We start from the raw sequence: 97,249 nt of genomic DNA, 5'->3' as shown, positions 1-97,249 counted from the left end.
CATGCACACGCTGCGCCACAGTTTCGCGACGCACCTGCTCGAACAGAAGGTGGACATCCGCGTGATCCAGGTGCTGCTCGGCCATGCGAAGCTCGAGAACACCGCGCTCTACGTCCAGGTGGCCACCGACCTGCTGCACGAGGTCACCAGTCCGCTGGACCGTCTGCCTCCTGCCGGAGAACGAGGCGGATTGCCTCATTCGCCAACATACGGAACCGCGATGCCGGCCTCTCCCTGACCACCGGCGTCTGGCCGGAGCCCCTACCGCGCGAGCGGTTTAGGCAGTATGACTTTCCGTGAGGTGGTGGCTGGCCCGCCGTGAGGAACCAGACGCGGGTTAGCATTGCTGCCAGAGCCGCATGGTGTGCACGAGGGCGACACCCGGCGATTTCCAGCGCGGAGGCCAGCATGGAACACGATAGCACTGTGTACGTCGGTCTGGATGTTCACAAGGAGTCGATCACGACGGCTTACGCCGTCGGGATAGGCGAGGTCGAATTGCTCGGCAAAATCGGCACATCGAAGACAGACATCGATCGCCTTTGCCAACGCATGCAATCCAAGGCGACCCACGTCCGCATCGTCTACGAAGCGGGGCCATGCGGCTATGGCCTTTACCGGCAACTGGTGCAGAAGGGATTCGACTGCATGGTATGTGCCCCGTCGCTGATTCCAAAGAAACCAGGCGAACGGGTCAAGACAGACCGCCGCGACGCGCTCAAACTCGTGCGCTCGTTGCGCGCAGGTGATCTCTCGCCAGTCTACGTGCCTGGCGTCGAAGATGAAGCATTCCGGGACCTGGCCCGCGCGTGGGCCGCCGCCAAAGCGGATCTCAAGCACGCGCGCCAGCGGCTCAAGTCCTTTCTGCTCTCTCATGGTGTTCGTTACACCGGCAGCGCGAACTGGGGGCCGGCACATCGAAGGTGGATCAGCACCTTCGCGTTCCCCAACCACTGGCAACAACTGGCCTTTGACGAGTGCCGACATACCATCGAAGACAGGCTCGCACAATGCGATCGCCTCGAGGCGGCACTACGCGAGGCTGTCGTCAACTGGCGCTTCTATCCAGCCGTACTGGGCCTGCAGGCAATGCGGGGCATCCAGTTCACCACGGCCGTAGGCATGCTCGCCGAACTCGGTGACCTGGCGCGATTCGAGCATCCACGTCAGTTGATGGCCTGGCTCGGGGTGACGCCCTCAGAACACTCGTCAGGAGACCGGCGCCGTCAGGGCAGCATTACAAAAAACGGAAACAGCTATGCAAGAAAGCTGCTTGTGGAGGCTGCGTGGAGTTACAGATACCCCGCTCGGGTGAGCCCGGACATACAACGTCGCCATGAAGGAATCCCCAAACCAATCATTGACCGCGCATGGGATGCTCAACTGCGACTATGCCGGCGATATCGCAAGCTCGCGGCGCGCGGCAAGAATGTGAACACCGGTGTGGTTGCCGTTGCGCGCGAGCTCGCGGGGTTCATCTGGGACATCAGCAGACTGGCGATGTCCCTCGCCATACCGAAAAACGCCAGACCAGGCTGACACCACATCACCCTTAACGAGGACCCGGAGAGTTTCCTGAAGGCGGCGTAGCCCGGCACCCGAGTAACCCGCGATTGGACTATGCAACACATCTCATGCGACTTGCGACTTTAGGTAGCGGCAGGCTCACAGGGCGGACCACAGTAATGCGGTAACCAACCCGCGGATATCAGTGTGACCCACCGTCGAGACGTACTGCTACGTCGCCCTCAGGAAATTCAGATGCATCAAAACCGAAAACCGATCCCGATTGACACGGAAAGTCATATCAGTCCATCGGCCACGAAGCGACCGTCGCTGCCCCCTAACGACCGCTGCGTTAGCATTACCGGCCGTTCGCGATTGGCCGCCTGAACTACTTGCTCGCGCGGCGGGGAGACGAACCAGTTACTGCAGATTTTTCGAAAGCTGGCCGCGCAAGGTATCTGCCATCTTCTGCAAGATATCCGGCAAGAGTACCTGCGCGTCAAGCGGGCCCACCACGGAATAGCCCGATCCCAACTCGCCGTCGATAACTATCACGGCTGCGCAACGCGCTTGCGCCAAGTTACGCACGTAGTTGCACGCGGCGTCGAATTGCCCGGCCGAATCTCCGCCTGGGACGACCGTTGCCTCGAAGTCTGATGTCATTGCGTCCTCGCAATACGTATAAATAATCATAGGGACGAAGCGTCATCCGCAGACGGGTATCTTGCACAATAGAGCGTGGTGCGTGTTGTCGTTCGTGGTCGCGCAGGGAATGGGTGGCCGCTCCAATGCATTGGACGGTTGCCGGCCCAGTTTCAGCCATTCGACGTGACCGTCCAGATCGTCGACACTCGACATGGACGTTTATTTTCGAATTTACTCGCAGAGACGCTAGTGGGCCGGGACATCTCAATTTCAAAGTTTTTCCGCAACTTCGACCCGATAGCTCATTGAGGAGAACCTCAAGCGCTGGCGGTCCCGATGGACGAACGCTTCGGGCCGGTCGAGAAAACGGCTCGAAGGAGGCTCATCGCTACGTGCGCGACCGCACAAGGGTGCGCAAGGCACTCGTGCACCTGTTTGCTGTACGCGCGACCATAAAGACACCACACACAGAAGTGCTCGCAATTATTTGTCAGGAGGCTATAACGATTTTCACCCAACCGTGAGCGAGCACGGTCCACAGCTTCCTTCTCATCATAGGTCGGACGGTGGCTTGGCTCGATCCAGACTTCATGGCCGGCAGCGAAGGATGCCATAGTGGCTTCCTCAACCGGCCCTAGATGGAAAGACCTGGCAAGTCCGGCGTAGTGCACGACGTTGCCGTTGCCCGCATAAATGCCGTGGTGGCTGTAACCGCCGCGCGGCGATATCAAATGGGCGCCGAGCGCCGGCTCCTCGCGAAGACCCACGTTCAGCCAGTTTGGCATGGCACCATTACCGCGAATTTGAATGGTGACTTGTTCCATGATTAAACTCCGGGAATCGTCTGGCAGTATAATGAAATCTGGTAGAGGGACGCAATGTATCAGGCATTAAAAGGAGGCACAGTGGCAAGGTATGTGCCTCAAAATATAGGTACGTTTGTACTACGTTGCTTCAATCGGAGGAGATTGTGTAGCGAAGGATTTCGCAGACATCGACGTTTCTCTTATAGACAATTTGCCTATCACGCATGACGGTTTTAAAATTGAACAAGCAATGGCGAGGAAAGCCGTCATAGGCATCGATTAAAATATTGTAACCAGAAGGCAATGTTTGAGTATCCAGCAGATCCGGGCCCATTGGATCGCCTACGTGTGTTGCGTAAAATTCGACAATCGCCTGGTCGGTTTCGTTAACCAGAAGGAATTGATGATTGCTAATGGCGTGTGCAGACGCCGCGGCACCTGCCACAGATAATGCAGCAAGAATTTTTGCAATGTTGGTTGCGATATTCATGATTGGCTCCGAGTCCGGGTTGGGTATCGATTTGTCGACGGGTTATCGGCTTATCGATGGCTGTAGTGTTGTCCGTGCCGAAGCACCGCGAAACCCTCGAAAGCGGGGGGAGATCGATATTTCTGGAAGGGTGCGAAATGGGTCCCTACTAAAGGAGGGTATCAATTTGGATCAAAGGCAGTAATATGAGTTATAAAAAGGGACAGCCATGGACAACGGATATTTTAAGACTGTGTTGCTGGTGGAGGATGAAGGGCTTACTCGCAGTGCCATGAAGACTTTGATCCTTGCTAGTGAACCATGTCTCAGCATCGATGAGGCGGACGGCTACGAGCAGGCAGTCTGCAGGCTTGAGTGCGAACCCTATGATTTGGTGTTTCTGGACTACAGGTTGAAAGCTGCCCGCACGGGCCTCGATTTGCTCAAGTGGATAAAGGAACAAGAGCGCGAGGTCCATTGCATCATGCTTTCTGGTCAAGACGATCGCGACACAGTCCTCGAATGCATTAAGGCGGGTGCATGTGGATTTATCTCCAAGGCTAGCGAGGAAGGGGGCGCAGTCTTCCAGGAGGCACTTCGAACGATCTTAAGCGGCCGAATTTATCTACCCAATACGGTTTTAGGTAAGGGGGGGCATAGTCCGCAACCTACTTACAATAGTCGGGGAATACCCGTCGAGACCTTGAATCTGCCTCCTAGGCTAACCGAAACATTGCGTTACGTCTTGCAGGGTTTGCCGAACAAAGCAATCGCTAGAAAAATGAATATTACGGAAAATACAGCGAAGGAGTATTCAAGTGACCTGCTGGCGCGTTTTAATGTGACACGCCGTACATTTTTGATAGTGGAGATGGCACGCCGCGGCATTGAAATTCCCAAGGCGATTGCGCAGACACCTACGTGAGATAATCGCGCGCAGGCAGGTGGGGAGATCCGATTGCCGTTGCTTCTAAAATTCGCTTTCTAAGCAGATCAGGCGTTACAGGTTTCACCAACGCGTACTGATTACATGTGGCCGTCGTGCCGATCGAACTCGCTTCACCAGTTATTACCAAGCATGGAGGCGATTTTCCTAATTTTCGACGTACAGTTTCAGTGACGTCGTGCGCAGTTTTTCCGTCGGGGAGCCGATAATCAGTAATAATTAGGTCCGGGTAGCGCTCAACAGAGTCGAGCAATTCCTCTATGCACGTGATTGATTTGACGGAGTCAACCAGCACTCCCCATTGCGTGAGGAGTGCTTCTGTCGCCGCGCGGACAAGTCCGTCGTCTTCCACCAGCAGCACATATAGTCCAGCCGTTCCGCCCAACTGAGCGGCTGAATCCTCACTCAACGTAGGTTCTGACGCAAGTATTTGAGAGTGGCAGATCGGTATTTCGACGGAAAAACGTGACCCACGTCCTTCCAAAGAATTGAGTTCAATGCGGTGCTCATCCAACATCGAAACCATTGCGTTCACGATTGACAAGCCCAGCCCCAACCCTCGTTCGCGGTCACGTTCGGCATTGTCGATTTGAAAGAAGGGTTTGAAAATGGCGTCCCAATACTGTGGAGCTATCCCGACACCGTTATCTACGACGTCAATTCGCACGCGATTAGCACTGCGCACTATGCCTACAAGGACTGTACTTTGAGAAGCTTTGCGCTGATCCGAGTATTTCAGTCCGTTGGAGATAAGATTGACGACGATTCGATCGAGCCAATGTGGATCACTGCGAACCCAAATGCTGACATTCGATGGGCACCGCAAGCGGAGCGAGATGCCCGAAGCTGCCGCAAGCGGTTTCAACTGCTCGATCGCACCCCGGACCAGAGGAGATAGGTCAAAAACCCGATAGTCGGGGGACACATGACCTGAGCCGAGTCTCGACAGATCGAGAACAGCGTCGAAGAGGTGCCCCATTATGATGGAGGACTTCCTCACTTGTGCGATTAGTTCGCGGGATTGCGCAGCGTCGTCCTTCCGCAATGCTTCCTCGGCAGCTTCCAGAAATAAATTTAGGGCGTGCATGGGTTGTCTCAGGTCATGCGTGGCGGCCGCAAGGAAGTCGGACTTCTCTCGATTAGCTTCATTTGCCGCCTCTCTTTGTTGCTCCTTCAGTGCAATCAATGCGTTCGTTTTGCTGAGCTGTTCTTTTTGGGCGATTTCCAATGCTCTACGTTTTGCGACGAGTTTGGCATTGGCTTCTTTCAGATGGGTATTGGAAAGTGCGAGCGCCTTCTCGGCGGCAAAACGTTCCCTGACGTGGCGTTCAGAGTGAACGTTTACGCCAAGTCCAATCACGGTCAGATTTAAAAGAAAAAAAACACCAAAGAAAAAATTCTGCTCGTCGAAAAAGTGCAGCGTTACTTGTAAGACCAAAATCGTGATAACGACACTCGCCGCCAAAAAAAACGTTGATTTAGCCCTTAGCTGGAGGAGGCCGGACTGGAACGACAGAATGAGAGACAAGCCAACGAGATAGGGGAATTGGTAGGGACCTGGGGCTATGAATAGCATTCCAAGAATGAGCACAGTAATCGCAGCAATTGCTGACAACATAACCCGGCGTGCGGTGTATTCACGGGCAAACGAGCGACGGAAGGAAAGTACGACGGCAGTTCCGATCACAACAATACCGGCGGAACGAAGGAGAATTTCCACCGGAAAGACCCTCCGGAACGCCGGAGATAGGCTCGCGTAGGTGAATTCCACCCATATATAGCCAGTCCAAACGCAGAATCCCAAGATCGCAGCTGCTCGGCGGAAGCCTGCAAAGCGCCGTCCATGATCGTCAAGAAACTCGCGCTCGATCTCGGCATCCTCGAAAGGTCGCGGAAATGACAAGATGTCCACTAAGCTGCTCAATAATTCGCGAGCGGCACTGCCCCAACGCCCTGACTCGGCCGGTTGAATGACAGGAAATCTTCGAGTCTTCATTTCTGTTCAGTTGCCACGTTGAGTAGCGCCACTTCTTACTGTATGCAAAATGAACAACGAGAACGAAGGAAATTTCCCCCCGAACCCGTTGGTCACTTCTGTATCAAAATCGACATGATTGACCATTTATCGCCTTGTTCGGGCGGCTTGGCGGCGCTGGTCCGAATATGACGGGGCCCGGTAAATGTCCGATGTCAAGAAACCTGGCTGACTCCTTCGGGTCGAAGGGCGACCGCTGCACGGCGCGCACAATCGGTCTCCCTTCATTGAAGAGGAGGTTGACATGGAAACGCTTAATTCTCTCAGCGCTCGGCGGGTGCCATGGAACAAGGGGAGGCTGACTGGCCAGAAGCCGCCGTTGAAACTGCGTGAAATCTGGGCGATTCGCACGAGACTTCAGATGTCATCCAACGTTCGCGAGTTGGCGCTGTTCAACTTGGCAATCGGCAGCAAGCTTCGGGCATGCGATCTGACGCGACTGCAGGTGCAGGACATCTGCATGGGAAGCCACGTGGTCTCGCGAGCGACGTTCATGCAGCAGAAAACGCAACGACCGGTGTAGCTCGAAATCATGGAGCAGACTCGGCAGAGTGTCGCCGCCTGGATTTCGGCGCGAGAGCTGAAACCCGCCGACTATTTGTTCCTGAGTCGGCTGCATGCGTCCGCGCACTTGCCGACACGTGAGTACGCTCGCATCGTTCATCGTTGGGTCGCTTCGATTGGACTGGATGACGCGGCGTACGGCACCCACACGATGCGCCGCACGAAGGCATCGTTGATCTATCGGCGCACCAAGAATCTGTGCGCAGTTCAGTTACTCTGAGGCCATACGAAACTTGAAAGTACAGTGCGTTACCTCGGGATTGAGGTAGACGACGCGCTCGAGATGGCTGAGCAAACCGAAGTCTGACAGGCATGGCCAGCCAGCGGGCGCTTGCCGGCCAGGAAGGGTCACTCGTGTTTTGTGCCACTCTGACATTCAGACGGCGGCCCAGTCCGGCGCAGCGGATATTCGATCTCGATGCGAACATGGTTGGCGACGGCTCTTCCCGTACAAAATGCGGGAGCAACGAGCGCGCACCATTACCTAGATGGCGTATCGGATGATGCTCTGGTCTTGAACATTTGTGACCAACTCGTCGGCGCGAGATAAGAAGCGAAGGAGCAATGGATTTGTATTCGCATTGTTGTATCCCAAGGCGAGATCAATCGTCGGGGGCACGCCGTCAAGCGCGCGGGCAACAACATTTGGTGTCAACATATTTTGCGCATACAGCGGGATAAGCGTAACGCCACCCGTGGACGTGACGAGCGACATTGCCGACGGCAGGTTCTCGCCTTCGTACCCGGCCTTGAGCGTGATCCCGACTTTCGATGCGTAATCCTGAATCACGGATTTCAATACTGGAGACGTCCTTGCTGAACTGACGTAAATTTCGCGGGCAAGATCCTGAGGCCGAATCTTTTTGCGTGACGTCAGACGATGGTCCGCCGGCAGCACGGCGATCAGAGGCTCCTTTGCCAAGAACTTGAAGGACAGGCCAACGGTCTCTATCTCCGGGCGAAGAAAGGCAACGTCCAGTTTCCCTCGCATCAGCCCGAGAGCAAGTTCCGGAGAGGACTGACTGCACAGCGTGATTTCGGCCTCCGGTGCCTCTTCACGGAGGATGCGCAGGACATGGGGTAGCCACACAACTTCTTGCCCGGCAAGGAAACCCATCGCCAATACAGGCTTTTCTGGCTGTTCCGCCCGCCGCGCGCCGTCAGTAGCCGCTTCAACCTGCAAGAGCGCCAAGCGCGCGTGATCAAGGAAAATTTTCCCGGCAGCGGTGAGCGCCACGCCACGTGCCTGGCGCTCCAGTAACTTCACACCGACTTCGGATTCCAGATCGCGAATCTGTCGACTCAACGACGGCTGCGATGTGTGCAGTCGCCGCTGAGCGGCCGTCAGTAGGCTGCCTTCCTCCGCGACGGCAATGAAATAGCGTAGATGTCGAAGTTCCATCGGATCTCCGGTATGCCTTCAAAGCATAGGTCGAATCATACAAAGTCTTTGTCGTCGACAGAAGGGACGCCTATTTTTGCAGTAGCTGCCGTCTGTGCCTAACGGAAGCAACCCAGCGAAACCGGTCAATCTACGGAGGAAAAGGCAAATGTCTACAGCTTCCAAACCTAGCATCGTGTTCTGCCATGGCATTTGGGCCGACGGCTCGTGCTTCGGCAAGGTGATTCCCGCATTGCAGGCGGACGGGCATGAGGTAATCGCCGTCCAATATGGCCTTGACTCTTTCGAAGAAGATGTCGCGACGGTGAAGCGCACGCTGAACCGCGTCGGCAGCCCCGTGGTCCTCGTCGGTCATTCGTACGGCGGCGCCACCATCACGGCCGCAGGGGGCGATGACCGCGTGGCGGCACTCGTCTATATTGCGGCGGTCGCCCCGGATGGCGGCGAAACCGTGCAGAACCAGCTCGACAAGTATCCATCGGATATTTTCTCGCGCGTTGAAGTGGCAGACGGGCGAGCCTGGATGCTCCCGAACGGCACTGAGTTCTTCGCTGGCGACCTCTGCTCGGCAGAGCAGAAGCTCGTCTGGGCTACCCATTACGCTCCCGTTTTCGATCTGTTCCATCAACAGAAACTCGGCGCGAATGACATCGCGTGGAGGAAGAAGCCGAGTTGGTATGTTCTAGCGACGCAAGACCACACTGTGCATCCCGACTTGCAACGGTGGGTCTCGAAGCGCATGGGAGCGACCGTCACCGAGGTGGCAAGCAGCCACGTGCCGATGCTGTCGCAGCCGGATGTTGTTATCGACGTAATTCGCAAGGCGGTCGCCGCTGTTCAGAACGGGTGACGATTGCCGATACCGCGGCAAAGCTGCCTGGCTGGACCGAGCGCTCCTGGAGGTCACTGGGCCCTTCCATGTCGGTGGACATTACGTCCATCTGACAGTCAGGCGGCGATGACGGCTTTCGGGCGGAGCGATTTCGGGGACCGCAGTCTGCTAGGCCTCGTGAGCGGACACTCCTGTTTTGCCGATGCAAAGGCTCCTCAGGGTCGGGAGTGTGAATTCGCTGATGCAGGAAGCTGCCGTCTGGCTGCTCGATGCCGCCGCCGTCAGCAATCCGCCACATTGCTGACGTAGAACCCCAGCCCGCCCCAATGTCGGCAATGGCCGATATGCGACCACCTTCGTCGAAATGGTCCTCGGTGGACGTGGGTATGCGTCTTTTGCTTGCGCCTAACGCCGCTTGGAGTAATGGTCGTTCGTGTCCCCGGAAAGACTCACCCTTGGACGCACGCAATCATGCCGTACGAAAAACATCAGGACGGCACGCGAAGAATTGTCAGCCAAGCAAAAAAATTCTCGCGATACCTGCAAGACGGGCAAATATTACAAAACGTAATTTCGGGAGCCGCGGTTTCACATCATGAAATGATGTGAAAAATCTACCCCAAAACCAAACCTGGCCAGTTCACTTTATGAAGTATCAGACGAACACCCCCCACAATCGCCTATGTATTCCGGCTCCTCCAGTTCGATGAAACGGTCGAACACCGCGCGCCCCATATCGTCGATGGCGTAGCCGAAGCCGAAGGCCACCACTTCGAAATGCTCGCGCGCGGCTTCGAGCGTGCGCGAGTGCGTGCGGTAGATCGAATGGGCGCCGCCAAACCATTCGAGCACGACCACCATCAGCGGTTTTTTGCCGCGCGGCTTGCGGCTTTTCGCGCGGGCTAGATTCGCCGCGGGAATATCGGTCAGCCCTAGTTGATCCAGCTTGCGGCGCACCAGCGCGTTGATGTCCCGTTTGATCTCGTGCCGCCGCGGCGTGTCCGCGTAGCTGCAGAACATATAGGCGTTGTGCAGCAAGGCGGTCGGCAGGTCGTCGAGGTCGTCAATTTGCTGCAATTTGCCGGGCAGCCATTCCATCAACGCTTCGCGCTTCATATGCGCGCTCGCCGATCCTTTGAAGACCGGCGCCAGCAAAACGAGGGCAAGGCAGGCGGCGAGCGATTTGTCGTACGCCCACAGCGCGGCGAAGTCGAGTTCCAGTTCGGACTCGGTCGAGTAGAGCGCGCAGAGTTTTTCGACGAAACTGTCGCCGGACAGAAACTGGGCGTTGTCCGCACCGCGCGGATTCAGGTAACGGGTCACATGGTCAGCATTGCCGAACGGCGTGCAGGCGAACACCAGTCCGACCCACTCGTGCAGTGTCAGAATCAATCTGAAACACTCGGGTGGCAACTGGAACGCCGGGTCGGCGAACAGGGTCGACGCCGCGCTCGCGAGGCGTGTGCAGAAGCGCTTGCGTTGCTCGTCAGGCGGCAGGTCGGCGATGCCCGAGGCAAGAAAGCTGCCGTCCAGTTCGCCGCGCTTTTGCTGAAGGAGCGCCAGCGCGGCAATGAACTGGATCGCGGCTTTGACATGCTGCCGCGTATAGACGAGCTGCTCGAAATGATCGAGCGAAAAAGTGGGTTCTTCCATCTGCCGACAATTCCAGGATTTGCATGACTAACTAATTGGAACGGAGTTAGCCGGAATGTGGAATTATCTCAGCCGATACGTACCAAATCTGTCCGTCAGGTGATTTTGCGAAATTTCGGCGTCGAAAGAAGCCGTCCGTTCAGAACGCGTAGTAAGGCCCCGGGCCCGCCGACGTTTCGCGCGAGGCGATCGCCGTATAGACGCGTCGTCCGAAGAAGAACGGCAAGCCCCAGCCGAAGCCGCTGCTGGCCACGCCGGCCAGATTGTTGAAGGCGTTATTCGACGACGCGAACAGCGCGCTCGAATTACCGACCGCAAACGACACCGTGTTCGACGCGCCGTCCGTCCCGGTGATCGCGGCGTTCGCGGCTTGAATCGAAGCCGGGCAGTACCAGAAGCCGCACTGCGGAAACTGGGTGGTGCGGAAGAACAGCCCATTCGAGCCGCTGTCGACATAGCTCTGCGAATAAGTCTGCCCGCCGCTCGTGGTGACGACGTAGCCCGTCTGCGAATTCGCCTTGAGGACGCTGGCGCCGTTCAGCGTGTTGTTGGCCTGGGTGCCGATGCCGAAGATCATCGAACCCGATACGCTGGCCGCGCCGGCATCGGCGATGGCCGGCAGGTCGATCACCACGCCATTGTTGTCGAGCGCAAAGCGGCTGACCGGATTGGTCACCTGCTGCGCCAGCGCTTGCGTGCTGGCGAGGCAGGCGTCGCCGGCATCGCAACGGTAGTACCAGCGCGGCAGCGCGGCGGTGACGCAGCCGCTGCCACAGTCGCCCGCGAACAGGCCCACGCCGAGAATGCCGTTCGAGCGCAGGCCCGCCACCGTCTGCATGGCGCGGCCGGAGCCCGCGCAGTCGGCGGGCACGGTGGGCAGCGCCGGGTCCGCGATCGTCTGGATCGGGATCGACGCGGCCAACTGGCCGGCCATGCGCACGTCCGCGCTGCGCACCGCGCCCCAGGTGTAGCCGCCGCCGAACACCGCGCATTCGCCCGCGATGCCGCTGCCCGACGCGATTGCCGCGAGCGACAGGTCCGCCGGCAGCGCGGACGCGAGAATCCTGAGTCCGTGCGAACCGGTGTCGACCTGGACATTGTCGATCGTCGCGCAATTGCTGGTGCCGGGCTCGCAGACGGTGACGCTCGTCGTCAGCATGTTGCGCGTCAGACCCGGTGCGGCGGTGACGGCGATCGGCTGGACGTTCGGGATATTCGACTGCGGCACGGAGGCGGTCGGGCCGGCACTCGAGGCGCCTACCGACCCACTGGCGGGGCTCGGGATGCTGGCCGGGGCGGCCGAACCTGTCTGCGATGTCGCGGCCGGCGAGCCGCCGCCACCGCCGCCGCATCCCGCGAAGGCGGCGCAGACCAGCAGTAGGGCGTAAATGGAAAGGGTGGATTTCATGGCGTGGTCAGTGCTCGTCGAGGCGTGGTGCCGATGCTGGCGCTAGTGCCGAGTGCTTGCGCACATCACTGAAAATCGTCAGCCGTGACGCCGGGCGGCAGCGCCGCGGGCAGCCATGCGCGGCCCACGTAGCCCCGCATCGGGCCGCCGGATTCCACGATCACGTCCGGCCGCGCCACGCGCGAGACATGCAGATTGCCGTCCGCCGGCGCCGCGTCGGCGCCGGCGCGATACGACGCGGCGTACTTGCCGAGCAGCGCGCGCAAGTCCGGCATGGTTGGGCCTTGCCACGCGTAGGCGATGATCTGGCCGGTGTTCGTCGCGTACTCGTTGATGGTCGTGTTGCCCGCGTCGGTCAGCGTGCGCATGCGCAGCGCCCCGTTCAACATGGCGCGCGGCGCGCTCGCGCTCGCATCCGCCTGGGCCGGCATGGCGCCGCCCAATTCGGCGTGCGCTTCGAGGCTCGTGCACAACGCGGCAACCGCGATCGCTGACGCAGCAAAATTCGGGGTAAGGGTACGCAAGGGCATGACGGTCGGTCCCGTGGCTGGAGCGCTCAAAGGCTCTTGAGTTGTCTATTTCAAGATATCACTCGGGTTTTCAGACCGTTACCTGAAGCGGTATTCAGCAAATTTCGATATATCAAAATCGACGTGGCGAGGGCCCCGGAAAAATGCCGTCGAATCAATGATCTGACGATCATCTAGGGCGCATCTGACAGACCGTTGGGAAATGTGGGGGATTGTTAAATTTGCAGTGCGCCGTTCGTTTCACGCGCGAAAATGAGCCTCTTGCAACTCATGGAAACGTTGACGGAAGGAGTCGCTTCGGTGTCCTTCTCGCGCGTCGATCCCGCGTCCTTTGCGCACGTCTCACGCTGCTCAATTCACGGGCAAACCCGGGTTTTTGCACATGACTCGCCGGGATCGGTAAAATGTTGGGTTGATCCACGGAAACTTGCCGTGGCGTAGCGGAAGGATTCCCCGAACATGACTGATCTTCGTCTTACCAAGCGGTTTGCAGTAATGCTGATGGCAGGCGGTCTGGTCGCCGGCTGCGGCACCTCGTCGCCGACCAAAGTCGACTACAAGAGCGACTCGAAATCGAAGCAAGTGTCACTTGCCGTACCGCCGAATATGATCGATGAGACGGCCGATCAGCGTTCGTTGCCCCCGCAGGGCGGCGAAACCTCGTTGTCCGCGCTCAAAGAGGTTCAGGCGCAAGCCCCGTCGGCCAATTCCGTGGTGGTGGCGCCGGCGGTCAACGGCATGCATATCCAGCGCGACGGCACGGAAAGCTGGCTCGTCATCGACAACAAGGCGCCCGAGCAGGCATGGCCGCAGATCCGCCGCTTCTGGCAGGAACAGGGCTTCCTGCTGGTGGTCGACCAGCGCGACAAGGGCGTGATGGAAACCGACTGGAACGAAACGCACGCGCAGATCAACGAAGGCCTGATCCGCAACACGCTGTCCAAGGCCATGGGCAACAGCTACGTGACCTCGGAGCGCAACAAGTACCGCACGCGCCTGGAAGCGGCGCCGAACGGCGGCACGTACGTGTTCGTCAGCCAGAAGGGCATGCGCGAGGCGCTGACCGGCACGAACAACGATTCGAGCACGTGGGTGCCGAAGCCGAACGATCCGGGCCTCGAACAGGAATATCTGAAGCGGCTGATGGCGGCGCTGGCGTTGGCCGATTCGCGTTCGAAACCGGCTGACGCGCAAAACGCCGACCTGTCGGCCGGCGCGCAAACAGCGCCGAACGCGGCTACGGCGGGCGCCAAGTCGGCGGCGGCGGCCACGGCGGCGCAAAACGTCGCGCTGTCCGCCCAGCAACCCATGCCGGCTGGGGACGCGGCGAACGGCACCGACGCTCAGCTCTCGTCGACGGAACTCACGCTCGGCGAGCCGTACGACCGCGCATGGTTGCGCGTGGGTCTCGCGCTCGACCGCAGCAACTTCACCGTCGACGACCGCGATCTGACCCGCGGCCTGTATTTCGTGCGCTACGTCGATCCGAAGGACATGTCGTCGGCCGAACAGGGCTTCTGGAGCCAGGTTTTCCACGGCAAGAAGGAAAAAGTTGCCAAGCAGTATATGGTGAACGTGCGCGCGGTAACGCCTAACCAGACGCGCGTGGCTGTGGTCGACGACAAGGGCGCCATCGACCAGAGCCCGCAGGCCAAGCAGATCATGAGTTTGATGTCCGACCAGCTGCACTAAGGCTGCAGCAGTTGGAACGCTGTCTGAAAACCCGCCCGGCGATCACGCCGGGCGGGTTTTTTTATGCCTTGGGTTTCACGCAGTGCGTGGCCGACAGAGCGCGGTCAACCCGCGTGCGCGTCTTTTTGCATGGTTCACTGAATACCGGTCGGAACCGGAATTCGACGGGAGATGGCCATGCGTGATTCGTTACTGCGGCCGGCCTGATGGCGGGAAAGAGGAGAGTCGGCGACGCGGGGCAAGCGTCGCGCGACATGAAGCGGGTTTCAGGTATCGGCGCGGCGGGTGCCGATCCACGGCAGACGCTTGATCACGCCGGTGGCGAGCGCGGTGCCGACCAGAATCACGCCGCAACCTTCCAGCATGCCGGGCGAGACGCTTTCGCCGAGGAACAGCGCGCCCCACAGAATGCCGAAGATCGGAATGACGAAGGTCACCGTAATCGCACGCGCCGGTCCGGCCACCGCGATCAGGTGGAAGAACAACATATACGCGACGCCGGTACAGGCGACGCCGAGCGCGATCACCGCGCCCCATGCGTGCAGCGAGATCGGCGCCGCCGGCCAGTAGATGACGGCGAGCGGCAGCAACACGATGGTGGCGCCGGTCATCGTGCCGGTGGCGACGGTCAGCGCGTCGACGCCGGTCAGATGGCGCTTGGTGTAGTTGGCGGCGATGCCGTACAGCAACGTGGCGCCGAGCGCCGCGCCGGCCGCGAGCGCGGTGGTGAGCGGCGTGGCCGGCGTGCCGTTCGGCGCGGCGATCTGATCCCACACCAGCATCAGCACGCCGAGAAAGCCGATCATCAGACCGAGTGTGCGCAGCGCGCTCAACCGGTCGCGCAGCCACAGAAAGCCGACCAGCGCACCCCACAGCGGCGTGCTCGCATTGATCACGGACGTGACGCCGGCTGACAGCGTCAACTCGGCATAGGCGAACAGACAGAAGGGCGCCGCCGAATTCAGAATGCCGACCACCAGCAGCGGGAAGGCCCGGGTGCGCAGGATCGTCGCGGATTGGCCCAGGGGGCGTCGCGCGATCAGCACGATCGCGAGAAACGCCGCGCCGATGCCGACGCGCAGCGCCATCAACGGCGCCACGCCGAAGTCGGTGACGCCGACGCGGATAAACAGGAATGAGGCGCCCCACAGGGCGGCGAGGATCAGCAACTGCAGCAGGTTTTTAGCATTCATCGAGGTGGCGCCGCGCGCGGTTGAGTCGAGACGCCTGCGCATCGTAGCAGCGCAATCATGCGAAACGTTTCAGGCTGGAATGAAACGGCAAGATATGGGAGAGGCAAGGCGTCTGGTAATTGTCCATCGTAAGCGCAGCGGCGCTCTGGGCAAAACGAGCAATTCTCACGCTGATGTGAGAAATATTGCGATCAAGGCGGTGGGATGGGACGAAGCGCTAGGGAAGGATAGGGGCTCGAGCGAAGAAGCGTGAGTTATTTTGCGGCAGCGCATCAGCCGCAAATGGTCAGGATGGTCATCCTCGCATCGTTGAAGCGGCGCGCGCTAGTGAGCGCGCGGCCGCCGGTTAGCGAGAGTGCATCTATCGGGCGGGGTGCGGGAGCCATGCAACCCGCCGAACCCGCCCAACCCGCCTCAGTGCGGAATCATCCACTGCAAGAAATTCTGCTGCAGCCACACCAGCACACCAAGCAGCACCGTTAACAGAATCGAATGCTTGAAGGTTTTGGCGAACACCACGCCTTCCTTGCCTTTGAGTTCGGTGGTCGCCACCCCGGTCGAGATGTTCTGCGGCGAGATCATCTTGCCCATCACGCCGCCCGACGAGTTCGTCGCCGCCATCAGAATCGGGTTGAGATTCAACTGATTGGCCGCCACCACCTGCAGGTTGCCGAACAGCGCGTTGCCCGACGTATCGCTGCCGGAGAGGAACACCGCGACCCAGCCGAGGAACGCCGACACCAGCGGAAAGAATGGTCCGACCGACGCGACGCCCAGCCCGAGCGTGTACGTGAGCCCCGAGTAGTTCATCAGATACGCGAGCCCGACGATGGTCGCCACCGTCAGGATGGCGATGCGCGTCTGCACCCACGTGTCGGCGATGGCCGCGCCGAACTCGCGCGGGCTCAGTTTGACCACGAACGCCGTGATGAGCGCGGCGACCAGAATGGCGGTGCCGGTGGCGAGCGGCTGGAAGTCCCACACCGCGCCGTACGGCGTGTTGTACAGCGTGATGAACACGGCCTTGTCGAGGCCGGGCCACGGCACCTTGACGTCGCCGATCAGGAAGATCTTCGCCACGGTCCAGACGATCACCACCACCGACACGATGATCCACGGATACCAGCCCTGGCCGCCGCCGATCTTGCCGCGCACTTCGCCCACGCGGTCGATGTTGATCGCGAACTTCGGATCCGCCGCCGGCTTCCAGACGCGCAGGAAGGCGATCGTCAGAATGAGCGAGACCATCGACGACAGCACGTCGGTCAGGCTGTAGTTCACATAGTTGGACGCGACGAACTGCGTCAGCGCGAAGCTCGCGCCCGACACCAGCAGCACCGGCCACACCCGCAGCATGTTGCGAAAGCCCGCATAGACGCTGATCACGTAGAAGGGCAGCAGGAAGGCGAAGAACGGCAACTGGCGGCCGACCATCTTGGCGAGCGAATCGGCCGGCAAATGCGTGACCGCGCCGAGCACGGTGATCGGCACGCCGAGCGCGCCGAACGCGACCGGCGCGGTATTGAAGATCAGCGTGAAGGTGAGCGCTTCGAGCGTGGGAAAGCCGAGCAGAATCAGCAGCGAACTGGTGATGGCGACCGGCGTGCCGAAGCCGGAAATCCCTTCGAGCAGCGCGCCGAACGAAAACCCGATCACCACCAGCACCACGCGCCGGTCGTTTGGCAGGTTGTCGATCATCCACATGCGAAAGGCCGCGAAGCGGCCCGAGCGCTGCGAGATGTTGTAAAGCAGGATCGCGGTGAACACGATCCACATGACCGGCCAGCAGGCGAACACCGCGCCGGCGACCACCGAATCGACCGCGAGTCCCACTGGAAACTGCCAGACAAGGATCGCCACGATCAGGCCGACGATCAACCCCGCAAGCGACGCCTGCCATGCCGGCCGGCGCGCCCAGCCAAGCAGAAGCAGCACGACGATGATCGGTAACGCCGCGACTAGAAACGATGGCAATAGCGAATTGCCGACCGGAGTGAGTAGTTGGTGAAACATCACGTCTCCTTCGTTGTTGTTCGGACTCGACGCGGCACTACGCACTACGGGACGCGTCGATCTGGCATGACGGATGGGCGTCCGCGGCACGTGGAAGCGGCCGGGATCGCTTATTTAAACAGGTACTGCGTGCGGCCTACCAAGCATAGAACCCAGTCGGGCCGCGTCAAGAAGGGAAACTACGGGCGATGCGGATGGGCGCTGGGAGCGCGTCTTGCGCGGGTTGGGCGGCGCGGCACGCACTGCGCGATGCCGTGCAGGCACCGCACGGCCGGAATCCGCCGTGCGAGCGCATCGAGTGAAGATCAGGAACCTGGACTGCGCCGGCGGGCGTCAATGCCAATGGCCGTGACCGCCCCATCCACCGTGGCCGCAACAGTAGCCACCGAAGCCGAAGCCGATCGAGACCGATGGTCCATACCAGCCCGGATAGCCGTAATAAGCGGGATAGACCGGCGGCGGGTAGTAGGCGGGATAAGGCGGCGCCACATAAACGGGCGGGGCGGCGACCGCGTAGGTCGGAGGCGGGCCTTGCTGGCCCGTCTGCGCCTGTTGTTGCTGCTGCTGTTGTTGCAGTTGTTGCGCGCCGGAAGAATCGTCTTGCCCGACCGGCACCGCCTGCTGGGTACCGGCTGCGGGCACCGTGGCGTAGTATGGATAAGCTCCGCCCGGATAGTAACCGTACGGGTAATAGCAACCGGACAAGGTGAGTACACAGACCGCGCCACCCAGCGCCATGCCTGTTTGCGAAAGACGCGGGAGAGACCTGGAAAAGCGCAGCGGCAACCGCTGGCCGATCGCGCACACCGTATTGATGAGGCGGGACTTCATGACGCGCTCCTGGTTGAATCGAACGCCGCCATTAGGGGCGTCACGGCACCAGCTTACGCCGTCGCCGCGCCCAGAGGATTGCAAAACCGTAACGGCTTATTTCACCTCGTTGCAGCGCGCTTCGCGATCCGAAGCGAGGGCGCGTCACTAGTGTTATCCGAGAGCGGCTGCGCGAGCAATTCGTGCGCCGGGCGTCGCACAACTCACGCTTGCCTCATACATAAACATAGCGCGATGACCCGCCGTACCCCTTACTTGCCCACCTCGTGTCCGATGACCCCGCCCGCCGCCGCGCCACCAATCGTCGACAGCGCATTGCCGCCGATCGCCGCGCCTGCCGCGCCACCCAAGCCCGCGCCGATTGCCGTATCGCGCCCCTGACGGCTCATGCCTTCGCATGCGGAAAGGCTCACCACGACTGCCACGATGGCCGCAAACGTACCGATTTGACGTATCGATTTCATGATGTCGACTCCAGTAGTTATGGTTGGAAGTACACCCGTCCTTGCATTTGATGTTATCGCCGCCTCCCGTATCCGGATGTATGCGCTTGTCAGCGAACCGACGGTTTCGTAATCAAATGTTTCCCGTCGTCCAGCACGCGGCGTGCCCGGACGACATAAACGCAAAAGCCCGCCAGTGGCGGACTTCGATGCTGCGACGCAGTGGTCTGGCGGATCGAGTGGCGTAACAACGACGCTCGATCCGCGCCCCGAACCTTACTGCCGCTGATAAATCTCAGCGCCTTTCTTCATGAACTCGATCGACTTCACTTCCATGCCTTTCTTCAGCGCTTCGTCGTCGGTGACGCCTTGTTGCGCGGCGAACTCGCGCACGTCCTGGGTGATCTTCATCGAGCAGAAGTGCGGGCCGCACATCGAGCAGAAATGCGCGACCTTGGCTGAGTCCTTCGGCAGCGTTTCGTCGTGGAATTCGCGCGCCTTGTCCGGGTCGAGACCGAGGTTGAACTGGTCTTCCCAACGGAATTCGAAGCGCGCCTTGGAGAGCGCGTTGTCACGCACCTGCGCGCCCGGATGGCCCTTCGCCAGATCGGCGGCGTGCGCGGCGAGCTTGTAGGTGATGATGCCGGTCTTGACGTCGTCCTTGTTCGGCAGCCCAAGGTGTTCCTTCGGCGTGACGTAACAGAGCATGGCCGTGCCGAACCAGCCGATCATCGCCGCGCCGATGCCCGACGTGATGTGGTCGTAGCCCGGCGCGATGTCGGTCGTCAACGGTCCGAGCGTGTAGAACGGCGCTTCGTCGCACCATTCCAGCTGCAGGTCCATGTTCTCCTTGATGAGCTGCATCGGCACGTGGCCGGGGCCTTCGATCATGGTCTGCACATCGTGCTTCCAAGCGATCTGCGTGAGTTCGCCGAGCGTCTTCAATTCGCCGAGCTGCGCTTCGTCGTTGGCGTCGTAGATCGAGCCGGGACGCAGGCCGTCGCCGAGCGAGAAGGCCACGTCATAGGCCTTCATGATTTCGCAGATGTCTTCGAAATGCTCGTACAGGAAGCTTTCCTTGTGGTGAGCGAGGCACCACTTCGCCATGATCGAGCCGCCGCGCGAGACGATGCCCGTCATGCGCTTGGCCGTGAGCGGCACGTATTGCAGACGCACGCCCGCGTGAATCGTGAAGTAATCGACGCCTTGCTCGGCCTGTTCGATCAGCGTGTCGCGGAAGATTTCCCACGTCAGGTCTTCGGCCTTGCCGTTGACCTTTTCGAGCGCCTGATAGATCGGCACCGTGCCGATCGGCACCGGCGAATTGCGGATGATCCACTCGCGCGTTTCGTGGATGTGCTTGCCGGTCGACAGATCCATCACTGTGTCGCCGCCCCAGCGGATCGCCCATGTCATCTTGTCGACTTCCTCGCCGATCGAGGACGTCACCGCCGAGTTGCCGATGTTGGCATTCACCTTCACGAGGAAGTTGCGGCCGATGATCATCGGCTCGCTTTCCGGGTGATTGATGTTGTTCGGGATGATCGCGCGGCCGCGCGCCACTTCCTCGCGCACGAACTCCGGCGTGATCGCCGTGAGGCCGTTCGGACCGAACGCGCTTGCGCCGAATGCCTGGCCCGGATGTTGGCGGCCCATCATCGCCGCGAGCTTTTCGCCGTTCGGGCCGCTCGTCTTGAGGCTCTCCAGATACTCGGCGCGGCGCTGGTTCTCGCGAATCGCGATGTATTCCATTTCCGGCGTGATGACGCCTTGACGCGCGTAGTGCATCTGCGAGACGTTCTTGCCGGCGATCGCGCGGCGCGGCGTACGGTGCAGGCCTTGGAAGCGCAGATCGGCGGTGGCCGTGTCGGCGGCGCGTTCGCGGCTGAAGTCGCTCGACAGACCCGTCAGCGCTTCGGTGTCGCCGCGTTCTTCGATCCAGGCCTGGCGCAGTGCGGGCAGACCGGCCCGAATGTCGATTTTGGCTTCCGGATCCGAGTAGGGGCCCGACGTATCGTAGACATAGACGGGCGGATTCTTTTCGCCGCCGAAGCTGTCGGGCGTGTCGGCTTGCGAGATCTCGCGCATCGGCACGCGGATATCGGCGCGCGAGCCAGTCACGTAGACCTTGCGGGAATTCGGCAGCGGCGCGACAGCGGCTTCATCGACGTGGGCGTCGGCGGAAAGGAACTTCGGATTGGCGTTCATCTGTATCTCCTATGCAAAGCTATGTGGGGCCGCTAAGCAGGAGACGAGACGGAAGTAGTCGGAATTCGCGAGAGATGAGGCGATAGAGCTAGGGTGCGAAATCCGTACGCTTCCCTGCGCTGGCATTATCCAGATCAGGTTCAAAGGGTATTTCTCACCCACGCAGCACGGACCTCCAACCTCCGTGCGACGCAGGACCCCCGCGTTAGCAGCGCACACGATACACCGGCCGCCCGCTGCTTGGCAACCCATCTTGAAAAGTCGGATGATGGATATAACAGCGGGCCGCCACGCACTTTTCTTGAATTGACGGGGCAGCCGGAGCTATTGCGGCAAAAATTTTGCGTTGCGCGCGAGCGTTGCTTACAGCGTGAAATCGTCGGCGGCTTCGGGTTGAAACAGGATCTTTTCCAGCTTCAGCACTTTCTCTGTGCCGCTTGGCGGCGTGAAGCGGATGCGCTCGCCGCGTTTGGCGCCGAGCAAGGCGAGGCCGGCGGGCGAGAACACATTCAGGCGGCCGTGCGAGAAGTCCGCATTGGGCGGATAAACCACGGTCCAGGTCATGTGCTCGCCGCTGGTTTCGTCGACCAGCGTGGCTTGCGAATTCATCGTGACGACGTTGGCCGGTATCTCGCGCGACTCGACGATCACGGCGCGTTCCAGCACGTCGTCGAGCATGTCTTGCAAACGCGTGTCCGCGCCGGGCGCGGCGGCGTGTTTCTCGAGACGGGCGACGTCGAGTTCGGTGAGGTAACAGGTTTTGGTCTTTTTCACGAGGGGTACTCCAATTCGATCTGCATTTGAGGGGACAGCGTGCGGATGAGATCGGCCCGGAGCCCGACAACGCGGCCCAGGCAATGGAGCGAGCAGCGTTAGATCGGGCGCCGGGCGGCGTGGAGCGGGAGCGTTCGGGACGGCTCACCGGCGCGACGCGGCATGAGTTCCGCGCGCGCGCAACCGGTTGCGCGACGGGGGCGCAAGCGGGAGAAGGCACGGGAAGTCGGAAAGCGCATCGAGGTAGCCGGCAGGTAGCGAAAGAGAGTGAAGAGGGCGCCGCCATCAATCTGAATGGGCGCGATCGAAAGCTCAATGTTAGCACGGGGTCGTGCGTCCCTCGACTCGGTCGAGTTTCAAGAAAAAAGTTGGAAACGGACTGTCATAACCGGCCGTGCGATTCGACAAACGTGCAGATCCTGATCGGAGCACGTCATGCAAACCGCCGCACCCCGCCGAGACTGTCGGCGCTTCACCCGAATCATCGCGCTCGCTCTCGCGCTGACCATGCTCGCGGCCAGCGGCCTCGCGACCGCGGCCGGCGCCATCTGCAGCGCGCATAGCCCGGCGCATCGCGTGGCGCTGGTCGAGCTGTACAGCAGCGAAGGCTGCAACAGCTGCCCACCCGCCGATAACTGGCTGAGCCAATGGAAGAACAGCGGCGCGGCGCAAAGCGTGGTGCCGTTGGCGCTGCATGTGGACTATTGGAACAGCCTCGGCTGGACTGACCGCTTCTCGCAACATCGCTTTACTGAACGTCAGCAAACGCTCACCGATCTTGCCGGCGGCCACACCATCTACACGCCGGAAATCTTTGTCTCCGGACGCGAATTGCGCAGCTGGTCGCAACGCGACAGTTTTCAGAGCCGCGTCGGCAAGGTCGTCGCCGAGCCGGCGCAAGCGAATGTCGCGCTGGAGCTCAAAGGGCAGGCGCCGGGCGCGTTCAATGTCGCGGCGCAATTCACCAGCAAGGCAGCGGACACAGCGGGTCAACTGGACGCCTACCTCGCCGTTTATGAAAACTCGCTGAGCTCGCAAGTGGGCGCCGGCGAAAACAGCGGCGCCACCTTGCATCACGAACGAGTCGTGCGGCAATGGATCGGCCCGGTGCCGCTGGTCGCGGGCAGCGCGCAGATCCGCCGCGATATCCGCATCCAGGACACCGCCGCGGATGCCAACGTCAACGCGCCCGCCGACCGGTTCGGTGTGGTCGCCTTCGTCGAAAACGCGGCGACCGGCGAGGTCCTGCAGGCGGCCGAACTGGCCGCGTGCCCTTGATCGCCGCCTCTGCGCACACAGGAGATTCTCATGGCAACTCATCATGCTCTTCGCGACAGCGCGCCACCGGCCAAGCCGGAAAGCAGTGCGATCCATCCGCTGTGGGTGCGTCTCACGCATTGGCTCAACGCGCTCGCGGCCATCGTAATGATGCTCTCGGGCTGGCGCATCTACGACGCCTCGCCGATCTTCCCCGCGTTCCGTTTTCCTACCGACATCACGCTCGGTGGCTGGCTCGGCGGCGCGCTGCAATGGCATTTCGCGGCGATGTGGCTGCTGGTCTTCAACGGCTTGCTGTATCTCGCGTTGAACCTCGCAAGCGGGCGCTTCGTGCGCAAGTTCCTGCCGGTGTCGCCGCGCGCCGTGCTGCACGATTTCATCGCCGCGTTGACCGGCAAGCTGTCGCACGCCGACCTACGCGTCTATAACGCCGTGCAGAGATTCGCCTACCTGTTCGTGGTCTGCGATCTGATCGTGCTGGTGCTCTCGGGTCTCGCGATCTGGAAGTCGGTGCAGTTTCCGCTGCTGCGTGAACTGATGGGCGGCTACGACAACGCGCGCATCGTCCATTTCTGCGCGATGTCGCTGATGGCCGCGTTTATCGCCGTGCATCTGGTGATGGTGGCGCTCGTGCCGCGCTCGCTGCTCGCCATGTTGCGCGGACGCTGAGCCATCTATCCGCGTAAGCAAACGTTACGGATATCGAATCATGAACAAACCCGCTCGAAACCCCACTCGCTCCATGGGCCAGAAACTCGACCGCGAATCGATCCTGATCGACGCCCGCCGCGAACTCGCGATGCCGTCGCGGCGCCTGTTCGGCAAACGGCTTTTGACGCTCGGCGGCCTGTCGATGCTGACCGGCTGCTCGCTCACCGACGACGACTCGGTCAACAAGTTTCTCACCGCCGTCTCACGCCTGAATGACCGCGCGCAGGCCGCACTGTTCGATCCGAAGCAACTCGCGCCGACCTACACCGAAGCGCAGATCACGCGGCCGTTTCCGTTCAACGCGTTCTACGGCATCGACGACGTGCCCGAGGTGAACGGCGCCGACTACCGGCTGAAGATCAGCGGACTCGTGACCGGTCAGCGTGTCTGGTCCTTGCCCGAGCTGTACGCGCTGCCGCACGCCGAGCAGATCACGCGGCATATTTGCGTGGAAGGGTGGAGCGCGATCGGCCGCTGGGGCGGCACGCCGTTCAGCGACTTTCTGCGGCGCATCGGCGCGGACACCAGCGCGAAGTACGTCGGCTTCAAATGCGCCGACGACTACTACGAAAGCATCGACATGCCGACCGCCCTGCATCCGCAGACGCTGCTCACGTTTTCGTACGACGGTGAGCGTCTGCCCGCGAAATACGGCTTCCCGATGAAGCTGCGCATGCCGACCAAGCTCGGCTACAAGAATCCGAAGCACATCGTCGAGATGTTCGTCACTAATACGTACCCTGGCGGCTATTGGGTCGACCAGGGCTACAACTGGTTCGGAGGCTCCTGACGCGCGCGGGTCGGCGCCGCTGAAACGGCTGCGCGACCCCAGGCGGCAGAAGCTTCGGAAATACGCCGGCTAGTGCTCTGGCCGGTTCTGATTCATCCATAACACTCGGAGTCATCTCATGAAAAAGTTTGCAATCGCAGCACTCGCCGTCGCTCTCCTGACCAGTGGCGGCGCCGCATTCGCCCAGGCAAGCGGCGCCATGTCCAACGATGCGATGTCGAAGGACACCATGTCGAAAGATTCCATGTCCAAAGACAGCATGTCGAAGGACGGCATGAAGAAGAACACGATGAAGCACGACAAGATGAAAAAGGGCGACGCGATGGGCATGAAGCACGAAGCGTCGGGCGCGATGGCCAACTGAGCCGTCCTGATAATGCGAGCTGCATAGCTCGGACGCGCCGTTGGCCTGCGCGACAGAAAAGCCGGGGCACGTCCCCGGCTTTTTGTTGCAAGTACGCCAAAAAGTTACGATTCTTTCAAGCGACGCCGTGGGCGCTTACTGCATAATGCGATGCGCGCCGACCATTCGGCGCGTGTTCGCCGTGGCCCGATTTCTACCGATCGCCGCGGCGTTGTGGCCCCATTGGCCATCTATCGTCCTTCCGTTCCACCGACATGTCCGCCAGCCTCGCCCGTCAGACCGCATCGCCGATGCGGTGTCCGCCATCCCGCAGCAGGGTCTTCAGCGGGGGCGCAGCACCTCGAGCGGCATGGGCGGGTTGAACGCATGTCGCTGCAACTCCCCAATCTTTTTTCGCGTGGTTTCCCGATCCGCTTGCCGCAGTCGCGCAACGGGCAGATCGCGCTCGCGCTCGCCGTCGTCTATCTCGTGTGGGGTTCGACGTATCTCGCCGTGCACGTCGCGCTGGGTTCGTTTCCGCCGCTGCTGCTCTCGGGGCTGCGCAATCTGTTCGCCGGCATAGGGCTGTTCGTGTTCGCGGCGCGCCGCAAGCCGGTCTGGCCGAGCGCCGCCGAAATCCGCAATGCCGGCCTCGTCGGCACCATGCTGGTCGGTTTGTCGAGCGGCATGCTCGCCTATGGGATGCGCACCGTCGGCACCGGCACCGCGGCGGTCATGGTCGCGACCGTGCCGTTATTCGCGACGGTGATTGCGGCGGTGGCGGGGCGCAAGTTCGGCCGCGGCGAGTGGTTCGCGGTCGGCCTCGGTTTGGTCGGCATTGCGATTCTCAGCCACGGCGACAGCGCGCCCGGCTCGGCGGGCGGCAGTCTGGCGATTCTGTGCGGCGCGCTTTTCTGGGCGGGCGGCGCGCATCTGGCCGGGCGTCTGAAGCTGCCCTCGGACCTGTTTCTCTCGACGTCACTGCAAATCGGGCTGGGCGGCGCGATGTCGACACTGGTTGCGTGGGTCTCGGGCGAGCGGATGCTCGAGGTGCATTTCCTGCCGGTGCTGGCGTTCATCTACCTGATGCTGATCGGGACGATGGCCGCCTACGTCGCGTACGGTTTTCTGATCCGGCACACCAGCCCGATCATCGCCAGCAGCTGCATGTACGTGAATCCGGTGGTGGCCGTGGCGCTCGGCGCGCTGTTGCTCGGCGAGCCGGTGACTCACTCCACGGTGATCGCGACCATTGTGATTCTGACGAGCGTGGGGCTGTCTTTCTGGCTCGATTACCGGAAGAAGGGACTCGCCTGAGTTTCGCTTGAAGCGGGCGACGGCCAGTTACAGCGCCGCCGCCACTTCCGCGCCTTCGCGAATCGCGCGCTTTGCGTCCAGTTCGGTCGCGACCTTCGCACCGCCGATCACGTGATAGCGCGGACCGTTACCCTGATCCGTTTTTCTCACCTTCGCGTCCGCTGCCGTCTGCGGATGCAGATCGCGCAGTGATTCCTGGCCCGCGCACACGACGATCGTGTCCACTTCCAGCCATTCCTCGACGCCTTCACGCGCGATTTTCAAGCCGCGCGCGCTGATCTCCCGATACGACACGCCGTCGAGCATCTTCACACCGTTTCTCGCCAACGTCGCGCGATGCACCCAGCCGGAAGTCTTGCCGAGTCCCATACCAAGCTTGCCGGCCTTGCGCTGCAACAGCCAGATCTGCCGCGGCGGCTGCGCCGGCGCGGGCGGCTTGAGGCCACCGCGTTCCCGCACGGCCAGATCGACACCCCATTCGTCGAGCCACGCGTCGCGGGGCATCGGCAGCGGCTCGCCCGCGCGATGCAGCAGAAACTCGCTGACGTCGAAGCCGATGCCGCCCGCGCCGATTACGGCGACGCGCTGGCCGACCGGCGCGCCGCGCAGCACGTCGACATAAGACAGCACGTTCGGCCCGTCGATGCCGGCAATCGACGGCCGCCGCGGCACGATGCCGGTGGCGATGATCACGTCGTCGTAAGCGCCGGCGGCGAGCAGCGCGGGATCGACGCGCGTGTCGAGGCGCACGTCGACGCGGTGTCGCTGCAACTGGCTCTGAAAATAGCGGATCGTCTCGCTGAACTCTTCCTTGCCCGGCACGCGCATCGCCAGATTGAACTGGCCGCCGATCGTTGCGCTCGCATCGAACAGTGTCACGCGATGCCCACGCGCGGCCGCCACCGTCGCCGCAGACAATCCCGCCGGACCCGCGCCGACGACCGCGATCGAACGCGCGGCCCGCGTTCCGGCGACCGGCCGGTAGATCAGTTCGGTTTCGCGCCCCGCGCGCGGATTGACGAGGCACGTCGCGCGCTGGTTCTTGAACGTGTGATCGAGACAGGCCTGATTACAGGCGATACAGGTGTTGATTTCATGCGTGCGTCCTTCGGCCGTCTTCACGACGAACTCGGGATCGGCCAAGAGCGGCCGCGCCATCGATACCAGATCGCCAGCGCCCTGTGCGAGCAGTGCTTCGGCGACGTCGGGCGTATTGATGCGGTTCGACACGATCACCGGCACCTTGACCGCGGCCTTCAATCGCGCGCTCAGCGTGGCGAAGGCGGCGCGCGGCACCGAGGTCACGATGGTCGGTACCCGCGCTTCGTGCCAGCCGATGCCGGTGTTGAACATCGTCACGCCGGCGGCTTCCAGCGCCTGGGCGACCTGTACGGTTTCGTCCCACGTATTGCCGCCTTCCACCAGATCAATCAGCGAGATCCGGTACACGACGATAAAGCGTTCGCCGCACACCGCGCGCACCCGCTCGACGATCTCGCGCGCGAGCCGCATCCGGTTTTCGATGCTGCCGCCGTAGGCGTCGGTGCGCCGATTGGTGCGCGGGCAGAGGAACTGGTTGAGCAGATAGCCTTCGCTGCCCATGATCTCGATGCCGTCATAGCCCGCGCGTTGAGCGAGGCGCGCGCAGCGCGCGTAGTCGCGCACGGTCTTCGCAATGCCGGCGATGCTCAGCGCGCGCGGCTTGAACTTCGAGATCGGCGATTTGATCGCGGACGCGGATACGACGAACGGTTGATAGCCATAGCGGCCCGCATGCAGGATCTGTAGCGCGATCTTGCCGCCTTCGGCATGCACGGCCTCGGTCAACTTCCGGTGATTGCGCAGATCAAGCACGGAATTCAGCGTGCCGCCGAACGGCAACAGCCAACCCTCGCGATTCGGCGAGATGCCGCCGGTGACGATCAGGCCGACGCCGCCCTTCGCGCGCTCGCGGAAATACGCGGCCAGCTTCGGGTAATTCCAGAAGCGGTCCTCCATGCCGGTGTGCATCGAACCCATCACCACGCGGTTGCGCAAGCGAGTGAAGCCGAGGTCGAGTTCGGCGAGTAAGTGTTGGTAAGACATGCGGAGGACCATGTAAGTATTGGGCGCGCACGAACAATACACCGCCCGGCGTGCCATCCCTCCGAGGAAAAATTCTAATCCTCGCAACTCGTTGCTCCGTAAGACATTCTTCAGCCGCCACCAGCCATATCGAAGCCCGCGGCACACGCATTGCTCGAAGCGAACGTCCATCGACACGGACCGCGCCGTTCGGAAAAGTGGCGCGATGTGCAGCAGGGATAGGAGGGGGTGCTCATTTCGCAGAGCTGGCCTGAACCGTTCGTATGACCAACGAACAAGGTGCCGGACGGCGTGTTGTGCGAAGCGGGACGTCCACAAAATCAATGGGCCGCGAGCCCGACAAATCAATAAAGGTGAACATAATGAAACTGATCCGAACCATGGTGGCGATGGCTGCCGTTGCATCCGTTCTGAGCGCATGCGGTGGCGGTTCTGACGACGTAGGCAAGGAGCTCGGGCTGACCAATCCGGAGATCCATTTCATCCATGCGATTCCCAGCGGCCCGGCAGTCGACTTTCTCGTGAACGGCACTGCGCCCTCGGGACAGACGAACATCAGCTATAAAGGTGTGACGAACCTCACGAATATCAACACGGGCGCGACCACGGTCGCTTACTCGGCGACCGGCACGACGACGGCGCTCGCGAGCGGCAGCTTTCCCGATGTCGCGAAGGGCCACGAATATACCGTGCTCGCATTGCCGGGTTTGGCTGCGCCGGACATCGGCCTGATCGACGATCCGTTCGACAAGGGTCTGCTCTCGAATAGCGCGCGTCTGCGCGGCTTCAACGCGTCGGCGAACGCGACCAACCTCGACCTGTATCTGGTCCAGTCCACTTCCACCGACATCGCCAACGTCTCGCCGACGATGGCCGGTGTGGCCTTCAAGAACGCGGTGCCGGCGAGCGGCCAGGATTCGATCTACGTGTCCGGCGGCACCTACGTGCTGATCGCGACCGCGGCGGGCAGCAAGACGCCGATCTTCCAGTCGCCGGCCTTCACGTTGTCGAACAATGCCGACTGGCTGGTGACGTCGGTGCCGATCGCCGGTGCGCTGAGCCAGCTCGTGCCGGGTCAGATCCATCTGCTGGTCGCGCAGAACGGCAACACGCAAACGCCGAGCGTCGAATTGACGAATACGCTGAACGGGCAATAAGGGCTGACGGAAGCGCGAACAGCCGCGCTAACAAAAGCGCACTCAATAGGCGGCAAGTCCTGGGGAGGACGGGGCGGCGATCCACGCGAGTGGGTCGCCGTTTTGTTTGCGGCTTTGGCAAACAGATGCGGCTTTGGCAATCAACCGTAGCTCAGACAAAGACCCGCGGCTTCAGCAAACTCCCGCGAGGAAACCAAGAAGAAACGCCAAAGCGAGCGCACAAAAAACCCGCCACGGTTTCCCGCGACGGGCTCTCACAATCCTGCAATCCAGGCGCAGCAAAGCGTCCGGCGTCTGCTTGGTTTTTTACGCTGCTTACTTGGCCTTTTCAGCCGAGTTCGTGATGGCGTCGCCACCCTTCGAAATATCCTGCCCAGCCCCCGCCATCGTGTTGCAACCGGCGAGCGCAGCTGTCCCTGCAATGAGAAGCAAAGCGATCAGTCGATTCATGAAAGTTCTCCTTGTCGAGAATGCATTGGTTGACGTGCCCATGTTGTACGGCACGCGCCAGCTGAGCTAGCTGTCGTCCGACCGGGGCTTACGCCAGTCGATCCGGTCTGATTGCATGGTAAAAAAAGGGCGGGGGCGGCGCTGTCGGCTGGGCTGCGATTTTCTTGTAGGCGTGCTCCGGTGTTTGCGTCGGTGCACTCCTACAAGCCTGCCGGCAGCGTGCCGCAAGCCCGTCCTAGACGGAGGTGCGCGAAGGCGTCGCCGGCGGCAGATCGATCGAGGGCGTCGCGGTGCTGACGCTCGGCATCTCCACGTGGATGTCGGTGCCGTTCGGCACGCCGCGCCGGATATCGAAGCGCCCACCATGCGCGGCGACCCGCTGGCGCATGCCCAGCAGCCCGTGCGTGTGCGTGCGCTTCAGATCGGCCGGCATGATGCCGACGCCGTTATCGGCGATATGCAGCGCCACCTGGCCGTCGCCGACCTGCAAGGCGATCGATACCTTCGACGCTCGCGCGTACTTGGCGGCGTTCGTGAGCGACTCCTGCGCGACGCGGAACAGCGCGATCTCCGTTTGCTCGTCGAGCTTGATGTCGTCGGCGGGCAGATGCAGTTCGAGCGTCCAGTTGTTGCGCTGCGCGGCTTCGTCGGCGAGCGTGCGCAAGGCGGTGACGAGCCCGAAGTTGGCCAGCACCGTAGGCCGCATGTCTTCGATGATGCGGCGCTTGAGCGCAATGCCCTGGTCGAGATTGGCGAGTGCCCGCTTGAGTTTCTCGGAGATGTCCGGCTCGCTGTCCTTCAGCTTGCGGTTGGCCCACGCCACGTCCATTTTGCTCGCCGTCAGAATCGCGCCGAGTTCGTCGTGCAGCTCGCGCGCGAGCTGGGTTTTCTCGTTTTCGCTGACCGCCTGCAAGTGCCAGCCGAGCGCTTCGAGCTGCCGGGTGCGTTCGTTGACGAGCTGGTCGAGGCCTTCCTGTTGTGTGATCAATTGACGCTGCACGCGTGCCTGACGATCGATCTGAATGCCGAGATTGCGAAACAGCAGAATGAACAGCACGATGTTCAGCGCCGAGAGGCCCGCTGCGCACAGCGTGGAGATGCGCTGATCGCCGCGGCTCGCGGCCAGCGCGTGTTGCGCGCGGCGTTCCTCGTTGTCGCGCAGCAGCGAGAGCGTGCTGTCCACCAGCGACGCGTCGGCCGGACTGGCCTCGCTCGCGCTGCCACAGGCGGACAGATCGAGCGGATGCGGCGCCGCACGCTGCAGCGCGGACGCGCCCGCGCCGATACGCGCCTCGATCAGTCCAAGAATCTGCGTGAAGCTGGCGAGCTCGGCGCTGTCGGCTTTGCCGCCGCGGTAGAAGCGGTTCAACTGCTGTTCGCTCTGGCGGATGCGCACGGCGGTCGCACAGAACTCGTGCGCGGCGGCGTCCTGCTTCGTCAGAAGAAAATCGCTTTGCTGGGCGCTTAGGCGCGATAACTGGCTTGCGAGCGTGCTCAGTTGCACGGTGACGTCGCGCGCTTCGAGCGCGGTCTCGTACTCGGCGGCAATGCGCTGGCGCGCGGTCTCGAGAATCACGAGGCCGCCCACGGTAATCACGATCGCCACCGTCATGGCGATCGCCCAGCTGCGATTGCGCATCCAGTCGCTCAGCCGGGTGGCGGCCCCAGGATTGCCCGCGTCCGGCACGTTCTGCACATTTGGCACATTCGGCTCCTCTGATGGGGCATCAGTGTAACGTCCGCCGCGTTCGGCGACGGTGCCGCTCTCGCGCGGCCGTCGCGGCGCAGCACGCGGCGGTGGTGTGGTGGACACGCTCACCGTAACGCTGCCGTAATCCAATGTAAGCGGATTCTCACACGAAAACCGGCGTGCGTCGGAATGCGCCTCGCGTCGCTGATCGATAGGATGGACCTGATCGTTCAATCAATGTTTCGGGAGGAAGCCATCATGCTGAAATGGGCGTTGTTCTTCGCCGTCATCGCGGTGATCGCCGGTCTTCTCGGCTTTACCGGTGTAGCGGCGGGCGCGGCGGCGATCGCGAAGTTCCTGTTCATCGTGTTTGTGATTCTGTGCGTGGTGTTCCTCGTGCTGGGGTTCGTAGTGACGAAAAAGATCGTCGATTAGCGCTGCTCAAATGAGGAAGTCGCGAGCCGCGCCTTCGAAGCTTCGAGAACGGTTCGCCAGTCGACGTCGTACGCCAATGCCACGCAGATACAACAAGAAGGAGAGTCGCCATGCTTCACTATGCCATTGTCTTTTTCGTGATTGCGATCATCGCCGCCGTGTTCGGCTTTACCGGCATCGCGGCGGGTGCGGCCGAAATTGCAAAGATCCTGTTCTACATTTTCCTCGTCGTATTCGTGGTTACGCTGCTGCTCGGCGTATTCCGAACGTAGACGGGTGGTCATTCGCAGCAATGATCCCTTGTGCCGGCGCATCAGGCGCGATTCGTGCGTGATGCGCAGTTCCCCCAATACCGGATAAAGGAGAAATTCAATGTCGAAATCACCTGGCGCCCAGGGCGCGGCATCTCAATCTCGCGATCCGTTCGTGATGGACCTTAAAAAGATCCGCGAAGACGCACGCAAGCACATGTCCGACGGTCCGGTCACGCAAACCTATGGCGCGGATCGCGAGACGGTGCTGAAGCTGTGCAACGACGCTCTGGCCACCGAAATCGTCTGCGTGCTGCGCTACAAGCGGCACCACTTCATGGCGAAGGGCATCAATTCCGAGGCCGTGGCGGCGGAGTTCGCCCAACATGCCGCAGAGGAACAGCAACACGCCGACAGCATTGCCGAGCGGATCGTGCAACTCGGCGGCGAGCCGGATTTCGCGCCGGACGGTTTGAAGACGCGCTCGCATTCGGAATACAAGGAAGGCGACAATCTCACGGACATGATCAAGGAGAACCTGATCGCCGAGCGGATTGCGATCGACACGTACCGCGAGATCATTCGCTATCTCGGCGAGAAGGACGTGACCACGCGTCGTATGTTCGAAGATATTCTCGCCGTCGAAGAAGAGCATGCCGACGATATGGCGGATTTGCTGGCTGGCCGTGAGTAAGCGGCGGCGCAAAAAAACGTAGAAGCGAAGACCCTACAGAAGGACCGTAACAAAACGGCGAGCGGCGGCTCCATGCAACACGGCCCGCTTAGCCGGTTCAGGCAGCGCGGCGGACGGCGCAGCGGGCGCGGGTGGGTCTGGAAGTTTCCCGCGCCGGCACGCGCCGCCCGGTTTTCCAGATCCGGCAGACGTCATGCCGGAGATCATTACAATGTCTGCTTTGGAGCGATTCCATTGCGTGGACACCTAAACCGATGATTCGAGTGTTGATAGCTGACGACCATGCGATCGTCCGAGGTGGCTTCAAACAGTTCGTCGCTGACGAGCCGGATATGTGCGTCGCGGCCGAAGCGGCCACCGGCGACGAAACCATCAGCCTCGTGCGCGAACAGGCCTTCGACGTGGTGCTGCTCGACATCGCGATGCCGGACAAGAACGGCATCGACACCTTGCGCGTGATCAAGCAGGTGCGCCCTGAACAGGGTGTGCTGATTCTGTCGGGCTACCCGGAGAGTCAGTACGCGATCAATCTGCTGCGCGCGGGCGCGAATGGTTATCTGAACAAGGACTGCGAGCCCGAGGAGATCGTGCGGGCGATTCGCGCGGTGGCGCGCGGGCATCGCTATCTCTCCGAGGCGGTCGCCGACACGCTCGCCAACAATCTCGACAAGCCGGCCGCGGGGCGTCCGCACGAAGCGCTCTCCGAGCGCGAATTCCAGATTTTCTGCAAGCTCGCGGCGGGGCAGATTCCCACTGAGATCGCGGAGGAATTGCATTTGTCCGTGAAGACGGTGAGCACTTACCGGGCTCGCGTGCTGGAGAAAATGCGGTTGGCGAACAATGCCGATCTGACTTATTACGCGATCAAGAATGGCTTGATCGAATAATGGACGATCGAGATATTCCGATGAACAGCGAATCGAACCCTGTTGCCGAGCCAGCCCAACACACGCCGTTGCGTGTGTTGCTGATCGAGGATTCGCCGCTGATCCGCAGAAGTCTCGTGGAAACGATCGACGCCTCCGGCCTGCTGAAAGTCGCCGCATACGCGGATTCCGCGGATCAGGCTATCGCCCTGTTGAGCGACGAATCTTTCGACGCGGTGATCGTCGACTTGCAGTTGAAGCAGGGCTCGGGCGTGCCGGTCCTCGCTTATTTGCAGCGTGAAGGATTGATCGACAAGGTGTTCGCCGCGGTGCTGACCAATCACGCGTTGCCCGCGTATCGTGAGCGCTGTGAGCAATATGGCGTGCGCCACTTTTACGACAAGTCGTTCGAATTCGACCGCGTAATCGACGCGTTGCACGAATACGCGTCCGCGCGAAGCAGCAAATAAGCGCTTCGCGCAACTGCCGCGTTAGCTGTTCGCGCGCGCGGGAAGCGCCAGATGATTCCACGCCGAGAGCCCCGCGAATACGATCCCGGCCACACTCACACCGATCCATCCAAACGCCGGCCAGACCGCTGCGCCGACGGCGGAGCCGAGTGCTCCGCCAATGAAATACGCCACCATGTACACCGTGTTCACGCGGCTGCGCGCGTCCGGCTTGAGTGCGTAGATGCGCGACTGATTGGAAATCTGCGCGGCCTGCACGCCGATATCGAGAATGATCACGCCGACTACGAGGCCCGCAATGCTCGTCGCCGATGCGCCGAATACGACGAACGAAATCGCCACCAGCACGATCGAAAGAGTGATGATCGCGCGCGGTCCGCGTCGATCGGAAAACTTGCCGGCGAGCGGGGCGGCCATCGCGCCGGCCGCGCCGACGATGCCGAATAGGCCGGCCGCCTGCGGCCCGAGATGAAACGGCGCGCCCGCCAATAGCAAGGCCAGCACCGACCAGAAGATGCTGAACGCCGCGAACAGGCCCGCGCCGGTGAGCGAAGCTTCGCGCAGTTCGCGAAGCTCGACGATGAGATGCCACATCGAGACCAGCAGCTTGCCGTAGGGCAGCGTCGACGTCGGCTGGCTTTTCGGCAGACGCGCCATGATGACGGCCGCTAGCACCAGCAACGCGACCACGGACGCGCCGAAGACCGCGCGCCAGCCGAAATATTCGGCGATCACGCCCGAGGCCGTCCGCGCCAGCAAAATCCCCAGCAGCAAACCGCTCATCACCATGCCGACCGCGTGGCCACGTTCGGACGGCGGCGCGATTTCCGCCGCGAACGGCACTGCTTGCTGCGCGATGGTGGCGAGCACGCCGATCGCCAGACTCGCGACGATCAGCACGGTCAGCGTCGGCGCCGCGGCTGCCACGACCAGCGCGACGCAAATGGCGGCGATCTGCAACAGGATCAGACGGCGCCGGTCGAAACGGTCGCCGAGCGGCGCAAGCAGCAGCATGCCGGCGGCGTAGCCGAGCTGCGTGACGGCCGGCACCGCGCCGACCCACGACGCGCTGCGCGGGAATGATTGGCGGAAGTCGTCAAGCAGCGGCTGGTTGTAATAGATGTTCGCAACCGAGACACCGGCAATGGTGGCGAGCAGAAACAGCAGGCCGCGCAACGACCGGTCGGCGGAAGCGGGAGTGGACGCGTTGGAAGTGGACATGAGAGGGGACAGTCGACGGACCGGCCCATGCGCGGTCCTCAAGCGTGCCGATCATACCGGAGCACGGCGGATCGTGCTGACGGCGGCGGGCGGAGCGACAAGGCGGACACCGATCGCTTGAGAATGCCTTGCCGACAAAATGAGATGGTCGTTCGGCTTTCGTTCGTAGAATCGGCGCGCCTTTAACCGACCGACGACTACTAGAACGACTCCATGACCTCGATCACGAAACACGAACCTCGACGCATCGGCGGCTCGCTGCTCGTCGCCCTGATTTGCCTCGCGGCGTGGGCGCTCCATACGGCAATCGCGATGCGCGATCCGCTCAAACTCATGCTCGAATGGGAAGTGCTGGCCGTGTTCGCGCGGCCCGAAACGCACGGCTGGTATCGCACCGTGATCGCGATGGTGGGCTGCGACGTGCTCACGGGCGTGTTCGTCGTCGCGGGCATCGGCTGGCTGGCGCTGCTTGCGTGGCGCAAGTCGGCGCGTTTTACCGTGCATGTCCAGGCGTGGCTGCTGGCGATTGTCGTGTTGCGCACCGGTGCATATCTGCTCGGCGATTACATGACGCACGCAGCCGGCGTCGACATCACCATTCCATACGACGGCTTCATTCAGGCTCTCGTGGCGGCCGCGCTCGGGATTCCGTATTTCAGGTCGTCCCGGCGCGTGCATGAGACGTTTATCGGCGCGTGAGCCGTGCGCGTCAATCGATCAGATCGCCCTCGGGCTCGTAGAACGGATACGGGCCATCGGTTTTTTCCACATACGCGTGGTGCGTGACGATGCCGGTCGCCGTGTCGTAGCGATGCAGCGCGTACGCGGGCGGTTCCATCATGAACGCCGACGGCGCATCCTCGCGCAGATCGAGCGCGACCTGATGCGCGGGCGCCGGCACCGCGGACGCGATCGTGCCGCCGAAACGCACGAACATCGGCCGGTGCACATGCCCGCAGATCACCCGCTCCACGTTCGGATAACGCGCGATCAACGCCGCGAGTCTGTCGGCGGCGGTGGGATCGAGCCGCAAATCGTCCATGTGCCCGATGCCGCACGCAAACGGCGGATGATGCAACGCGACCACCGTTGGTTTGCCTTGGGCCGCGTCGAGTTGCGAGGCGAGCCACGCGAGCCGCGCGTCGCACAGCGTGCCGGCGCTTTGGCCCGGCACCATCGAATCGAGCGCAATGATTCGCAGCGGGCCGACATCGACCGCGTATTGCACGAACTCGCCGCCGCTCGCCAATTCCTTGCGATCGGGAAACGCGGCGCGCAGCGCAGCGCGTTCGTCGTGATTGCCGACCAGCATGAAATAGGGGATCTCCAGCGGCGCGAGCAGTGTTTTGAGGTGCTCGTACTGTTCCGGATCACCTTGATCGACGAGGTCGCCGGTCATGATCACCGCGTCGGGACGCGGTTCGAGCGCATTGAGGGCGGCGACGCAGCGCGCGAGATAGGCGCCGGTGTCGACGCGGCGGTAAGCGAGCGCACCGGGCCGTTTGATATGCAGGTCGCTAATTTGAGCCAGCAGCATGGGGATGTCCTTGTTATAGCGCGCCATTGAAACAGCGCGGCGTCATTACGATAGCGCAATCAGCGCGTCCTGCGCGATGGAAATGCCGACCGGCGTGCCGCGCGCCAATTCCACGCGACCGGCCACGTCGATCAGCAACGCATCCGGCGCGGCGCCGCCGACCGTCAGACGCGTGCGTTCGCCGAGAAACGCGGTGCTTTCGATGTGGCCGCGCAATTGCGCATGAGCCGGATCGGCAAGATAAGCGTCTTCCGGGCGGAAGAAAATCTCGTGCGCCGAGTTCGCGTGCGTCGAGCCCGCGGGCAGCGGCACGGCGCCGCCGGTGGTCGTCAGCATGCCGTCGCGCCGCTCGCCCGCAAGCCGGTTGATCGTGCCGACAAACTGCGCGACCGTCCGGTTGGCGGGGCGGTAGTAGATCTCACGCGGCGAGCCGATCTGCTCGATGCGCCCCGCGCTCATCACGACGATGCGGTCGCCCAGTTCCATCGCTTCGGCCTGATCGTGCGTGACGTAGACGGTCGTGATGCCCAACTCGCGCAGCAGCGTGTTCATCTCGCTGCGCAAGGCGTCGCGCAAACGGGCGTCGAGCGCCGTCAAAGGTTCGTCGAGCAGCAGCACGCGCGGCTGCACGGCGAGCGCGCGAGCGAGCGCCACACGCTGACGCTGGCCGCCGGAAAGCTGATCGATCGGTTTGTCGGCGTGAGCGGTGAGACGCATCATGCCGAGCAATTCGTCGACGCGTTGCCGCGCCGTCTCAGTGGGCACGCGTTTGATCTTCAAACCGTAGCCGATGTTGCCGCGTACCGTCAGATTCGGAAACAGCGCGTAGCTCTGGAACACCATGCCGACCTGGCGCTTTTCGATCGGCAGGGCAGTGACATCGTCGTCGCCGAACGCGATGCGGCCGCCGGCATCCGGTGTTTCCAGACCCGCTATCATGCGCAGCGTCGTGGTCTTGCCGCAGCCGGACGGGCCGAGCAGCACCAGCGTTTCGCCGGCGTCGATATGCAGGTCGAGCGGTTCGAGCACGCGCGTGCCGCGAAACGTTTTGGCGCACTGCGTCAGCGTGATGGGAACGGAAGCGAGTTTCATGGCGTGATGGACTTCGAAGGAGATGCAGCGGCGCGTTTTTTCGCCGCACTGCGCTGGCCGGTCGCATCGACGCCGAGCCATTGCATGGCGACGAGCAGAGGCATCGTCATGATGAAAAACAGAATCGTATAGGCGCTGCCGATCTCGATGCGCAACGACGCGTAGGTGTCGGCGAGACCGACCGGCAGCGTCTTGGTATCGGGCGTGTGCAGCATCCACGTGAGGTTGAACTCGCCGATCGAAAGCGTCAGCACCGCCAGCGCGCCGGCCACGATGCCGGGCCGCGCGTTCGGCAGCACGATCGTCACGAAGCGCTGCAGGAAGCTCGCACCGAGACTCGCCGCGCCTTCCTCGAGCGTGCGCAGATCGCTGCTCGCGCACACCGCGGCGACTGCCCGCACCATGAACGGCAGTGTAAACACCACATGCCCGACGACGATGAACGCCACGCTCATGCGGAACATCGTGAAGCCGCCGTAGACCACCAGCAGTGCGAGCGCGGACGCGAGCCCGGGCAGCGCGATCGGCAGCACCAGAAACTCTTCGATGATGCGCGAGAGCCGCGTCTTGCTGCGCGCGAGCACGTAGCCCGCGGGCACGCCGGTCAGCAGCGTGATGAGCAGGGTCGCCGCGGCCACTTCGAGCGAGAGAAACACCGAGCCGTGATACTGCGTCCACACTTCGCCGAGCCAGCGCAGCGTGAGTCCGCTGGAGACGCCCTTGAAGTAGTTGACCGTCAGGCCCGCCATGATCGACATGACGACCGGCACGATCAGGAACGCGCACAGCAGCAGCGTGACGGCCCATTGACCGGCTGCGAGCCACGTCCTCGTATCCCACATCCGCAAGCGTGAGCGCGGCTTGGTGGACGGTTGCAGAGAGGCGGTGACGGAATTCATCGGAGCGTTATCCGGTTGCGAAACCTCAGGTTTTGAAACGCCGCTCATGCGCTTGCCGCCACGGCCGAACCGCTCACGCTGCGCGCCAACGCCAGCACGGCCCACGTCACGATGCCGAGCACGATCGAAAGACCCGCGGCCGTCACCATGTTCGCGTTGAGGGTGAACTCGGTGTAGATGGTCATTGGCAGCACGTCGATGTCGGTGGCGAGCGTGAAGGCGGTGCCGAACGCGCCCATCGCGGTGGCGAAGCACACCGCGCCCGCCGCGATCAGCCCGGGCGACAACGCGGGCAACACGATGTCGCGCGTGATGCGCCACGGCGACGCGCCGAGCGAACGCGCGGCTTCTTCGAGCGACGCGTCGAGTTTGGTCGCCGAGGCCATCACGGTGACGATCACGCGCGGAATGGAGAAGTACAGGTAGCCGAGAAAGAGGCCGCTCATCGAATACGCGAACACCCAGCGGTCGCCCGTGAGTTTGAGCGAAAGCGCGCCGATCAGCCCCTGGCGTCCCGCCAGCATGATGACCATGAAGCCGACTACCACGCCGGGAAACGCCAGCGGAAAAGTAAGCAAGGCAAGCAGCGTGCGTTTCAAAGGAAACTCGCGACGCGCCAGCAGCAGACCCGCGATCACAGAGAGCACCAGCGTCGCCGCCGTGACCGCCGCGGACAACAGCACGGTCGCGCCGAGGCTCGACATGTAGCGCGGATTCATCAGCATCGCGCGATAGGTGGCGAACGCGTGGCCGTCGCCGCTCAACTGCGCGAGCGCGCCCATGGGCAACAGCCAGAAGGCGATGAACACCGCCAGCGCCGGCGCGATCAACGCGATGCGCCAGCGCAGCGGGAACGTGACGTCGTTCAATGCATCACCTGCAGATAACGCTCGCCGAAGCTCGACTGCTTCTCGGCCATCTTGCCGAAGTCCACCGGTTTGGCGCGCGCATAGTCGCTGGCCGGCAGGAATTTCGCGGCGGTTTCCGGGCTCATCGCGTTCGCGCGCACCGGACGCAGATAGGCTTCGGCCCACAGCTTCTGGCCTTCGTCGGAGAGCACGAAGTCGAGCACCTTCTTGCCGTTCGCTTCGTGCGGCGCACCCTTCACGAGACTCATCACGTACGGCACGGAGATCGTGCCTTCCTTCGGAATCACGAATTCGACATTCGCGTGATCCTTGTACTTCGCGCGATAGGCGTCGAAATCGTAGTCGAGCAGGATCGGAATTTCACCGGACATGACGCGCGCATAGGCGGTCTGCTTCGGCACGATCGGCGCGTTGGCCTTCAGCTTGCGAAACCAGTCGAGGCCCGGCTCGAAGTTATCGAGCGTGCCGCCGAGCGCCTGATTCACCGCGACCGCACCCGCATAGCCGACGAACGCGCTCGACGGATCGAGGTAGCCGATCATGCCTTTGTACTCAGGCTTGAGCAGGTCGGCCCAGGAGCGCGGCACGGGCTTGCCTTCGAGCGCGTCCTTGTTGACGAAAAAGCCCAGCGTGCCCGAGTGGATCGAGAACCAGTAGCCTTGCGGGTCTTTCATGTTGGCGGGAATGTCGTCCCAATGCGCGGGCTTGTACGGCTGGATCACGCCCTTGTCCTTCGCCTGGAAGGCCGACGAGACGCCGAGATACACGACGTCGGCAACCGGGCTCTTCTGCTCGGCCATCAGTTGCGCGATCGACTGGCCGGAGTTCTTGTTGTCGAACGGCACGCGAATGCCGGTCTTTTGCTGGATCGCCTTGATCTGGCTCGCCCAGTCGGCCCATTCAGGCGGGCAGTTGTAGCAGATCGCGGTTTCGTCGGCGCGGGCGGCTTGCGGTGCGATTGCGGCGAACGCGGCGGCGACCATCATGCCAGCCGACAGCGCGGCAGCCGTGGAGCGCGCGAGGCGGCGCCAGAGCGGTTTGATTGGCGAAGCGAATGGTTTGGAATAGCGGATCACTGCGGGTCTCCAGGAGAAGAAGCGAGCGGGTGGTTCGGGTTTTGGGGTGGGTGACTCAAAGTCGTCTTGCGGGGCAGCGTGTTAATCGTTTTCATGTCGGCACGCGTTGGTGCATAGCACGCGCGTTAGCCAATGGCGCTTGTGTGGCGCTTCAGGCGAACGGCCGCTCGGCGGATGTTGATGCACGCACAGGCATTGCGTCGTTGCGGTTCGAAATCGCCGCGATGGTGGCGCCCTGGCGCAAGCTGTGCGGCAAAGTCAGCGTGAGCGACGTTTCATTCAAGGCTTCGTAAGTGCCGGTGACGCGCGCCAGCAAACGCTGCCAGGCCGCGCAGCCGATTTCGCGATTCGGCGCGCAGATGCTGGCGAGCGCTGGCGACAGCAGTTCGCCCATGGCGAGGCCATCGAAGCCGAGAATCGACATGTCGTGGGGAATCTGCAGACGTGCGCGGCGCCGGCCGCGCATGACCACCATCGCCAGCAGGTCGTTGCTGCAGAAGAGGGCGCTGGGGCGGTTTGGGCCGCTCGTCAGATGGGCGAGCACCGAGGGCGACAGTTCCTCGGCGTTGAAATCGACCTCGAGCGCGGGCGCCGGCGTGAGGCCGGCTTGCTGCATCGCCTGTGAATAGCCGAGATGCCGCTGACGGGCGCGGTCGGACGCGGCCAGCGTGCCGGCCAGCATGAGGATGCGGCGATGGCCGTGGGCGATCAGCATGCGCACGCCGTCGTAGGCGGCCAAACGATTGTCCACCGAGACCGACGGACGACGCACCGTGTCGTTATGCATCAGCACATAGAGCAGTCCCGCGCGGTCGAGTTCGTCGAGCAGCGGGTGCGTGTCGGCATCGGCGACCGTCAGGATCAGGCCTTCCACGCGGTGTTCGCGCAGCGTTTCGATGGCGTGGCGTTCGCGGTCGGCGTCGTACTGCGTGGTCATCAGCATGAGCCGGTAGCCTTGCGCCGAGGCGAGTTCGTCGATGCCCTGCAGGCACTCGGCGAACACCGGATTGGCGAGCGTCGGCAGGATCACGCCGATCAGGCGCGTGCGTTCGCCGCGCAATTGCCGCCCGAGCGGGCTGGGACGGAAGTTCAGGGCGTCGATGGACTGACGCACCTTGTCGAGCGTGACCGGGTTGACGGTGTGCGGCGCGTTGATCGCGCGCGACACCGTAGCGATGGAGAAGCCGGCGTGGGCAGCGACATCTTTGATCGTAGGGATCATGGGTTTGCGCTCGGGTTGTAAACGTTTTCGTGAGCGGATTATCGGGAAGGTTTGTGACTTACGGATGACGCCAGTATTTGCCGGTGCGGCGTGTGGAATGGGAGTGTGCGGGGCGGCGCCTGGGCGGTTTGGTACGCCCGGCGGGCAATGGTAGAATTCGCGTCCACACGCGGTTCGACCCCTGCCGGGGTGATGAAATTGGTAAACATAGCGGACTTAAAATCCGCCGCCTAACGGCTTGCCGGTTCAAGTCCGGTCCCCGGCACCAGCAGTCCCCGCAAGGGTTTCGGCCTGTTTGTGGCTTGGCCACAAATCCTTAGGGTGTGAGTTTTTTTGCCTTAGGCCGGATTCCAGGGCATTACCTGTATCCATTCGCTGTGCTGTACCACCGTCTGGCGGAAAAGACCACGTCGCGCGATCAGCACGCCGGAGACGGGCTAGGTTCTAGTTTCCTGCCATTGCTGCGGACTCCATTCGGTCAGCGGCTGATCGGCACGCACGTAGAGCGGGTGGCGCGGCGAGCCGTTCTTCGTCGTGCCAAGACACCACAGGCGCGCGCCGGCATCACGCATGATGCTGACGACACAAGCGGCCCGCTCGGGCCTGGCATTCGAGCCCCATGCGCAAACCACGTCGCCGTACTCGCGGGCAAAGGTCCACAGGCAGTCGTCGTTGTCGGGGCCGACCGGATCAGGATGGGACCAAAGGGCGGCCGGATCTGTCGAGCGCAACGCGTACAGGTTGGCGACTGCCAGGCCATTGCAATCCCAGAGCTTTGCGAAGCCGCGGCATCGGCGAATGGTCGGATCGTCGAGCTGCGCGTCAGCGGTGCTCGGATTGAGCATCACGAATAGCGCGGTCGATTTCTCGGGCGACAACGATTCGGCAGCACGCATCAGCCAATAGCGATAGGTGCCGCACGAGCTGATAAAGGCGTTCACGATTTCACCTCCTGATCCACCGCAAAAGATGCGGCGCATAATGACGAAATCCATTTGTCAGGGTGATGGAGGTAAATGTGACTACTTTTGCTATCGATGCCATTCGCATCAACCCGGCCAGCGACAGGATCACCCACGTGCGCTGGGCTCCCGTCGACCCGTCGACGCGTGACTGGTTATCCCCCACGTCGATTGTCGAGGTGGCCGAAGTCGTCGCCGCGATCCGCCGGGGCGACGCTGTTTGGTCCCTTTTTACGCTCGGCGGCACTCGGTTTCTGGGGCCAAAAATTGTGCCTGTCTCCCACACCGACGGCCGCGATGGGATTGACACTGACGTCCCCGGCGATCATGTCGAAAAATGCATCGACGACCTGCCGCACGTTTGACCGCCTAGCTTAGGCCATCGACGATCAGCGTGCGCATTGCAGGAGCGCTTTTCTGCAATGGCCCGTTTCCGGGAGGCTCTGATGCGAGCCTCACTGTTCGATTTCGGTGACATTGATGCGATCACCTATATCGTGCAGGTGTCGTAGCTGGCTGAACGCATGCATACGCGCATTGACCTCGGGCATCCGTAGCCTTGGGGCGAGGACAGCAATGCCGTGATCCAAAGGGCGCTCGTGAGGGGCCCATTCGGATACGGCGCAAGCATTCGACAACGTGCGATGCTGACGACGTCTACCAACCTGTGTTTCCCACCAAAACAACCCAACTCCATCGGAGAAAAATGATGGGCAGTGAAAAATCGAAGCGCGCACGCCGCGCCGCCGAAAGCCTCTTCGGGGATTTGCCGACCAGCAGCAACACCACGGCCAGTCGGCCCTCGAATCCCTTCGGCAACGACCCCTTCGACAATCCCGCCAGCGTGACGCCGGCAGGGAACGAACTCGTCGTGCTGCCGGCCCAGTTCGAACTGCCGCCCGGCTATGAAGACGCGGCGGCCATGCGCGATGCGCTCGCCCGCATCTGGCGCATGGACTGGATCAAGGTCGGGAAAGACGAATGCGTGGTCAGACTGCCAGTGGGTTGGCGCGCGGACAAGTCGGTGGACGGTGTTCTGCGAATCGAATCGGCGAGCGTCGTTCGTGCGCAGGGCCGCATCGTGGAGGGCGCCGCATTGCAGATCCTTCCGCGCTACTACCTGAAGGCGGAATTCCACGAGGCGAACGACCACTGCCGGATCGTCGTGCGGGATCGCGGCCGTAACAACAGCGTCCTGAAGGATTCGTTCTGGGATACGCGCAGTGGCCCGAACCATCCTCAGTGGAAGATCCTGTCCGACTGGCTGGACAAGGAATACCCGGATCATCGCGATCCGCTTCGGTATTGGGAAGATTGCGAAGACAATCGCCGCGGTGTTTGAGTAGGTGCCGACCAGAACCATGTCCCACCTGAAATACCTGAGCGGCTACCCTCCCGCGCTGCAAGAGAAAGTCAAGAAGCTGATCGCCGAAGATCAACTCGGCTCCTATCTCACGGCGCGCTATCCCAACACGCACGACGTGCAAACAGACAGAGCGCTGTACGCCTACTGCGCCGACCTGAAACGCGAGCACCTGCGCAGCGCGGACCAGATCGACAAGGTCACCTACGACAGCAAACTCGACGTCGTACGCCACGCACTAGGTCTGCATACGAGCATTTCCCGCGTGCAAGGCGGCAAGCTGAAGGCGAAGAAGGAAATCCGCATCGCCTCGCTGTTCAAATCGGCGGCGCCGGAATTTCTGAAAATGATCGTGGTGCACGAACTCGCTCATCTGAAGGAAAGCGACCACAACAAGGCCTTTTACCGACTCTGCGAGTTCATGCAACCGGGTTACCACCAGATCGAATTCGACTTGCGTCTTTACCTGACGCATCGCGCATTGGCGAAAAGCCAGACCTGATCGTCAAGCGTCACGCGGCAACCGCTTCAATCTCGGAAGCCTTCAACAAAACCGGAATCGACTTAGACGTCGGCGTTCCCGCGCCATCGGCGACCGACGACAGCGGCACGAGCGGATTCGTCTCCGGATAATAAGCGCCGAGACAACCGCGCGGAATGTCGTACTCCACGAGCAGAAAACCTTCGGCGTGACGCTCGATGCCGTCGGCCCACACGCTCGTGATATCCACGCGCTGTCCCGCCACGAAGCCGAGCATCGCGAGGTCGTCCTTGTTGGCGAACAAAACGCGACGCTGCCCATACACACCGCGATAGCGGTCGTCCAGACCGTAGATCGTCGTGTTGTACTGATCGTGCGAGCGCGTCGTCATCAACGTCATCAGCCGCTCGCCGTGTTCTTTGCGCGCTTGATGAATCGGCGTAGCCATATCGATCGCGTGCACCAGGAACTGCGCCTTGCCGCTCGGCGTCTTCCAGATCCGCTCGCGCGACGCCACGCCGAGGTGGAAGCCGCCAGGATTCTTCAACCGCTCGTTGTAGTCCGTGAAGCCCTCGATCACCTGCGCGATGCCGTCGCGGATCAGCGAGTAGTCCGCGGCCTGCGCAAGCCAATCCACTTTCTCGCTGCCGAGCGTCGCATGCGCCATGCGCGCCACGATCGCGATTTCCGACAGCAGATTCTCCGACGCCGGTTTGTTCATGCCGTACGAGATATGCACCATGCTCATCGAATCCTCGACGCTCACACCTTGCGCCACGCCGTTCTGCAGGTCGATTTCGGTGCGGCCGAGCGTCGGCAGAATCAGCGCGTCGCGTCCATGCACGAGGTGGCTGCGATTCAGCTTGGTCGTGATGTGCACGGTGAGGTCGCACGAACGCATCGCTTCCCATGTGCGCGGCGTATCGGGCGTCGCGATCGAGAAATTGCCGCCCAGGCCGATGAACACTTTCACCTTGCCGTCGAGCATCGCCTGAATCGTATTGACGACGTCGAGTCCGTGTTCGCGCGGCGGCTCGAAATCGTAGACTTCGCCGAGCCGGTCGAGAAACGCCTGGGTCGGCCTTTCTTCAATGCCGACCGTGCGGTCGCCTTGCACGTTCGAGTGCCCGCGCACCGGGCACAGGCCCGCGCCGCGTCGGCCGATGTTGCCGCGCATCATCATCAGGTTCGACAGGATCTGCACCGTCGGCACCGAATTCTTGTGCTGCGTGAGGCCCATGCCCCACGTCGAGATCACGGCGCGCCCCTTCACGTAGATGTCGGCGAGCTTCAGCACGTCTTCGAACGGCACGCCCGCTTCGGCGACGATCGTGTCCCAGTTTTCGGCGCGCAGGTCATCGGCGAACGCCTCGAAGCCCACGGTATGTTCGGCGATGAACGCGACGTCGAGCACGCGCTCAAGACCCGACGCCACAGCCTCATCGTCGAGTTCGATCACGCGCTTGGCGACGCCCTTGATCAGCGCGAAATCGCCGCCGACCTTCGGCCGGATGAACACGGAGCTGATCTTGGTGCTGCCCATCGTCAGCATTTCCACCGGATGCTGCGGGCTCGCAAAGCGCTCGAGGCCGCGTTCCTTCAACGGATTGATCGACACGATGGTCGCGCCGCGCTTGGCGCACTCGCGCAGTTCGCCGAGCATCCGCGGATGGTTGGTGGCCGGATTCTGGCCGAAGATCAGGAGCGTATCGGCGTGTTCGAAATCGTCGAGCGTCACCGTGCCTTTGCCGATGCCGACCGTATGCGGCAAGCCGCGGCTGGTCGCCTCGTGGCACATGTTCGAGCAGTCGGGGAAGTTGTTGGTGCCGTACATGCGCACGAACAGCTGGTACAGGAACGCGGCTTCGTTGCTGGCGCGGCCCGAGGTGTAGAAGGCGGCGCGGTCCGGATCGTCGAGGCGCTTCAGGTGATCGGCGATCAGGTCGAACGCTTCGTCCCAGCCGATCGGCACGTAGCGGTCGCGCACGGCGTCGTAGACGAGCGGGTCGGTCAGGCGGCCGTGCTGTTCGAGTTCGAAGTCCGATTGCGTCATCAGTTCGGCAATGGTGTGTTGCTCGAAGAACGCCGGCGTCACGCGCTTGCTGGTCGCTTCGGCGGCCACGGCCTTCACGCCGTTTTCACAGAACTCGAAGGTGGATGCATGCTCGCGATCCGGCCACGCGCAGCCGGGGCAGTCGAAGCCGTCCGGCTGATTCTGCTTGAACAGCATGCGGTAGTCGCCGCCCGTCACCTTTTCCTTGATCAGGTTGATGGCGACGTACTTGAGCGCGCCCCAGCCTGCGGCAGGGTGCGTATAGGGTTCGATGCGAGCTTCGGGTTTCTTCATGATGTTGCCGCCGGATCGGGCTTGAACGAGGCTGTTGAGCCGATAGGTGCAAGCCTACTGTGTTCCAAAAATGGCGCAGCATACAGAAAATTGGAAAGAGAAGGGATACAGTTGCGAGACTTTTGTCATAGACTGGCGTTCCAGCCCACGCTTCGATTTGACTCAGGTCCTTGAAACTGTACGAAAAACTCGCCGATGAAATGACCGAAGCCGTGCGCCGCGGGGTGTTCGCGGCGGGCGAGCGGATTCCGTCGGTGCGCCAGGCGAGCCAGCAGCACGGCGTCAGCATCAAGACGGTGTTGCACGCATACGCGTTGCTGGAAAGCCGTGGGATTGTCGAGACCCGTCCGCAGTCGGGCTATTTCGTGCGCGACGCCGCAGCGCGGGCAGTAGCGCTCGACGAACCGCGGCCCGGCCGCCTGTCAACACCGCAGACGCCGCCGGTGGCCGCCGCGGTGGACGTGAGCCGCCTCGTGCTGTCGACGTTGCGCAGCATCCGCGCGCACGACGCCGTGCCGTTCGGCTCGCCGTATCCGGATCCGTCGCTGTTCCCGTGGCGGCGCATCAACCAGTACGCGAACGCGATCGCGCGACGCCACGCGAGTTGGAACCTGATTGACGACCTGCCGCCGGGCAACCCCGAACTGATCCGGCAGATCGCCCGGCGCTACGCCGAGAACGGCGTGCCGGTCGATCCCGACGAAATCGTCATCACGCTCGGCGCGACCGAAGCGATCAACCTGAGCCTGCAGGCGGTCGCCAAACCCGGCGACACGGTGGCCGTCGAATCGCCGACTTATTACGCGATGCTGCATGCCATCGAGCGTCTGGGCATGCGCGCGATCGAGGTGTCCACGCATCCGGTGCACGGCATCGATATCGAGGCGTTGGCTCAAGTGATCGCCGAACAGAAAATCGCGGCCTGCATGGTGATGCCGAACTTCCAGAATCCGCTCGGTTTCCAGATGCCCGACACGCGCAAGCGGCAACTGGTCGAACTGCTCGCCGCGCACGAGATTCCCGTGATCGAAAACGATGTCTATCAGGAGCTGTACTTCGGCGAGACGCGGCCGTCGACCTTGAAGAACTTCGACAAGAAAGGGCTGGTGCTGCACTGCGCGTCGTTTTCGAAGAGCCTGACCGCGTCGTACCGGATCGGTTGGGCGCTGCCGGGACGCTATCGCGCGCAGGTCGAGAAGCTGAAGTTTCTCAATACGCTGACCACGCCGTCGGTGCCGCAAGTCGCGGTCGCCGATTATTTGCGGCAGGACGGCTACGACCGGCATCTGCGGCACGTGCGCAAGGTCTACCGGCAGCAGGCGAGCATCATGATGGCGATGGTGCAGCGGTTTTTTCCGGTCGGCACGCGTATGTCGACGCCGCAGGGCGGCTACGTGCTGTGGGTGGAACTGCCCGAGCGCGTCGATTCGATGCGGCTTTACCAGGCGGCGCTTGCGCGCAGCATCACGGTCGGGCCGGGCATGATGTTTTCGACGCGCAACGATTTCCGCCACTTCATCCGGCTCAACTACAGCTATCCGTGGACGGCGCAGACCGAAGCGGCTTTGAAGACGTTGGGTGAACTGGTCACACAGATGGCATAAGAGAACGAGGAGACATTCACCATGGAAGACGACGAACTCGATCCGGTGCTGGCCGCCGTGCTGACGCAACTGTGGCGCGCGCATCGGGAAACGCCGGGCGGCGCGTGGTCGCTCGCCAAACTGTCGAAGCAGGCGGGCGTGCCGATGAGCGGCTTGCGGCGGCACTTGACGGCGCTCGTCGACGGCGGTCTGGTGGACACCACCTTCAACGAGGAAGGTACAGGCACGGCGCGCCTGAGTGAACTCGGCGAAAGTCTATGTGCCGACTTGTTCGGCGATGGCGAGTTGCCCGATGACGACGAGGCGGATCCGTCGCCGAAGCTTCACTGAAGCGCGTCGCGCGTGACTGGGCGACAGATCGGCGAGCCGCGTGCGCGGCTCGCCTGAGCGCGAGCTTAAAGCTGGCTCATACCGCCATCGGCGATGATTTCCGTGCCGACGATGAACGCCGATTCCGGCGCCGAAAGATGCAGCACGGTCGAGGCGATTTCTTCCGGCGTGCCGAAGCGGCCGACCGGCACCTGGCCGAGAATCTGCGCGGCGGTGGCTTCGAGCGCGGCGGCGTCGAGACCGAGCTTGCCGTACAGCGGCGTTTGTACCGGGCCGGGGCTCACCACATTGACGCGCACGCCTTGCGGCAGCAATTCCGACGACAGCGTCTTCGCCAGCGAAATCACGGCGGCCTTGCTCGCCGCATACACGGACGACGCCGGCATACCGATATGCGCATTGATCGATCCGTTGATCACGATCGACGCGCCGCGATTGAGCAACGGCAACAGTGCCTGAATCTGGAAGTAGGCGCCCTTGACGTTGGTGTTGAACATCGCGTCCCAGAAGGCTTCGTCGACATCCGGGAACGGCGCGAATTTCGCGGTGCCGGCGTTGACGAACACCGCGTCGAGGCGGATGCCGGCGGCGCTGATCGCGGCGGCCAGTTCACGCGCCGACGCCACCGAGCCGGCGTCGTTGCGCACCGCGACGGCGTCGGCGCCGAGCGCCAGTCTGGCCGTTTCGAGCGCATCGGCGTCGCGGCCGGTGATGACCACACGGGCGCCTTCGTGGGCGAATGCCTTGGCGGCTGCGAAGCCGATGCCGCTGCTGCCGCCGGTGACGAGAACAGACTTACCTTGGAAGCGAGTCATTTTGAATCTCCGAAAGAGTGTTGCGGGTTGGTGAGAGTCATAGTGCGCCTGTGCGAGATGCTTGCCGTACCACTTCTCCGATGCACTCGTTCGAAGTCATCGAACATGTTTCCTGGGCACCCAGAATACTGGATTCGTTATAGACGAGATAACGAATAATAATTTTTCCGCTGAAATTGACCTTCGAATATGGCCCCCTATGCTGGAGCCTTGCCCGGGTTATCCCGAGCGCTGGGGCAGGCACCTTCAACCATCTTCGGAGAATCCATGAAAACAACGCTGGCGCGAGCGCTGCATCATTCACTGCGCATCAAAACCGTCCGAACCGTCCGCACGCTCATTTCAGCGACGCTTGGCGCGAGCCTGGCATTCAGTGCCGCGGGGGCGTCGGCCGCCGCCACGCAGCCGATCGGCATTGCCTTCGTCTATCTCGGCAATCCCGGCGACGCCGGCTGGACCTACGCGCACGAACAGGGCGTGAAAGCGCTCGAGGCGAAATTCGGCGACAAGGTCAAGGTGACGCGCGTCGAGAACGTGCCAGAGTCGGCGGATTCGGAGCGCGTGTTCCGCGATCTGGCGTCCAAGGGCAACAAGATCGTGGTGGGTTCGAGCTTCGGCTTCCAGGATTTCGAGCTGAAGGTCGCGAAGGACTTCCCGGACGCCGTGTTTGAACATGCCACCGGCTACAAGAAGGCCGCCAACTTCGCCACCTATGACGTGCGCACCTATCAAAGCGCTTACCTGGCAGGTCTCGTCGCGGGCTATACGACCAAGTCGAATACACTCGGCTTTGTCGGCTCCGTGCCGGTGCCCGAAGTCGTGCGCAACATCAACGCGTTCACGATGGGCGCCCGCTCGGTCAATCCGAATGCGCGCGTGAAGGTGGTGTGGATCAATAGCTGGTTCGATCCGGGCCGCGAAAAGCAGGCTGCCGAAACGCTGATCGGCCAGGGCGCCGACGTGCTGATCCAGAACACCGATTCGACGGCGACGATGCAGACCGCCGAGCAGAAGAAGGTGCATGCGTTCGGCTGGGACTCGGATATGAAGAAGTTCGGGCCGAACGCGCAACTCGGCGCATGCGTGAGCAACTGGGGCGTGTACTACACGCATCTGGTGGATCAGGTGATGGCGGGCACATGGAACAACTCGCCGGTGTGGTGGGGCCTGAAAGAGAAAGCGATCGATCTCGCCGACATCAACACCGACGCCGTATCGCCGGCCGCGCAAAAGGCCTTGAGCCAGAAGCGCGACGACATCGTTGCCGGCAAGTTCAATCCGTTTGCCGGTCCGATCATGGATCAGTCCGGCGCGGTGAAGGTCGCCGCGGGCAAGTCGCTGAGCGATCCGGAACTGCTGCGTTTGAACTGGTTCGTGCAAGGCGTGGATGGCTCGCTGCCCAAGTAGAAATTTACTTCGCTAATCTAACTATTATTCAGGAGGTCGCCCGTGAGTCTGACCGTTTCGACGGAGGCCGCCGCCGCGGCCGCCAACTATCCGCCGCAGGGTTTGACGCCCACGCACGAACAGATCGTGCGGCATCTGCGGCATTCGAGCCGGGTGGCCGAGCGGGCGACGCTGCTAGGACATCATCCGTTCGGCGCGGTGCTGGTCGGGCCGGACCAGGAGACCGTGCTGATGGAGCAGGGCAACGTCGACACGGTGAATCACGCCGAGTCGGTGCTGGCGCGCGTGGCGGCGTTGAACTTCACGCCCGAGTATTTGTGGAGTTGCACGCTGTACACGTCGGTCGAACCTTGCTGCATGTGCGCCGGCACGATGTATTGGGCCAACATCGGCCGGGTCGTGTTCGGCATGACCGAGAAGCGCTTGCTGGAAGCAACCGGCGATCACGCCGAGAATCCGACCATGAGCGTGGACTGCCGGTATGTGTTCGATCATTGCCAGAAACCGGTCGAGGTGCTCGGGCCGGTGCCCGACGTGGAAGCCGAGGTGATGGAAGTTCAGCGCAGATTCTGGAGCGGCCGGTAGCAGTGCTTTTCCCCTTCGCGGGAGAACGACCACCTTGCACGCATGCTGGCGTGGCGGCGCTCCGCCAGCATGCGCATCACGTTTCTCATTGCGCGGCGTCCGCCTGCATCTCCGCCGGTGCGAGCATCGCGACGCCGCAGAACCAGTCGCCGCCACGCGCTTGATGTTTCCACTGACCGCTGGTCTCCTTGAGCACGGTGGAACACTGCTCGTTCATCGTGATCCCCGGATTCGCCGCCGTGCATTGGCGCATCGCCACCTCGGTGGATTGCGCGGGCGCCATGAGCGGCCTGCGCCGCGTGTCCGGTTCAACCGGCGTAGCGGACGGCAGCGGCGTTCCGGCTTGCATGCTGTCGATCAGTTTCCGCAGTTCTTCGATACGCGTCGCGTACCACGTCCCCAGACACGCCGCATCGCGGCAGTTCGCTTCACGCCATGCCCACTTGCTGTCGCTGTCGGTGAGAAAGGCCCGCCGGTTGGTGACCCGACGACGCGCTTTCCAGTACAGTTGCCCCAGCGTGTCGTCGAGCTTCGAGAGCGCGGGGTCGTTGCAGATCATCTTCTCCGTTAGCGAGCGCCCCCTGTTGCAGTCGAAGCTGGTGGCGTGGGCGAATGGCTGCGCGAGCATCAGCGCGGCGATCAGAAGTGGGCGGATTCTTGTCATGGCGGTCCCGGCAGTGCATGGCTTTTTCATGCAATGGATGATCAGCCGAGTCGCCGGAATACGGACGACCGAAAAACGCGTGAGTTCACGTGGGTGGTTACCAAATCTTGCCTCACGGGGACGGCAGGAATCGACGCGAGAGGTTGACCAAACGCTTTCAGGCATGTGCCGTGCAACTCGCCTGTGAGCCGACGCACCGCGCATGGCAATGCGGCGTGCGTTGCAGGGACCGGAAGCAGGACTCACAACAAGCAGGACAGGCCGCCAACACCTGGCAACACCAACGCGGCCCTTGAAACGGGAGAAAGAATGAAACAACAACTCGTTCGTTGTCTGTATGCGGCGGCCGGCGTGCTTGCGTTGCCCGCTGTAGCTGGCGCGCAGTCGCAGGCTTATACCAACACTACCGTCAACATTCGCGCGGGTCCGGCGCCGGATTACCCGATCGTGGTGCAATTGCCGCGCGGTGTGCCATTGAGCGTCATGGGCTGCATCAGCAACTATCAATGGTGCGATGTCGCCGCGCCGAACTTGCGCGGCTGGGTCTATGCAGGGTCGCTCAGTTATCCCTACCAGGGCGCCAACGTACCGGTGATGAACTACGGCACGGTGATCGGGCTGCCGATCGTGACGTTCTCGATCGGTACGTACTGGGGCAACTATTATCGCGGCCGGCCCTGGTACGGCCAACAATCGCGCTGGGCGCATCATCCGCCGCCACCTCCGCCGCGACCCGGCGCGGGACGGCCACCGGGGCACGGCGGAGGAAGGCCACCGGGCGGACCGCCACCCGGGCATGGCGGAGGAAGGCCGCCGGGTGGGCCGCCACCGGGGCACGACGGAGGAAGGCCGCCGGGCGGGTCGCCACCGGGGCATGGCGGAGGAAGGCCATCGGGTGGTCAGCCACCGGGGCATGGCGGAGGAAAGCCATCGGGTGGTCAGCCGCCGGGGAATGTTGGCGGCCGTCCACAGGGTGGTCAACCGCAGGGCAATGCCGGTGGCCGGCCTCAAAGCGGTCATTCTAAAGGTGGCGGAGACAGGCCGCCGGGCGGCGGCAACGGCGGTAACGGTGGCGGAGGACACGGAGGCGGCGGAGGCGGCGGTGGTGGTGGCGGAGGCGGCGGCCGTCCACCGGATCAGCATAGCTGATCGCGCTCATGCGCAAGTCGCCGCAGCGTGTTCCAGCGCGATTCGGGTTCCGCCTGCGCCACAGGCGGTAGAGGAGCCCGAAACCCGGCCCGCGCGGCGCCCGCCCACGGCGTCATCACCCGCTCCAGCATGGCCATTGGGCCGTTTGACCCAGCGATCAACCGGCCCAATTAGCCAACCCGTCTGCGACACGCGACGAATTAAATTCGCCGGCCTCGCGTAAACCCCCGTGTGCCGCGTACACTAACTTGCCGATGTCGGGTTAGGGGGCGCACATATGACTTGCGAAGCGACATCAGAAAACACGCTGGGAGCAGCGCCTGAAGGCCGCTATGGATCGAATCTCGCCGAAGGGGTGCTGGCGTCGGAGCGCACGGTGTTGCGGTTGATCACCCGCAACACGCCGCTGCCGGAATTGCTTGACGAAGTATGCCGCCGCGCGGAAGCGCTGCTGGGGGAAGGCGCGTCCTGTTCAATCCTGTTGCTCGACCCCGACGGCGTGCACACCAGAGTGGGCGGCGCGCCGTCGCTGCCGGCGCACTTCAGCGCGGCGATCGACGGCGCCGCGATCGGCCCACGGGTGGGCTCGTGCGGCACCGCGATGTACGAGCGGCGTCTCGTCGTCGTCGAGGATATCGAAACCGATCCGCTGTGGGCCGACTTCCGGCACCTCGCGTTGCCGCTCGGCCTGCGGGCCTGCTGGTCGGTGCCCTTTGAAAACGATTCCGGCGTGGTGCTCGGCGCCTTCGCGGTGTACTACCGCGTGCCGCGCCGTCCGAGCGCCGAGGAAGAGGCGATGCTGCGCGACATCGGTCACAGCGTCGGTCTCGCCGTGCATCAGGACACCATGGTTCAGCGCCTCGCGCACAGCGAGGAGCATCACCGGCTGGTGGTCGATCACCTGATCGAAGGGATTGTGGTGCAGTCGCGCGGGGGCATCGTGCTCGCCTGCAATCCGAGCGCGCAGCGCATTTTGCGCGCGACCCCGCAGATCGTCGGCCGCAGTATTCATACGGTGATGGTGCGCGCGTATCACGAGGACGGCTCGCTCGTCGCCGATACGGCTCGCCCGACCGCCCAGGTGCTGGCAACCGGCAAACCCGTGCTCGGCGTCACGATCGGCGTGGAGCTGATCGGCGGCGACATCGTCTGGATCACCGAGAACGTCGTGCCGATCATCAAGCCGGGCGAGAGCGAACCCAGCTCGGTGCTGATTTCGTTCACCGACATCGGACCTGTGCGCGAGGCGCAGCGCCAACTCAAGTTCCTCGCCACCCGCGATTCGCTCACCGGCCTCTACAACCGCGCCTATCTCACCGAGCGGATGCGTGATCTGTTCACGCCGGACATGTCGTCCGGCATGGGCGAGCTGGCGAGCGTCGCCGTGCTGTTCGTCGATCTGGACGGCTTCAAGAAAGTCAACGACACCGCCGGTCACGAGGCCGGCGACTCGCTCCTGTGCAGCGTGGCGGAGCGCCTCTCGGCGTGCATCTCGGCCGAGGACACGCTCGCGCGCGTGGGCGGCGACGAGTTCGTGATCGTGGTCAGCGCGTATGAAAACACCGGGCATCTGATCGGCCTCGCGCGCCGCATCCTCGACATGATCGCGGTGCCGTTCGCGGTGGCGGACAACGAGTACTACCTGGGCGCGTCGATCGGCATCAGCCGCTTTCCCGAAGACGGCCAGGACGTCGCCACGCTCATGCGCAACGCCGATTCGGCGATGTATCACGCCAAGCAGCGCGGCCGCAACAACTTCCAGTTCTTCACCGCCGAGCTGAATCAGCATCTGCAGCGCCGCTTCACGATCGAGCAATCGCTGCGGCGCGCGCTCGCCGCCAACGAACTGAGCCTCGTGTACCAGCCGATCGTCGATAGCCACGACGGCCGCACGATCGGCGCGGAGGCGCTCCTGCGCTGGTACAACAGCGAGCTGGGCAACGTGTCGCCGGGGGAATTCATCCCGGTGGCCGAAGATGCCGGGCTGATCGTTGAGATCGGCGACTTCGTGCTGGCGCGGGCCTGCGAGCAGGTGGCGCAATGGCGCCGCACGCTGGCGCCGGAGCTGATCGTCGCGGTGAATCTGTCGCCGCGGCAGTTCAACGACGGCCTGGTGGAGCGGATCGAACGCTGTCTCGCGCAGTCCGGACTCGAACCGACGGCGCTGGAGCTGGAGATCACGGAACGGCTGCTGATGAGCGACAGCGAAACCGTCCTGCCGATGCTGAGCGCGCTGAACGCCATGGGCGTGCGCATTTCCGTCGACGATTTCGGCACCGGCTATTCATCGTTGTCGTATCTGAAGCGCTTCCCGCTGCATAACCTGAAAATCGACCGCTCGTTTGTCGCGGGGCTGCCGGATCATCGCGATTCGATTGCGATTACGCAGGCGGTGGTGGCGATGGCGCACTCCCTCGGCATGAACGTCACTGCCGAAGGGGTGGAAACCGCCGAACAGGCGGCGTTCCTGCGCGCGATCGATTGCGACAAGCAGCAGGGCTATCTTTACAGCCGTCCGGTCGGGGCAAGCGCGTATGCCCGCGCTTTGTGGGACGCGCAACTCAACGTGGCCGACGCCTCCTGAATCCGGCTGCGACCCGCATGCAAGCCCGGACGCCTTGCCGGGCCTGCGAATGCGGGCTTTCGCCGGGTGCGGCCGTGGGCAGCCGGATTCGATTGTTCGGTTTGACAAACAAGTGACTTCGCGTTCCCGGTATTTATCCGCGAGGTCGGTCTCCCTAAAATGCTCCCATCGAAAGGTAAATTGAGTGCGATGCCGAATCGTCATCGTGCGATGGGAGTTGTCATGCCAGCTTTAATCAGAGACCAGCTTTACCGGCCGTCGGTGGTCTTACCGATGGTCGCCCTCATGCAGGTGATGGTGTCGCAGGATTTCAATCTCGGCCAGGTCGGCTGGGTAATGGCGTCCCGGGGCGCGCAGGCCGCGCTGCAACGTTCGCGCGAATTGATCTGCGCCGTGCATTGCCACGCCTGAGCAAAACAGACGGAAAACAGCAGTCATCCGCAACAATCCGCGGCAGTAGTGAGCGGCACAACATGGTGATTCCAAGGGCGAAGGGTAAGATGCTACGACCAGCACCCCAGCCTCGGGAGAGTTGCCATGCCACAGCACTTCGACGCAGTTGTGATCGGTACGGGACAAGGCGGCTCACCGCTCGCCGTGCGTCTCGGTCATAGCGGCCGTAAAACCGCGGTCATTGAACGGGCTGCCTTTGGCGGCACCTGTGTCAACGTCGGCTGCACGCCGACCAAATCCTATGTGGCGAGCGCCCGCGCGGCGCATGTCGCGCGTCATTGCGCGGAACTCGGCGTGCAGGTGGGCGGCGCGATCAGCGTCGACCTGGCCGCGGTCAAGGCGCGCAAGGACGAGATCATCGGGCAGTCGCGCGACGGCGTCGAGAAATGGCTGCGCGGCACGAAGAACGTGAGCGTGTTCAAAGGCCACGCGCGCTTCACCGAACCGCATGCGCTCGCTATCAGCGGACCTGACGGCAACCTGCTCGACGAGATCAGCGCCGACGAAATCTTCATCAATACAGGCACGCGCGCCGTCGTGCCGCCGCTCGACGGGCTCGAGCGGATTCGCTACTACACCAACTCCAACCTGCTCGACCTGACCGAATTGCCGAGTCATCTGGTGATCGTCGGCGCGAGTTATATCGCGCTCGAATTCGCGCAGATCTTTCGGCGCTTCGGCAGCCAGGTGACCGTGCTGGTGCGCGGCGAGCGTCTGCTCACCCGCGAGGACGCCGATTTCGCCGATTCCGTGCACAAGGTGCTGGCCCGCGAGGGCGTGGAGTTCCGCTTCGGCGTGCAGCCTTCACGGGTCGAGCCGCATCCGCATCGCGAGAACGAAGTGTGCATCGGCTTCGAGCAGAACATCCCCGCGCTCGAAGCGTCGCACCTGCTGTTCGCGACCGGCCGCGAGCCGAATACCGACGACCTCGGCCTCGCGGCCGCCGGCATCACGACGGACAAACACGGCACGATTCCAGTCGACGGCCAGTTGCGCACCAACGTGCCGGGCGTTTGGGCGATCGGCGACGTCAACGGGCGCGGCGCGTTCACCCACACCTCCTACGACGACTATCAGATCGTCGCGGCCAATCTGCTCGACGGCGGCTCGCGCAGCGTCGATACGCGGATCATGACGTATGCGGTATTCGTCGATCCGCCGCTCGCGCGTGTCGGCGCCTCGGAGGCCGAGGTGCGCAAGGCGGGCCGCGACGCGCTGATCGCCACCATGCCGATGACGCGAGTGGGCCGCGCGCGCGAACGCGGCGAGACCGACGGTTTCATGAAGGTGATGGTCGACAAGGAGAGCAAGCAGATTCTCGGTGCGGCTATTCACGGCATTGAAGGCGATGAGGCGCTGCACACGTTCATCGACATCATGACGGCGGGCGCGCCGTATCCGACGCTGGAGTATGCGATGCATATCCACCCGACCATCAGCGAACTGGTGCCGACCTTGCTCGATGGACTCAAGCCCATGAAGTGAGCGGCGCACACAAGCGGAGCACACACGGTGCAGCGCGCAATCAGAAGCGGCAATCTGTTCGACGACCGGGCATCAGCGGGTGCGGACGAGCAGGTCGACACGTTCGTGGAGCAGGGCGGCGTGAGCATCGAGCGGATCGTCTCGATGGGGCATGCCAGCCCGCCGGGCTTCTGGTACGACAGTCCGCGCGCCGAGTGGGTCGTGCTGCTGAGCGGCGCGGCGGCGCTCGAATTCGAAGGCGAGGCCGAGCCGCATCGGATGAAGGCCGGCGATCACGTGCTGATCGACGCGCATTGCCGGCATCGGGTGGCATGGACGAGCGATCAGGAGCCCAGCGTGTGGCTCGCCGTCTACTACCCGGACGGCGCTTCAGCCTGAGCGCGGCACGCTGCCGATCGATCAGGCGCATCGACAAAGCGTCGGGCCATCGCGGATAATCGGCAACGGCGCGGGTCGTCTGCGGAATGCGGGCGAACGGTGCGCGCAACTGCATTCATCATCAGGAATCCAACCGATGGGCAAGGGACGTGTCGAAGCCTTCAGCGATGGCGTGATCGCCATCATCATCACGATCATGGTGCTCGAGTTGAAGGTGCCGGAAGGCTTCGATCTCGCCGCGCTGCGTCCGGTGCTCCCCGTGTTCTGCGCGTACGTGCTGAGCTTCATCTACGTCGGCATCTACTGGAACAATCATCATCACATGTTCCATGCCGTGCAGAAGGTCAACGGCGCGGTGCTGTGGGCCAATCTGCATCTGCTGTTCTGGCTGTCGCTGCTGCCGGCCGTCACGCATTGGGCCGGCGAAAACCATCTGGCCTCCTGGCCGACCGCGATGTACGGCGTGGTGCTGTTCATGTCGTCGATCGCGTATTTCATTCTGACGGGCGTGCTGGTCCGCGAGCACGGCGGGGACTCGACCCTCGCCAAAGCGGTCGGCAACGACTTCAAGGGCAAGGTCTCGGTCGTGATCTATCTGGCGGGCATTGCGCTGGCGTTTGTCGTGCCGTGGGTTTCGGCGGCGCTCTATACGCTGGCTGCCGCGTGGTGGCTGGTGCCGGACCGGCGCATCGAACACCTGCTGGAATCGTAAGCTTGCTGCTCGCGCTCAAAGTCGTACTGGTGCCCGCGTTTCTCGCTGCGCTGACCGTGGCGGGGCGCGTGTGGGGGCCGTCGGTGGCGGGGTGGCTCGCGGGGCTGCCGGTAGTCGCCGGGCCGATCGTGTTGCTGCTCGCGCTGGAGCGTGGTCCGTCGTTCGCGGCGCAGGCGTCGGTGGCCTCGATCGCGGCGATTGCCGCGTCGGAAGCCTTCAATTTTGCGTATGCGTGGGCTTGCCGGCGTGTCGCGTGGCCGCTCGCGCTGGTCGTCGGCATGGTGGGCTGGGTCGGCGTGGCCATTCTGCTCACGCAGCTTCCGGCCGGACTTGCATGGGCGGTGGCGGCGGCCTGTGCCGCCGTGGCGGTGTCGCAAAGCGGCTTGCCGCGCGTGACTGGTCACGTGCCGGCGGCGCGCCTCGGACTCGGTGACCTCGCCGTGCGCATGCTCGCCGGCGCATTGCTGACGGTCGCGGTGACCACGCTGTCCGCTTCGCTGGGCGCGACCTGGAGCGGACTGCTGTCGGTGTTTCCCTTGCTCGGCATCGTGCTCGCGGTGTCGGCGCAGCGCGCGCACGGCGCGGACTTCGTCGCTTTGCTGATGCGCGGCATGGTGATCGGCCGCGCCTCGTTCGCAGCGTTCTTCGCCGTGACCGCGACGATGCTGCCGCGGTATGGCGTGTGGCTGAGCTTTGCGTGCGCGGCGCTGGTCTCGATCGTCGTGCAGGGCGCGACGCGGCGGATGCTCAACGCGGAGCGGCCGGTGCAGCGCGTGCCGCATGAGCTCGCGGAGCAGCAGTCGGCGGATTGAGCGCACGGGTTCAACGCAGTTCGGAGCACGCGGAACACTTGCTCATGCGAAACGACAGCGCACGCCGTCCGCTCATTTGCCCGATACTTCCAACATGACTTTGCGCACCCCACAATCCACACGCACCCGAATCGGCCTGATCTCCGACACGCACAATCTCGTGCGTCCCGAGGCCTTGCAGTACCTCGCCGGTTGCGACGCGATCATTCACGCGGGCGATATCTGCAACGAGGCGGTGCTCGAAGCGCTCAGGCGGATTGCACCGCTCACGGCGGTGCGCGGCAACAACGACACCGGCGACTGGGCCGCGTCGCTGCCGACGCACACCACGCTGACCGTGCAGCAAGTGACGATTCTCGTCGTGCACGACATCGCCGACGTGGGCGCCGATCCGCGCAGCCAGGGCATCAACGTGGTGGTGACGGGCCATTCGCACAAGCCATTGATCAGCGAGCGCGACGGCGTGCTGTTCGTCAATCCTGGCAGCGCCGGGCCGCGGCGCTTCAAGCTGCCGATTTCGGCGGGCATCTTGATCGTCGAAGGCGCTCACGCCAGCGCGAGCTTCGATTCGCTGGTGCCATAAAAAAACGGACCGGCAATTTTGCCGGCCCGTTCTCTAACAACTCGCGCTAACAGTCGAACAACTCGCCCTTAGGCGCGCGCCGTAGCCGTTGCCGCATAGCCTTCATCCATCTCCTCGGCTTCACGCTCGCCGCGCAGCACGGCATGCGCTTCCGCGCGCGTGGCCACGCACGGGCCCGAGCCGAGCAGCGGCTTGCGGGCGGTTTCGCGCAGCGCCATCACCGAAACGATGCCGATCAGCGATGCGCCCATCAGGTAGTACGCGGGCATCATCAGATTGCCGGTACGGTCGACCAGCCATGCCGTCACGAGCGGCGTCGTACCGCCGAACAGCGACACCGAAATATTGAAGCCGATCGCGAGCGCGCCGTAGCGGATTTTGGTCGGGAACAGCGCAGGCAGCGCCGACGGCATCACGCCGGTAAAGCACGACAGCAGCACGCCGAGAATCATCAGGCCGCCGAACACCGGCAACACTGTGCCCATGCGGATCAGCAGCAGGGCGGGAATCGACAGTGCGAACAGACCCACGCAACCGAACAGCATCACGGGCTTGCGGCCGATCGTGTCGGACAGACGGCCGGCCGCGAGCGTCATCGGCATCATCAGCACCATTACGAGCAGCACGAGGAACAGGCCGTGCGTTTCGTTGAAGTGCAGCGTGGCCGACAGATAGCTCGGCAGATACGAGAGCGCCATGTAGTCGGTGACGTTGAAGATCAGCACGAGGCCGACGCACAGCAAGAGCGGCTTCCATTGCTGCATGAGCAACTCGCGGAACGACTGCTTCGGCACGGCCTTGTCTTCAGCTTCGCGTTGCTCGGCCTGCTTCTTGAACGCGGGTGTTTCTTCGAGCTTCATCCGGATATACAGACCCACCAGACCCAGCGGGCCGGCGATCAGGAACGGCACACGCCAGCCCCACGAAAGCAGCGCATCGTTCGAGAGCGTCGCGGTCAGCACGGCCACCGTACCCGCGCCGAGCACATAGCCGATCAGCGTGCCGAATTCGAGGAAGCTGCCCATGAAGCCGCGGCGCTTGTCGGTCGAGAATTCGGCGATGAAGGTCGCCGCGCCGCCGTACTCGCCGCCAGTCGAGAAACCTTGCACCAGACGCGCAACCAGCAGCAGCACCGGCGCGAAAATGCCGATCGTCGTGTAGCTCGGGATCAGACCGATCGCGAAGGTGCCAAGCGCCATCATGATCATGGTCATGGCGAGCACGCGCTGTCGGCCGATACGGTCGCCGAGCGGCCCGAACACCATGCCGCCGACCGGCCGCACGAGGAACGCCGCGGCAAACGTGCCGAACGTGGCGATCAACTGCGCAGCCGGACTGGCCGACGGGAAGAACACTTTGCCGAGCGTGACAGCGATGTAGCTGTACACGCCGAAATCGAACCATTCCATCGCGTTGCCGAGCGCCATTGCGCCGACGGCACGCTTGAGGAGAGATTTGTCGACGACGGTGATGTCGTCGAGAGAGAGGCGTTGTTCTTCTTTGTGGTGTCGCCAGAAGCCGTTGCTGGAAGCGGTCAAGGTGAAAACTCCAATGACTGCGACGAAACTCATGATGCGCATGAACGTTCCGCCACGGTTGCTGGGAAGTGCAGTTTCGCGAGCCATGCGAAAAGCGTCTCCGTCGCCGCTGAGGGCGATGGAGCTGGGCGCGATGGAAAACAGAACGCCCGTGCCTCGCGAGACAGGTCGCGAAAAAACACTCGTCTAGATTGTGCTGACTGTTGCACCTGCGTGGCCGTGGAAGGGGGGCAGGTGCATGAGGACGCTGGGGTGGCTGAAAGCTGGCCCATGCGCCGCTGGAAGGCTTGAAACGAAAAAGGCCGGTGCTTTTATTCGCCGCTCATGTGGCCCACGAGGGGGCGCATGACACGGGGAAGCGACCGACGAGCCTTCTTGTATAAAAACTGTTCAGTTCGGGATGGCACACGCACTGCGCGCCAGATTGAAGAGAACGTGAATGAAGGTGAAATGCTGTTGGAACGAGGCACATGATAGCACGATAACAGAGGATCGTGCAAACCCGGTGTTCGGCGGGCGCCTTGGCGGGGGCGCTCAATCCCTTGCGGGGCGGGGGATTGAGCGGATCCGGGCGGTCTGGAAAAGGGGCTTAAAACGGCGCGAAAAAGGTACCGTTTGGAGAATTTTTCCGGCGCTGCCGGGCCCGCGAATCTGGCAGCGTCGCCCCGGTCAATCTGGCGGCGCATAGAGGCGAAAAAAATCCGCGCACGCGGCGCGGATTTCGGTGATGCAGCCTGAAGCGCGAAAGCGTTCAGTTAAGCCGACGGCGGCACATAGCCCTGCGCGGTGTCCGCGCCTTCGCCGAAGAAGAACTTTTCGGTCTGCTTCATCAGGTATTGGCGTGCGCGCGGATCAGCCATGTTCAGGCGGTTTTCGTTGATCAGCATGGTCTGCTGCTTCAACCAGGCCTGCCAGGCTTCCTTCGAGATGCTTTCGTAGATCCGCTTGCCGAGTTCGCCCGGCAGCGGCGGGAAATCGAGGCCTTCGGCTTCCTTGCCGAGCTTCGCGCATTGAACCATACGAGTCATGCTGTGCTTCTCCTAAAATCGGTGTGGGGGCGGGCAGTCGCTATAGATATATATATAGGGCCGCTCAGAGCTGTTTCATCAGCACGAGCGACTTGCGCTGCCAGTTATAGAGTCTGCGGCGGTCTTCCGGCAGGTCGTCGACCGTGACTTTGACGAAGCCGCGCTTGAGGAACCAGTGTTCGGTACGCGTGGTGAGCACGAAAATGCGCGTCAGGCCGCGCGCCCGCGCGCGCTGCTCGATGCGCTTCAACAGTCGCTCGCCGTCGCCGGTGCCTTGCGCTTCGGGGGCGACCGTCAGGCACGCCATTTCGCCGATGCGCTCCTGCGTGTACGGATACAGCGCCGCGCAACCGAACAGCACGCCATCGTGCTCGATCACCGAGAAGTGGTCGATGTCGCGTTCGATCTGGTGACGGCCGCGCCGCACCAGCGTGCCGTCCGATTCGAGCGGCTCGATCAGCGCGAGAATGCCGCCGACGTCGTCCGGCGTGGCTTCGCGCAGGCTCTCGAGGTTCTCGTACGAGATCATCGTGCCCACGCCATCGTGCAGGAACAGTTCGAGCAGCAGGCTGCCGTCGAGCGCGTAGGGGATGATGTGCGCCCGCGCCACGCCGCCGCGGCAGGCGCGGATCGAGTGCTTCAGATAGAAGCCCGCGTCGCCGGTGACCTCGCCGCTTTCGTGCAGCTTGTAGGCGTCGTCGAGCGACAGTTCGCGCACCAGTTCGGGGCCGTTTTCGCCGGCTTCCATCAGGCCCGGCGTTTCGGTCAGGAACACGATCTTGTCGGCGCGCAGCGCGATCGCGGCGGCGGACGCCACGTCTTCCATGGCCAGATTGAAGGCCTCGCCGGTGGGCGAGAAGCCGAGCGGCGAGAGCAGCACCAGCTTGCGGCTCGCGAGCGAGTGGCGGATCGAATCGGCGTCGATCTTGCGCACCACGCCGGTGTGAGCGAAATCGACCCCGTCGAGAATGCCGACCGGCCGCGCCGTCACGAAGTTGCCCGACACCACGCTGATGTGCGCGTGCGCCATCGGCGTATTCGGCAAACCCTGACTGATGGCGGCCTCGATATCCAGACGCACTTCGCCGGCCGCTTCTTTCGCGGACTCGAGCGCGCGCGCATCCGTAATTCGCATGCCGTGCGAAAACTCGGACTCGACGCCGTGCAGGCTCATCTGCTCCTCGACCTGCGGACGCGAGCCGTGCACCAGCACGATCTGGATGCCCATGGCCTGCAAGAGCGCGATGTCGGACACGAGCGCGTTCAGGAGCCCCTGATGCACCACCTCGCCGCCGAACCCGACGACGAACGTCTTGTTACGGAATGCATGGATGTAAGGGGCGACTGAGCGCATCCAGTCGACGAATTGCGCGTGCTGGGCGAGATCTTCCGTTGCTCCGGCGGGGGCCGGAGCGCTCGCGGGCGCGGGGACGAGGTCGGTTTGGGAATTCATGCCGGGGATTATAATGCGCCCCCATGTCGAATGTACCCAAAAGTCCCGCTGCGGCGAACGAGAATCCGGCGCCGGCCGCCGATCAGGTGAAGGCCAGCGACGCGAAGCGCCGCGATGCGCAGGACGCCGAACGCAACGCGCCGCACACGGCGCGCGAGCCGCGGCGCGCCGCGGAAAATGCGCAGGCGTCGGCGCAGAGAAATAATCCGGGCCGTGAAGCCCGCGGTCAGGAAAGTGGCGACGTGGCGAAACACGCCGGAAGTGGCGAGTCGCAGCCGCCTCACGGCAAGGAAGGTCGAGGCCCGGGCCACAACCCGGGGCGTCCGCAGAAACAGAATGCGCCGCACGGCCAGCAGACGCAGCGAAGTGGCGATCGGCGTGCTCAGCCCGCGAATGTGCCGGGCGCGAATCAGCAGAAAGGCGGCGGTCGTGGCGATCAGCCGCGGCACGCATCGGCGCAAGGCGCGGAGTCGCGCCGCGCGTCCGGCGGCGCGCCCGCGCAAAAATCGCCAGCGGCGAGCGAAGCCGAGCGCAGCGGCGGCCGCCGCGAGCAGCAGCCGCCGCGCGAAGCACGGCCGCCGCGCGCTCCACGTGTGGTCGAGCCCAATCCGATTCCGCCGATCACCTATCCTGAAGCGCTGCCCGTGTCGGGCCGTCGCGAGGAAATCTCCAAAGCCATCGCCCAGAATCAGGTCGTGATCGTTTGCGGCGAGACGGGCTCCGGTAAAACCACCCAGCTGCCCAAAATCTGCCTCGAACTCGGGCGCGGGCTCGGCGCGGGCGGCTCCGGTCTGATCGGCCACACGCAGCCGCGCCGGATCGCCGCGTCTGCGACGGGCCGCCGCATCGCCGAGGAACTCGGCACGCCGTTCGGCGAAGTGGTCGGCTACAAGGTGCGCTTCACCGACAATCTGTCGCCGGGCGCCTCCGTCAAGCTGATGACCGACGGTATCCTGCTCGCCGAAACGCAGACCGATCCGCTGCTGAAAGCGTACGACACGCTGATCATCGACGAGGCGCACGAGCGCAGCCTGAACATCGACTTTCTGCTCGGCTACCTGAAGGAAATTCTCGTCAAGCGCCCCGATCTGAAGCTGATCGTGACCTCGGCGACGATCGACGCGGACCGTTTCGCGCGCCACTTCGGCAGCGAAGAAAAGCCCGCGCCGGTGATCGAGGTGAGCGGGCGGCTTTATCCGGTCGAGGTGCGCTACCGGCCGGTCGCGGAAGACAGCCCCGCCGTGAAGGCCGCGGAAGGCAATGCGTCGTCCGCGCCGCGTGGCGACCGGCCGAAAAGCCAGCGCGAAACCGATCGCGATCTGATGGACGCGATCGTCGACGCCGTCGACGAACTCTGCCGCGAAGGCCCCGGCGACGTGCTCGTGTTCCTGCCCGGCGAGCGCGAAATCCGCGACGCCGCCGAGGCGCTGCGCAAGCATCATCCGCCGCACACGGAAATCCTGCCGCTGTTCGCGCGTCTTTCCGCGGCCGAACAGGAGCGCGTGTTCCGCACCTCGAACGCGCGCCGGATCGTGCTGGCCACCAACGTTGCCGAAACCTCGCTGACGGTGCCGGGCATTCGCTACGTGGTCGATACCGGCCTCGCGCGCGTAAAGCGCTACTCGTATCGCAACAAGGTCGAGCAGTTGCAGGTCGAATCGATTTCGCAGGCCGCCGCGAATCAGCGGGCCGGGCGTTGCGGGCGCGTGGCCGATGGCATCTGCATTCGCCTGTACGAGGAAAGCGACTACCAGGGCCGCGTGCGTTTTACCGATCCGGAAATTCTGCGCTCGTCGCTGGCGTCGGTGATTCTGCGCATGAAGTCGCTGCATCTGACGGCGATCGAGACCTTCCCGTTCATCGAGCCGCCGCCGGGCCGCGCGATCGCCGACGGCTATCAACTGCTCAACGAACTGGGCGCCGTCGACGACGACAACCAGCTCACGCCGCTCGGCCGCGAACTCGCACGCCTGCCGCTCGACCCGCGCGTCGGCCGGATGATTCTGGCTGCGCGCGACCAGCAGGCGCTGAAGGAAGTGCTGATCATCGCGAGCGCGTTGTCCGTGCAGGATCCGCGCGACCGGCCGATCGAAGCGCAGGAGCAGGCCGATCAGGCGCATCGCCGTTTCGCCGACGAGCGCTCCGAATTCCTGCAGTGGCTGAAAATCTGGAACTGGTTCGAAGAAGCGATCGCGCACAAGAAGTCGAACAAGCAGTTGCACGAGGAGTGCCGCAAGAACTTCCTGTCGCAACTGCGCCTGCGCGAATGGCGCGACGTGCACTCGCAACTGCTGACGGTGGTGCGCGAGCACGGCTGGCGGTTGAACGAAGCGGAAGCGACTTTCGAGCAGATCCATCTTGCGCTGCTGACGGGCTTGCTCGGCAATATCGGTCTCAAGGCCGACGACGAGCCGTATTACCTCGGCGCGCGCGGCATCAAGTTCTATTTGTGGCCGGGCTCGGCGCTGGTGAAGAAAGCCGGCAAGTGGGCGATGGCCGCCGAACTGGTCGAGACGAGCCGCCTGTACGCGCGTTGCATCGCGAAGATCGAGCCGGAGTGGATCGAGAAGATCGGCGCGCATCTGTTGAAGAAGTCGCTTTCCGAGCCGCATTGGGAAAAGCGCGCGGCGCAGGTCTCGGCGTTCGAACGCGCGGTGCTGTACGGGCTGCCGATCTATCACCGGCGGCGCGTGAGCTTCGGCAAACAGGATCCGGCGCGCGCCCGCGAGCTGTTCATTCGCGGCGCGCTGGTGGAAGGCGAGTTCGATACGAAGCTCGCGTTCTTCGCTCACAACCGCAAGCTGCTCGCCGATATCGAGCAGCTCGAACACAAGTCGCGCCGCCAGGACGTGCTGGTCGACGACGAGCTGATTTTTGCCTACTACGATCAGGCGCTGCCGAAGGGCATTTACACCGGCGCGTCGTTCGAACGCTGGTATCGCGAAGAGGTGAAAAAGAGCGGCCAGCCGGAAGACAAGCTGCGCCTGCTGTATCTGTCGCGTGATGATTTGATGCGGCACGAAGCCGCCGGCGTGACCACCGATCTGTTCCCGAAACGGATGACGATGGCGGGCGTCGAAATGGCGCTTACCTATCACTTCGAGCCGGGTTCGCCGCGCGACGGCGTGACGCTCGCGGTGCCGTTGTATGCGCTGAATCAGGTCGACGCGCGGCGCTGCGAATGGCTCGTGCCCGGCATGCTGAAAGAGAAGACGCAACTGCTCTTGAAGTCCTTGCCGCAGAAGCTGCGCCGTCATTGCGTGCCGCTGCCCGAGTACGCGGCGGGTTTCGTCGACCGGCACGGCGGTCCGCGTTTCGGCGCGGGCGGTTTGCTCGAGTCGCTGATCGCCGATATTCGCGAGCAGACCCAGGTCGCGATGAAGCAGTCGGACTTCAAGCTCGAGACCTTGCCGCCGCACCTGTTCATGAACTTCAAGGTCGTCGACGAGCATGGGCGTCAGCTTGCGATGGGCCGGAATCTGTCGCAACTGCGCGCCGAACTCGGCGGCCAGGCGCAGCAGCATTTCCAGAAGATCGCGTCGAGTGCGGCGGGCGCAGCGCTGGCGGACGCGGGCGGTGGCGGCGTCGCGACGCCGTCGCAAGCGCCCGGTGCGGCCGGTGGAGCGGCGCAGCGAGGCAAGGGCGCTGCCGCGCCAGGTCCACAGACCGCGCCGCAAGCCGGCACTCAAGGCACGGCGCTGTATGAAAAGCTGACGACGTGGAACTTCGGCAAGCTCCCCGAGTTGCTCGAAATCCGTCGGGGCGGGCAGACGCTGTTTGGTTATCCGGCGCTGGTGGATCGCGGTACGCACTGCGATGTCGAAGTGTTCGATTCACCGGACGAAGCCGCGCGGATTCATCGCGCGGGATTGCGCCGGCTGTTCGCGTTGCAGTTGAAGGAGCCGATCAAGTATCTGGAAAAGAATCTGCCGGGCTTGCGCGAAATGGCGATGCAGTTCATGCCGCGCGGCACGCAGGAAGAGTTGCGTGACCAACTGATCGACACCGCGCTCGACCGCGCCTGTCTGCAAGACCCGTTACCCGACGACGACGCCAGTTTCCACACGCGCCGCGACGAAGGCCGTAGCCGCCTGACGTTACTGGCTCAGGAAATTGCCCGGCTGGTCGGGCAAATTCTGAGCGAATACGCGACGGTCGCGAAGAAGCTGGTGCAGGCGAAGTCGTTCACGGCGGCGCACGCCGATCTGCAGAACCAGCTCGACGGACTGATCGGCAAGCGCTTCGTGGTCGACACGCCGTACGCGCAACTGGCGCATTTCCCGCGCTATCTGAAAGGGATCGCGCTGCGCATCGACAAGCTGAAGGCGGACCCCGCGCGCGACGCGCGGCAGTTCGCCGAATTCCAGCCGCTGCTGCAGAACTATCAGCGCGCGGTGGCGCAACGCGGCGGCGTGCTCGATCCGCGCTTGTCGGAGTTCCGCTGGCTGCTGGAGGAGTTGCGGATCTCGCTGTTTGCGCAGGAGTTGCGTACGCCGATGCCCGTTTCGGTGAAGCGGCTTTACAAGGTGTGGGAGTCGATGCAGCGCTGATCGACGTGAGGGGCGAGGGCGCGCTGTGCGCTGCCGCCTCATGCGGGTGGCTTCGGTTATGGCCCGGCTGCCTTTCGCGGCGCGGATAAAAACGCGCGCGCCGCCATGCCTTGTGGGAATGACGGCGCGCGCAGAACGGCGCGGGGCTTTTGTCGGTCCCGCGCTCGTCGCACCTGCAACGTCGATGGCCAGGCGATTGCTCGTGACTCGGCTTGGCCCTGCCTGCCCTGCCAGTTCCGCCTACCAGTGCATGCCGGCGCCGATCGACGCGCCGAACTGGCCGCGCGAATCCGTGGTGCCTTGCAGCTTGTAGACCCACTTACCCGTTTCCGAAAGCTGCGATACGCCGATGGCCAACGCCGACTGGCCGGCGTACGTGCCACCGGCCATTGCGACCATGCCGTGACCCGGCAGGACTGCCTGCGGCAAACCGGCCATTGCCATTGCGGATGCCGTGCCGCCGTAGCTGTCGCGACGGGCTGAGCGGATCTGGTCGTCCGTATAGCTGTTCGCCTGGCTCACTGCTCCGCTGACGCTTTGCTGCAACTGGTTGACGTTGACGGCATCGGCGCCTTGCACGCCGGCTGCGACGTTGGTGATCTGGCGTTCCTGGCCCGCTGCGCCGACGGATACGCTGTTCGCCCGGTCCGCGATCGAGCCTTCGCCTAATGCGACGGAATTGTCAGCGCTGGCGTTTGCTGCTGCGCCGAGCGCGGTGGCGTTGGCGCCGCTGGCGACGGAGTTTGCGCCGAGTGACGTGGCGTTTGCGCCGCTCGCCAGCGAATTCGCGCCGATGGCCGTAGCGTTGGTGCCGGTGGCCTGCGCGTCGGCGCCCGCGGCGACGGAGTGGGCGCCAGAGGACACGGCGCCTTCGCTATCGCGGTTGCCTTCCGCGCTGAAGAACGGATTGGCGGTATTGACCACGACGTTGCTGACGGCGCCGTCGATGGCGGCGTTCAGTTGAGCGACGTTGACCGCGTCGGTTGCGTCCACGCCTGCCGCGACGTTGTGGATGACCGTGCCGCCGTTCGCCGCGTCGCCGCCGAGGGTGACGCTGTTCTTGTTGATGGTGCCGTCGGCGTTCTGGTCATACATGACCGCACCGTCGAGCTTCGCGGCATTGGCGGCGCCTTGGTCGCTCACGGCTTTCAACTGCGCGACGTTGACGGCGTCGGTGTCGGCGGTGCCGGCCGCGACGTTCGTGATCTGGCGTTCGTTGCCGGCGGAGCCGATCGAGACGGTATTCGCTCGGTCCGCGACCGAGCCTTGGCCGAGTGCGACGGAGTTGGCGGCTGCAGCGCTGGCTTGATATCCGAGCGCGGTCGAATTCGCGTCCGCTGCGCTGGCCAGGTAGCCGAGAGCGGTTGAACCGTCACCTTCAGCGATTGCGAAGCTGCCGACTGCCGTGCCGAAATTGCCGTTCGCCTGCGAACTCGTGCCGGCGGCAAATCCGGCTTGCCCCGCAGCGAGCGCTGAACTGCCGATGGCCACCGCGTTGCTACCGGTGGCCGACGCGTCGTCGGTGCCGTCGTTGAGTCCGTTCGCCTTGAAATAGCGCGAGGCGTTTGCGCTGGCGGCTTGCAACTGACTGAGATTGACGGCGTCGGTCGCGTTGGTACCGGCTGCGACATTCGTGATCTGCCGCTCCTGCCCCGCCGAGCCTACCGACACCGTGTTCACGCGGTCGGCCACCGAATTCTGGCCGAGGGCCACGGAGCCATCCGTACTCGCTGTGGCCATGTAGCCGAGCGCGACGCTGCCGACGCCCGTCACGCTCGAATACGCACCGACCGTCGTGGCGCCGACGCTGCTGGCAACGGACGAGCCGCCGATCGAGGTTGAGCCCGGTGCGTTGGCCGCAGCGCTCGCGCCTAGCGCTGTAGAACCGACGCTGCGGGCGGCGGCGTTCGAGCCGAGTGCGACCGCATCGGCACCGGTCGCGCTTGCGCCTACGCCAGCCGCGACCGCATGTGTGCCGCTTGCCACGGCATCGTCAGAACCGTCGGCGACGCCATCGGCCTTGAAGTAGTGCTGGGTGCCGCTCTGCGCAATGGTGTCGACCTTGCCATCGACCGCACGCAACTGGCTCACGTTGACCGCATCGGTCGCCGCCGCGCCCGCTGCCACGTTCGTCAGGCGGCGCTCCTGGTTCGCTGAACCGAGCGACACTTCGCCCGCCGGGGTGGACGCCGCGATCGCCGTCGCGCCCGATCCAGCCGGTGCAAAAGCTGTCTGGGACAGGTCCGCTGCGGTGGAGGAATTCGCGCCCAATGCGACGCTGTTGGCCGCGGTGGCAGCCGCATTGTTGCCGAGCGCCACAGCGCCCGCCGCGCCGGCCGTTGCCGCGTAGCCAAGAGCAGTGGCATTGACGCCGGTCGCCTGCGCGAATCCGCCGAATGCCATCGCCCCCACCTCGCTGACAGTGGCCTGATTGCCGATCGCGATACTGTAGTCGGCCGCCGCCAGAGCTGAATCGCCGCCAGCGAAAGAGCCCGTGCCGACTGCGGCAGACTGATGACCGATCGCGGCAGCATTCGTACCGGCCGCTTTCGCTTGCGCGCCTGCGGCCACTGAGTTGTCGCCCTTTGCATAGGAACTGACGCCAATCGCGGTCGAGCTATTGCCCAGCGCGCTCGCTTGCACGCCCGTTGCAATCGAAAACGTGCCTGACGCCGTTGCCTGAAAGCCCGTCGCAATCGCGCCATCGCTGAGCGCGCCTGATTGCTTGCCCAACGCCATGGAATACAGGCCTACCGCGTTCGCTTGCATGCCGAGCGCAATTGAATAGGGGCCCGCCGCTTGTGCCGCGATGCCTGCTGCAATCGAGCCAACGCCCGTGGCGAGCGCATCCGCGTCCAAGCCGGGATTAACCGAGGCTCCCGCAAAAAATACGGTGGCGTGTGCCACCGACACCCCCCAGGACAATGCCGCCAGAACCAGTACCGCTTGGGCGATGGCTTTCTTGCGAGTCGTCGTGCGCTTTGCCGTTGATCTTGCCGTCGTCGGCGATGCCAGCCAGGTTTTCGGCGTTTCACACCAAACCAATGGGTTATTGCTTTTCATTGTTTTAGAAACTCCGCGGTATTGCGTGCGTGGACGGTGCATGAGCGCGGGTAAGCCGGCAAGGATTTCATCGCCCTGATAAATTGCGCAAAAATGAAAGTCGGCAGCCGTTGGTTTAGCTGCGTTAGCGCCTTGGCGGTCTTTTTTTGCTCGTGCGAAACACCCGCGTCATGCCCGTTCACCCACAAGATTGATAGGTGGGCGATGAGGCGGCAGGATTGTCCGATTTGGCGGCGGGACGGGGATATCAGTTAAATCTGCAACGAGTGTGGAAAAATCATTTTATGTGGGCGTGTCTTAGTTTGCAGGAGCGTAAATAGAATTAAATAAAGAGCATTCGAAGATTTTTCTGAAAATGAATCATTTAATCTGAGTGTGTTCTTGTATCTATGAGCTTTCAGTGAGATTCGACATGTCAAGCGTGATACATATTGCCGGCGTTTCAAAAAAGAGGTGATCGCACGTTGCCCCGCGCGGCTCGCCATCCAGCCGCCACGGCCCATCGTGTCCCTCATTTCTCCTGCCCCGCAGACCGATCTGCGTCAACCGCTGGCCCCGGCAAACGTTCTACAATGATGGTTGTTCTCCGAAGTGAGTTTTCATGCGTAAATTTTTTCTTCCCAGCTTGACTGCCACGGTCGCTGCGGGCGCGCTGCTGGTCGCCGCCACAGGCTTTTTTTCTCCGGCGGCCCACGCCAACAACGTGATCGTGCTCAATTCCGGCGAAGCCACGCTGAGCCTGATCGACGAGGCGACCCGCCAGGTCGTCGGCACGGTGCCCACGGGCAAGGAACCGCACCACCTGATGGCCACGCCGGACAATTCGTCGTTGATCGTCGCGAATTCGGTGTCGAACAATCTGATGTTCGTCGACCCGAAAACGGGCCAGGTGCAGCGCTGGGTCGAGAACATCGAAGATCCGTACCAGATCGGTTTTTCGCCTGACCGCAAATGGCTGGTCACCACCGGCCTGCGTCTGGACCGTCTGGACATCTATCACTACGACGGCCAGAAGAACCAGATGACGCTGGCCTCGCGCTTGCCGCTCGCGGTCATGCCGAGCCACATGGCGTTCACGAACGACAGCAAGACGGTATTCGTCACGCTGCAGGTGTCGGGCGAACTGGCCGCGATCGACCTGGCCACGCAAACCGTCAAGTGGAAGATGAAGGTTGGCAAGGTGCCGGCGGGCCTGTGGATGACGCCGGGCGAGAAATACCTGCTGGTCGGCATGACCGGCGCCGACTACGTCGCGGTGGTCGACTGGCGCAACCAGAAGATCGTCAAGACGATCCACACCGGCAACGGCGCGCACAACTTCCGTTCGCTGGCTGACGGCAAGCACGTCGCGGTGTCGAACCGCGTGGCGAGCACGATCAGCATCATCGACGAGGACACGCTCACCAACGTCGGCGACATCACCGGTTTGATGCCGGGACCGGACGACATGGAACTTTCCGCCGACAAACGCTATCTGTGGGTTACGTTCCGCTTCGCGAAGCACGTCGGCATCATCGACCTGACAACGCGTAAGCTGATCCAGACGATCGCTGTCGGCCGTTCGCCGCACGGCATCTATTTCTTCAATCGCGCGCCGGTCACGGCGCCGAACGGCGCTTGATGCAGGGGCCCATGCCGCACCACGCGAACCGTCACGGATGAAGTAACCAGACCAGCACCATGTTCCATCTGATTTTTTCTTCCCTCGACAACTTCGTCTCCGCCGTGCAGACGTTGTTGTACGTCGACGTGGTACAGCCGCTGCTGTTCCGCTTCGATCTGATGGATTACGACGAAGACACCTACGACAGCCTGTACTGGGTGATCGTGGGCGTCGTCGAAGTACTGGCCATGTACGCGGTTCTGCGCCCGCTCGAAGCGCTGCGTCCGGTAGAGAAGTGGGAGACCCGCAAGGCGGTGCGCGTCGACGTGATCTACACGTGGATCGCCAAGCTCGGCATTCTGAACCTGTTCTTTTTCTTCGCGCTCCAGCCATTCTTCGACACCGTGCAGGCGTGGCTGCGACTGCACAACATTTCGAATATCGAGTTCGACAATCTGTGGCCGGGCGTGACCACGCAGCCGCTCGTCACGTTCGTGATGTATCTGCTGGTGCTTGATTTCGCCGGTTACTGGTATCACCGCTGGGAACATCGGATCGGCGTGTGGTGGGAACTGCACGCGGTGCATCACAGCCAGCAGCAGATGTCGCTCTGGTCCGACGACCGCAACCATCTGCTCGACGATCTGCTGCAAGCCTCGTTCTTCGCGGTGATCGCGCTGGTGATCGGCGTGCCGCCGTCGCAGTTCGTCGTGCTGGTCGCCATCACGAATCTCGCGCAGAGTGTCCAGCACGCGAACATCCGCCTGTACTTCGGCTGGCTGGGCGAGCGCCTGCTGGTCAGTCCGACCTTCCATCGCCGTCACCACGCCATTGGTTATGGCCACGAGGGGTTGAAATACGGCTGCAACTTCGGCGTGCTGTTTCCGTGGTGGGACATGCTGTTCCGCAGCGTGTCATGGAGCCGCGAGATGGAGCCGACCGGCATCAGCGATCAACTCGAAGGCCGCCGTTACGGCGACGGTTTCTGGGCGCAGCACTGGCTTGCCTTCGTGCGCATCGCAGGCCGTCTTTCGCCGAAACGCCGCACCGAAAGCAACGACGCCGCCGCCGTTTGAGCGCGCTTCCTCCCACGCCGCCGGTTTCCCCGGCGCCGCGTCACGTGGTTTATCCTGTTCACGTTTGCGACCCTTCGCCGGGCTGCCCGGCGGGTTTGTCGCGCGGTTCAATCCATTCCATCGTTTCGCTCACCGGCACTGGCTCGCATGAATGATCTGTTGCGCTCGTTCGGGCGCGCGCTCACGAGCGCGCTCCACCCGCGCATGCTCTGGCTGACCTTCATGCCGTTTCTCGCGGCAACGGTCGGGTGGGGCGTGATCCTGTGGTTTTCCTGGCAGACGCTGATCGGTGCGACGCGCAGCTGGCTCGAAGGCTGGTCGTTCACGCTCACGCTTTATCATCTGTTCGACTGGCTCGGTTTTTCAGCGCTGCATGCGGCGATCGCGCCGTTTATGGTGATCGCGATGACGATTCCGCTGATCGTCGTCACGGTGCTGCTGCTGATCGCCACGCTGTCGATGCCCGCGGTGATCCGCTTCCTGTCGGCAAGGCAATTCCCGAGCCTGGAAATGCGCCGCGGCGGAACGTGGTACGGTAGCCTCGGACAGGCGTTGTGGACCACGCTGGTGTGTCTGGTGCTGCTGATCGTCACGTTGCCGCTCTGGCTCGTGCCGCCGTTCTTCGCGCTGATTCCGCCGCTGCTGTGGGGCTGGCTGACGTATCGTGTGATGAGCTACGACGCGCTCGCGCTGCATGCCACGCGTGACGAGCGGCGCGCGCTGGTGCGGCGTTTCCGTTTGCCGCTGTTGTTGATCGGCATCGCGAGCGGCTTGCTGGGTTCGCTGCCTACGCTGTTGTGGGCGTCGTCGGTCTGGCTGATCGTGCTGTTCCCGGTGGTCACGGCCGTGACGATCTGGATCTATGCGTTCATCCTCGTGTTCTCGGCGTTATGGTTCGGCTACTACTGTTTGCGCGCGTTGCAACGCATGCGCGCGGATGAGCACGGCGGCGTGCGGCACGCGGCGCCGCTTCCCTACTGATGAATTACTGACTAAGCGAAAAAGAGGCGGCAATGGCATTTGGCGTCATCATCATCGGCGATGAAATCCTGTCGGGCAGGCGTATCGACAAGCATCTGCCGAAGGTCATCGAATTGCTGGGCGCGCGTGGGCTGTCGCTCGGCTGGGCGGAGTATATCGGCGACGATCCGGAGCGCATCACCGCGACGCTGCGGCGCACGTTCGCCTCGGGCGACATCGTGTTTTCCACGGGCGGCATCGGCGCGACGCCGGACGACCACACGCGCCAATGCGCGGCGGCCGCGCTCGGCGTGCCGCTCGAACTGCATCCGGAAGCCGCGAAGCTGATTCAGGAGCGCATCCGCGACATGCATCCGGCGAACGCGGCCACGCCGCTCGATCTGGAGTCGCCGGAGAACCGGCATCGCCTGAATATGGGCACGTATCCGCAGGGCGCGTCGATCATTCCGAACGGCTACAACAAGATTCCGGGCTTTTCGATCAGGCAGCATCACTTCGTGCCGGGTTTCCCGGTGATGGCGTGGCCGATGATCGAGTGGGTGCTGGATACGCAATACGCGCATCTGCATCACGCCATGCCGCACGCGGAGAAGTCGCTGCTGGTGTTCGAGTTGCCGGAGTCGCGCCTCACGCCGCTGATGGAAAAAATCGAACGCGATTTTCCGGGCGTGCGGGTCTTCAGTCTGCCGAGCGTGGGCGATGCGGAACGCGGCGGCGTGTACGCGCGGCATCACATCGATCTGGGCGTGAAGGGCGAGCCCGAAGCGGTGGCGGCGGCCTTCGTCAAGCTGCGGGAAGGCGTGCACCTGCTGGGCGGCGATATCGTCGAGCCCGAGGCGGCGGCTGCGGCGGCGAAGCCGCGCGGCTGATTCGCGCGACATACGCTTGTCTTGATTCGGGCGCTGCGGCGCCCGTTTTTCATCGCGCTCGTCGCCGATTCTGAGCGCGGCAGAGGCGGATCATCGGCCTGTCACATTCGGCGCCGACGATGTGCCTGTCCTCACGTGCGCGCCTCAATGGACGGTTTTGAGGCGGCGTCGACGAGCCGCGGCGACAAGCAAATATCACGCAGCGGTCGCGCAGCGATCAGGTGACCGCAAGGCAACCGCGCGCCACACAACCGCCGCACTCACGCGCCGATCCACGGCAACCCGCGAAAGCACCAGCCCGACACCGTCTTCCGATGCCCTTGGCCGTCCTTGTCGCCTTCGAAGCCTTCCAGCAGGTCATACGCCTTCGTGAAACCGGCCTGCGTGGCGGCGATCGCGGCGAGCTTCGAGCGCGCGGCGCTGCGGCACAGGAACAGCACGGGCGTATCCGGCGTGGCGACCTGCTTCAACTGCGCGAGAAATTCCTGATTCGGCACCGCGCCCGGATAGCGCGTCCATTCCACGTGCGCGTATTGTCCGTCGCCGATCACCGGCCGGCCGACCCAATCGAGTTCGGCGCGGGTGCGCACATCCACGAGACGCGTGCGCGGATCGAGCTGCAGCAGTTCGAACGCTTCGGCGGGCGATATCGCGCCCGCGTACGGCAACTGATTCTCGGTGCGGCGTTTGTCCGCGCTGGCGTACAACTGTTCGAGCGTGCTCATGAGCGCAAATCTCCTTCGGACCAAATGATCATTCTAGCGCGCGGCGCGAGGCGTGCACGTGTGGCGCGAGCGGCCGCGAACGGGCGTGCGCCGCGATCCGGCGAATGCGCAAACATGGTGCAAGTTTCGTGAAATGCACCAAAATAGAAATGTTGGCCGTTGCCGATTTGGCGAATGCACGTATTTGGTGCGACGTATCGTCCAAAGATTTCGGGGCTGCATGCCGTTCGGTGCGCCCATTCCCCGCAAACGCGCGCGCACTGTGGTTCTGCTCCGGGTTGGCGCATACGTGGCACAGAAGCTGCTTTATTGGTGCCGATCGATTTGTCCAGGCAGACTTTTATGTTCCTCCTCAACGATTGAGGGTGGACGCGCCGGGACGGGTCAGCTAGATTGGGCGGCGGCTGAATCCGCCGAATTCGTTAATCAGGAGAAAAGGTTATGAGTAAATCCGTGGCCGACGTCGTGCAACTCGTCAAAGACGAAGACGTCAAGTTTGTCGACTTTCGTTTCACCGACACGCGCGGCAAAGAGCAACACGTTTCGGTGCCGGTGTCGGCATTCGATGAAGACAAGTTCGAAAGCGGCCATGCGTTTGACGGTTCTTCGATTGCCGGCTGGAAGGGCATCGAAGCCTCGGACATGTTGCTGGTCCCGGATGCGAACACGGCCTTCATCGACCCGTTCTACGAAGAATCCACCCTCGTGCTGACCTGCGACGTCGTCGAACCGGCGGACGGCAAGGGCTACGAGCGCGACCCGCGCTCGCTGGCAAAGCGCGCTGAAGCCTACCTGAAGAGCACGGGCCTCGGCGACACGGCATTCTTCGGTCCGGAACCGGAATTCTTCATTTTCGATTCGGTCCAGTGGAACACGGATCAATCGGGCTGCTTCATCAAGATCGGTTCGGAAGAAGCACCGTGGTCGTCGGCGAAGGAATTCGAAGGCGGCAACACCGGCCACCGTCCGGGCACGAAGGGCGGCTATTTCCCGGTCGCACCGGTCGACACGTTCCAGGACATCCGTTCGGAAATGTGTCTGTTGCTCGAACAGATCGGCATTCCGGTCGAAGTGCACCACCACGAAGTCGCGGGCCAAGGCCAGAACGAGATCGGCACCAAGTTCTCGACGCTGGTGCAACGCGCCGACTGGCTGCAGCAAATGAAGTACATCATCCACAACGTCGCGCACACGTACGGCAAGACGGCAACGTTCATGCCGAAGCCGGTGGTCGGCGATAACGGTTCGGGCATGCACGTTCACCAGTCGATCTGGAAAGACGGCACGAACCTGTTCGCAGGCAACGGTTACGCAGGTCTGTCGGAATTCGCGCTGTTCTACATCGGCGGCATCATCAAGCATGCTCGCGCGCTGAACGCGATCACGAACCCGTCGACGAACTCGTACAAGCGCCTCGTGCCGCACTTCGAAGCACCGGTCAAGCTGGCTTACTCGGCTCGCAACCGTTCGGCATCGATCCGTATTCCGCACGTGTCGAACCCGAAGGGCCGCCGTATCGAAACGCGCTTCCCGGATCCGATGGCGAATCCGTACCTGTGCTTCTCCGCGCTGATGATGGCGGGTCTGGACGGCGTGCAGAACAAGATTCACCCGGGCGAAGCTGCCGACAAGAACCTGTACGACCTGCCGCCGGAAGAGGATGCAAAGATCCCGACCGTGTGCGCCGGCCTCGACCAGGCGCTGGACGCGCTGGACGCTGACCGCGAATTCCTGACGCGCGGTGGCGTGTTCACGGATTCGATGCTCGACGCGTACATCGAACTGAAGACGGGCGAGCTGCAACGCTATCGTCAGTCGGTGCACCCGATCGAATTCGAAATGTACTACTCGCTGTAAGCGGCAATGGCGCTTCGCCCTTCACACGGCGAAGTGCTTTGCCCGACGCTCGCGATCGGTCACGAAGGGACGGCGGCGCCGTCCCTTTTTCGTTAGACCGCGCACAACGTTTGCGGCTCGCGGGCAATGGGCAAAGAGCAACACAAAAAAGCGCATCACCGGTTTATCACCATCTCCTATCGGCCAGACTGCAAGATGGTTCTCAAGAATCTGATCAAGGCAAGGAAAGGGCACGAGCAGGCGCTCTCGGACGACGCTCAGCTCGTCAGTTCCGGTTTACTGCCGGGCTTCGAGGCGTTGCCGACGGTCGTGCTGGTGCTCGAAAAGCGCACGCTGCGCGTCGCGTTTGCGAACCCGTCGGCGGAGTCGATGCTGGACCTCTCGCGCCGGCAACTGACGCAGATGGCATGGCCGGACATCTTCTCGAATGCCGACGAACTGGTCGCGACCATTTCCGCGATCGCCGCCCACCGTTTTCACGCGACTCATCTGGACGCCGTGCTCGAACGTCCGGGCCACGAGCCGCTGCATGTGCATGCGATCGTCGGTTTCCTGGAAGGCGCGCAAGACTACGTGCTGCTCGAACTGTTCGAAAACGAGCGGCATTTACGCACCGACCGCGAGGAGCGCATCAACGACCTCACGGCGGTCAACAAGCAACTGATCCGCAATCTCGCGCACGAGATCAAGAATCCGCTCGGCGGGATTCGCGGCGCGGCGCAACTGCTCGAGTTCGAACTCGGCGAGCGTCAGCGCGACGAGTTGCGCGAGTACACGCAGGTCATCATCAAGGAATCGGACCGGCTGCAAACGCTGGTCGACCGGCTGCTCGAGCCGCACCGCCATCCGCATATCGTCGGCGACGTGAATATCCACGAAGTGTGCGAGCGCGTGCGCCAGGTGATTCTCGCGGAGTTTCCGCGCGGCCTCACCATCGAACGCGATTACGACGTGAGCGTGCCGGACCTGCGCGGCGACAAGGAGCAGTTGATTCAGGCGCTCCTGAACATCGTGCGCAACGCGGCTGAAGCGTTGCGCGAACGTATTTCTCAAGGCGATGCGCGGATCGAATTGCGCACTCGCATTGCGCGCAAGATTACGGTGTCGAAACGCTTATGTAAGCTGGCACTGGACTTGCATATCACTGACAACGGCCCAGGCATTCCCGAAGAAATCCGTGACCGCATTTTCTATCCGCTCGTGTCGGGGCGCGAGGACGGTAGTGGTCTCGGACTGACGCTCGCGCAGACTTTCGTGCAACAGCACGACGGTTTGATCGAAGTGGATAGCCGCCCGGGCCACACCGAGTTTCAGATTCTGCTGCCGCTCGACTGCTAACACCAATGCCTCGTGAGAAAACGCCGGGCCGCCCACGTTTTCTCACTCCCCTTCGGGGGGCCTGCCGCGAAGCGACAGGTTTGGGGGCACTCTTGAGACTTCTGACCGACCCATATGAAGCCGATCTGGATAGTAGACGACGATCAATCGATTCGCTGGGTGCTCGAAAAAGCACTGGCCCGCGAAAACTTCGCGACCCGCAGCTTCGCGAACGTGCGCGAGGCGTCGGCCGCGCTCGACCACGACAGCCCGCAGGTGCTGGTGTCCGACATCAGGATGCCCGGCGGCTCCGGCCTCGAACTGCTGCAAACCGTACGTGACAAGGTGCCGGGCTTGCCCGTCATCATCATGACGGCGTTCTCGGATCTGGATAGCGCGGTCGCCGCATTCCAGGGCGGCGCGTTCGAATACCTCGCCAAGCCGTTCGACGTCGACAAGGCGGTCGAACTGATTCGCCGTGCCGTGGACGAAAGCATGCGCGGCGAACAGACGTGGGACGAACGCGTTACCGAAGCACCGGAAATGCTCGGCCAGGCGCCGGCGATGCAGGACATGTTCCGCGCGATCGGCCGCTTGTCCCATTCTGCGGCAACCGTGCTCATTACCGGCGAATCAGGCACCGGGAAGGAACTGGTCGCGCGTGCGTTGCACCGACATAGCCCACGCGCGAACGGTCCCTTCATCGCGCTGAACACCGCGGCGATTCCGAAGGATCTGTTGGAATCCGAATTGTTCGGCCACGAGCGGGGCGCGTTTACCGGCGCGCAGGCCATGCGCCAGGGCCGCTTCGAGCAGGCCGAGAACGGCACGCTGTTTCTCGACGAAATCGGCGACATGCCGTTCGATTTGCAGACGCGTCTGTTGCGCGTGCTGTCGGACGGACAGTTCTATCGCGTCGGTGGCCACAATCCGTTGCGCGCCAATGTGCGCGTGATCGCGGCGACGCACCAGAATCTCGAATCGCGCGTGCGTCAGGGTCTGTTCCGCGAGGACTTGTATCACCGGCTCAATGTGATCCGCCTGCGCTTGCCGGCCTTGCGCGAGCGCAGTGAGGACATTCCGCTGCTCACGCGGCACTTCCTGCAAAAGAGTGCGCGCGACCTCGGTGTCGAGCCGAAGCGCGTGTCTGAAGAAGCGCTGGCTTATCTCGCGTCGTTGCCGTTTCCGGGCAATGTGCGTCAGTTGGAGAACCTCGCCAACTGGCTCACGGTGATGGCGCCGGCGCAGACCATCGAGATCAAGGACTTGCCGCCTGATCTCGGCCCCGCGCAAGCCGGCGTGACCGATCTGGCCGGCGGTGGCGGTGCGATCGGAACGGGAGATGCGGGCCTCGCAGGTGGCGCGCCGGTCAACGGCACGAGCGCCGCGGCGCATCCGGCCGCGGCGGGCGGCATGCCGGTCGCGAACACCGTCAGCGCCTGGGAAGGCGGCTTGCGCACCGAAGTCGCGCGGATGTTGCGCGAGAATGCGGCGGACGTCATGGACGAACTCGCGCGCCGTTTCGAAGCAGCCGTGATTCGAGAAGCGCTCGACTTCACGCGTGGACGCAAGGTCGAAGCGGCGGAGCGTCTCGGCATTGGCCGTAATACGATTACGCGCAAGATTCAGGAACTCAACCTCGAGCCCTGAGTATCGCGTTGTAGAGCGGGGCGGCGCGCGCGCCGCTCCGCTCATTCGCCTGTAAAACGAGTCACGGGCTCCCACAAGGCATAATCGACGCTGTTTTCATTCGACAGCTGACGATGCCTGCTTCTCCCGCTCCTTTCTCCTGGCCGCTTTCTCCCGATCCCTTCCTGTCGCTCGAAGCGCTCCACGACCCTGACGCGCTCGCGTGGGTCGAACAGCAGAACGCCCGCACGCGCGCCGCGTGGTGCAACAGCGCGGAATTCGAGTCGCTCAGGCAACGGCTTGCCGACGCCTATCTGCCGCGCGAGCGTCCGGTGATTCCCGATCGCTGGAAGGAGTGGGCTTACGACCTGTGGCAGGACGAGCGCAATCCCAAGGGCATCTGGCGGCGTACCACGTGGGCGGCATGGCGTGGCGGCAAACCGGAGTGGCAGAACCTGCTCGACTTCGACGCGCTCGGTGCTGCCGAGGGCACGCCTTGGGTCTGTGTCGAACTCGACATTCTCTATCCCGATGGCGACCGCGCGCTGATCACACTGTCGCCCGGTGGTTCGGATGCGCTCGTGGTGCGCGAGTTCGACATCGACGCGCGACGTTTTGTCGACGACGGCTTCGTGATCGCGAAGGCCGGCAAGCACACGGCGTCGTGGATCGATCGGGACACACTTTACGTCGGCTGGGATAACGGCCGCAAGACGTTGACGCGCTCCGGTTATCCCCGCGAAGTGCGACGCTGGACGCGCGGCACCGCGCTCGCCGACGCGCCGGTGGTGTTCAAGGGCGCGTTCGGCGACATCGGCGTGGAGGGGCACTACGATCCGGTCGAGCAACGGCACACGGTGGTGAGCAGCGTCGATTTTTTCGATTCGCACACGTACTACCTCGATGATGCCGATGGTGCCGTCGACGCCTGGCGCCGCTACGAGGTGCCGTCGCATGTCGCGGTGAGCGGCTGGCAAGACTGGCTGTTGTTCGAACCGCGGCTCGACTGGGATTGCAATGGCGTGTCCTATCCGGGCGGCGCCTTGCTGGCGATCCGCGAAGACGCGTTCCTGCGCGGCGAGCGCGACGTGCAGCCGCTATTCACGCCGACGCCGCAAACTTCGGCCTGCGAGTGGACGCATACGCGCAACCACCTGATCGTGTCGTACCTGGAGGACGTGCAGAGCAAGACCTTGCTGTTGACGCCGTCGCAAGGCGACGATCAGGCGTGGCATTGGCAGCAACGCGTCTTTCCAACGCGCGAGGATGCGCAAGCCGACGTCTCGCCGGTGGAGCCGACGCTCGACGACGAAGTGTTCGTCGATACCGACGACTATCTGCAGCCGCCTGCGTACTGGCTCGCCGACCTCGCCCGTGACGATCTGAGCGAATGGGAGTTGCTTGACCGCTGGCCGACGCAATTCGACGCAACGCAGTTCGCCGTCACGCGTGGCTACGCAGTTTCCGCGGACGGCACGCGCGTGCCGTACACGGTGATCGGCCCGCGCGCCGAGCAACAACACGCGCGTCCATGCCTGCTCAACGGTTACGGCGGCTTTGCCATTCCGTTGCTGCCGAGCTATCTGACGGGGCAGGGCATCGGCTGGCTGGCGCGCGGCGGCGTGTACGTGGTCGCGCATATTCGCGGCGGCGGCGAGTTCGGCACGCGCTGGCATATGGCGGCACAGGGCGAGCATCGCCAGCGCGCGTTCGACGATTTCATCGCGGTGGCCGAGGCGCTCACCGAGACGGGCGTGACGAGCGCCGCGCAACTCGGTATTCAGGGTGGCAGCAATGGCGGTTTGCTGGTGGCGGCGTGCATGGTGCAGCGCCCCGAGCTGTTCGGCGCCGTGGTGTGCGAGGTGCCCTTGCTCGACATGAGCCGCTATCACTTGCTGCACGCGGGCGCGTCATGGATCGACGAATACGGCGATCCTGACGAACCCGATGAAGCGGGCATGCTGGCCGCTTACTCGCCGTATCACCGCGTGTCGGCGAACGTTGCGTATCCGCCTGTGCTGTTCACCACATCGACGGCCGACGACCGTGTGCATCCCGGCCACGCGCGCAAGATGGCCGCGCGCATGCAGGCGCTGGGTGCCGACCACGTCTGGTATCGGGAGAACACCGAAGGCGGGCACGGCGGCTCCGATGAGCTGGAGCAGGCCGAGCATGATGCGATGGTGTTCGAGTTCCTGTGGCGTACGCTGAACCGGTCGACGCAGGCCTGACGTCGTGAGGAAGGATCAGCCGAGCTGCGCGACGACCGGCGCGTGGTCCGACGGCTGGTCCCACTTGCGCGGCGCCTTGTCGACGTCGCACGACGAACATACGTCAGCCAGCGCCTTCGACAGCAGGATATGGTCGATGCGCAGCCCCGCGTTGCGACGGAACGCCATCATCCGGTAGTCCCACCACGAGTAGATCTTTTCCGGCTGCTCGAACTGGCGGAATGCATCGACGAGACCGAGTTCGACCAGCCGCACGAACTCCGCGCGTTCTTCGGGCGACACCAGATTCTGGCCTTCCCACGCTTTCGGATCGTGCACGTCGCGGTCTTCTGGCGCGATGTTGTAGTCGCCGAGCAGTGCAAGCTTCGGATGTACAGCCATCTCGCTCGCGATCCAGTCGTGCAGCGCAGCAAGCCAGCGCAGTTTGTACGCGAACTTGTCGGTGCCCGGCGCCTGGCCGTTGGGGAAATACGCGGAGATGATGCGCACGCCTTCGATGGTCGCGGCAATCACGCGTTGCTGCGGATCTTCAAAGCCCGGAATATTCCGCACAATGCTGCCTTCGTCGACCGTCAGGCCGCCGCGCACCAGAATGCCGACGCCGTTATAAGTCTTCTGGCCGGCGAACCAGCTGCGGTAGCCTTTCTCTTCGAGTTCGGCGCGCGGGAATTTTTCGTCCGGCAGTTTCAGTTCCTGGAGGCACAGTACATCGGTGCCGCTGGTTTCGAGCCAGTCGACCACATGCTGTTGGCGGACTTTGAGGGAGTTGACGTTCCAGGTGGCGATTTTCATGACATTCTCACAAGCTTGCGTGATTCCGATAGTCCCGCATCTTATCGCGCGGGCGAGCGGACGGTGAAAATGGCCCCGCCGCGGCACCGAAAATAAAAGCGCGAGCCGGCCATGTCGCGGCGTATAGTGGGATCACTCACACTCGCGCTTTTGCGCATCGGGGAGGCATCATGGCCGAACTTTACCCTGCCCTTTATAAGGACTTCGAAGTGCATCCGCTGGTATTTTCGCGGGCGTTCGACAAGTTCGACGGTCACAAGCGCCACTCCGAAGGCTACGACGTCGCGGTGCGCGTCTGCCGGCCGGGAGCAATCAGCGGCTCGAAGGCGAGCCGCGTATTTCGTCTCGTGCTGCCGCTCACGTTCTCCGATTTCGGCGTGGCCAAACGCAGTGCGAGCCAGTACGGCGCGGACATCATCGACGGTAAGGTGGAAGGCGCGACGGTCCAGGATCTGTGAGTCGCGTGTGCGTCATTTCACGAGCGTGAAATAATTCGCGCGATTGTTTGACGTCTTGCGAACATCTCTATACAATCCGTTTTCTCTGACGCGGGGTGGAGCAGTCTGGCAGCTCGTCGGGCTCATAACCCGAAGGTCGTAGGTTCAAATCCTACCCCCGCAACCAAGCATTGTTGAAAGCCCGCTGGCGCAAGCCACGCGGGCTTTTTAACTTCTACGGCATCCGTGCGCATACGGGTTGAAGCGCGTGCGCGCACCCACCTTCACTCCGAATCAATCGCCCATTCCACCGCCGCTTGCGCATGCAATGCGGTCGTGTCGAACACGGGTAACGCGGAATCTTCTGGCTTGATCAGCAACGTGATCTCGGTGCAGCCGAGAATCACTGCCTGCGCGCCACGAGCGGCCAGCGCTTCGATCACACGCTGATACACCGCGCGCGAAGCGTCGTTCACTTTGCCGTGGCACAACTCATCGTAAATGATGCGGTGCACGTCCGCGCGTTCGGCTTCATCGGGAATCACTGTGTCGAGGCCGTAGCGCTCACGCAGGCGTCCCGTGTAGAAAGCTTGCTCCATCGTATAGCGCGTGCCCAGCAAGCCCACTCGCTCGATGCCTGCCGCGCGCAGCGCGCTGCCGGTCGGATCGGCGATATGCAGGAAGGGCACGTCGATCGCCGCTTCGATCGATTCATACACGCGATGCATCGTATTGGTCGCGAGCATCACCAGATCGGCGCCGCCCCGTTCGAGTTGGCGCGCGGCGTCTGCCATCTGCTGGCCGAGCGCGTTCCAGTCGCCCGCGCGCTGGTTCGCTTCGATCGGCGCGAAGTCGACGGTGAGCATCAGGCTGCGGGCGTTGTGGTGGCCGCCCAGGCGCGTTTTGGCGTGGCGGTTGAGCAGCTTGTAATACTCGGTGGACGATTCCCAGCTCATCCCGCCGATCACGCCGATGGTTTTCATGTGCTTGCTCCGTGAGTGGATGACGGCGCGGCATCGCATCGACCGTCTGTCTGGCGAGTATAGGCGGGTGGCGCGACGCACTGCCGGTACGGATCGCGCGCCGCTCGCCGGTACGGCCAGATGAAAAAAGCGTCGAACAAAAACGCCGCCACGCGCTTTCTGACGCCGATAGAATCGTAGTCAATCAGGACGGGGTCAAAGGGAGCGATAGATGGATCTGATCATCCGCCGCGCGATGCTGCCACCGGGCGCCGCGCCGCAATACAAAGAGCCGGTCGACATCGGCATCGAAGCGGGCCGCATCGTCGCCGTCGAGCCGAATCTGGCCGCCAGCGCGCGCGAAGAAATCGATGCCGCGGGTTCACTCGTCACACCGCCGTTCGTCGATCCGCATTTCCATATGGACGCGACGCTCTCGTACGGTTTGCCGCGCGTGAACGCGTCGGGCACGCTGCTCGAAGGCATCGCGTTATGGGGCGAACTGAAGCCGGATCTGACGCAGGAGGCGCTGATCGAGCGGGCGTTGCAATATTGCGATTGGGCCGTCGCGCGCGGACTGCTTGCTATCCGCAGCCACGTGGATGTATGCGATCCGCGTCTGCTCGCGGTCGAGGCGCTGGTCGAAGTGAAGCGCCGCGTCGCACCGTATCTCGATCTGCAGCTGGTGGCCTTTCCGCAAGACGGCGTGTTGCGCAGCCCGGGCGCGTTCGAGAATCTCAAGCGCTCGATCGCGATGGGTGTGGACGTGGTCGGCGGCATTCCGCATTTCGAGCGCACCATGGCCGACGGCGCGCAGTCGGTGCGCCTCTTGTGCGAGTACGCGGCGGAGCAGGGCTTGCGCGTCGACATGCATTGCGATGAATCGGACGATCCGATGTCGCGGCACATCGAGACGCTCGCGGCCGAAACGCACCGGCTCGGTTTGCACGGGCGTGTCACCGGCTCGCATCTGACCTCGATGCATTCCATGGACAACTACTACGTCAGCAAGCTCCTGCCGCTGATGCGCGAGTCGGGCGTCGCGGCGATCGCGAATCCGCTGATCAACATCACGCTGCAAGGGCGCAGCGACACGTATCCGAAACGCCGCGGCATGACGCGCGTGCCGGAGATGATGGCGGCCGGCATCAACGTCGCGTTCGGCCACGATTGCGTGATGGACCCGTGGTACAGCCTCGGCTCGGGCGACATGCTCGAAGTCGCGCACATGGGCTTGCATGTGGCGCAGATGACGGGCGTCGACGGCATGCGCGCCTGTTTCGACGCGGTGACGGTGAACGCCGCGCGCATTCTCGGTCTGGAAGGCTACGGCATCGCGCCGGGATGCGCGGCCAATCTGGTGCTGCTCGACGCGCGCGATCCGGTGGAAGCGATCCGCTTGCGCGCCGCGCGCCTCGCGGTAGTGAGCCGCGGCAAGGTGGTGAGCCGCGCGCCGGCTGCGCGCGCGGCGCTGTCGCTCGAAGGCCGTCCAGCGCAAGTGGACTTCAAATTGCATCGCGATTGATTGCGGCTTGATGCTTCGCGCGAAACAAAAAAACCGGTGCCTGCTTACGCAGGTCACCGGTTTTTTATCGGCGCGAAGCAAAGCGCCGACGCTTGCCTCAACCCATCAATGCGCCGCGCCCGGCGACATGCCATTGTGGCGCAGCAATGCGTCGATATTCGGCTCGCGGCCGCGGAACGCCTTGAACGACTCCATTGCCGGACGGCTGCCGCCCACTTCCAGAATCTCCTTGCGATAGCGCATGCCGGTCGCCTGATCGAGCACGCTGCCGCTCGCCGCTTGCGCCGCTTCTTCGAATGCCGCGTAGGCATCCGCGGAGAGCACTTCAGCCCACTTGTAGCTGTAGTAGCCCGCCGCGTAACCGCCCGCGAAAATATGGCTGAACGTATTCGGCCAACGCGAGAACGGCGCCTGCGGCACGACATGGAAGCGCTCGTTGATTTCGCTCGCGAGTTCGGTGGCGTTCTTCGTGCCCGAAGCATCGAAGCCGGTATGCAGTTGCATGTCGAACATCGAGAACACGATCTGGCGCAGCGTGCCCAATCCGCTCTGGAAGTTCTTCGCGGCGAGCATCTTGTCGAACAGATCGCGCGGCAACGGCTTGGCCGTTTCGACGTGCGAGGTCATGTCGCTCAGCACGTCCCACTCCCAGCAGAAGTTCTCCATGAATTGCGACGGCAGTTCGACCGCGTCCCACTCGACGCCGTTGATGCCCGACACGCCCAGTTCATCGACACGCGTGAGCATGTGATGCAGACCGTGGCCGAACTCGTGGAACAGCGTGATGACTTCGTCGTGCGTGAAGCAGGCGGGCTTGCCGCCGACCGGCGCCGAGAAGTTGCAGGTCAGATACGCGACCGGCGTTTGCACGCTGCCGTGCGTGTGCTTGTGACGGCCGCGTGCATCGTCCATCCAGGCGCCGCCGCGTTTGCCTTCGCGCGCATACAGATCGAGGTAGAACTGCGCGACGAGGCCGCCGTCCTGATTCTCGACGCGGAAAAAGCGCACGTCCGGATGCCACACGGCCGCGTCGTCGCGACGGATACGCACGCCGAAGAGCGTTTCAGTGACCTTGAACAGACCCTTGAACACGGCGTCTTCCGGGAAGTACTGTTTGACTTCGTTCTCAGAGAACGAGTAGCGCTTCTGACGCAGACGCTCCGCGGCAAACGTCATGTCCCATGGTTGCAACTCGCTCATGCCGAGTTCGTTTGCGGCGAATTCGCGCAGTTCCTTCCAGTCCTGCTCGGCATGCGGACGCGCACGCGTGGCGAGGTCTTCGAGGAAGCTCATCACCTGAGCAGGAGACTCGGCCATTTTCGGCGCGAGCGAGACTTCGGCGAAGTTGTTGAAGCCGAGCATGTGCGCTTCTTCGGCGCGTAGTTTCAACTGGTCGGCGAGCACCGCGGTGTTGTCCCACTCGGGCCTGCCGTTGCCGTATTGCGAGCCGAGTTCCGAGGCACGCGTGACATACGCGCGATACATCGCTTCGCGCATCGGACGATTTTCCGAGTACTGCATCACCGGGAAATACGACGGGAAGTGCAGCGTGAACTTGTAGCCGGTTTTGCCTTCGCGTTCGGCCGCTTCCTTCGCGGCTTCGACAACATCTTCCGGCAGGCCGACCAATTGCGCTTCATCGCCGGCTTCGACGACATAGGCATAGGCGTTGGTCGCATCGAGCACGTGATCGGAAAACGCTTTCGAGAGCGCCGCCTGGCGTTCCTGCAATTCGGCGAAATGCGGCTTCTGGTCCTCCGGCAATTCCGCGCCGGACAGGCGGAAATCGCGCAGCGCGTTGCCGAGGATCTTCTTGCGCTCGTCGGTCAGCGAGGCGAAATCGCTGCTCGCGTTCAACGCCTTGTACTTCTCGTACAGCGCGAGATTCTGTCCGACGCTCGACCAGAATTCGGTGACGCGCGGCAGATTTTCGCCATACACGGCGCGCAACTCGGGCGTATCGGCGACGGCGTTCAGATGGCCGACCACGCTCCAGGCGCGCGACAGCGGTTCGGTGGCGCGCTCGACTGGTTCGACCACGTCGGCCCACGAAGCGGGGGTGATCGGCTGGGCAGCGCGTTCGACGGCGGCGGCCGCATCGGCGAGCAGCACATCGAGGGCTGGCGTGACGTGTTCGGGGCGGATTTCGCCAAAGCGCGGCAGGTCGGAGAAATCGAGGAGCGGATTGTCGTGATTCGAGGCGGTAGTGGACATGAGGCTTCCTGTCTGACGCGGGTGAACGGGTAATCGGTGCATCGACGGGCGTCCCACAAGGGGACTTCCTTCGGAGCGCGTGCAATGACGCCCCATAACGGCCGATACAGACATTATTGGGGCAGGGCGCGCCGATTCCAATCCGTCGGCAGACAAATTATCAGATGTCGCGGCCTTGTGCGCATGCCGGATAGGCCGGGCGGCGCCGCGCGCGGCAATAACGCGCCGCTGTGCTTTGTGCGAAAGCGCACGGTCCCGATTGCTGCTATGCGGCAAGGTGGAGCGTCGCTACCGGTCAGCGGCGTTTTTTGCAAAGAGGTATCAATGAATCCGCTTTCGGACGCTCTATCGCACAAGGGCAACAATTTTGATCTCGTGCGACTGCTGGCCGCCATTGCCGTCGTGTATGGCCATTCGTACGTGCTCCAGGCTCCCGACGGCAGCACCGATTGGGTCCAGAACGCGCTGGGTTTCGACGGTTTCGGCGCGCTGGGCGTCTACGCCTTCTTCCTGCTGAGCGGCATGCTGGTGACCGCCAGTTTCGACCGGCAACGCTCGGTGCCGCGCTTCGCCGTGTTGCGCATCGCGCGCCTGTGGCCGGCGGTGGCGGCCGGGTCGCTGGTGACGGTGTTCATCGTCGGTCCGCTCTTTACGACGCTGACGCTGCGCGAGTATTTTGCCTCCGGCATGACTTGGGCCAACCTCGACAACTTCTCGACCATCGTGCGGTCGGCCGGCTGGGCGCTGCCCGGCGTGTTCGAGCACAACCGCTATCCCGTCGACATCTGTGGACCGCTCTGGACGCTGCCGGTCGAAGTGCGCTGCTATCTGCTCGTGCTCGTGACCGGCATGGTGGGTTTGCTGTCCAACTCGCGTGGCGTGGTGCTCGCGGCCGCGCTCGGCTGCGCCACATTCATGCTGAACGTGGATCACGCGCATTGGCAGATCGGCTTGCGCGATTTCAGCGAAACGCCCGACGGCTATTCGTTCTGGCCGCAGCCGTTTTTCATGCTGGGCATGCTGCTGTATGGCTGGCGTGAGCGGATCGACATCAACGGCTTGGCGGCGCTGGCGTTCGCGATGGTGTTCCTGGTGTTCCGCGACACCGCCGGCGCGCAGCCGCTGTTCTATCTGGCCTTCGTGTACGGCGTGCTGTGGGTGGGGACGACACCGCTTCTGCGGCGCTTCGTGCCGCGTCATGATTACTCGTACGGCATCTATCTGTACGGCTTCATGGTGCAGCAATGCGTCGCGAACATCGCGCCGCAGTTGAGCCATGTGGCGGCGGTGTCGATTGCCGCGCCGTTTATTCTTTTGTGCGCGGCGCTGTCGTGGCACTTCGTGGAACGGCCGGTGCTGAAGTGGTGCCGCGGGCGTCTCGCGCGGCCGTCGACGCAGGTAGCCGCGGGCATGCCGGCTGGCGATCAGGCGGTGCGCTGAGATGTGCTGAGTATGAGGTCCGCGGGCGGTGCCGATTGACTTGGAGAGTTTGGCAAGACGCCGCCAGGGCCGCTAGGTCCTGAAGCCGGCGAAGGTGCTTCGCCCGCGTTCAGGCGATCGAGCTGAGCGCTGAGAAGTGTGGCACGCGTTCGGCGCCGATGGATGTCGATGCCCCGGCGCGACGCCAGGGCCGTCAAGTCCCGAAGCCGGCGAAGATGCTCCGCTGGCTTTCTCCCGCCGTTTACGCGTTCGCTGCCGCTTCGCGCTCGGCGGCTTCGATCGTGTTGACGAGCAGCATGGTGATGGTCATCGGGCCGACGCCGCCCGGCACCGGCGTGATGTAGCCCGCCACTTCCTTGACGCCCGCAAAATCCACGTCGCCGCACAGCTTGCCGGCTTCGTCGCGATTCATGCCGACGTCGATCACCGCCGCGCCCGGTTTCACCATCTGCGCCGTGAGGATGTTGCGCAAGCCGGTGGCGGCGACCACCACGTCGGCGTTGCGCGTATGAGCGGCCAGGTCGCGCGTCTTGCTGTGGCAGATCGTGACGGTCGCGCCCGCTTCGAGCAGCAGCAGCGCCATCGGCTTGCCGACGATGTTCGAGCGGCCGATCACCACCGCGTTCGCGCCTTGCAGCGGAATCTCGTAAGCGGCGAGCATTTTCATGACGCCGTACGGCGTGCACGGGCGGAACAGCGGCCGGCCCGTCATTAGCGCGCCGGCGTTGGCAACGTGAAAGCCGTCGACGTCTTTTTCCGGCGCGATCGCTTCGATCACCTTGTGGCTGTCGATATGCGGCGGCAGCGGCAGTTGCACCAGAATGCCGTGAATGCGCGGGTCGCGGTTCAGTTCGTCGATGCGTGAGAGCAGCTCGGCTTCCGGCAGGTCGGCCGGATAACGGTCGAACGACGAGCCGAGGCCGTTGTCGTTACACGCCTTCACTTTATTACGCACGTAGACTTCGCTGGCCGGATTGTCGCCGACCAGCACCACCGCGAGGCCCGGCTGATGGCCGCGAGCGGTGAGGGCGGCGGCGCGCGCGGCGACGTCGGCGCGCAGGGTCTTGGAGAGGGCTAGGCCGTCGATCAGTTTGGCAGTCATGGTCGGTCGAGATGGGCAGTTTGGAAAGCGGGGCAGGGCGCAGACGCTTGTGCGTGCCGCGCGCGATGGCGCTTTTCAACGGGAATGGGTCGGCACGTGAAAAGCGCGCGGCGCGAATCGGGGTTAAGCAGCGCTGCAAAGTGCGACATTATACCGGCCCTGCCAGGTGCGCCGCGTACGGATTCCAGGCTGTGCGGCAGCGCTACGGATGTCGGCCGCGCGTGCCTCACATGGTGGGACGGATGCCCGGTTGGAACGGTGGCGGCAGCGGGTGCGCCGCCAGACGCGTGTTCGGGGCCGCGCCTGCCGCCTGGTGCGGCGGGCGGAGGCAAAGCTGTCAAACGCGACTTGCTATGGCTGGACCGGCTGCCAACCCGAGCCCGGTTCGAACGATGAGATCGCCGCCGCCGCGCGTGCGGTTCGCGGCCCGAGATTCTTCTGATACACCTGTCCGTCCTGATTGACGATGAAGCTCATCACGCCGGTCTTGCCATAGTCGGCCGGCGATGCGATCAGTCCGAACCCTTTGCTCAGCACGCCGTTGTCGACGTAGTTCCTCGTGCCACCCTTCGCGTGAGCCCCTTGTGCCGTGAGAATGCGGAAGTAATAGCCGTGATACGCCTCTTCAGGCTGCGTGCCATCGGGCATCGTGGCAGCGAGCGGCCCAAGCGGGCTTTCCGCTTCGCCGGGCGCCGTCGTCCAGTACAGGCCGTCGTGCTGTCCCGGCGTACTGACGAAGCGCTGTGCATAGTGCTGGGTCAGGTTGCGATAGTCGTACTGCGCATCGAGGTAGGCGAGCGAGGTCAGGATCGCGGCGTGTTCATTGCGGCCGATGCGCCGTGTCAGCATCTCGTCGCGTCCCGCCGGCGGATCGAAACGCCAGCCGTTGCCCGACTGCACGAGCGGAATCGGCAGGGTCCAGCCACTGTAGCCGACCGTCAGATGCGCGGTGGCGCGCCCCTTGTCCATGACGGGGTCCTCGACGATCTGATGGTTTTTCGACCATTCGCCGAGGAACTGATAGATGTCATCCTCGCCGATGCCTTCGGTTGGAATGAAGCGATGAAAATCGCCGCCGAGCACGCGCTTGAGGGCATCGTCGTCGTTGCGGGCGAGGGCTTCGACGAAGGCATTGGCGGCGTCGTCCGCGCTGGGATAGATCGCCTGGGCATGAGCGGGGATCGCGCTGATTAGCAGCGCCGGCGCCAGCAGCAGTGCGCCGGTGCTGCCGAGCGCGATAGCAAGTATCAGGACCTGGGCACGCAGCCTGCCCCGAGAGAATGGACGCATCATCAGACTTCTCCTTTTTTGTTCAACGGTTGCGGCCGAAGTGATGTTCGCCTGCACCGCCGCTGCCTGGGCCGCCACCGCCACCGCCCAAGCCGCCGCCCACACCGGCGGTACCGCCGTTACGCTGGACACCGCCGCTGTTCGCGCCGGGACTTCCGCTCATGTGTTGCTGGCCGCCGCCATTGGCGACGAGACCTTCGCTTGTGCGCTGCAGGCCGCTGGCATTTGCGCCGGTCGTGCCGCCCGCATGCTGCTGACCACCGCGTCCGGCGAGCGCATCACGGCTTGCCTGGCCGCGTTGCGTGTCCTGCCGCGCGGCTTTGCCGTCGCCGGCACCGCGCAGCGCGTTGTCGCGATTGACGTTCTGCGCGCGGTTCTGCAACTTGGGGTTCGCCGTGCCGCCGTGATGAATGCCTTGCACACGCTGGCTCGCGCTGCCACCCAGATTCTGGCCAGTGCGGTTTTGCAGCGTCTGCTGCGCCCGGGCGCGGGCGTCGTCGCGGCCGCGATACACATCGCGCTGCGCGCCGCCGCCGCCGTTATTGTTCAAGCCGCGATTGACATTCGTGTTGCCGACGTTGCGATTGACGTTGGTGTTGCGGTTCCAGTTCGTCGTGCTGCCATTCACGTTGATCCGGTTGTTCACATTGATAGTGTTGTACCGGTTCACGTTGATGTTGACGTCATGCGAATTCCAGTCGAAGCCGCCCCACAGCGCGTTCGCCACCGCGACGCCGGTGCCGAACGCGAGGCCCGCGACGAAACTGGTGCCGATCACATAACCAGGCGGCGGCGGTACATACACCGGCGGATACGCGGGATAAGGCCACACGCCGTAGACCACGGTCGGGTTGTAGGTCGGCACGTACACCACTTGCGGATTGGCGGGCACGATCTGAATCGTGCTCTGTTCGACCACGACCGTTTGCTGCGACGTCGTCTTCAGATTGCCCGCCGCCTGTGCCTGCCTGCGCAGACGCTGCACGGAGTCCATCACGTCGTTGGGCTGGGCGAGAAACGCGCTACCGAGTTGCGTCACCCAATCCGCTTTCGAGGCCATGGTGGCGAGCACCTGCGGGAAGGCAACGAGCGACTGCACGCTCGGATCCCACGGCTCGGACGCGACAGCCTTGACGGCGCTGTCGCCTTGCAGCGTCGAGTTGACTCTGGACCATATGGCCGCCGCCTGCACGTCTTGCGGAAACGTCGAGGCCATCAGCACCTGGGCGAGCAGGGCGTCCGGATAAAGGGCAATCGGCGCGGCCAGCGAATCGAGTTGCTGATTCGACATTTTCGCGGTGCCTTGCGCATGGACGAAGTCCGGCGCGGCAAGTCCGACGAATAGCGGCGCTCCCGCAAGAACGGCGCAAACAAGCATCACACGCGAGCGGTGTGCTCCGGATCGTTTCACGATGAATTCCTCCCGGTGGGGTTTATACGACGAGATGTCGGTGCGCAGCACGGGCTGCGTCGCTTCGCCGCGATGGAATACGGCGAGGAAATGGCGAGTCGGGCCGGTGTCCGGTGGGTGGTCGGACGGCTCGATCGGCACGGCACGATGCCGCGTAAAGGCGCTCGAACCGCTCCAATTGTTTCGCATCACCAGGCGATGCCGCATGCGGCGTTTCGCAGCAAGTCACTCCCGCGTCGATCGTCGCATCGGCGCTGTCTGCTAAGGAGTTCTGCGTAAATTAAGGGGCGCGTCCGAATCCGTCAATCTTGTCTGAGGAAAGAACCTGTTGCGGATTAGCGTAAGTAATTGCTGAGCAATGCATATTATTTTGCACGCGCGGGGTGCGTCGAAATCACGCGCTTCGTCGTGATTGCCGTGCGATAGAGGGGAGGGAAATGAGGAGGGAAAAAGAGGACGAAACAGGCCGGACTCTTCTATAGTCCGGCCGTTGGCACGCAGTCACTTCTGGTGTGGCGGCGCTTACCCCAAAGGGCCCTCCTTCGGGGTAAGCGCCGCCGTGCGAGGCTTATTGCGCCGGTTGCGGCTTGTTCGACAGCGCCAGTCGCAGCAGATCGGCGACCGTGTTGACGTTGAGCTTTTCCATGATGTTCGCGCGGTGCGCTTCGACCGTCTTGATGCTGATGCCGAGGTCGTCGGCGATCTGCTTGTTCAGGCGGCCGGCGATGATGCGCTCGAGCACCTGATGCTCACGCGCGGTCAGCTTGCCGAGACGTTCTGCCGCGGCGCGCTGCTGCTGCACGCTGGTGCTTTCGCTGCGCGCCTTGTCGAGCATGCGCTCGACCAGCTTGCGCAACTCGGCTTCGTCGAACGGCTTTTCGATGAAGTCCATCGCGCCTTTTTTCATCGTGGACACGGCCATCGGCACATCGCCGTGGCCCGTCACGAAAATGATCGGCAGCGATGCGTTGTCGGCGATCAGGCGTTCCTGCAACTCGAGCCCGCTCATGCCGGACATCCGCACATCGAGAATCAGGCA

Annotated in this window: 83 protein-coding genes, 2 tRNA genes, 2 pseudogenes and 1 riboswitch (1 of these 88 cut by a window edge); of the genes and pseudogenes, 47 read left to right on the top strand and 40 right to left on the bottom strand. The window is 63.1% G+C overall.

What is annotated here, in order from left to right; all coding sequences use genetic code 11:
• Together P0D73_RS14400 and P0D73_RS14395 are read left to right on the top strand one after the other, a co-directional pair.
• A partial coding sequence (locus P0D73_RS14400) for a tyrosine-type recombinase/integrase (RefSeq protein WP_408431737.1) occupies window positions 1-238 on the top strand: 238 nt, incomplete at its 5' end.
• A 170-nt stretch (window positions 239-408) separates the two neighbouring features.
• Window positions 409-1,539, top strand: coding sequence for an IS110 family RNA-guided transposase (locus P0D73_RS14395; RefSeq protein ID WP_408431735.1), 1,131 nt, complete (start codon window positions 409-411; stop codon window positions 1,537-1,539).
• Window positions 1,540-1,926: 387 nt separating this feature from the next.
• Here P0D73_RS14395 and P0D73_RS14390 read toward each other — a convergent pair whose 3' ends face one another.
• The 3 genes from P0D73_RS14390 to P0D73_RS14380 all read right to left on the bottom strand — a co-directional run bounded on the left by P0D73_RS14390 (window position 1,927) and on the right by P0D73_RS14380 (window position 3,447).
• Window positions 1,927-2,169 carry a hypothetical protein gene (locus P0D73_RS14390; protein ID WP_408431733.1) on the bottom strand — a complete coding sequence of 81 codons (243 nt, stop codon included), beginning with the start codon at window positions 2,167-2,169 and terminating at the stop codon, window positions 1,927-1,929.
• 299 nt (window positions 2,170-2,468) lie between these two features.
• Window positions 2,469-2,975, bottom strand: a complete 507-nt coding sequence (locus P0D73_RS14385; protein WP_408431731.1) for a lecithin retinol acyltransferase family protein — start codon at window positions 2,973-2,975, stop codon at window positions 2,469-2,471.
• A gap of 130 nt (window positions 2,976-3,105) precedes the next feature.
• On the bottom strand, window positions 3,106-3,447 hold the full coding sequence (locus P0D73_RS14380) for a hypothetical protein (protein WP_408431729.1): 342 nt from the start codon (window positions 3,445-3,447) through the stop codon (window positions 3,106-3,108).
• Between the two features lie 208 nt (window positions 3,448-3,655).
• On the opposite strand from P0D73_RS14380, the gene P0D73_RS14375 reads away from it, so the two are divergent.
• Window positions 3,656-4,351, top strand: a complete 696-nt coding sequence (locus P0D73_RS14375) for a response regulator (protein ID WP_408431727.1) — start codon at window positions 3,656-3,658, stop codon at window positions 4,349-4,351.
• On the opposite strand, the gene P0D73_RS14370 is transcribed toward P0D73_RS14375, so the two are convergent.
• Window positions 4,344-6,368 (bottom strand): ATP-binding response regulator, encoded by a 2,025-nt coding sequence (locus P0D73_RS14370; protein ID WP_408431725.1) that lies wholly within the window; start codon window positions 6,366-6,368, stop codon window positions 4,344-4,346. The genes P0D73_RS14375 and P0D73_RS14370 overlap by 8 nt on opposite strands.
• Before the next feature lie 283 nt (window positions 6,369-6,651).
• Here P0D73_RS14370 and P0D73_RS14365 point away from each other — a divergent pair.
• A pseudogene (locus P0D73_RS14365) lies at window positions 6,652-7,278 on the top strand (tyrosine-type recombinase/integrase).
• Between the two features lie 177 nt (window positions 7,279-7,455).
• Here the strand turns inward: P0D73_RS14365 and P0D73_RS14360 are convergent.
• Window positions 7,456-8,373, bottom strand: a complete 918-nt coding sequence (locus P0D73_RS14360; RefSeq protein ID WP_408431723.1) for a LysR family transcriptional regulator — start codon at window positions 8,371-8,373, stop codon at window positions 7,456-7,458.
• 148 nt (window positions 8,374-8,521) lie between these two features.
• On the opposite strand from P0D73_RS14360, the gene P0D73_RS14355 reads away from it, so the two are divergent.
• A complete protein-coding gene (locus P0D73_RS14355; RefSeq protein ID WP_408431721.1) occupies window positions 8,522-9,223 on the top strand; it encodes an alpha/beta fold hydrolase in 702 nt (233 codons plus the stop codon).
• Window positions 9,224-9,877: 654 nt separating this feature from the next.
• Here the strand turns inward: P0D73_RS14355 and P0D73_RS14350 are convergent.
• The 3 genes and pseudogenes from P0D73_RS14350 to P0D73_RS14340 form a co-directional block, all read right to left on the bottom strand.
• A pseudogene (locus P0D73_RS14350) lies at window positions 9,878-10,858 on the bottom strand (glycosyl transferase family 1); the annotation flags it as partial.
• 139 nt (window positions 10,859-10,997) lie between these two features.
• Window positions 10,998-12,266 carry a DUF3443 domain-containing protein gene (locus P0D73_RS14345; protein WP_408431719.1) on the bottom strand — a complete coding sequence of 423 codons (1,269 nt, stop codon included), beginning with the start codon at window positions 12,264-12,266 and terminating at the stop codon, window positions 10,998-11,000.
• Window positions 12,267-12,331: 65 nt separating this feature from the next.
• Window positions 12,332-12,796, bottom strand: coding sequence for a DUF2844 domain-containing protein (locus tag P0D73_RS14340; RefSeq protein ID WP_408431717.1), 465 nt, complete (start codon window positions 12,794-12,796; stop codon window positions 12,332-12,334).
• A 459-nt stretch (window positions 12,797-13,255) separates the two neighbouring features.
• Between P0D73_RS14340 and bamC the strand changes: the two genes are divergently transcribed.
• Window positions 13,256-14,488, top strand: a complete 1,233-nt coding sequence (bamC, locus tag P0D73_RS14335; RefSeq protein WP_408180105.1) for an NlpB/DapX family lipoprotein — start codon at window positions 13,256-13,258, stop codon at window positions 14,486-14,488.
• Window positions 14,489-14,754: 266 nt separating this feature from the next.
• On the opposite strand, the gene P0D73_RS14330 is transcribed toward bamC, so the two are convergent.
• The 6 genes from P0D73_RS14330 to P0D73_RS14305 form a co-directional block, all read right to left on the bottom strand.
• Window positions 14,755-15,681 (bottom strand): DMT family transporter, encoded by a 927-nt coding sequence (locus P0D73_RS14330; RefSeq protein WP_408431715.1) that lies wholly within the window; start codon window positions 15,679-15,681, stop codon window positions 14,755-14,757.
• A 414-nt stretch (window positions 15,682-16,095) separates the two neighbouring features.
• Window positions 16,096-17,694 (bottom strand): L-lactate permease, encoded by a 1,599-nt coding sequence (locus P0D73_RS14325; protein ID WP_132373760.1) that lies wholly within the window; start codon window positions 17,692-17,694, stop codon window positions 16,096-16,098.
• A 333-nt stretch (window positions 17,695-18,027) separates the two neighbouring features.
• Window positions 18,028-18,525: a hypothetical protein gene (locus tag P0D73_RS14320; protein WP_408180107.1), complete on the bottom strand. Its 498-nt coding sequence runs from the start codon at window positions 18,523-18,525 to the stop codon at window positions 18,028-18,030.
• Between the two features lie 251 nt (window positions 18,526-18,776).
• Entirely contained in the window at window positions 18,777-18,989 is a 213-nt protein-coding gene (locus P0D73_RS14315) for a YMGG-like glycine zipper-containing protein (RefSeq protein ID WP_408180108.1), read from the bottom strand.
• 255 nt (window positions 18,990-19,244) lie between these two features.
• The gene (gene thiC / locus P0D73_RS14310) at window positions 19,245-21,176 is read right to left on the bottom strand and encodes a phosphomethylpyrimidine synthase ThiC (RefSeq protein ID WP_408180109.1); all 1,932 of its coding nucleotides are present in this window, start codon (window positions 21,174-21,176) and stop codon (window positions 19,245-19,247) included.
• A gap of 93 nt (window positions 21,177-21,269) precedes the next feature.
• Window positions 21,270-21,388: riboswitch (TPP riboswitch) on the bottom strand.
• Window positions 21,389-21,539: 151 nt separating this feature from the next.
• A complete protein-coding gene (locus P0D73_RS14305; RefSeq protein ID WP_132373763.1) occupies window positions 21,540-21,950 on the bottom strand; it encodes a GreA/GreB family elongation factor in 411 nt (136 codons plus the stop codon).
• A gap of 435 nt (window positions 21,951-22,385) precedes the next feature.
• Here P0D73_RS14305 and P0D73_RS14300 point away from each other — a divergent pair, with 435 nt between their 5' ends.
• The 5 genes from P0D73_RS14300 to P0D73_RS14280 all read left to right on the top strand — a co-directional run bounded on the left by P0D73_RS14300 (window position 22,386) and on the right by P0D73_RS14280 (window position 26,389).
• On the top strand, window positions 22,386-23,228 hold the full coding sequence (locus P0D73_RS14300; protein WP_408431713.1) for a DUF1223 domain-containing protein: 843 nt from the start codon (window positions 22,386-22,388) through the stop codon (window positions 23,226-23,228).
• Window positions 23,229-23,258: 30 nt separating this feature from the next.
• Complete coding sequence (locus P0D73_RS14295; protein WP_408180111.1) at window positions 23,259-23,897, top strand: cytochrome b/b6 domain-containing protein; 639 nt, start codon at window positions 23,259-23,261, stop codon at window positions 23,895-23,897.
• 40 nt (window positions 23,898-23,937) lie between these two features.
• Window positions 23,938-24,729, top strand: coding sequence for a molybdopterin-dependent oxidoreductase (locus tag P0D73_RS14290; RefSeq protein ID WP_408180112.1), 792 nt, complete (start codon window positions 23,938-23,940; stop codon window positions 24,727-24,729).
• A gap of 118 nt (window positions 24,730-24,847) precedes the next feature.
• Window positions 24,848-25,093, top strand: coding sequence for a pentapeptide MXKDX repeat protein (locus tag P0D73_RS14285; RefSeq protein WP_408180113.1), 246 nt, complete (start codon window positions 24,848-24,850; stop codon window positions 25,091-25,093).
• Window positions 25,094-25,459: 366 nt separating this feature from the next.
• Window positions 25,460-26,389 (top strand): EamA family transporter, encoded by a 930-nt coding sequence (locus P0D73_RS14280; RefSeq protein ID WP_408431710.1) that lies wholly within the window; start codon window positions 25,460-25,462, stop codon window positions 26,387-26,389.
• A 27-nt stretch (window positions 26,390-26,416) separates the two neighbouring features.
• Here the strand turns inward: P0D73_RS14280 and P0D73_RS14275 are convergent, their stop codons facing one another.
• Entirely contained in the window at window positions 26,417-28,474 is a 2,058-nt protein-coding gene (locus P0D73_RS14275) for an oxidoreductase (protein WP_408180114.1), read from the bottom strand.
• Between the two features lie 362 nt (window positions 28,475-28,836).
• Here P0D73_RS14275 and P0D73_RS14270 point away from each other — a divergent pair, with 362 nt between their 5' ends.
• Window positions 28,837-29,631: a DUF4397 domain-containing protein gene (locus P0D73_RS14270; protein WP_132373770.1), complete on the top strand. Its 795-nt coding sequence runs from the start codon at window positions 28,837-28,839 to the stop codon at window positions 29,629-29,631.
• Window positions 29,632-29,946: 315 nt separating this feature from the next.
• On the opposite strand, the gene P0D73_RS14265 is transcribed toward P0D73_RS14270, so the two are convergent.
• Window positions 29,947-30,081 (bottom strand): entericidin A/B family lipoprotein, encoded by a 135-nt coding sequence (locus tag P0D73_RS14265; RefSeq protein WP_091792786.1) that lies wholly within the window; start codon window positions 30,079-30,081, stop codon window positions 29,947-29,949.
• Between the two features lie 235 nt (window positions 30,082-30,316).
• Window positions 30,317-31,786 carry a sensor histidine kinase gene (locus tag P0D73_RS14260; RefSeq protein WP_408180115.1) on the bottom strand — a complete coding sequence of 490 codons (1,470 nt, stop codon included), beginning with the start codon at window positions 31,784-31,786 and terminating at the stop codon, window positions 30,317-30,319.
• A gap of 243 nt (window positions 31,787-32,029) precedes the next feature.
• On the opposite strand from P0D73_RS14260, the gene P0D73_RS14255 reads away from it, so the two are divergent.
• The 5 genes from P0D73_RS14255 to P0D73_RS14235 all read left to right on the top strand — a co-directional run bounded on the left by P0D73_RS14255 (window position 32,030) and on the right by P0D73_RS14235 (window position 34,487).
• Window positions 32,030-32,206 carry a DUF1328 domain-containing protein gene (locus P0D73_RS14255; protein WP_132373772.1) on the top strand — a complete coding sequence of 59 codons (177 nt, stop codon included), beginning with the start codon at window positions 32,030-32,032 and terminating at the stop codon, window positions 32,204-32,206.
• Window positions 32,207-32,316: 110 nt separating this feature from the next.
• The gene (locus P0D73_RS14250; RefSeq protein ID WP_006052455.1) at window positions 32,317-32,478 is read left to right on the top strand and encodes a DUF1328 domain-containing protein; all 162 of its coding nucleotides are present in this window, start codon (window positions 32,317-32,319) and stop codon (window positions 32,476-32,478) included.
• A gap of 100 nt (window positions 32,479-32,578) precedes the next feature.
• Window positions 32,579-33,151, top strand: a complete 573-nt coding sequence (locus tag P0D73_RS14245) for a ferritin-like domain-containing protein (protein ID WP_132373773.1) — start codon at window positions 32,579-32,581, stop codon at window positions 33,149-33,151.
• 254 nt (window positions 33,152-33,405) lie between these two features.
• Window positions 33,406-34,038: a response regulator gene (locus tag P0D73_RS14240; protein WP_408431708.1), complete on the top strand. Its 633-nt coding sequence runs from the start codon at window positions 33,406-33,408 to the stop codon at window positions 34,036-34,038.
• 20 nt (window positions 34,039-34,058) lie between these two features.
• Window positions 34,059-34,487, top strand: coding sequence for a response regulator (locus P0D73_RS14235; protein WP_408180116.1), 429 nt, complete (start codon window positions 34,059-34,061; stop codon window positions 34,485-34,487).
• Window positions 34,488-34,508: 21 nt separating this feature from the next.
• Here the strand turns inward: P0D73_RS14235 and P0D73_RS14230 are convergent, their stop codons facing one another.
• Entirely contained in the window at window positions 34,509-35,708 is a 1,200-nt protein-coding gene (locus P0D73_RS14230; RefSeq protein WP_408431706.1) for an MFS transporter, read from the bottom strand.
• A 213-nt stretch (window positions 35,709-35,921) separates the two neighbouring features.
• On the opposite strand from P0D73_RS14230, the gene P0D73_RS14225 reads away from it, so the two are divergent.
• Complete coding sequence (locus tag P0D73_RS14225; protein ID WP_408180118.1) at window positions 35,922-36,407, top strand: DUF2569 domain-containing protein; 486 nt, start codon at window positions 35,922-35,924, stop codon at window positions 36,405-36,407.
• Between the two features lie 10 nt (window positions 36,408-36,417).
• Here P0D73_RS14225 and P0D73_RS14220 read toward each other — a convergent pair whose 3' ends face one another.
• From P0D73_RS14220 to P0D73_RS14195, 6 genes are all read right to left on the bottom strand, one after another.
• A complete protein-coding gene (locus tag P0D73_RS14220; RefSeq protein WP_408180119.1) occupies window positions 36,418-37,245 on the bottom strand; it encodes a phosphodiesterase in 828 nt (275 codons plus the stop codon).
• 45 nt (window positions 37,246-37,290) lie between these two features.
• Window positions 37,291-38,337 (bottom strand): ABC transporter ATP-binding protein, encoded by a 1,047-nt coding sequence (locus P0D73_RS14215; RefSeq protein WP_408180120.1) that lies wholly within the window; start codon window positions 38,335-38,337, stop codon window positions 37,291-37,293.
• Complete coding sequence (locus P0D73_RS14210) at window positions 38,334-39,236, bottom strand: ABC transporter permease (RefSeq protein WP_132373780.1); 903 nt, start codon at window positions 39,234-39,236, stop codon at window positions 38,334-38,336. The genes P0D73_RS14215 and P0D73_RS14210 overlap by 4 nt, the downstream gene beginning before the upstream one ends.
• A 44-nt stretch (window positions 39,237-39,280) precedes the next feature.
• Window positions 39,281-40,105: an ABC transporter permease gene (locus P0D73_RS14205; protein ID WP_408180121.1), complete on the bottom strand. Its 825-nt coding sequence runs from the start codon at window positions 40,103-40,105 to the stop codon at window positions 39,281-39,283.
• Complete coding sequence (locus tag P0D73_RS14200; protein ID WP_408180125.1) at window positions 40,102-41,091, bottom strand: ABC transporter substrate-binding protein; 990 nt, start codon at window positions 41,089-41,091, stop codon at window positions 40,102-40,104. Before P0D73_RS14200 ends, P0D73_RS14205 begins: the two co-directional genes overlap by 4 nt.
• Window positions 41,092-41,332: 241 nt before the next feature.
• Entirely contained in the window at window positions 41,333-42,403 is a 1,071-nt protein-coding gene (locus P0D73_RS14195; RefSeq protein WP_408313344.1) for a LacI family DNA-binding transcriptional regulator, read from the bottom strand.
• Window positions 42,404-42,586: 183 nt separating this feature from the next.
• Here P0D73_RS14195 and P0D73_RS14190 point away from each other — a divergent pair.
• Window positions 42,587-42,671: transfer RNA gene (locus P0D73_RS14190), tRNA-Leu, on the top strand.
• A gap of 169 nt (window positions 42,672-42,840) precedes the next feature.
• Here the strand turns inward: P0D73_RS14190 and P0D73_RS14185 are convergent.
• Complete coding sequence (locus P0D73_RS14185; RefSeq protein WP_408282991.1) at window positions 42,841-43,344, bottom strand: DUF1643 domain-containing protein; 504 nt, start codon at window positions 43,342-43,344, stop codon at window positions 42,841-42,843.
• Between the two features lie 77 nt (window positions 43,345-43,421).
• Here P0D73_RS14185 and P0D73_RS14180 point away from each other — a divergent pair, with 77 nt between their 5' ends.
• From P0D73_RS14180 to P0D73_RS14170, 3 genes are all read left to right on the top strand, one after another.
• Entirely contained in the window at window positions 43,422-43,730 is a 309-nt protein-coding gene (locus tag P0D73_RS14180) for a hypothetical protein (protein ID WP_132373785.1), read from the top strand.
• A 341-nt stretch (window positions 43,731-44,071) separates the two neighbouring features.
• Window positions 44,072-44,707, top strand: a complete 636-nt coding sequence (locus tag P0D73_RS14175; RefSeq protein WP_408431703.1) for a hypothetical protein — start codon at window positions 44,072-44,074, stop codon at window positions 44,705-44,707.
• Between the two features lie 19 nt (window positions 44,708-44,726).
• On the top strand, window positions 44,727-45,230 hold the full coding sequence (locus P0D73_RS14170; RefSeq protein WP_408313348.1) for a M48 metallopeptidase family protein: 504 nt from the start codon (window positions 44,727-44,729) through the stop codon (window positions 45,228-45,230).
• Between the two features lie 10 nt (window positions 45,231-45,240).
• Here P0D73_RS14170 and P0D73_RS14165 read toward each other — a convergent pair whose 3' ends face one another.
• The gene (locus tag P0D73_RS14165) at window positions 45,241-47,556 is read right to left on the bottom strand and encodes an FdhF/YdeP family oxidoreductase (protein ID WP_408431701.1); all 2,316 of its coding nucleotides are present in this window, start codon (window positions 47,554-47,556) and stop codon (window positions 45,241-45,243) included.
• Between the two features lie 170 nt (window positions 47,557-47,726).
• Between P0D73_RS14165 and P0D73_RS14160 the strand changes: the two genes are divergently transcribed.
• Window positions 47,727-49,160, top strand: coding sequence for an aminotransferase-like domain-containing protein (locus tag P0D73_RS14160; RefSeq protein ID WP_132373790.1), 1,434 nt, complete (start codon window positions 47,727-47,729; stop codon window positions 49,158-49,160).
• 21 nt (window positions 49,161-49,181) lie between these two features.
• Window positions 49,182-49,490: a winged helix-turn-helix domain-containing protein gene (locus P0D73_RS14155; protein ID WP_132373791.1), complete on the top strand. Its 309-nt coding sequence runs from the start codon at window positions 49,182-49,184 to the stop codon at window positions 49,488-49,490.
• A gap of 65 nt (window positions 49,491-49,555) precedes the next feature.
• Here the strand turns inward: P0D73_RS14155 and P0D73_RS14150 are convergent, their stop codons facing one another.
• On the bottom strand, window positions 49,556-50,305 hold the full coding sequence (locus tag P0D73_RS14150; RefSeq protein ID WP_132373792.1) for an SDR family oxidoreductase: 750 nt from the start codon (window positions 50,303-50,305) through the stop codon (window positions 49,556-49,558).
• Between the two features lie 267 nt (window positions 50,306-50,572).
• On the opposite strand from P0D73_RS14150, the gene P0D73_RS14145 reads away from it, so the two are divergent.
• Window positions 50,573-51,712 carry a BMP family ABC transporter substrate-binding protein gene (locus P0D73_RS14145; protein ID WP_408175815.1) on the top strand — a complete coding sequence of 380 codons (1,140 nt, stop codon included), beginning with the start codon at window positions 50,573-50,575 and terminating at the stop codon, window positions 51,710-51,712.
• A 42-nt stretch (window positions 51,713-51,754) separates the two neighbouring features.
• Window positions 51,755-52,297: a nucleoside deaminase gene (locus tag P0D73_RS14140; protein ID WP_408431700.1), complete on the top strand. Its 543-nt coding sequence runs from the start codon at window positions 51,755-51,757 to the stop codon at window positions 52,295-52,297.
• Between the two features lie 85 nt (window positions 52,298-52,382).
• Here P0D73_RS14140 and P0D73_RS14135 read toward each other — a convergent pair whose 3' ends face one another.
• Window positions 52,383-52,961 (bottom strand): lysozyme inhibitor LprI family protein, encoded by a 579-nt coding sequence (locus P0D73_RS14135; RefSeq protein ID WP_408431698.1) that lies wholly within the window; start codon window positions 52,959-52,961, stop codon window positions 52,383-52,385.
• 309 nt (window positions 52,962-53,270) lie between these two features.
• Between P0D73_RS14135 and P0D73_RS14130 the strand changes: the two genes are divergently transcribed.
• From P0D73_RS14130 to P0D73_RS14095, 8 genes are all read left to right on the top strand, one after another.
• Window positions 53,271-54,110 (top strand): SH3 domain-containing protein, encoded by an 840-nt coding sequence (locus tag P0D73_RS14130; protein ID WP_408431696.1) that lies wholly within the window; start codon window positions 53,271-53,273, stop codon window positions 54,108-54,110.
• A gap of 277 nt (window positions 54,111-54,387) precedes the next feature.
• Window positions 54,388-56,694: a putative bifunctional diguanylate cyclase/phosphodiesterase gene (locus P0D73_RS14125; RefSeq protein ID WP_408282978.1), complete on the top strand. Its 2,307-nt coding sequence runs from the start codon at window positions 54,388-54,390 to the stop codon at window positions 56,692-56,694.
• A gap of 222 nt (window positions 56,695-56,916) precedes the next feature.
• Entirely contained in the window at window positions 56,917-57,105 is a 189-nt protein-coding gene (locus P0D73_RS14120) for a hypothetical protein (protein ID WP_012433618.1), read from the top strand.
• 126 nt (window positions 57,106-57,231) lie between these two features.
• On the top strand, window positions 57,232-58,632 hold the full coding sequence (locus P0D73_RS14115) for an FAD-containing oxidoreductase (protein WP_408431694.1): 1,401 nt from the start codon (window positions 57,232-57,234) through the stop codon (window positions 58,630-58,632).
• Between the two features lie 27 nt (window positions 58,633-58,659).
• The gene (locus P0D73_RS14110) at window positions 58,660-59,010 is read left to right on the top strand and encodes a cupin domain-containing protein (protein WP_408282976.1); all 351 of its coding nucleotides are present in this window, start codon (window positions 58,660-58,662) and stop codon (window positions 59,008-59,010) included.
• Between the two features lie 136 nt (window positions 59,011-59,146).
• Window positions 59,147-59,722, top strand: a complete 576-nt coding sequence (locus P0D73_RS14105; RefSeq protein WP_408175825.1) for a TMEM175 family protein — start codon at window positions 59,147-59,149, stop codon at window positions 59,720-59,722.
• Between the two features lie 5 nt (window positions 59,723-59,727).
• Window positions 59,728-60,534, top strand: coding sequence for a hypothetical protein (locus P0D73_RS14100; RefSeq protein WP_408176171.1), 807 nt, complete (start codon window positions 59,728-59,730; stop codon window positions 60,532-60,534).
• A 94-nt stretch (window positions 60,535-60,628) separates the two neighbouring features.
• Window positions 60,629-61,117, top strand: a complete 489-nt coding sequence (locus P0D73_RS14095; protein ID WP_408175826.1) for a metallophosphoesterase family protein — start codon at window positions 60,629-60,631, stop codon at window positions 61,115-61,117.
• A gap of 68 nt (window positions 61,118-61,185) precedes the next feature.
• Here the strand turns inward: P0D73_RS14095 and proP are convergent, their stop codons facing one another.
• The 3 genes from proP to argA all read right to left on the bottom strand — a co-directional run bounded on the left by proP (window position 61,186) and on the right by argA (window position 65,136).
• Window positions 61,186-62,688, bottom strand: coding sequence for a glycine betaine/L-proline transporter ProP (gene proP / locus P0D73_RS14090; protein ID WP_408176173.1), 1,503 nt, complete (start codon window positions 62,686-62,688; stop codon window positions 61,186-61,188).
• A 722-nt stretch (window positions 62,689-63,410) separates the two neighbouring features.
• Window positions 63,411-63,683 carry an oxidative damage protection protein gene (locus P0D73_RS14085; protein ID WP_007181244.1) on the bottom strand — a complete coding sequence of 91 codons (273 nt, stop codon included), beginning with the start codon at window positions 63,681-63,683 and terminating at the stop codon, window positions 63,411-63,413.
• Window positions 63,684-63,747: 64 nt separating this feature from the next.
• Complete coding sequence (argA, locus tag P0D73_RS14080) at window positions 63,748-65,136, bottom strand: amino-acid N-acetyltransferase (protein WP_132373802.1); 1,389 nt, start codon at window positions 65,134-65,136, stop codon at window positions 63,748-63,750.
• 23 nt (window positions 65,137-65,159) lie between these two features.
• Here argA and hrpA point away from each other — a divergent pair, with 23 nt between their 5' ends.
• Window positions 65,160-69,686 carry an ATP-dependent RNA helicase HrpA gene (gene hrpA, locus P0D73_RS14075; protein ID WP_408431691.1) on the top strand — a complete coding sequence of 1,509 codons (4,527 nt, stop codon included), beginning with the start codon at window positions 65,160-65,162 and terminating at the stop codon, window positions 69,684-69,686.
• Between the two features lie 240 nt (window positions 69,687-69,926).
• Here the strand turns inward: hrpA and P0D73_RS14070 are convergent, their stop codons facing one another.
• Window positions 69,927-72,749 (bottom strand): YadA family autotransporter adhesin, encoded by a 2,823-nt coding sequence (locus P0D73_RS14070; protein WP_408431689.1) that lies wholly within the window; start codon window positions 72,747-72,749, stop codon window positions 69,927-69,929.
• Between the two features lie 601 nt (window positions 72,750-73,350).
• Here P0D73_RS14070 and P0D73_RS14065 point away from each other — a divergent pair.
• The 4 genes from P0D73_RS14065 to P0D73_RS14050 all read left to right on the top strand — a co-directional run bounded on the left by P0D73_RS14065 (window position 73,351) and on the right by P0D73_RS14050 (window position 77,278).
• Window positions 73,351-74,370, top strand: a complete 1,020-nt coding sequence (locus P0D73_RS14065) for a YVTN family beta-propeller repeat protein (protein WP_408313364.1) — start codon at window positions 73,351-73,353, stop codon at window positions 74,368-74,370.
• Window positions 74,371-74,429: 59 nt separating this feature from the next.
• The gene (locus tag P0D73_RS14060) at window positions 74,430-75,428 is read left to right on the top strand and encodes a sterol desaturase family protein (RefSeq protein ID WP_132373806.1); all 999 of its coding nucleotides are present in this window, start codon (window positions 74,430-74,432) and stop codon (window positions 75,426-75,428) included.
• 147 nt (window positions 75,429-75,575) lie between these two features.
• Window positions 75,576-76,409: an EI24 domain-containing protein gene (locus P0D73_RS14055; RefSeq protein ID WP_408175831.1), complete on the top strand. Its 834-nt coding sequence runs from the start codon at window positions 75,576-75,578 to the stop codon at window positions 76,407-76,409.
• A 32-nt stretch (window positions 76,410-76,441) separates the two neighbouring features.
• Window positions 76,442-77,278, top strand: a complete 837-nt coding sequence (locus tag P0D73_RS14050) for a competence/damage-inducible protein A (RefSeq protein ID WP_408175832.1) — start codon at window positions 76,442-76,444, stop codon at window positions 77,276-77,278.
• Between the two features lie 260 nt (window positions 77,279-77,538).
• On the opposite strand, the gene P0D73_RS14045 is transcribed toward P0D73_RS14050, so the two are convergent.
• The gene (locus P0D73_RS14045) at window positions 77,539-78,003 is read right to left on the bottom strand and encodes a rhodanese-like domain-containing protein (RefSeq protein ID WP_012433603.1); all 465 of its coding nucleotides are present in this window, start codon (window positions 78,001-78,003) and stop codon (window positions 77,539-77,541) included.
• 441 nt (window positions 78,004-78,444) lie between these two features.
• On the opposite strand from P0D73_RS14045, the gene glnA reads away from it, so the two are divergent.
• The 4 genes from glnA to P0D73_RS14025 all read left to right on the top strand — a co-directional run bounded on the left by glnA (window position 78,445) and on the right by P0D73_RS14025 (window position 85,037).
• On the top strand, window positions 78,445-79,860 hold the full coding sequence (gene glnA, locus P0D73_RS14040) for a type I glutamate--ammonia ligase (RefSeq protein WP_073427532.1): 1,416 nt from the start codon (window positions 78,445-78,447) through the stop codon (window positions 79,858-79,860).
• Between the two features lie 195 nt (window positions 79,861-80,055).
• Window positions 80,056-81,198: a nitrogen regulation protein NR(II) gene (gene glnL, locus P0D73_RS14035; protein ID WP_342960366.1), complete on the top strand. Its 1,143-nt coding sequence runs from the start codon at window positions 80,056-80,058 to the stop codon at window positions 81,196-81,198.
• A gap of 114 nt (window positions 81,199-81,312) precedes the next feature.
• Window positions 81,313-82,827, top strand: a complete 1,515-nt coding sequence (gene ntrC / locus P0D73_RS14030; RefSeq protein WP_408313366.1) for a nitrogen regulation protein NR(I) — start codon at window positions 81,313-81,315, stop codon at window positions 82,825-82,827.
• 113 nt (window positions 82,828-82,940) lie between these two features.
• Window positions 82,941-85,037 (top strand): prolyl oligopeptidase family serine peptidase, encoded by a 2,097-nt coding sequence (locus P0D73_RS14025; RefSeq protein ID WP_408431687.1) that lies wholly within the window; start codon window positions 82,941-82,943, stop codon window positions 85,035-85,037.
• A 15-nt stretch (window positions 85,038-85,052) separates the two neighbouring features.
• On the opposite strand, the gene xth is transcribed toward P0D73_RS14025, so the two are convergent.
• A complete protein-coding gene (xth, locus tag P0D73_RS14020; protein ID WP_408175836.1) occupies window positions 85,053-85,829 on the bottom strand; it encodes an exodeoxyribonuclease III in 777 nt (258 codons plus the stop codon).
• A 170-nt stretch (window positions 85,830-85,999) separates the two neighbouring features.
• Between xth and P0D73_RS14015 the strand changes: the two genes are divergently transcribed.
• Together P0D73_RS14015 and P0D73_RS14010 are read left to right on the top strand one after the other, a co-directional pair.
• On the top strand, window positions 86,000-86,287 hold the full coding sequence (locus tag P0D73_RS14015) for a hypothetical protein (protein ID WP_106279408.1): 288 nt from the start codon (window positions 86,000-86,002) through the stop codon (window positions 86,285-86,287).
• 89 nt (window positions 86,288-86,376) lie between these two features.
• Window positions 86,377-86,453 (top strand) — tRNA-Met (locus P0D73_RS14010).
• Window positions 86,454-86,550: 97 nt separating this feature from the next.
• On the opposite strand, the gene P0D73_RS14005 is transcribed toward P0D73_RS14010, so the two are convergent.
• On the bottom strand, window positions 86,551-87,249 hold the full coding sequence (locus P0D73_RS14005; RefSeq protein ID WP_408175837.1) for an aspartate/glutamate racemase family protein: 699 nt from the start codon (window positions 87,247-87,249) through the stop codon (window positions 86,551-86,553).
• Between the two features lie 211 nt (window positions 87,250-87,460).
• Between P0D73_RS14005 and P0D73_RS14000 the strand changes: the two genes are divergently transcribed.
• Complete coding sequence (locus P0D73_RS14000) at window positions 87,461-88,753, top strand: amidohydrolase family protein (RefSeq protein WP_408282769.1); 1,293 nt, start codon at window positions 87,461-87,463, stop codon at window positions 88,751-88,753.
• A 105-nt stretch (window positions 88,754-88,858) separates the two neighbouring features.
• On the opposite strand, the gene P0D73_RS13995 is transcribed toward P0D73_RS14000, so the two are convergent.
• Window positions 88,859-90,967 (bottom strand): M3 family metallopeptidase, encoded by a 2,109-nt coding sequence (locus P0D73_RS13995; RefSeq protein WP_408175840.1) that lies wholly within the window; start codon window positions 90,965-90,967, stop codon window positions 88,859-88,861.
• A gap of 324 nt (window positions 90,968-91,291) precedes the next feature.
• Here P0D73_RS13995 and P0D73_RS13990 point away from each other — a divergent pair, with 324 nt between their 5' ends.
• Window positions 91,292-92,407, top strand: coding sequence for an acyltransferase family protein (locus tag P0D73_RS13990; RefSeq protein ID WP_408175841.1), 1,116 nt, complete (start codon window positions 91,292-91,294; stop codon window positions 92,405-92,407).
• 241 nt (window positions 92,408-92,648) lie between these two features.
• Here P0D73_RS13990 and folD read toward each other — a convergent pair whose 3' ends face one another.
• The 4 genes from folD to fixJ form a co-directional block, all read right to left on the bottom strand.
• Window positions 92,649-93,509, bottom strand: coding sequence for a bifunctional methylenetetrahydrofolate dehydrogenase/methenyltetrahydrofolate cyclohydrolase FolD (folD, locus tag P0D73_RS13985; protein WP_408175842.1), 861 nt, complete (start codon window positions 93,507-93,509; stop codon window positions 92,649-92,651).
• A gap of 351 nt (window positions 93,510-93,860) precedes the next feature.
• The gene (locus P0D73_RS13980) at window positions 93,861-94,802 is read right to left on the bottom strand and encodes a DUF2950 domain-containing protein (protein ID WP_408175843.1); all 942 of its coding nucleotides are present in this window, start codon (window positions 94,800-94,802) and stop codon (window positions 93,861-93,863) included.
• A gap of 19 nt (window positions 94,803-94,821) precedes the next feature.
• Window positions 94,822-96,210 (bottom strand): DUF3300 domain-containing protein, encoded by a 1,389-nt coding sequence (locus P0D73_RS13975; protein WP_408176174.1) that lies wholly within the window; start codon window positions 96,208-96,210, stop codon window positions 94,822-94,824.
• Between the two features lie 568 nt (window positions 96,211-96,778).
• On the bottom strand, window positions 96,779-97,249 hold the 3' portion of the coding sequence (gene fixJ / locus P0D73_RS13970) for an oxygen response regulator transcription factor FixJ (protein WP_006051254.1). 174 nt of this gene lie beyond the right edge of the window; only the last 471 of its 645 coding nucleotides appear in the window; its start codon lies off the right edge, out of view; the stop codon is at window positions 96,779-96,781.

The organism is Paraburkholderia sp. RL18-101-BIB-B (assembly GCF_046026985.1).
Classification (GTDB): Bacteria; Pseudomonadota; Gammaproteobacteria; order Burkholderiales; family Burkholderiaceae; genus Paraburkholderia.
This window is presented reverse-complemented; position numbering and strand designations above follow the sequence as displayed.

Excerpts from the sequence above, each read along its gene's own strand:
- P0D73_RS14280 (WP_408431710.1), top strand. The coding sequence starts at position 25,460 with ATGTCGCTGCAACTCCCCAATCTTTTTTCGCGTGGTTTCCCGATCCGC.
- P0D73_RS14215 (WP_408180120.1), bottom strand. The coding sequence starts at position 38,337 with ATGAAACTCGCTTCCGTTCCCATCACGCTGACGCAGTGCGCCAAAACG.
- P0D73_RS14070 (WP_408431689.1), bottom strand. The coding sequence starts at position 72,749 with ATGAAAAGCAATAACCCATTGGTTTGGTGTGAAACGCCGAAAACCTGG.
- proP (WP_408176173.1), bottom strand. The coding sequence starts at position 62,688 with ATGAGTTTCGTCGCAGTCATTGGAGTTTTCACCTTGACCGCTTCCAGC.
- P0D73_RS13980 (WP_408175843.1), bottom strand. The coding sequence starts at position 94,802 with ATGATGCGTCCATTCTCTCGGGGCAGGCTGCGTGCCCAGGTCCTGATA.
- P0D73_RS14085 (WP_007181244.1), bottom strand. The coding sequence starts at position 63,683 with ATGACTCGTATGGTTCAATGCGCGAAGCTCGGCAAGGAAGCCGAAGGC.
- P0D73_RS14265 (WP_091792786.1), bottom strand. The coding sequence starts at position 30,081 with ATGAATCGACTGATCGCTTTGCTTCTCATTGCAGGGACAGCTGCGCTC.
- P0D73_RS14135 (WP_408431698.1), bottom strand. The coding sequence starts at position 52,961 with ATGACAAGAATCCGCCCACTTCTGATCGCCGCGCTGATGCTCGCGCAG.
- P0D73_RS14170 (WP_408313348.1), top strand. The coding sequence starts at position 44,727 with ATGTCCCACCTGAAATACCTGAGCGGCTACCCTCCCGCGCTGCAAGAG.
- P0D73_RS14240 (WP_408431708.1), top strand. The coding sequence starts at position 33,406 with ATGATTCGAGTGTTGATAGCTGACGACCATGCGATCGTCCGAGGTGGC.
- xth (WP_408175836.1), bottom strand. The coding sequence starts at position 85,829 with ATGAAAATCGCCACCTGGAACGTCAACTCCCTCAAAGTCCGCCAACAG.
- P0D73_RS14380 (WP_408431729.1), bottom strand. The coding sequence starts at position 3,447 with ATGAATATCGCAACCAACATTGCAAAAATTCTTGCTGCATTATCTGTG.
- P0D73_RS14060 (WP_132373806.1), top strand. The coding sequence starts at position 74,430 with ATGTTCCATCTGATTTTTTCTTCCCTCGACAACTTCGTCTCCGCCGTG.
- P0D73_RS14325 (WP_132373760.1), bottom strand. The coding sequence starts at position 17,694 with ATGTTTCACCAACTACTCACTCCGGTCGGCAATTCGCTATTGCCATCG.
- P0D73_RS14045 (WP_012433603.1), bottom strand. The coding sequence starts at position 78,003 with ATGAGCACGCTCGAACAGTTGTACGCCAGCGCGGACAAACGCCGCACC.
- P0D73_RS14195 (WP_408313344.1), bottom strand. The coding sequence starts at position 42,403 with ATGATCCCTACGATCAAAGATGTCGCTGCCCACGCCGGCTTCTCCATC.
- P0D73_RS14345 (WP_408431719.1), bottom strand. The coding sequence starts at position 12,266 with ATGAAATCCACCCTTTCCATTTACGCCCTACTGCTGGTCTGCGCCGCC.
- P0D73_RS14050 (WP_408175832.1), top strand. The coding sequence starts at position 76,442 with ATGGCATTTGGCGTCATCATCATCGGCGATGAAATCCTGTCGGGCAGG.
- P0D73_RS14375 (WP_408431727.1), top strand. The coding sequence starts at position 3,656 with ATGGACAACGGATATTTTAAGACTGTGTTGCTGGTGGAGGATGAAGGG.
- P0D73_RS14290 (WP_408180112.1), top strand. The coding sequence starts at position 23,938 with ATGAACAAACCCGCTCGAAACCCCACTCGCTCCATGGGCCAGAAACTC.
- P0D73_RS13995 (WP_408175840.1), bottom strand. The coding sequence starts at position 90,967 with ATGTCCACTACCGCCTCGAATCACGACAATCCGCTCCTCGATTTCTCC.
- P0D73_RS14225 (WP_408180118.1), top strand. The coding sequence starts at position 35,922 with ATGACCTCGATCACGAAACACGAACCTCGACGCATCGGCGGCTCGCTG.
- P0D73_RS14025 (WP_408431687.1), top strand. The coding sequence starts at position 82,941 with ATGCCTGCTTCTCCCGCTCCTTTCTCCTGGCCGCTTTCTCCCGATCCC.
- ntrC (WP_408313366.1), top strand. The coding sequence starts at position 81,313 with ATGAAGCCGATCTGGATAGTAGACGACGATCAATCGATTCGCTGGGTG.
- bamC (WP_408180105.1), top strand. The coding sequence starts at position 13,256 with ATGACTGATCTTCGTCTTACCAAGCGGTTTGCAGTAATGCTGATGGCA.
- P0D73_RS14385 (WP_408431731.1), bottom strand. The coding sequence starts at position 2,975 with ATGGAACAAGTCACCATTCAAATTCGCGGTAATGGTGCCATGCCAAAC.
- P0D73_RS14250 (WP_006052455.1), top strand. The coding sequence starts at position 32,317 with ATGCTTCACTATGCCATTGTCTTTTTCGTGATTGCGATCATCGCCGCC.
- P0D73_RS14175 (WP_408431703.1), top strand. The coding sequence starts at position 44,072 with ATGATGGGCAGTGAAAAATCGAAGCGCGCACGCCGCGCCGCCGAAAGC.
- P0D73_RS14360 (WP_408431723.1), bottom strand. The coding sequence starts at position 8,373 with ATGGAACTTCGACATCTACGCTATTTCATTGCCGTCGCGGAGGAAGGC.
- P0D73_RS14340 (WP_408431717.1), bottom strand. The coding sequence starts at position 12,796 with ATGCCCTTGCGTACCCTTACCCCGAATTTTGCTGCGTCAGCGATCGCG.
- P0D73_RS14065 (WP_408313364.1), top strand. The coding sequence starts at position 73,351 with ATGCGTAAATTTTTTCTTCCCAGCTTGACTGCCACGGTCGCTGCGGGC.
- P0D73_RS14285 (WP_408180113.1), top strand. The coding sequence starts at position 24,848 with ATGAAAAAGTTTGCAATCGCAGCACTCGCCGTCGCTCTCCTGACCAGT.
- P0D73_RS14235 (WP_408180116.1), top strand. The coding sequence starts at position 34,059 with ATGAACAGCGAATCGAACCCTGTTGCCGAGCCAGCCCAACACACGCCG.
- P0D73_RS14355 (WP_408431721.1), top strand. The coding sequence starts at position 8,522 with ATGTCTACAGCTTCCAAACCTAGCATCGTGTTCTGCCATGGCATTTGG.
- P0D73_RS14315 (WP_408180108.1), bottom strand. The coding sequence starts at position 18,989 with ATGAAATCGATACGTCAAATCGGTACGTTTGCGGCCATCGTGGCAGTC.
- folD (WP_408175842.1), bottom strand. The coding sequence starts at position 93,509 with ATGACTGCCAAACTGATCGACGGCCTAGCCCTCTCCAAGACCCTGCGC.
- P0D73_RS14295 (WP_408180111.1), top strand. The coding sequence starts at position 23,259 with ATGGCAACTCATCATGCTCTTCGCGACAGCGCGCCACCGGCCAAGCCG.
- P0D73_RS14095 (WP_408175826.1), top strand. The coding sequence starts at position 60,629 with ATGACTTTGCGCACCCCACAATCCACACGCACCCGAATCGGCCTGATC.
- P0D73_RS14210 (WP_132373780.1), bottom strand. The coding sequence starts at position 39,236 with ATGAATTCCGTCACCGCCTCTCTGCAACCGTCCACCAAGCCGCGCTCA.
- P0D73_RS14120 (WP_012433618.1), top strand. The coding sequence starts at position 56,917 with ATGCCAGCTTTAATCAGAGACCAGCTTTACCGGCCGTCGGTGGTCTTA.
- P0D73_RS14245 (WP_132373773.1), top strand. The coding sequence starts at position 32,579 with ATGTCGAAATCACCTGGCGCCCAGGGCGCGGCATCTCAATCTCGCGAT.
- glnL (WP_342960366.1), top strand. The coding sequence starts at position 80,056 with ATGGTTCTCAAGAATCTGATCAAGGCAAGGAAAGGGCACGAGCAGGCG.
- P0D73_RS14145 (WP_408175815.1), top strand. The coding sequence starts at position 50,573 with ATGAAAACAACGCTGGCGCGAGCGCTGCATCATTCACTGCGCATCAAA.
- P0D73_RS14155 (WP_132373791.1), top strand. The coding sequence starts at position 49,182 with ATGGAAGACGACGAACTCGATCCGGTGCTGGCCGCCGTGCTGACGCAA.
- P0D73_RS14150 (WP_132373792.1), bottom strand. The coding sequence starts at position 50,305 with ATGACTCGCTTCCAAGGTAAGTCTGTTCTCGTCACCGGCGGCAGCAGC.
- P0D73_RS14200 (WP_408180125.1), bottom strand. The coding sequence starts at position 41,091 with ATGATGGTCGCCGCCGCGTTCGCCGCAATCGCACCGCAAGCCGCCCGC.
- P0D73_RS14125 (WP_408282978.1), top strand. The coding sequence starts at position 54,388 with ATGACTTGCGAAGCGACATCAGAAAACACGCTGGGAGCAGCGCCTGAA.
- P0D73_RS14255 (WP_132373772.1), top strand. The coding sequence starts at position 32,030 with ATGCTGAAATGGGCGTTGTTCTTCGCCGTCATCGCGGTGATCGCCGGT.
- P0D73_RS14230 (WP_408431706.1), bottom strand. The coding sequence starts at position 35,708 with ATGTCCACTTCCAACGCGTCCACTCCCGCTTCCGCCGACCGGTCGTTG.
- P0D73_RS14300 (WP_408431713.1), top strand. The coding sequence starts at position 22,386 with ATGCAAACCGCCGCACCCCGCCGAGACTGTCGGCGCTTCACCCGAATC.
- P0D73_RS14115 (WP_408431694.1), top strand. The coding sequence starts at position 57,232 with ATGCCACAGCACTTCGACGCAGTTGTGATCGGTACGGGACAAGGCGGC.
- P0D73_RS14015 (WP_106279408.1), top strand. The coding sequence starts at position 86,000 with ATGGCCGAACTTTACCCTGCCCTTTATAAGGACTTCGAAGTGCATCCG.
- P0D73_RS14320 (WP_408180107.1), bottom strand. The coding sequence starts at position 18,525 with ATGAAGTCCCGCCTCATCAATACGGTGTGCGCGATCGGCCAGCGGTTG.
- P0D73_RS14055 (WP_408175831.1), top strand. The coding sequence starts at position 75,576 with ATGAATGATCTGTTGCGCTCGTTCGGGCGCGCGCTCACGAGCGCGCTC.
- P0D73_RS14165 (WP_408431701.1), bottom strand. The coding sequence starts at position 47,556 with ATGAAGAAACCCGAAGCTCGCATCGAACCCTATACGCACCCTGCCGCA.
- P0D73_RS14220 (WP_408180119.1), bottom strand. The coding sequence starts at position 37,245 with ATGCTGCTGGCTCAAATTAGCGACCTGCATATCAAACGGCCCGGTGCG.
- P0D73_RS14275 (WP_408180114.1), bottom strand. The coding sequence starts at position 28,474 with ATGTCTTACCAACACTTACTCGCCGAACTCGACCTCGGCTTCACTCGC.
- thiC (WP_408180109.1), bottom strand. The coding sequence starts at position 21,176 with ATGAACGCCAATCCGAAGTTCCTTTCCGCCGACGCCCACGTCGATGAA.
- P0D73_RS14330 (WP_408431715.1), bottom strand. The coding sequence starts at position 15,681 with ATGAATGCTAAAAACCTGCTGCAGTTGCTGATCCTCGCCGCCCTGTGG.
- P0D73_RS14130 (WP_408431696.1), top strand. The coding sequence starts at position 53,271 with ATGAAACAACAACTCGTTCGTTGTCTGTATGCGGCGGCCGGCGTGCTT.
- hrpA (WP_408431691.1), top strand. The coding sequence starts at position 65,160 with ATGTCGAATGTACCCAAAAGTCCCGCTGCGGCGAACGAGAATCCGGCG.
- P0D73_RS14390 (WP_408431733.1), bottom strand. The coding sequence starts at position 2,169 with ATGACATCAGACTTCGAGGCAACGGTCGTCCCAGGCGGAGATTCGGCC.
- P0D73_RS14000 (WP_408282769.1), top strand. The coding sequence starts at position 87,461 with ATGGATCTGATCATCCGCCGCGCGATGCTGCCACCGGGCGCCGCGCCG.
- glnA (WP_073427532.1), top strand. The coding sequence starts at position 78,445 with ATGAGTAAATCCGTGGCCGACGTCGTGCAACTCGTCAAAGACGAAGAC.
- P0D73_RS14395 (WP_408431735.1), top strand. The coding sequence starts at position 409 with ATGGAACACGATAGCACTGTGTACGTCGGTCTGGATGTTCACAAGGAG.
- argA (WP_132373802.1), bottom strand. The coding sequence starts at position 65,136 with ATGAATTCCCAAACCGACCTCGTCCCCGCGCCCGCGAGCGCTCCGGCC.
- P0D73_RS13990 (WP_408175841.1), top strand. The coding sequence starts at position 91,292 with ATGAATCCGCTTTCGGACGCTCTATCGCACAAGGGCAACAATTTTGAT.
- P0D73_RS14105 (WP_408175825.1), top strand. The coding sequence starts at position 59,147 with ATGGGCAAGGGACGTGTCGAAGCCTTCAGCGATGGCGTGATCGCCATC.
- P0D73_RS14270 (WP_132373770.1), top strand. The coding sequence starts at position 28,837 with ATGAAACTGATCCGAACCATGGTGGCGATGGCTGCCGTTGCATCCGTT.
- P0D73_RS14370 (WP_408431725.1), bottom strand. The coding sequence starts at position 6,368 with ATGAAGACTCGAAGATTTCCTGTCATTCAACCGGCCGAGTCAGGGCGT.
- P0D73_RS14005 (WP_408175837.1), bottom strand. The coding sequence starts at position 87,249 with ATGAAAACCATCGGCGTGATCGGCGGGATGAGCTGGGAATCGTCCACC.